Origin of the sequence: Demequina pelophila, from assembly GCF_000971175.1 — a bacterium.
GTDB classification, from domain to species: Bacteria; Actinomycetota; Actinomycetes; order Actinomycetales; family Demequinaceae; genus Demequina; species Demequina pelophila.
In genome coordinates this window covers 1-112535 of sequence record NZ_BBLY01000006.1, presented here as the reverse complement: position 1 = coordinate 112535, position 112535 = coordinate 1, and the positions used below count along the sequence as shown (strand labels likewise).

General features: G+C 73.9%; 107 protein-coding genes and 4 tRNA genes (1 of these 111 running past the window's edge). 63 read left to right on the top strand and 48 right to left on the bottom strand.

Going from position 1 to position 112535, the window contains the following annotated elements:
• The 4 genes in view from AOM03_RS10310 to AOM03_RS10295 are tightly spaced (at most 1 nt apart) and all read right to left on the bottom strand, a layout consistent with a single transcriptional unit that may run on beyond the window.
• Positions 1–293: the 5' portion of an FtsW/RodA/SpoVE family cell cycle protein gene (locus tag AOM03_RS10310; protein ID WP_062381066.1), read on the bottom strand. The gene continues 1051 nt to the left of window position 1, outside the view; only the first 293 of its 1344 coding nucleotides appear in the window; the start codon lies at positions 291–293; its stop codon lies beyond the left edge, outside the window.
• The gene (locus tag AOM03_RS10305) at positions 293–1492 is read right to left on the bottom strand and encodes a PP2C family protein-serine/threonine phosphatase (protein WP_062381064.1); all 1200 of its coding nucleotides are present in this window, start codon (positions 1490–1492) and stop codon (positions 293–295) included. Before AOM03_RS10305 ends, AOM03_RS10310 begins: the two co-directional genes overlap by 1 nt.
• On the bottom strand, positions 1492–2013 hold the full coding sequence (locus AOM03_RS10300) for an FHA domain-containing protein FhaB/FipA (protein WP_062381061.1): 522 nt from the start codon (positions 2011–2013) through the stop codon (positions 1492–1494). The genes AOM03_RS10305 and AOM03_RS10300 overlap by 1 nt, the downstream gene beginning before the upstream one ends.
• 1 nt (position 2014) lies before the next feature.
• Entirely contained in the window at positions 2015–2722 is a 708-nt protein-coding gene (locus tag AOM03_RS10295) for an FHA domain-containing protein (RefSeq protein WP_062381059.1), read from the bottom strand.
• 48 nt (positions 2723–2770) lie between these two features.
• Between AOM03_RS10295 and AOM03_RS10290 the strand changes: the two genes are divergently transcribed.
• Positions 2771–2857, top strand: a tRNA-Leu gene (locus AOM03_RS10290).
• 153 nt (positions 2858–3010) lie between these two features.
• On the opposite strand, the gene AOM03_RS10285 is transcribed toward AOM03_RS10290, so the two are convergent.
• The 4 genes from AOM03_RS10285 to AOM03_RS10270 form a co-directional block, all read right to left on the bottom strand.
• Positions 3011–3337, bottom strand: a complete 327-nt coding sequence (locus AOM03_RS10285) for a HigA family addiction module antitoxin (protein ID WP_062381056.1) — start codon at positions 3335–3337, stop codon at positions 3011–3013.
• A 10-nt stretch (positions 3338–3347) separates the two neighbouring features.
• Positions 3348–3791, bottom strand: a complete 444-nt coding sequence (locus AOM03_RS13140; RefSeq protein ID WP_062381054.1) for a type II toxin-antitoxin system RelE/ParE family toxin — start codon at positions 3789–3791, stop codon at positions 3348–3350.
• Positions 3706–4317 (bottom strand): nucleoside deaminase, encoded by a 612-nt coding sequence (locus tag AOM03_RS10275; RefSeq protein ID WP_227589965.1) that lies wholly within the window; start codon positions 4315–4317, stop codon positions 3706–3708. The genes AOM03_RS13140 and AOM03_RS10275 overlap by 86 nt, the downstream gene beginning before the upstream one ends.
• Before the next feature lie 113 nt (positions 4318–4430).
• Positions 4431–5054, bottom strand: coding sequence for a protein-L-isoaspartate O-methyltransferase family protein (locus AOM03_RS10270; RefSeq protein ID WP_062381051.1), 624 nt, complete (start codon positions 5052–5054; stop codon positions 4431–4433).
• Positions 5055–5147: 93 nt separating this feature from the next.
• Between AOM03_RS10270 and AOM03_RS10265 the strand changes: the two genes are divergently transcribed.
• From AOM03_RS10265 to AOM03_RS10255, 3 genes are all read left to right on the top strand, one after another.
• Complete coding sequence (locus AOM03_RS10265; RefSeq protein WP_062381049.1) at positions 5148–5900, top strand: copper homeostasis protein CutC; 753 nt, start codon at positions 5148–5150, stop codon at positions 5898–5900.
• Positions 5901–6188: 288 nt separating this feature from the next.
• Positions 6189–7946 (top strand): M15 family metallopeptidase, encoded by a 1758-nt coding sequence (locus AOM03_RS10260; RefSeq protein ID WP_156157709.1) that lies wholly within the window; start codon positions 6189–6191, stop codon positions 7944–7946.
• Between the two features lie 58 nt (positions 7947–8004).
• Positions 8005–9165, top strand: a complete 1161-nt coding sequence (locus AOM03_RS10255; RefSeq protein ID WP_062381044.1) for a YeiH family protein — start codon at positions 8005–8007, stop codon at positions 9163–9165.
• A gap of 36 nt (positions 9166–9201) precedes the next feature.
• Here AOM03_RS10255 and AOM03_RS10250 read toward each other — a convergent pair whose 3' ends face one another.
• Genes AOM03_RS10250 through AOM03_RS10240 form a run of 3 tightly spaced genes read right to left on the bottom strand, consistent with a single transcriptional unit; the run spans position 9202 to position 11290 of the window.
• Entirely contained in the window at positions 9202–9576 is a 375-nt protein-coding gene (locus AOM03_RS10250; protein ID WP_062381041.1) for a YchJ family protein, read from the bottom strand.
• Entirely contained in the window at positions 9573–10661 is a 1089-nt protein-coding gene (locus AOM03_RS10245; protein ID WP_062381039.1) for a threonine aldolase family protein, read from the bottom strand. Before AOM03_RS10245 ends, AOM03_RS10250 begins: the two co-directional genes overlap by 4 nt.
• Entirely contained in the window at positions 10658–11290 is a 633-nt protein-coding gene (locus AOM03_RS10240) for a hypothetical protein (protein WP_062381037.1), read from the bottom strand. Before AOM03_RS10240 ends, AOM03_RS10245 begins: the two co-directional genes overlap by 4 nt.
• 89 nt (positions 11291–11379) lie before the next feature.
• Here AOM03_RS10240 and AOM03_RS10235 point away from each other — a divergent pair, with 89 nt between their 5' ends.
• Genes AOM03_RS10235 through AOM03_RS10225 form a run of 3 tightly spaced genes read left to right on the top strand, consistent with a single transcriptional unit; the run spans position 11380 to position 13189 of the window.
• Positions 11380–11754 (top strand): RNA-binding S4 domain-containing protein, encoded by a 375-nt coding sequence (locus AOM03_RS10235; protein WP_062381035.1) that lies wholly within the window; start codon positions 11380–11382, stop codon positions 11752–11754.
• Between the two features lie 21 nt (positions 11755–11775).
• On the top strand, positions 11776–12675 hold the full coding sequence (locus AOM03_RS10230; protein WP_062381032.1) for a CHAD domain-containing protein: 900 nt from the start codon (positions 11776–11778) through the stop codon (positions 12673–12675).
• Between the two features lie 31 nt (positions 12676–12706).
• On the top strand, positions 12707–13189 hold the full coding sequence (locus AOM03_RS10225) for a low molecular weight protein-tyrosine-phosphatase (RefSeq protein WP_062381159.1): 483 nt from the start codon (positions 12707–12709) through the stop codon (positions 13187–13189).
• A gap of 171 nt (positions 13190–13360) precedes the next feature.
• On the opposite strand, the gene AOM03_RS10220 is transcribed toward AOM03_RS10225, so the two are convergent.
• Positions 13361–15835, bottom strand: a complete 2475-nt coding sequence (locus AOM03_RS10220) for a glycogen/starch/alpha-glucan phosphorylase (RefSeq protein WP_062381030.1) — start codon at positions 15833–15835, stop codon at positions 13361–13363.
• Between the two features lie 116 nt (positions 15836–15951).
• Here AOM03_RS10220 and rfbA point away from each other — a divergent pair, with 116 nt between their 5' ends.
• Together rfbA and rfbB are read left to right on the top strand one after the other, a co-directional pair.
• The gene (rfbA, locus tag AOM03_RS10215; protein ID WP_062381028.1) at positions 15952–16827 is read left to right on the top strand and encodes a glucose-1-phosphate thymidylyltransferase RfbA; all 876 of its coding nucleotides are present in this window, start codon (positions 15952–15954) and stop codon (positions 16825–16827) included.
• Complete coding sequence (gene rfbB / locus AOM03_RS10210; protein ID WP_062381025.1) at positions 16824–17810, top strand: dTDP-glucose 4,6-dehydratase; 987 nt, start codon at positions 16824–16826, stop codon at positions 17808–17810. Before rfbA ends, rfbB begins: the two co-directional genes overlap by 4 nt.
• A gap of 22 nt (positions 17811–17832) precedes the next feature.
• On the opposite strand, the gene rfbD is transcribed toward rfbB, so the two are convergent.
• On the bottom strand, positions 17833–18708 hold the full coding sequence (rfbD, locus tag AOM03_RS10205; RefSeq protein WP_062381022.1) for a dTDP-4-dehydrorhamnose reductase: 876 nt from the start codon (positions 18706–18708) through the stop codon (positions 17833–17835).
• Positions 18709–18760: 52 nt separating this feature from the next.
• Here rfbD and AOM03_RS10200 point away from each other — a divergent pair, with 52 nt between their 5' ends.
• The gene (locus tag AOM03_RS10200) at positions 18761–19372 is read left to right on the top strand and encodes a dTDP-4-dehydrorhamnose 3,5-epimerase family protein (protein ID WP_062381019.1); all 612 of its coding nucleotides are present in this window, start codon (positions 18761–18763) and stop codon (positions 19370–19372) included.
• Positions 19373–19398: 26 nt separating this feature from the next.
• On the opposite strand, the gene AOM03_RS12500 is transcribed toward AOM03_RS10200, so the two are convergent.
• Positions 19399–20580 (bottom strand): glycosyltransferase, encoded by a 1182-nt coding sequence (locus AOM03_RS12500; RefSeq protein ID WP_062381016.1) that lies wholly within the window; start codon positions 20578–20580, stop codon positions 19399–19401.
• Positions 20581–20631: 51 nt separating this feature from the next.
• Between AOM03_RS12500 and AOM03_RS12740 the strand changes: the two genes are divergently transcribed.
• From AOM03_RS12740 to AOM03_RS10125, 14 genes are read left to right on the top strand one after another with little or no spacing between them, the layout of a single operon-like run.
• Positions 20632–21480, top strand: coding sequence for an NAD-dependent epimerase/dehydratase family protein (locus tag AOM03_RS12740; RefSeq protein WP_162197280.1), 849 nt, complete (start codon positions 20632–20634; stop codon positions 21478–21480).
• The gene (locus AOM03_RS10185) at positions 21477–22391 is read left to right on the top strand and encodes a lysylphosphatidylglycerol synthase domain-containing protein (RefSeq protein WP_062381012.1); all 915 of its coding nucleotides are present in this window, start codon (positions 21477–21479) and stop codon (positions 22389–22391) included. The genes AOM03_RS12740 and AOM03_RS10185 overlap by 4 nt, the downstream gene beginning before the upstream one ends.
• Before the next feature lie 39 nt (positions 22392–22430).
• Complete coding sequence (gcvP, locus tag AOM03_RS10180; protein ID WP_062381009.1) at positions 22431–25298, top strand: aminomethyl-transferring glycine dehydrogenase; 2868 nt, start codon at positions 22431–22433, stop codon at positions 25296–25298.
• Positions 25299–25316: 18 nt separating this feature from the next.
• Positions 25317–26396 carry a serine/threonine-protein kinase gene (locus AOM03_RS10175; protein WP_062381006.1) on the top strand — a complete coding sequence of 360 codons (1080 nt, stop codon included), beginning with the start codon at positions 25317–25319 and terminating at the stop codon, positions 26394–26396.
• A gap of 21 nt (positions 26397–26417) precedes the next feature.
• Positions 26418–32480 carry an Ig-like domain-containing protein gene (locus AOM03_RS10170; RefSeq protein WP_156157706.1) on the top strand — a complete coding sequence of 2021 codons (6063 nt, stop codon included), beginning with the start codon at positions 26418–26420 and terminating at the stop codon, positions 32478–32480.
• Between the two features lie 26 nt (positions 32481–32506).
• Positions 32507–33472, top strand: a complete 966-nt coding sequence (locus AOM03_RS10165; protein ID WP_062381001.1) for an AAA family ATPase — start codon at positions 32507–32509, stop codon at positions 33470–33472.
• Positions 33469–34836 carry a DUF58 domain-containing protein gene (locus tag AOM03_RS10160; RefSeq protein WP_062380998.1) on the top strand — a complete coding sequence of 456 codons (1368 nt, stop codon included), beginning with the start codon at positions 33469–33471 and terminating at the stop codon, positions 34834–34836. Before AOM03_RS10165 ends, AOM03_RS10160 begins: the two co-directional genes overlap by 4 nt.
• Complete coding sequence (locus AOM03_RS10155; protein ID WP_062380995.1) at positions 34836–37385, top strand: transglutaminase domain-containing protein; 2550 nt, start codon at positions 34836–34838, stop codon at positions 37383–37385. Before AOM03_RS10160 ends, AOM03_RS10155 begins: the two co-directional genes overlap by 1 nt.
• Before the next feature lie 39 nt (positions 37386–37424).
• Positions 37425–39278, top strand: coding sequence for an FHA domain-containing protein (locus AOM03_RS10150; protein WP_062380993.1), 1854 nt, complete (start codon positions 37425–37427; stop codon positions 39276–39278).
• The gene (locus tag AOM03_RS10145) at positions 39278–40099 is read left to right on the top strand and encodes a PP2C family protein-serine/threonine phosphatase (protein WP_062380987.1); all 822 of its coding nucleotides are present in this window, start codon (positions 39278–39280) and stop codon (positions 40097–40099) included. The genes AOM03_RS10150 and AOM03_RS10145 overlap by 1 nt, the downstream gene beginning before the upstream one ends.
• Positions 40100–40109: 10 nt before the next feature.
• The gene (locus tag AOM03_RS10140; RefSeq protein ID WP_062380985.1) at positions 40110–40655 is read left to right on the top strand and encodes a hypothetical protein; all 546 of its coding nucleotides are present in this window, start codon (positions 40110–40112) and stop codon (positions 40653–40655) included.
• Complete coding sequence (gcvT, locus tag AOM03_RS10135) at positions 40652–41782, top strand: glycine cleavage system aminomethyltransferase GcvT (protein WP_062380983.1); 1131 nt, start codon at positions 40652–40654, stop codon at positions 41780–41782. Before AOM03_RS10140 ends, gcvT begins: the two co-directional genes overlap by 4 nt.
• Positions 41783–41808: 26 nt before the next feature.
• Positions 41809–42192: a glycine cleavage system protein GcvH gene (gene gcvH / locus AOM03_RS10130; protein WP_062380974.1), complete on the top strand. Its 384-nt coding sequence runs from the start codon at positions 41809–41811 to the stop codon at positions 42190–42192.
• 13 nt (positions 42193–42205) lie between these two features.
• Entirely contained in the window at positions 42206–42715 is a 510-nt protein-coding gene (locus AOM03_RS10125; protein ID WP_062380971.1) for a (deoxy)nucleoside triphosphate pyrophosphohydrolase, read from the top strand.
• A 9-nt stretch (positions 42716–42724) separates the two neighbouring features.
• Here AOM03_RS10125 and AOM03_RS10120 read toward each other — a convergent pair whose 3' ends face one another.
• Positions 42725–43294, bottom strand: a complete 570-nt coding sequence (locus tag AOM03_RS10120; protein ID WP_062380968.1) for a DNA-3-methyladenine glycosylase I — start codon at positions 43292–43294, stop codon at positions 42725–42727.
• Between the two features lie 222 nt (positions 43295–43516).
• On the opposite strand from AOM03_RS10120, the gene AOM03_RS10115 reads away from it, so the two are divergent.
• From AOM03_RS10115 to metE, 3 genes are all read left to right on the top strand, one after another.
• The gene (locus AOM03_RS10115) at positions 43517–44401 is read left to right on the top strand and encodes a methylenetetrahydrofolate reductase (RefSeq protein WP_227589964.1); all 885 of its coding nucleotides are present in this window, start codon (positions 43517–43519) and stop codon (positions 44399–44401) included.
• Between the two features lie 74 nt (positions 44402–44475).
• Positions 44476–44916, top strand: coding sequence for an OsmC family protein (locus tag AOM03_RS10110; RefSeq protein WP_062380966.1), 441 nt, complete (start codon positions 44476–44478; stop codon positions 44914–44916).
• A 197-nt stretch (positions 44917–45113) separates the two neighbouring features.
• Positions 45114–47435 carry a 5-methyltetrahydropteroyltriglutamate--homocysteine S-methyltransferase gene (metE, locus tag AOM03_RS10105; RefSeq protein WP_062380964.1) on the top strand — a complete coding sequence of 774 codons (2322 nt, stop codon included), beginning with the start codon at positions 45114–45116 and terminating at the stop codon, positions 47433–47435.
• Between the two features lie 113 nt (positions 47436–47548).
• On the opposite strand, the gene AOM03_RS10100 is transcribed toward metE, so the two are convergent.
• The 10 genes from AOM03_RS10100 to AOM03_RS10055 form a co-directional block, all read right to left on the bottom strand.
• On the bottom strand, positions 47549–47974 hold the full coding sequence (locus AOM03_RS10100; RefSeq protein WP_082092330.1) for a prepilin-type N-terminal cleavage/methylation domain-containing protein: 426 nt from the start codon (positions 47972–47974) through the stop codon (positions 47549–47551).
• 120 nt (positions 47975–48094) lie between these two features.
• Positions 48095–48604, bottom strand: coding sequence for a GNAT family N-acetyltransferase (locus tag AOM03_RS10095; protein WP_227589963.1), 510 nt, complete (start codon positions 48602–48604; stop codon positions 48095–48097).
• 7 nt (positions 48605–48611) lie between these two features.
• Complete coding sequence (locus tag AOM03_RS10090) at positions 48612–49967, bottom strand: MFS transporter (protein WP_062380958.1); 1356 nt, start codon at positions 49965–49967, stop codon at positions 48612–48614.
• 138 nt (positions 49968–50105) lie between these two features.
• Positions 50106–51395 carry a cation:proton antiporter gene (locus AOM03_RS10085; protein ID WP_156157705.1) on the bottom strand — a complete coding sequence of 430 codons (1290 nt, stop codon included), beginning with the start codon at positions 51393–51395 and terminating at the stop codon, positions 50106–50108.
• Positions 51396–51398: 3 nt separating this feature from the next.
• Entirely contained in the window at positions 51399–51878 is a 480-nt protein-coding gene (locus AOM03_RS10080; protein WP_062380956.1) for a cation:proton antiporter regulatory subunit, read from the bottom strand.
• Between the two features lie 58 nt (positions 51879–51936).
• Entirely contained in the window at positions 51937–52380 is a 444-nt protein-coding gene (locus AOM03_RS10075; protein ID WP_062380954.1) for a DUF6174 domain-containing protein, read from the bottom strand.
• Positions 52381–52470: 90 nt separating this feature from the next.
• Positions 52471–53547 (bottom strand): sensor histidine kinase, encoded by a 1077-nt coding sequence (locus tag AOM03_RS10070; RefSeq protein WP_062380951.1) that lies wholly within the window; start codon positions 53545–53547, stop codon positions 52471–52473.
• Positions 53544–54239 carry a response regulator gene (locus AOM03_RS10065; RefSeq protein WP_062380949.1) on the bottom strand — a complete coding sequence of 232 codons (696 nt, stop codon included), beginning with the start codon at positions 54237–54239 and terminating at the stop codon, positions 53544–53546. Before AOM03_RS10065 ends, AOM03_RS10070 begins: the two co-directional genes overlap by 4 nt.
• 1 nt (position 54240) lies before the next feature.
• A complete protein-coding gene (locus AOM03_RS10060; protein ID WP_062380947.1) occupies positions 54241–55158 on the bottom strand; it encodes a DUF2202 domain-containing protein in 918 nt (305 codons plus the stop codon).
• A gap of 262 nt (positions 55159–55420) precedes the next feature.
• Positions 55421–55987 (bottom strand): GNAT family N-acetyltransferase, encoded by a 567-nt coding sequence (locus tag AOM03_RS10055; RefSeq protein ID WP_062380945.1) that lies wholly within the window; start codon positions 55985–55987, stop codon positions 55421–55423.
• A 144-nt stretch (positions 55988–56131) separates the two neighbouring features.
• Between AOM03_RS10055 and AOM03_RS10050 the strand changes: the two genes are divergently transcribed.
• Positions 56132–56968: a siderophore-interacting protein gene (locus tag AOM03_RS10050; RefSeq protein ID WP_062380943.1), complete on the top strand. Its 837-nt coding sequence runs from the start codon at positions 56132–56134 to the stop codon at positions 56966–56968.
• On the opposite strand, the gene AOM03_RS10045 is transcribed toward AOM03_RS10050, so the two are convergent.
• From AOM03_RS10045 to AOM03_RS10030, 4 genes are all read right to left on the bottom strand, one after another.
• Positions 56962–57858, bottom strand: coding sequence for a phosphotransferase (locus tag AOM03_RS10045; protein WP_062380940.1), 897 nt, complete (start codon positions 57856–57858; stop codon positions 56962–56964). The genes AOM03_RS10050 and AOM03_RS10045 overlap by 7 nt on opposite strands.
• Before the next feature lie 95 nt (positions 57859–57953).
• Positions 57954–59198: a Dyp-type peroxidase gene (locus AOM03_RS10040; protein ID WP_062380937.1), complete on the bottom strand. Its 1245-nt coding sequence runs from the start codon at positions 59196–59198 to the stop codon at positions 57954–57956.
• Positions 59198–59689: a copper chaperone PCu(A)C gene (locus AOM03_RS10035; RefSeq protein WP_062380935.1), complete on the bottom strand. Its 492-nt coding sequence runs from the start codon at positions 59687–59689 to the stop codon at positions 59198–59200. The genes AOM03_RS10040 and AOM03_RS10035 overlap by 1 nt, the downstream gene beginning before the upstream one ends.
• A gap of 121 nt (positions 59690–59810) precedes the next feature.
• Entirely contained in the window at positions 59811–60434 is a 624-nt protein-coding gene (locus AOM03_RS10030) for a hypothetical protein (protein WP_062380933.1), read from the bottom strand.
• 86 nt (positions 60435–60520) lie between these two features.
• On the opposite strand from AOM03_RS10030, the gene AOM03_RS10025 reads away from it, so the two are divergent.
• Positions 60521–61246, top strand: a complete 726-nt coding sequence (locus AOM03_RS10025; RefSeq protein WP_062380931.1) for a class I SAM-dependent methyltransferase — start codon at positions 60521–60523, stop codon at positions 61244–61246.
• Positions 61247–61315: 69 nt separating this feature from the next.
• On the opposite strand, the gene AOM03_RS10020 is transcribed toward AOM03_RS10025, so the two are convergent.
• The 7 genes from AOM03_RS10020 to pgm all read right to left on the bottom strand — a co-directional run bounded on the left by AOM03_RS10020 (position 61316) and on the right by pgm (position 68457).
• On the bottom strand, positions 61316–62470 hold the full coding sequence (locus AOM03_RS10020; protein WP_062380930.1) for a MalY/PatB family protein: 1155 nt from the start codon (positions 62468–62470) through the stop codon (positions 61316–61318).
• A gap of 59 nt (positions 62471–62529) precedes the next feature.
• Complete coding sequence (locus tag AOM03_RS10015) at positions 62530–63003, bottom strand: SRPBCC family protein (RefSeq protein WP_062380928.1); 474 nt, start codon at positions 63001–63003, stop codon at positions 62530–62532.
• A 75-nt stretch (positions 63004–63078) separates the two neighbouring features.
• Positions 63079–63243 (bottom strand): hypothetical protein, encoded by a 165-nt coding sequence (locus AOM03_RS12735; protein ID WP_156157703.1) that lies wholly within the window; start codon positions 63241–63243, stop codon positions 63079–63081.
• 95 nt (positions 63244–63338) lie between these two features.
• Positions 63339–64196, bottom strand: coding sequence for an ATP-grasp domain-containing protein (locus AOM03_RS10010; protein ID WP_062380925.1), 858 nt, complete (start codon positions 64194–64196; stop codon positions 63339–63341).
• Positions 64197–64506: 310 nt separating this feature from the next.
• Entirely contained in the window at positions 64507–65790 is a 1284-nt protein-coding gene (locus AOM03_RS10005) for an MFS transporter (protein WP_082092326.1), read from the bottom strand.
• Between the two features lie 18 nt (positions 65791–65808).
• Positions 65809–66756, bottom strand: a complete 948-nt coding sequence (locus tag AOM03_RS10000) for an LppM family (lipo)protein (protein WP_062380920.1) — start codon at positions 66754–66756, stop codon at positions 65809–65811.
• 24 nt (positions 66757–66780) lie between these two features.
• Entirely contained in the window at positions 66781–68457 is a 1677-nt protein-coding gene (gene pgm / locus AOM03_RS09995; RefSeq protein ID WP_062380918.1) for a phosphoglucomutase (alpha-D-glucose-1,6-bisphosphate-dependent), read from the bottom strand.
• A 165-nt stretch (positions 68458–68622) separates the two neighbouring features.
• Between pgm and AOM03_RS09990 the strand changes: the two genes are divergently transcribed.
• Both AOM03_RS09990 and pheA read left to right on the top strand, forming a co-directional pair.
• Positions 68623–69489 (top strand): glycosyltransferase family 2 protein, encoded by an 867-nt coding sequence (locus AOM03_RS09990; RefSeq protein ID WP_227589962.1) that lies wholly within the window; start codon positions 68623–68625, stop codon positions 69487–69489.
• Positions 69486–70418: a prephenate dehydratase gene (gene pheA / locus AOM03_RS09985; RefSeq protein WP_062380915.1), complete on the top strand. Its 933-nt coding sequence runs from the start codon at positions 69486–69488 to the stop codon at positions 70416–70418. Before AOM03_RS09990 ends, pheA begins: the two co-directional genes overlap by 4 nt.
• Before the next feature lie 18 nt (positions 70419–70436).
• Here the strand turns inward: pheA and AOM03_RS09980 are convergent, their stop codons facing one another.
• The gene (locus AOM03_RS09980; protein WP_062380912.1) at positions 70437–71684 is read right to left on the bottom strand and encodes a diacylglycerol/lipid kinase family protein; all 1248 of its coding nucleotides are present in this window, start codon (positions 71682–71684) and stop codon (positions 70437–70439) included.
• Between the two features lie 39 nt (positions 71685–71723).
• On the opposite strand from AOM03_RS09980, the gene serS reads away from it, so the two are divergent.
• Together serS and AOM03_RS09970 are read left to right on the top strand one after the other, a co-directional pair.
• Positions 71724–72995 carry a serine--tRNA ligase gene (gene serS / locus AOM03_RS09975; protein ID WP_062380909.1) on the top strand — a complete coding sequence of 424 codons (1272 nt, stop codon included), beginning with the start codon at positions 71724–71726 and terminating at the stop codon, positions 72993–72995.
• Positions 72996–73005: 10 nt separating this feature from the next.
• The gene (locus tag AOM03_RS09970) at positions 73006–73860 is read left to right on the top strand and encodes an HAD family hydrolase (protein WP_227589961.1); all 855 of its coding nucleotides are present in this window, start codon (positions 73006–73008) and stop codon (positions 73858–73860) included.
• Here AOM03_RS09970 and AOM03_RS09965 read toward each other — a convergent pair.
• The gene (locus AOM03_RS09965) at positions 73857–74879 is read right to left on the bottom strand and encodes a zinc-binding dehydrogenase (RefSeq protein ID WP_062380907.1); all 1023 of its coding nucleotides are present in this window, start codon (positions 74877–74879) and stop codon (positions 73857–73859) included. The two genes, AOM03_RS09970 and AOM03_RS09965, sit on opposite strands and share 4 nt — an antisense overlap.
• A 176-nt stretch (positions 74880–75055) precedes the next feature.
• Between AOM03_RS09965 and AOM03_RS09960 the strand changes: the two genes are divergently transcribed.
• From AOM03_RS09960 to AOM03_RS09945, 4 genes are read left to right on the top strand one after another with little or no spacing between them, the layout of a single operon-like run.
• On the top strand, positions 75056–79930 hold the full coding sequence (locus AOM03_RS09960; protein WP_062380905.1) for an ATP-binding protein: 4875 nt from the start codon (positions 75056–75058) through the stop codon (positions 79928–79930).
• A 60-nt stretch (positions 79931–79990) separates the two neighbouring features.
• The gene (locus tag AOM03_RS09955; protein WP_062380903.1) at positions 79991–80431 is read left to right on the top strand and encodes a roadblock/LC7 domain-containing protein; all 441 of its coding nucleotides are present in this window, start codon (positions 79991–79993) and stop codon (positions 80429–80431) included.
• Positions 80432–80439: 8 nt separating this feature from the next.
• Positions 80440–80835 carry a DUF742 domain-containing protein gene (locus AOM03_RS09950; protein ID WP_062380900.1) on the top strand — a complete coding sequence of 132 codons (396 nt, stop codon included), beginning with the start codon at positions 80440–80442 and terminating at the stop codon, positions 80833–80835.
• Complete coding sequence (locus AOM03_RS09945) at positions 80816–81409, top strand: GTP-binding protein (protein ID WP_062380898.1); 594 nt, start codon at positions 80816–80818, stop codon at positions 81407–81409. The genes AOM03_RS09950 and AOM03_RS09945 overlap by 20 nt, the downstream gene beginning before the upstream one ends.
• 89 nt (positions 81410–81498) lie before the next feature.
• Here AOM03_RS09945 and AOM03_RS09940 read toward each other — a convergent pair whose 3' ends face one another.
• Entirely contained in the window at positions 81499–82488 is a 990-nt protein-coding gene (locus AOM03_RS09940; RefSeq protein WP_082092324.1) for an NAD-dependent epimerase/dehydratase family protein, read from the bottom strand.
• 211 nt (positions 82489–82699) lie between these two features.
• Here AOM03_RS09940 and AOM03_RS09935 point away from each other — a divergent pair, with 211 nt between their 5' ends.
• From AOM03_RS09935 to AOM03_RS09925, 3 genes are all read left to right on the top strand, one after another.
• Complete coding sequence (locus AOM03_RS09935) at positions 82700–83119, top strand: PIN domain-containing protein (protein ID WP_062380894.1); 420 nt, start codon at positions 82700–82702, stop codon at positions 83117–83119.
• A gap of 18 nt (positions 83120–83137) precedes the next feature.
• Positions 83138–83225, top strand: a tRNA-Ser gene (locus tag AOM03_RS09930).
• A gap of 112 nt (positions 83226–83337) precedes the next feature.
• Positions 83338–83424: transfer RNA gene (locus AOM03_RS09925), tRNA-Ser, on the top strand.
• A gap of 57 nt (positions 83425–83481) precedes the next feature.
• Here AOM03_RS09925 and AOM03_RS09920 read toward each other — a convergent pair.
• Positions 83482–84129 (bottom strand): TetR/AcrR family transcriptional regulator, encoded by a 648-nt coding sequence (locus AOM03_RS09920; protein WP_062380891.1) that lies wholly within the window; start codon positions 84127–84129, stop codon positions 83482–83484.
• Between the two features lie 137 nt (positions 84130–84266).
• Here AOM03_RS09920 and AOM03_RS09915 point away from each other — a divergent pair.
• Both AOM03_RS09915 and AOM03_RS09910 read left to right on the top strand, forming a co-directional pair.
• Positions 84267–84339, top strand: a tRNA-Arg gene (locus AOM03_RS09915).
• A gap of 189 nt (positions 84340–84528) precedes the next feature.
• A complete protein-coding gene (locus tag AOM03_RS09910; protein WP_062380889.1) occupies positions 84529–84924 on the top strand; it encodes an SHOCT domain-containing protein in 396 nt (131 codons plus the stop codon).
• A 9-nt stretch (positions 84925–84933) separates the two neighbouring features.
• Here the strand turns inward: AOM03_RS09910 and AOM03_RS09905 are convergent, their stop codons facing one another.
• The 4 genes from AOM03_RS09905 to AOM03_RS09890 form a co-directional block, all read right to left on the bottom strand.
• Positions 84934–85983, bottom strand: a complete 1050-nt coding sequence (locus tag AOM03_RS09905) for a DUF8320 family protein (RefSeq protein ID WP_062380887.1) — start codon at positions 85981–85983, stop codon at positions 84934–84936.
• On the bottom strand, positions 85980–87155 hold the full coding sequence (locus AOM03_RS09900) for an ATP-binding protein (RefSeq protein ID WP_062380885.1): 1176 nt from the start codon (positions 87153–87155) through the stop codon (positions 85980–85982). Before AOM03_RS09900 ends, AOM03_RS09905 begins: the two co-directional genes overlap by 4 nt.
• 89 nt (positions 87156–87244) lie before the next feature.
• The gene (locus AOM03_RS09895; RefSeq protein WP_062380883.1) at positions 87245–87883 is read right to left on the bottom strand and encodes a response regulator transcription factor; all 639 of its coding nucleotides are present in this window, start codon (positions 87881–87883) and stop codon (positions 87245–87247) included.
• Between the two features lie 94 nt (positions 87884–87977).
• On the bottom strand, positions 87978–88763 hold the full coding sequence (locus AOM03_RS09890; protein ID WP_062380882.1) for an exodeoxyribonuclease III: 786 nt from the start codon (positions 88761–88763) through the stop codon (positions 87978–87980).
• Positions 88764–88796: 33 nt separating this feature from the next.
• On the opposite strand from AOM03_RS09890, the gene AOM03_RS09885 reads away from it, so the two are divergent.
• From AOM03_RS09885 to AOM03_RS09830, 12 genes are all read left to right on the top strand, one after another.
• Positions 88797–89564 (top strand): SDR family NAD(P)-dependent oxidoreductase, encoded by a 768-nt coding sequence (locus AOM03_RS09885; RefSeq protein WP_062380879.1) that lies wholly within the window; start codon positions 88797–88799, stop codon positions 89562–89564.
• A 92-nt stretch (positions 89565–89656) separates the two neighbouring features.
• Positions 89657–90220: an orotate phosphoribosyltransferase gene (pyrE, locus tag AOM03_RS09880; RefSeq protein ID WP_062380877.1), complete on the top strand. Its 564-nt coding sequence runs from the start codon at positions 89657–89659 to the stop codon at positions 90218–90220.
• Positions 90221–90277: 57 nt separating this feature from the next.
• On the top strand, positions 90278–91213 hold the full coding sequence (locus tag AOM03_RS09875) for a hypothetical protein (RefSeq protein ID WP_062380874.1): 936 nt from the start codon (positions 90278–90280) through the stop codon (positions 91211–91213).
• 44 nt (positions 91214–91257) lie between these two features.
• A complete protein-coding gene (locus tag AOM03_RS09870; RefSeq protein ID WP_062380872.1) occupies positions 91258–91815 on the top strand; it encodes a LemA family protein in 558 nt (185 codons plus the stop codon).
• A gap of 227 nt (positions 91816–92042) precedes the next feature.
• Entirely contained in the window at positions 92043–92699 is a 657-nt protein-coding gene (locus tag AOM03_RS09865; protein ID WP_062380870.1) for a DUF1097 family protein, read from the top strand.
• A gap of 50 nt (positions 92700–92749) precedes the next feature.
• Positions 92750–93943, top strand: coding sequence for a formate-dependent phosphoribosylglycinamide formyltransferase (purT, locus tag AOM03_RS09860; RefSeq protein ID WP_062380868.1), 1194 nt, complete (start codon positions 92750–92752; stop codon positions 93941–93943).
• Positions 93944–94080: 137 nt separating this feature from the next.
• Positions 94081–94791, top strand: a complete 711-nt coding sequence (locus AOM03_RS09855) for a hypothetical protein (protein WP_062380866.1) — start codon at positions 94081–94083, stop codon at positions 94789–94791.
• A 45-nt stretch (positions 94792–94836) separates the two neighbouring features.
• Entirely contained in the window at positions 94837–95733 is an 897-nt protein-coding gene (locus AOM03_RS09850) for an ABC transporter ATP-binding protein (RefSeq protein ID WP_062380863.1), read from the top strand.
• Positions 95730–96929, top strand: coding sequence for an ABC transporter permease (locus AOM03_RS09845; RefSeq protein ID WP_062380861.1), 1200 nt, complete (start codon positions 95730–95732; stop codon positions 96927–96929). The genes AOM03_RS09850 and AOM03_RS09845 overlap by 4 nt, the downstream gene beginning before the upstream one ends.
• Complete coding sequence (locus AOM03_RS09840; protein WP_062380858.1) at positions 96926–97666, top strand: TrmH family RNA methyltransferase; 741 nt, start codon at positions 96926–96928, stop codon at positions 97664–97666. The genes AOM03_RS09845 and AOM03_RS09840 overlap by 4 nt, the downstream gene beginning before the upstream one ends.
• Before the next feature lie 109 nt (positions 97667–97775).
• Positions 97776–98795: a class II fructose-bisphosphate aldolase gene (fbaA, locus tag AOM03_RS09835; protein ID WP_062380856.1), complete on the top strand. Its 1020-nt coding sequence runs from the start codon at positions 97776–97778 to the stop codon at positions 98793–98795.
• Between the two features lie 183 nt (positions 98796–98978).
• A complete protein-coding gene (locus tag AOM03_RS09830) occupies positions 98979–100271 on the top strand; it encodes an adenylosuccinate synthase (RefSeq protein WP_062380853.1) in 1293 nt (430 codons plus the stop codon).
• On the opposite strand, the gene AOM03_RS09825 is transcribed toward AOM03_RS09830, so the two are convergent.
• Positions 100246–100539: an ArsR/SmtB family transcription factor gene (locus AOM03_RS09825; protein WP_062380851.1), complete on the bottom strand. Its 294-nt coding sequence runs from the start codon at positions 100537–100539 to the stop codon at positions 100246–100248. The genes AOM03_RS09830 and AOM03_RS09825 overlap by 26 nt on opposite strands.
• 578 nt (positions 100540–101117) lie before the next feature.
• Between AOM03_RS09825 and purD the strand changes: the two genes are divergently transcribed.
• Positions 101118–102416 (top strand): phosphoribosylamine--glycine ligase, encoded by a 1299-nt coding sequence (gene purD, locus AOM03_RS09820; protein WP_062380848.1) that lies wholly within the window; start codon positions 101118–101120, stop codon positions 102414–102416.
• Positions 102416–103312, top strand: a complete 897-nt coding sequence (locus AOM03_RS09815; protein ID WP_062380846.1) for a phosphoribosylaminoimidazolesuccinocarboxamide synthase — start codon at positions 102416–102418, stop codon at positions 103310–103312. Before purD ends, AOM03_RS09815 begins: the two co-directional genes overlap by 1 nt.
• 120 nt (positions 103313–103432) lie before the next feature.
• Here AOM03_RS09815 and AOM03_RS09810 read toward each other — a convergent pair whose 3' ends face one another.
• Positions 103433–104134, bottom strand: a complete 702-nt coding sequence (locus AOM03_RS09810) for a trimeric intracellular cation channel family protein (RefSeq protein WP_062380844.1) — start codon at positions 104132–104134, stop codon at positions 103433–103435.
• Positions 104135–104211: 77 nt separating this feature from the next.
• Between AOM03_RS09810 and AOM03_RS09805 the strand changes: the two genes are divergently transcribed.
• The 3 genes from AOM03_RS09805 (at position 104212) to purQ (ending at position 106068) form a co-directional block, all read left to right on the top strand.
• Complete coding sequence (locus AOM03_RS09805) at positions 104212–104973, top strand: PIN domain-containing protein (RefSeq protein ID WP_156157702.1); 762 nt, start codon at positions 104212–104214, stop codon at positions 104971–104973.
• Between the two features lie 133 nt (positions 104974–105106).
• On the top strand, positions 105107–105367 hold the full coding sequence (purS, locus tag AOM03_RS09800; RefSeq protein WP_062380839.1) for a phosphoribosylformylglycinamidine synthase subunit PurS: 261 nt from the start codon (positions 105107–105109) through the stop codon (positions 105365–105367).
• Entirely contained in the window at positions 105364–106068 is a 705-nt protein-coding gene (gene purQ, locus AOM03_RS09795) for a phosphoribosylformylglycinamidine synthase subunit PurQ (protein WP_062380837.1), read from the top strand. The genes purS and purQ overlap by 4 nt, the downstream gene beginning before the upstream one ends.
• Positions 106069–106128: 60 nt before the next feature.
• Here purQ and AOM03_RS09790 read toward each other — a convergent pair whose 3' ends face one another.
• Both AOM03_RS09790 and AOM03_RS09785 read right to left on the bottom strand, forming a co-directional pair.
• Positions 106129–106611, bottom strand: a complete 483-nt coding sequence (locus AOM03_RS09790) for a hypothetical protein (RefSeq protein WP_062380835.1) — start codon at positions 106609–106611, stop codon at positions 106129–106131.
• 175 nt (positions 106612–106786) lie between these two features.
• Positions 106787–107815 carry an LLM class flavin-dependent oxidoreductase gene (locus AOM03_RS09785; protein WP_062380832.1) on the bottom strand — a complete coding sequence of 343 codons (1029 nt, stop codon included), beginning with the start codon at positions 107813–107815 and terminating at the stop codon, positions 106787–106789.
• A gap of 116 nt (positions 107816–107931) precedes the next feature.
• On the opposite strand from AOM03_RS09785, the gene AOM03_RS09780 reads away from it, so the two are divergent.
• Genes AOM03_RS09780 through AOM03_RS09765 form a run of 4 tightly spaced genes read left to right on the top strand, consistent with a single transcriptional unit; the run spans position 107932 to position 112189 of the window.
• Positions 107932–108921, top strand: coding sequence for a GNAT family N-acetyltransferase (locus tag AOM03_RS09780; protein WP_062380829.1), 990 nt, complete (start codon positions 107932–107934; stop codon positions 108919–108921).
• 53 nt (positions 108922–108974) lie between these two features.
• Positions 108975–109397 carry a hypothetical protein gene (locus AOM03_RS09775; protein ID WP_062380827.1) on the top strand — a complete coding sequence of 141 codons (423 nt, stop codon included), beginning with the start codon at positions 108975–108977 and terminating at the stop codon, positions 109395–109397.
• A 34-nt stretch (positions 109398–109431) separates the two neighbouring features.
• Positions 109432–109851, top strand: a complete 420-nt coding sequence (locus tag AOM03_RS09770) for a heavy metal-responsive transcriptional regulator (protein WP_062380825.1) — start codon at positions 109432–109434, stop codon at positions 109849–109851.
• 10 nt (positions 109852–109861) lie between these two features.
• Complete coding sequence (locus AOM03_RS09765) at positions 109862–112189, top strand: heavy metal translocating P-type ATPase (RefSeq protein WP_062380822.1); 2328 nt, start codon at positions 109862–109864, stop codon at positions 112187–112189.
• Positions 112190–112535: the final 346 nt, after the last annotated feature.

The window sequence follows — 112535 nt, the reverse complement described above, 5'->3', positions numbered from 1 at the left end:
GCGTACGCGAAGTCGATGCGGCGGATCATCGCGAGGCCGATGCCCACAAGGGTCGCGACGGCCGGCACGAGCACGGGGTCCGCGAAGGGGGCCCAGCGCCGCAGGGCCAGGTGGACCAGCGCGAGCACGCCGATCCACGCCCCCGCGTAGACGGAGATCTCGACCGGCTCGAGGATGTGCGCGTGGTAGTCGACCAGGCCGCGCGCGAGCACCGCGACGGCCACGGCGATGGCCAGCAGGCCCAGCTCGGACCGGCGCCCGGTGCGGACGTGGACGTCCGCGACGATGGCCACTAGTTCTCCGACCTGAGCGACGCGACCACGTCGTCGGCGTCCTCGCGGGTCGTGACCCGGATCGCCTCCGACACGCGCAGGCGCTGGTAGGCCTCGAGCTCGTCCATGGGCACGCCGGTGGTCTCGACGAGCGTGTGGAAGCTCAGCGGCCCCAGCACCTCGGGGATGCCGCGGTACACGGCCACGTAGCCGTCCGACTCGCCCACGTAGTACTGCTGCTGGCTCCACCAGTACCCGCCCCAGGCGGCGCCGATGATGGCGGCGAGCGCCACCACGGGCAGGATCCAGGGCCGGATGCGCGCCCAGCGGTCGCGCGGCAGCTCCTCGTCCTCCTCGGGCTCCTCGCGCGCGGCGAGGCGGGCCGCCTTGGCGGCGGGGGTGTCCGCGGCCGCGGTGGCGCGGCGGCGGTCGAGGGCGGCGGAGCCGACGATCTGGGACGACGTGGAGGGGCCGATGCCGTCGGGCGCGGCGTCGATGTCCACGATGTCGCCCACGATGCACGTGACGTTGTCGGGCGCGCCGGCGGCGAGCGCGAGGCCCACGAGCGCGTCCGCGCAGTCGCCCGGGTCCTCGACCTCGCGGAGGGTCTCGCGCATCGTCTCCCGGCTCACCACGCCGGACAGGCCGTCCGAGCACAGCAGCCAGCGGTCGCCGGGGCGCGCCTCGCGCACGGAGATGTCGACCGGCACGTCCGCGTCGATGTCGCCCAGCACGCGCAGCAGCATCGACCGCTTGGGGTGGTGCTCGGCGTCCGCGACGGACAGGCGGCCGGTGTCCACCAGGTGCTGGACGAAGGAGTGGTCGGTGGTCACCTGGTCGAGCGATCCGTCGCGCAGCAGGTAGGCGCGCGAGTCGCCGATGTGGGCCATCGACAGCGTGGAGCCAGACCGCAGCAGGGCGGTGACCGTGGTGCCCAGCCCCGAGAGTTCCGGATCGTTGCGCGCACGCTCGACGATCTGGGCGTGGGCCTCGGCGATGGCCGTCTTCAGCTCGTCCAGCGCATCGTCCGGGCCGTGCGCCTCCCCCTCGAGGGCCGCGAGGCGCCCGATCGCGATGGAGGATGCGATGTCCCCGCCCGCGGCGCCGCCCATGCCGTCGGCGACGGCGAGCAGGTGGGCTCCGGCGAAGCCCGAGTCCTGGTTGGAGGAGCGCACCAGACCCACGTCGGAGCGGGCGGCAAAGTGAATGCCCAGATACATCAGGTGGTGAGCTCCAGGGCGGTGGCGCCGATGCGGATGACGTCGCCCTCGCGGAACGGCACCGGGTCCGTCACCTTGTGGTTGCCCAGGTACGTGCCGTTCGTGGAGCCCAGGTCCTCGACCATCCAACGCTCGGCGTCGAGGAAGACACGGCAGTGCTTGGCGGAGCAGTAGTCGTCGTCGATCACGAGCGTGCAGGTGCTCGCGCGGCCGACCAGCACCGGCGCCTGGCCTAGGGGGATCGTGGTGCCCTTGAGCGGTCCCGCCGTGACGGCGAGGTGGGCCTCCGCGGGATTCTGGGTGGAGATCGAGCCGGCGCGGATGCCGGTGGCGGCGCGGCTGGGGGCGGCCGTCTTCTCCGCGCGCGCGTCGCGTTCCTGACGCGAGCGACGGCCCCGGCCGCGCGCCGTGACGCGCGTGCCGTAGAGGTCCGCGCGCAGCACCGCGATCGCGGACAGCACCAGCGCCCACAGCAGGACCAGGAAGCCCATGCGGAGCAGGGTGATGGAGAGCTGACTCACGTCAGTCGTCCTCACCCTGCGGTGCCGGGTCCCAATAGAGCATGCGCGTCCGTCCGATCGTGATGGCGTTGCCGTCCAGCAGCGTCGCCTCGCTCACGCGCTGGTCCTCGACGAAGGTACCGTTCGTCGAGCCCATATCCGTGAGGATGGTCCCGTGCGGCGTGACCTCGAGGCGCACGTGGCGGCGGCTCACCCCCGTGTCGTCCACGACGATGTCCGCCTCCCCGCCGCGGCCCAGCACCGTCGACTCGCCGGTGAGGTAGTAGCGCACTCCGTCGATGTCGAGCAGCGGGTGCGCCGCATTGGGATTGGTCGAGGTGGCCGGCGCGACGGGCCCGCGCGTGGTGCGGCTGGCGACCGCGTAGCGGCCGGTGGCGAGCGTCTCGTCCGTGTCGAAGGCGACCTCCACCGTGCCCACGAAGGCGTAGCGCTGGCGCTCCGCGTGGGTGCGCAGCGCATCGGCGATCTCCTGGCGCATGACGTCCTCGCCCCAGCTCTCGACCGCGGCCCGGTCCGCCTGGGACAGGGAGATCACGTATTCATTGGGGGCGACCGTGCGACCGCGGTCCACCACCGCGGCGCGGGCATCGCACTCGCGCTTCACCGCGGCGGCCAGCTCGACCGGCTTGACCCCCGCCTTGAAGGTGCGCGCGAACGCGTTCTGCATGACGTTCTCCACGCCGCGTTCGAATCTGTCCAGCACGCCCATGGGGGCCATCGTAACGGTCGCCAGAATCGTGCTAGAGTACATCGGCGCGCGCGAGTGGCGGAATAGGCAGACGCGCACGGTTCAGGTCCGTGTGCCCGAAAGGGCGTGGGGGTTCAACTCCCCCCTCGCGCACCAATAAGGCCGCCCCCGACTGAGGTCGGGGGCGGCCTTCTGCTTTGTGCGCCTATGTAGAGGTGTCTGTGGGCCGTTTCGGCTGTTTCCGGGCGCGCTTGTGCCTCCGGCCCTGGTGAGGCCGGCGGGGCCTCTGTCGTGTGGTTGGTGCAGCGATCAGGCCGCGGACGGACCGGCCAGCACCTCGAGACGGCGATACACGTCGCCGTTCTCTCGTTCAGCGACGAGGAGGTCATACGTGGCCTGCAGCCCGAGCCACGACTGGGCCGAGCCGCCGAGCACGTGCGCGAGACGCTGCGCGGTGTCCGCGGTGATGCGGCGCTTGCCGGAGATGATCTCCGCAACGCGGGTCTGCGTCATGCCGGTCGCCTTCGCCAGGCGGTAGGCGGTGATGCCGAGTGGCTCGAGAACCTCGACGCGGAGCATCTCGCCGGGCGTGACGAGATCGATCTCGAAGTAGTCGTCGTCAGCGATGTTGGCCATGGGGTCCTCCCTAGTGGTAGTCGACGAACTCGATGTCTTCAGCGCGGTCGCCCACCCATGTGAAGCAGATTCGCCCCTGGCTGTTGATGCGGATGGAGTGCTGCCCGGCTCGATCGCCCTTCATTGCCTCGAGTTCGTTCCCAGGCGGGACTTTTCTGGGTCCACGGCCCCATGGTATCGCTGGCCGAGAGTATCGTGCAGCGGTACCAGCCTCCTTCCTTGGGGGTCGCGGACATGCCCGAGGCCAGCCCCGCCGACCTACGAGGGAGACTGCGGCGAGAAGGCCGAATTGACGCGGTCGCTCTGTGCGGTTCCGTATCCCGGGCCGGGAGGCCCGGCCTGACCGTCGAGGTCGACCCCGACCGGAGTCAGTCCCCGCCGCCCCGGGCGTTGTACACGGTCGCCCCGTGCTCCGCGACCAGGGCGCCGTAGTCCGCGAAGGTGCGCAGCGCATCGTCCCGTCGCACGTCCCGGGTGACGGTGATGCCGCGGCGCTCGAACTGCTCGGCCCAGTCGGGCACCATGGGTCCCTCGTCGAACCCGGTGAGCCGCTCGAGCTCGGGGCCGTCGCCGGCGACCACCAGGGAGCGCACGCCAGACCACAGGGTCGCGCCGTAGCACTGGATGCAGGGGCGCCAGTTGACCACGAGTTCGTGCGCGGGCATGCCGGCGCCGCCCAGGTCCCAGGCGCCCAGCGCGCGCTGCGCGAGGCCCAGCGCGGTGACCTCGGCGTGGCCCACGGAGATGCCGCCGGAGAGCACCACGTTCACCCCGACGGAGACCAGGCGGCCGGAGTCGCGCTCGACCACGATCGCGGCGAAGGGGCCGCCGCCGCCCTCGCGGAAGTTCCGCGCGGCGAGACGATGCACCAGCGCCATCCGGTCGTCGGCGCTTCTCAGGTGGGTGGGGACGCCGGCCGTCTCCTCCGCGACCCACGCGGGCAGGGCGATCGAGAACTCCTGGGGCAGTCCACGGGTCACGGGGCATCCCTTCTGTGGTGGGGCATGCGACCAGTCTGTCGCAGCCGGTCGGCGGAGCGGGAGACCGCCGGCGTCGGCGGAGCACGGCGGCCGGGGCTCGACGCCCGCGAGTCCTACGGCACGATGAGCGGGACGAACCGGTAGAGGCCGTGCTCGGTGGTCACCGCATCGGCCGGATCGTCGTGGGGCGGCAGGCCGCGGACGATGCGCAGCATGCGTCCGCGCACGGGAGCCACCATCACCCCGCCCGGGGCGAGCTGCGCGACGAGCTCGCGGGGGACCTTGTCCGCCATCGCGGACACCAGGATCCGGTCGAACGGCGCCTCGTCGGGCGCGCCCAGGGCGTCGTCCCTCGCCTCAGTCATCCGCGCCCACGGCACGCCGGCGGTGCGCAGGTTCGTCGCGCCCGACTCGACCAGCCGGGCGATCCGCTCGGTCCCCAGGACCGAGCCCTCGGCGCCGACGAGCTCCGCGAGCAGTGCGACCACCCAGCCGGTCCCCGATCCCACCTCGAGCACGCGCATGCCCGGCCGGACGTCGAGCAGGTGCAGCATCTCCCGCACGGTGGTGGGCTGGCTGTTCGTCTGGCCGAAGCCGATGGGCAGCGGCTGGTCGAGCGGCGCCTGGCCACGGACGGACGCGGGCAGGAATCCGCGGCGCGGCTGCGCGAGGAACGCGTCGTCGACGCGGCGCGCACCGCGATCGCCGTCCGATGGGGTCCCGCCCGGGCCGTCCATGCCTCCAGGGAACCACCGATCCGCCGCCTGCGCCGGGCCGTGAGCGGCCTCGCGGTGCCCGCGACCGGGCGCGTCGTGACGTTCAATAGGAGCATGACCGCCGATGCCGTGTCTCCGTCCGCTCCGAGTGAGAAGGCCGTCGCGGTCGAGATCGTCGTCGACGACGTCGCCGGCACCCTGGCCGCGGAGGCCGCCGGCGCCGACCGCGTCGAGCTCTGCGCGGACCTGTGCCAGGGCGGCACGACCCCCAGCCTGGGGATGGTCCGCATGGTGCTGGCGCGGGTGGCGAGCATCGGCGTGCAGATCATGGTGCGCCCGCGCGGAGGCGACTTCGTCTACGACGCGGATGAGCTCGCGGTCATGGAGGAGGACTGCCGCGCGATTCGCGACCTCGCCGCCGACGTCCCGGTCCGCGTGGGCATCGTCACCGGCGTGCTCACGCCCGACGCGGCCATCGACGAGGCCGCGATGGCGCGCCTGGTCGCCGCCGCCGGCCCGGTGCCCGTGACCTGCCACAAGGCGTTCGACGCGACCGCCGACCTCGACGCCGCGTACGCGGCGCTCGGGCGGCTGGGGGTCGAGCGGGTGCTCACCTCCGGTGGCGCCGCCACGGCGCTCGCGGGGGCCGATGCACTGGCCCGCCTGGTGCGTGCGCCCGGTCCGGAGGTGCTCGCCGGGGGAGGGGTGCGGCCGGACAACGTCGCCCAGGTGGTCGCCCTGTCGCGTGTGGACCAGGTGCACCTGCGCGCGCAGAGCGACAGCGTTCGCCGCGACGGCACGCTCGAGACGGACCCCGCGATCGTGCGCGCGGTCCTCGACGCGCTCGGTAGCGTCGCACCGCGGTAATCGTGCCCGAAGTGCACCCGTGTGGCCGGAATCACACGGCGCATCCCGGCGGGGCGCGCATTGTCCATGCGCCGCTTCGCCCCCAATCGTCCGGTTTCGCGGTGAATGCAGGAGGAATCGTGCGAATCGGGCGAAGCGACGATGCCCGGGCGGCCGCCCTCTCCCCTCGCCGGGGGCCAGGCTGCGGCGGCTGCCGAGCGGCCCGCCTCGAGAGGGGCCCGGTCGGGGTCGCTTACAGTGGAGTGGTCCCAGACGCCGCCCACCCCGGAGCGGCACGGACAACGACTCATGATGAAACTCACTTCACGCACCCTTGTGCTCGCCTCGGCCACGGCCCTGGCGAGCTTTGCTGTCGGCGTCGGCTCCGCGGTCGCGACCCACGAGGTCCGCATCACCGCCGCCGTCTCCGACGCCCGCCAAGCCGCCCAGGTCCTCGCCGAGAAGCAGCAGCTCCTCGAGGAGTCCGTCGAGAAGGCGATCGCCGTGGCCGACGAGGCCGGCTCCGTCGCCTCCCAGGTCCCCGTCGCCATCGCCGCGCGCACCCTCGACCGCACGCTGGACGATGCGACGGTTACCGCCGCGCTCCACAGCGCCCACGTCGAGGTCACCGCGCAGGCGGACATCGCCGCGCTGCCCTCCGTGACGCCCGCCGTCGAGGCGACGGTGGAGGCCGCCGCCTCCGAGGAGGACGAGGCTGACGCGGATGAGTCCGCCGAGGACGCGGCCTCCGGCCAGGGGGCGGACGATCAGGTCGTGCTCGACGGGGTCGAGGAGGCGTCCAACCCGCTGGGCGACACGAACGCCGAGCCCGACGTCGCCGCGACGGCGGAGCCCGCCGCATCGGCGGAGCCCACCCCGTCCGTCGAGGCGACGGACGACGCGGAGGGCCTTCTTTCCGGGACGTCGACGACCGCCGCCGCGGACTCCGTCGCCCAGGATTCGGCCGCGCAGGCCGCCATCGCCGAGGAGCCGACCGCCGCGGTCGATCCCGACAAGGTCGCCCAGGTGCTCGAGGGCGGCGAGCGCGACCTCGCCACCGTGCGCGAGGCCACCGCCGCGCTCGAGAGTGCGGCCGCGGAGATCGAGGCCGCCGCGGCCGAGGTCGAGACCTCCGCCGGCCGGCTCGCCGAGGTGTCCGCCCAGGCGGCCCTCGAGGCGGCCGTCGCGGATCTCGACGACCTGTTCGCCGGCACCGAGTCCTCCCTCGTCGCGGTGGACCACGTGCTGGAGGTCGTGGGCCAGGACGTGGCCGACGACGCCACGCTCGCAGCGCTCGAGGAGGCGCGCGACCGCCTGGTTGCCGCGCAGGAGGCCGACCTCGCGGTCGACCGCGACTCGCTCGACGCCGTTGCGGACGTCAACGCCGAGCTCGAGGACGCGCGCGACGCGGCGAGTGACGCGGTCGACGCCGTGCACGAGTCGCACCTGACCTGGGTCGCGGCGGAGAACGCCCGCATCGATGAGGAGAACGCGCGCCTCACCGCGGAGTACGACGCGGACGTGGCCGCGGCGGTCGCCGAGCGCAGCGCCGAATACCAGGAGGCCGTCGCGGCCCACCAGAACGGCTGGACCGGCGCGCCCGAGGGCACGACCGCCTCGAACGGCCGCCTGCCCACCTCGGACCTGTGCCCCATCCCGTGGATGAGCGGCCACATGCTCCAGTGCTCGGCGGTGCGAGGCCTGGTGCTCGCCGACGAGGCCTACTTCGCCGAGACGGGCCGACACCTCGAGCTCACGGACTCGTACCGCACGTACGCGTCGCAGGTCGCGACGCGCGCGGCCAAGCCCGCGACCGCCGCGGTGCCCGGCACCTCGAACCACGGCTGGGGCATGGCGATCGACCTCTACCCCGCGGCCGCCGCCTGGATCGCCCAGCACGGCGCCGACTACGGATGGGTCCACCCCCTGTGGGCCCGCCCGGGGGGCTCGAAGCCCGAGTCGTGGCACATGGAGTTCGTCGCGCCGGGCGTGGGCGAGGTCGAGATGCCCGCCGAGCCCGAGCTCCTCGAGCACGTCTCCGACGCGCTCGCCGCGGACCAGGACTGACGGCGGGCAGGGACCTCCGTACCGCGCGGTCGGACCGCGGCGCACGCATGCTTGTGCGGTGACAACCCCGACCGCCGCACCCGAGGCCGCCGACGAGCCCCGGCTCGCACCGACCGAGCCGCAGGTGGCCGCCCAGGCCGATCGTGCATCGTCCCCCGGACGTGCGTGGCGCGAGAAGGCGCCCGGGCTGGCCCTCGCGCTCGTGGTCGCCGCGGTCGGCATGGTGACGGCGCACCGGCTCGAGGCTGTGTCTCCGCTGGTGCTCTCGCTGGCGATCGGCGCGGTCGTCGGCTCGAGCCTGGGCTTCCGGTCCGCGCCTGACGGTGCGCGCGGGACGGCCGTGCGCCTGCTGCGCCCGGGCACCGATGTGGCTGCCAAGACGCTGCTGCGGGTGGGCGTGGTGCTGCTGGGCCTGCAGTTGTCCCTGCCCGAGCTCCTTCACCTGGGCTGGCGCGGCATCGTCGTGGTGGTCACCACCTTCGCGGTGACGTTCGCCGCCACCCTCGCGCTGGGCCGGGCGCTGCGCGTGTCCCTGCCGATGCGCCTGCTCGTGGCCACCGGATTCTCGATCTGCGGCGCGTCCGCGATCTCCGCGATGCGCGGCGTGGTCGACCTCGCGACCGACGACGCGGACGAGAGGGACGACGCGCTCGCCGCCTCGCTCGCCCTCATCACCCTGTTCGGCACGCTCACCATCGTCCTGGTGCCGTGGGCGGCGCCGCTGCTGGGGCTCGACGCGAACGCGACCGGCGTGTGGATCGGGGCCTCCGCCCCCGAGGTGGGGCAGTCCGTGGCGGCGGGCGCCGCCGCGGGCGCCGCGGTTCTCGCCGTCGCGACGGTCGCGAAGCTCGCGCGCGTGGTGCTGCTCGCCCCGGTAATCGTGGTCGCCGGGTCCGTGCTCGGTCGCGGGCGCGGTGGTGCCCCGACGATGGATCCCGCCGCGCCGGCGGCAGGCCGATCGACGCCGCTCGTGCCTGGCTTCGTCCTGGGCTTCCTCGCGGCCGTCGCGCTGCGGTCGACAGGCTGGCTGCCCGACGGCGTCATCGATGCGCTCGTGCTCGTGGGCACCGTGGCCCTGGTCGCGGCGATGTTCGGGATCGGGCTGGGCATCGACGTGCGGCTGCTCGCCCGTACCGGGGGCAGCGCCGCCGCGCTCGGCGCGGCCTCGTGGCTGATCGCCACGGTCGTCGCGCTGGCGGGCGTGCTGCTCCTGATGTAGTCGACTGACTATGTGGGGCAGGTCGCCGGGCTCCCGCTAGGCCACGTCGCCGTCCACGTACAGCCACATGCCGTCCTCGAAGACGAACCGGCTGGTTTCCCGCATGGTGCCGATCGCGACGGTGCCCGTGGCGTAGTGGGCGACAAAGGTGACCGTGCCGTTCGGATCGCCCTTGCGGCCGCGCTCGGTGGAGAGCACCTCGAGGCCGCGCCACTCGGTCATGAGGTCGACGCGCGCCGGGCGCGTGGACCGGTGCCAGGTCGCGAGCAGGTAGCCCTCGTCGCGGCGCACGTTGGCGGTGTAGCGCGAGCGCATGAGCTGCTCGGCGGTCTCCGCGCGGGCCTCGCCGCGCAGGATGGGGCGGCAGCACTCGCCGAAGGGCCGCTCGGATCCGCACGGGCACAGCATCATCGGGCCTCCAGGGCGGTGGTCAGGGCCGCCGCGAAGGCGTCGACGTCCTCTGCGGTGGTGTCCCACGCGCACATCCACCGCACCTCGACGTCGCCGGGGCGGGAACCCGGCTGCCAGTCGTAGAAGCGATACCGGGCGCGCACCGCATCGGCCGCGGCCCGGGGGAGCGTGGCGAACAGGGCGTTCGCCTGGGTCTCCTGTGTGAAGGCGAGGCGTCCCGCGTCCGCGAGCGGGGCGAGCGCGGCGCGCAGGCGCGCCGCCATCGCGTTCGCGTGGCCGGCGTTGCGCCGCCACAGGGGCGTCCCCTGCGCGTCCGTCGAGGTGAGCAGCGCGTCCAGCTGCACCGAGACGTAGCGCATCTTGGACCCCAGCTGCATGGTCTGCTTGCGCAGGTACGGCAGGTCGTGGGCGAGCGAGTCGCGCAGCTCCGGGTTGAGGATCACCACGGCCTCGCCGAGCATCGCGCCGTTCTTGGTGCCGCCGAGCGAGAGCACGTCGGCGCCCGCGCACGCCTCGGCGAGGCCCACTCCCAGGGCGGCCGCCGCGTTCGCGATCCGGGCCCCGTCCACGTGGACGCGCATGCCCAGGGCGTGCGCCGCATCGGCCATCGCCCTCATCTCGGCCAGGCCGTAGACGGTGCCCATCTCCGTCGCCTGGGTGAGCGACAGGACCAGGGGCTGGGCACGATGCGGGTCCCCCAGGTCGCCCGCGTAGCGGTCGAGCTGGTCGGGGGTGAGGCGGCCGTCCGGCGACGGCAGGGTGAGGAGCTTGAGGCCGCCGACGCGCTCGGGGGCACCGTTCTCGTCGTTGTGGATGTGCGCGTGCTCGGAGGCGACCACGCCGCCCCAGCGGGGGCTGAGCGCCATGAGGGAGACGATGTTGGCGCCCGTGCCGTTGAAGACCGGGTAGCCGAGCGCGTGATCGCCGAACGTCGCGGCGATGGCCTCGTCGAAGCGGGCCGTGAAGGCGTCCGCGCCGTAGGCGGAGTCGTGCGCGACGTTCGCGGCGGCCATGGCCTCCATCACCTCGGGGTGGACCGAGGCGTAGTTGTCGGAGGCGAAGTGGATCGTGGGGGCAACCGTCACGGGAGCGCCTTCACCAGGCGCTCGCCCTGCTGCGCGAATCCCATGCGCTCCAGGTAGTCGCGGTCGGTGCCCTCGTGGACCTCCACCTCGAGGCGGCGGAAGCCGGCCTTCGTGAGGATGCCGGACTCGCGGTGCACGAACTCGCCCGGGGTGAAGTCCCGGAAGCGCGGCTTGACCCAGTCGAGCTCGAGGCGGCCCACGCCGTCGCCCTGGTCGCGGACCGCGACCACGCCCACGGCCTCGTCCCCGCGGACCACCAGGTAGGTGCGGCGGCGGCCGGACCCGGCCATCGCATCGGCCGCGAAGCGCGGCTCGCACTTCGCGATGTCCTTGGCGTGGACGGTGAGCAGGTGCTGAAGGTACGGGTCGGCGGGATCGAGCTCGAGCACGCCGAAGACCGCGGCGTCATGGCGCTCGCGGCTCAGGCGGATGAGCCAGTAGATGTTGATGAAGACGATCGCGAGGTTCATCGCGAAGTACGGCCAGATGCCGAAGATCGCGTTGTACGCGGTGGCGATGAGCGAGCCGGCCAGGTTCATCCAGCGGAAGCGCCACACCCGGGCCTGGGTGAGCGACGCGACGACGAGGATGGAACCGATCCAGCCGATGACCTCGAGCAAGGTGTCCATGCGCCCAGGTTATGTCGGCAAGGTCCCTGGCATCGCGGGGGCGGCGTCCTGCCCCTGAGGTTCGCGCGGCCCGGCAGTAGGCTCGGGGGATGGCCGAGCAGGTGCGCGTCGACGTGTGGGTGTGGGCCGTGCGCATGTTCAAGACCCGCTCGCAGGCCACCGCGGCGGTCAAGGCGGGGCACATCCGCGTCGACGGCGAGCGGGCCAAGCCCGCGACCCAGGTGCGCGTGGGCTCGCGCGTCGAGGTGCGCGGCGGCGAGCGCCTGCGCGTGCTCGAGGCGCGCCAGCTGCTGCTCAAGCGCGTGGGCGCGCCCCTCGCGCAGGCGGCCTACACGGACCACAGCCCGCCACCGCCCCCCAAGGAGATGGCGTCGCCGTTCGGCATCCGCGACCGCGGCGCGGGACGGCCGACCAAGCGCGACCGTCGTCAGCTCGATCGCCTGCGCGGGCGTGTGTCGCGATGATCGATCCGGTGGAGGTACGGCATGAGCAAGGACGCTGAGGTCACGGCCGGGGCGGTCCTGGGCGACTATCTGCGCGAGCAGGCCGCCCGGCTGCGCGAGCTGGACCCCGAGGTCCGGGCCGACGCCCCGGACGCCGTGCACCAGGCGCGTGTCACCACGCGGAGGTTGCGGGCCGCGCTCGCGGCCTATCGGCCGCTGCTCGAGCGCGAGCGGACCGAGCCGCTCCGCGAGGAGCTGCGGTGGCTCGGCCGTGCCCTGGGCGGCGCGCGCGACGCCGAGGTGTGCCGCGACCGCTTCGCCTCGGTGCTGGACGCCCTGCCGGACGAGCTGATCCTCGACGGGGTGCGCGAGGACCTGGTGGGCGGCGCCGAGGCGGCCATGCAGGAGGAGCGCGTGCGCGTCGCCGCGGCGCTCGACGGCGAGCGGTACCGTGACCTGCTCGAGTCGCTGGACCGCCTCGCCGAGGACCCGCCCCTCGGGGAGCGCGCGAGTCGCCCGGCCGCGCGCGAGCTCCGGCGACTCGCGGCCAAGGAGTGGGAGCGGGCCTCTCGCCTCCACGCTCAGGCGCTGCACGCGCCCGCCGTCGCGCGCGACGAGGCGATGCACGAGGCACGCAAGGCCGCCCGGCGGGCCCGCTACGGGGCCGAGGTCGCCGCGGTCGTGCTGGGCGGGCCGGCGGCGAGGCTCGCCAAGCGTCTCAAGGCCGTGCAGGGGGAGTTGGGCGACCGCCACGACGCGATGGAGTTGGCCGGCCTGCTGCGCAGGGACGCGGTGGGCGCGCACGCGGAGGGCCGCAGCACCCTGACCTACGGCGTGATGATCCAGATCGAACTGGACCGGGCCGCCCGGGCGGACGCCTCCCACGGTCATACGTGGTCCAGGGCGGTCAAGGCAGGGCGGAGGCTCGCGCGTTTGCCATGATGGGCCTGTGACCGACGCAGCCTTCCGCATCATGACCGTGTGCACGGGCAACATCTGCCGCTCTCCCATGGCCGAGGTGGTGCTGCGCGACCGCCTCGAGGCGGCGGGGCTGGGAGACGTCGTCGCCGTCGACTCCACCGGCGTCAGCGACGAGGAGCAGGGCAACCCCATGGACCGGCGCGCCCGCGGCGTGCTGACGGAGCACGGCTACGCCGCCCCGCATCACAGCGCGCGGCGCGTCACCAAGTCCCAACTGCAGGAGCGCGACCTGGTGCTCGCGATGACGTCCGCGCACGCCGCGCGGCTGCGCCGGCTGCGTCCGACCGCGCCCATCCGGATGTACCGGTCCTTCGATCCGACCGCGCCGGAGGTCGGGGTTCGCGACGAGCACCTGCTCGACATCGACGACCCCTGGTACGGCGGCTACGAGGACTTTCAGACGGTGCTGCGTCAGCTCGAGGCCGGTGCGGACGGCGTGATCGCGCACGTGAGGGCGGCGCTCGCACGGGTCTGAGTCGCGGTCTGCTCGGCGCTCACGCCCCTCGCCAGGCCGCGGGGCTACTCCCCGTGCCGCAGCATCGTCCCCGGCCGCAGCATCATCGCCGGTCCGTGCATCGTCCCCGGACAGGCCGAAGGGCCCGGCAGCCGCCGGGCCCTTCGGGAGTGACTCAGGTGCGAGCCGCGATCAGGCGTTCTGCTGGACGGGGTGCGCGCCCCAGATGCGGTCGAGGTAGTCGCGCATCGAGCGGTCCGAGCTGAAGAAGCCGGTGCGCGCGACGTTGAGGATCGCGGAGCGGCTCCACGCCTCGTGGTCGGCGTACGCGGCCTCGACGCGGGACTGGGCTTCCATGTAGCTGCGGAAGTCCGCGAGCGTCATGAACCGGTCCTCGTAGAGCAGGTTGGAGACCACCGGCTCGAAGACCGAGCGGTCGCCGCCGGAGAACGCGCCCGAGGCGATGAGGTCGAGCGCGGCCTTGAGGTCGCGGTCGCCCTCGTAGAACTCGGTGGGCGTGTAGCCCGTCTTGTCGAGCTCCGCGACCTCCGGCTCGGTCATGCCGAACAGGAAGAAGTTCTCGTCGCCCACCAGCTCGCGGATCTCGACGTTCGCGCCGTCGTCCGTGCCGATGGTGAGGGCGCCGTTGAGAGCGAACTTCATGTTGCCCGTGCCGGAGGCCTCCTTGCCGGCGAGCGAGATCTGCTCGGACAGGTCGGCGGCCGGGATGAGGCGCTCCGCGAGGGTGACGTTGTAGTTCTGCGGGAACGCGACCTTGAGGCGGCCCTGGAGCGCCGGGTCGTTGTTGACGACCGCGCCCACCGAGTTGATGAGGTGGATGATGCGCTTGGCCATCGCGTAGCCCGGCGCCGCCTTCGCGCCGAACACGAAGGTGCGCGGCGTGACCTGCTCGATGGGCAGGCGGCCGGTCTTGACCTGGTCGTACAGCGACACGATGTGCAGGAGCTTGAGGCTCTGGCGCTTGTACTCGTGGAGGCGCTTCACCATCGCGTCGACGAGCGCGTCGCCGGCGATCTCGATGCCGTCCCGCTCGCGCAGGACGTTCGCGAAGACCTGCTTGTTCGCGGCCTTGACCTCGCGGAAGGCGCGGCGGAAGTCCGCGTCCTCGGCGTAGGGCTCGAGCTCGCGCAGCCGCTCGAGGTCCGTCAGCCAGCCGTCGCCGATCGCGGCCGTGATGAGGCCCGACAGGCTCGGGTTCGCGATGCGCACGAAGCGGCGGGGCGTCACGCCGTTGGTGACGTTGGTGAACTTCTCCGGCCACAGCTCAGCGAACTCGTGGAGCACCTTGTCGCGGAGGAGCTGCGAGTGCAGGGCCGCGACGCCGTTGACCTTCGCGCCGGCGACGGTCGCGAGGTGCGCCATGCGCACCGCGCGGGACGGGTGCTCCTGGATGATCGACATGCGGCGCACCCGCATCTCGTCGCCCGGGTAGGTCGCACGGACCTCGTCGAGGAACTCGTCGTTGATCCGGTAGATGATCTCGAGGTGGCGCGGAAGCAGGCTGCCGAGCAGGTCGACCGACCACACCTCGAGCGCCTCCGGCAGCAGCGTGTGGCAGGTGTACGCGAACACCTGCTGGGTGACCGCCCAGGCGTCCTCCCAGGTCCAGCCCTTGTCGTCGATGAGCACGCGCATGAGCTCGGGCACGGCGATCACCGGGTGGGTGTCGTTGAGCTGCCAGATGATCCGCTCGGGCAGCTTGGTGAGGTCGAAGTCCTCGGGCAGCACGTTGTGGAGGAAGTCGTGGATCGAGGCCGCGACGAAGAAGTACTGCTGCTGGAGGCGCAGCTCCTTGCCCTGGGGGGTCGAGTCCTCGGGGTAGAGCACCTTGGTGATGTTCTCCGCGAAGGTCTGCGAGCGGACCGCCTGGGAGTAGTCGCCCGAGTTGAAGATCTGCAGGTCGAAGGCCTGCGTGGCCTCCGCGCTCCACAGGCGCAGGGTGTTGACGCGGCCGTTGCGGAAGCCGGGCACCATGTAGTTGTAGGGAACGGCGTTGACCGACCACGCCGGGACCCAGCGGCGGCGCTCGACGCCGGCCTCGTCGACGTAGGACTCGACCGAGCCGCCGAAGTGCACCTCGACCGCGTTCTCGGGGTGCGGCAGCTCCCACGGCGAGCCGAGCTGGAGCCACGTGTCGGGCTTCTCGACCTGCTCGCCGTCGACGAATGTCTGGCGGAAGATGCCGTACTCGTAGCGGATGCCGTAGCCCAGCGACGGAACGTTGAGCGTCGCAAGCGAGTCGATGAAGCAGGCGGCCAGGCGGCCCAGGCCGCCGTTGCCCAGGCCCGGCTCGATCTCCGTGGCGCGGACCTCGTCCAGGTCGATGCCCAGGTTGCCCAGCGACTCGCGGGCGAGGTCCTCGAGGTCGGCGGACAGCAGCGCGTTGTCGAGCTGGCGTCCCAGCAGGAACTCGGCGGACAGGTAGGCGACGGACTTGGCCTGGTCGCGGTACTGGTTGCGCAGGGTCTCGAGCCAGCGGCCCATGAGGTAGTGGCGCACCGTGCGCGCGAGCGCCAGGTAGCGGTCGTTGGCGGAGGCGCGGTCGAGGTCGACCCCCTGCCCGAAGTTGATCTCGCGCAGGAACGCGCGGGTGAAGCTCTCGACGGTGTGGTCGGGGGTGGCCGTAGGCGGCGGGTAGTCGTTCACGGGACCATGTGACCACCTCTGCGGTGCATCGGTCCAGTCCAACGGTCCCGCTTCACCGCCCGTTCACTCGCGCGGGGAACCGTGTTCCGCGCCGGGCGCGTGTCAGACTGTGGCGCATGCGTGGAATCATCCTGGCCGGCGGTTCGGGTACTCGTCTTCATCCGATCACTCTTGGGGTGTCGAAGCAGATGGTGCCGGTGTATGACAAGCCGATGGTGTATTACCCGTTGTCGACGTTGATGTTGGCGGGGATTCGGGAGATTTTGGTGATCTCGACGCCGCATGATCTGCCGCGGTTCGAGGATCTGTTGGGGGATGGGTCGCGGTTCGGGATCTCGCTGTCCTACGCGGTCCAGGAGGAGCCGAACGGGTTGGCGCAGGCGTTCGTGATCGGTGCGGATTTCATCGGGGATGAGTCGGTGGCGCTGGTGTTGGGGGACAACATCTTCTACGGGCCGGGCCTGGGTCACCAGTTGCGTCGTTTCCAGTCGGTCGATGGTGGTGCGGTGTTCGCCTATCGGGTGGCGGACCCGACTGCGTATGGGGTGGTGGAGTTCGACGCGGACGGGCGGGCGTTGTCGCTGGAGGAGAAGCCGGTGGCTCCGAAGTCGAGTTATGCGGTGCCGGGCCTGTATTTCTATGACAAGTCGGTGGTGGAGGTTGCCCGCGGGCTGGAGCCGAGTGCGCGGGGCGAGTATGAGATCACTGACGTGAACAAGCACTATCTGGTACAGGGCAAGCTCCAGGTGGAGGTGTTGCCGCGGGGGACGGCGTGGCTGGATACGGGCACGTTCGATTCGTTGCTGGAGGCCGGTCAGTTCGTGCAGGCGGTCGAGGCCCGTCAGGGTTTGAAGATCGGTGCGCCGGAGGAGATCGCGTGGCGGGAGGGTTGGCTGTCCGATGCCGAGCTTCAGTCGCGGGCGCAGGGTCTGGTGAAGTCGGGCTACGGCGGTTATCTGTTGGGGCTGCTCGAGGAAGGGCGTGGGCTGTGAGGATCCTGGTCACCGGCGGGGCCGGTTTCATCGGTGCGAACTTCGTGCGCCTGACCCGTGAGGTCCGTCCCGAGGTGCAGGTGACGGTGCTGGACCTGCTGACGTATGCGGGCAACGTGGACTCGATCCCGGAAGGGGTGGAGCTGGTCACGGGGGATGTCGCGGATGCGGGTGTGGTCGACGCGTTGGTGAGGGATGCCGATGTGGTGGTGCACTTCGCGGCGGAGTCGCACAACGACAACTCGTTGGATGATCCGTGGCCGTTCGTGCACACCAACATCGTGGGCACCTTCCAGCTGCTCGAGGCGTGCCGTCGTCATGGGACGCGTCTGCATCACGTGTCCACGGACGAGGTCTATGGGGATCTGGAGCTCGATGATCCGGCGAAGTTCACCCCGGACACTCCCTACAACCCCTCCAGCCCGTATTCGTCGACGAAGGCGGGCTCGGATCTGCTGGTGCGCGCCTGGGTGCGTTCCTTCGGCCTGGAGGCGACCATCTCGAACTGCTCGAACAACTACGGGCCGTTCCAGCATGTGGAGAAGTTCATTCCGCGTCAGATCACGAACCTGATCGACGGGGTGCGTCCCAAGCTCTACGGGGCGGGGTTGAACGTGCGGGACTGGATCCACGTCGATGACCACAACCGTGCGGTGTGGACCATCCTCGAGCATGGCCGCGTCGGGGAGACCTATCTGATCGGTGCGGACGGGGAGGTCGACAACAAGACCGTGGTGCAGACCCTGCTCGAGCTCATGGGCCACGCGGCCGACGACTTCGAGCATGTGGCGGACCGTCCCGGTCACGACATGCGCTACGCGATCGACGCGACGAAGCTGCGCGAGGAGCTGGGCTGGCAGCCGCAGTACGGGGACTTCCGGGCCGGGCTGGCCGCGACGATCGACTGGTACCGCGCGAACGAGGACTGGTGGCGGCCCCTCAAGGACGCCACCGAGGCCAAATACGCCCGCCTGGGACGGTAGAAGTCCGTCCGAAAGACCCGGTCTACTGGGCGCGGGGCTGGTCGGCGAGGACCTCGCCGGCGGCGGTCTGCCAGCGTGCCCGCCAGTCCCCGATCGGGGTGACGCCCGCGGCGGTGGCGGCGTCGTGGCCGAGCACGGACCAGGCCGGTCGCGGCGCGGGACGGCGGAAGGCCGCAGAATCGGTGGCCGTGACGATGTCGCCCAGTCCGGCCGCGGCGACGATTTCTTGGGCGAAGTCGTACCAGGAGGCCCGACCCGACGAGGTGCCGTGATAGGTCCCGGCCGGTGCGTGGGCCGCGATGAGGCGCACGATGAAGTCCGCCAGGTCCCGGGTCCAGGTGGGCTGGCCGATCTGGTCGTCGACCACGCTCAGCGCGCCGCGTTCACGGCCGGCGCGGGCGATGGTCGTGGGGAAGCAGGCCCCGCGTGCGCCGTACAGCCAGGCGGTGCGCACCACCAGCGCGTCCGCGCCCGAGGCGCGCACGGCCGCCTCCCCGGCGGCCTTGGTACGCCCGTACGCGGAGCGCGGTGCGACCGCATCGTCCTCCCCATACGGGTCGGTCGCGTCCCCGGCGAAGACATAGTCCGTGGAGATGTGCACCAGGCGGGCGCCACGCTCGGCCGCGACCGTGGCCACATTGCCCGCGCCGACCGCGTTGACCGCCCACGCGGCCTCCTCGTCCGTCTCGGCGGCATCGACCGCCGTATAGGCGGCGCAGTTGACGATCACGTCGCACGCAGGAATGGCGGCCCGGAGCGACTCCAGGGAGGTGATGTCCGCGTGGTCACGGTCGATGCCCACCACCGTCGCGCCGGCCGCGGCCACCGCGTCGGCCAGGTCCTGACCCAGCATCCCGTGCGCCCCGGTGATCACCCACGTCTGTCCGTCGAACGTCATGCGGTCAACTCTAGGCCGACGGTTAGGCTGACCCGGTCGAAGGGAGGGCCCGGTGGACATCCGCGAGCTCACGATTGCAGGCGCGTTCGAGGTCACCACCCGTCACTTCGGTGACGACCGCGGGAAATTCCTCGAATGGTTCAAGGTCGACCGCTTCCGCGAGCTCACCGGCCACGACCTGACCCTCGCGCAGGCCAACTGCTCGGTCTCCGCCGCGGGGGTGCTGCGCGGCATCCACTACGCCGACGTCCCGCCCGGCCAGGCCAAGTACGTCACCTGCGCCGCCGGCGCGGTCTGGGACGTGATCGTGGACCTGCGCGTGGGCTCGCCCACCTACGGCCAATGGGACGCCGTCCTCCTCGACGACGTCGACCGCAAGGCCGTCTACCTGCCCGAGGGCCTGGGCCACGGCTTCCTGTCCCTGGCCGACGGCTCCACCGTCCTGTACCTGTGCTCCACCCCGTACAACCCCACCGGCGAGCACGAGGTCCACCCCCTCGACCCCGCCCTGGGCATCGACTGGCCCACCCACTCCCGCGACGGCCGGCCCCTGACCTACCAGCTCTCCGCCAAGGACCAGGCCGCCCCCACCCTCGCCCAAGCACACGCGGCCGGACAACTCCCCGACCACACCACCGTCACCGAGTACATCGCGGGGCTGTGAGCCCCGCGGCCCGCCCGTAGCGAGGCTCAGCCGCCCAGCACGTCCGCGAACAGCCGCCGGTACCGCTCACCCACGGCCTCGACCGTGTACTCCTGCGCCCGGGCGCGGGCCCCCGCGCCCAGCACGGTGCGCAGCTCCGGGTCGTCCACCAGGACCTCGAGCGTGCGCGCGAGCGCGCCCGCGTCCCCCGGCGGCACCAGCACACCGGAGCGGCCCGCCTCGAGGGCCTCGTTGATGCCGGGCAGGTCGGAGCCGACGACGGGCAGGCCCGCGCCCATCGCCTCGAGCATCGCAACCGGCAGCCCGTCCTGGTCACCCGAGGCGGCCCGGCGAGAGGGGACGACGGCGACGGCGGCCCGCCGGTACTGCGCATCGAGGTCCTCGCGCGAAAGCGTGCCGGCGAAGGTCACCGGCAGGCGGGCGGCCGCCTGTTCGAGACGCGCGCGCTCGGGACCGTCGCCCACGATGGTCAGGTGGGTACGGGCACGGAGCCTGCCGATCGCGTCGAGCAGGACGTCGAAGCCCTTCTTCTCGACCAGCCGTCCGACCGCGAGCAGCTCGACCGGGTGCTTCCTGGTCGCGGGCGCCTGCTCCGGCTCGTCGCCGGCCAGGGTCCTCAGCCGCGCGCCCATGGGCATCACGTGCGTGGTCGCCGGGTCCGCGCCGAGGGCGATCGCGCGGTCGCGCATGTCCGCGCTCATGACCGTGACGGCACGCGCGTGGGTGAGCGCGCGACGCTTGGCCGCGACGGCCAGCGAGCCCTCCAGCGCGTAGAGGTCGCCGCCCAGGGTCGTCACCACCGTGGGGACGTGGCCCGCGAACTGCGCCGCCACCGCGGCCTGCGGGATGATCCAGTGGGCGTGGATCGCGTCGGGCCGGAAGTCGCGCAGCTCGCGCCGCAGCGCGGCGGCAAGGCCGCCGAGCAGGAACGGCACCTGGACCAGGCGGGACCGGCGGGCGCGGACGTTCTCGAGGATCGCCCCGTCGGCCAGGTCCTCCCAGCGGCGGGGGAAGTACCGGTACCGCCGCACCTCCACCGCGTCGGCGAGCGTCTCCGACTCCGCGGCCCCGGGGACCGCGGGCGCCAGCACCCGGACCTCGTGGTCGCGGGCGAGCTCCCGGGACAGGTCCGACACGAATCCCGGCGTGCCGTCGCCCTCGCGGGCCGGCAGCGTCGACGTCAGGACGAGCAGACGGCGTGACGCCATAGGATGAGGTCCGATCACGAGGGACGGTGGCAGGTGGGCACAGTGTATGACGTGGCCGTCGTGGGATCCGGGGGCTTCCTGGGCGACGCGGCGGTTCGCGAGCTCACCCGCCGCGGCCACCGCGTGAGCCTCCATCCGCGGCACGACCCCCTCGTGGTCGACGGGCGCTGGTCCGAGCGCGCGCGTGGCGTCCACACGGTCGTGTGGGCCGCCGGCTCCGTGACGCCCGCGGTCGCCGCGGAGCGACCCGAGCTCGCGCGCGAGGAGCTCGCGGTCCTTGAGGAGGCCGTCGAGGCCTCCGCGGCGCTCGACGTGCCGCCCCGCATCGTCCTCATGTCCTCGGGCGGCGCCGTCTACGGCCACCCGGGCCTGCCGCCCTACCGCGAGGACCACGAGCCCCACCCCGCCAACGCCTACGGCGAGTTCAAGCTCGCCCAGGAGCGCCTCGTCCGGCGTGCCGGCGCACCCGCCACGGCGTTGCGCATCGCGAACGCCTACGGCCCCGGCCAGCAGGGCGGCGGCAAGCAGGGCGTCCTCGCCATCTGGATGGACGCGGTCCTCGCGGGCGAGCCCATCCGCGTCTACGGCGATCCCGACGCCGAGCGCGACTACGTCTACGTGGACGACGTCGCGGACCTCGTCGCGACCGTGGTCGAGCGCCCCGACGCGCCCGCCGTCGTGAACGCGGGATCCGGCCGGCCCACCCACCTGGCCGACCTCGCGGACCTGGTCCGCTACACCGTCGCGCCGCTCGAGCCGGCCATCGAGCGCCACGCCGCCCGTGGCCACGACGCGCCGTCGACGTGGCTCGACGTGTCGCTCGCGCGCCACGCGCTCGGCTGGACCCCGCGGATGTCGCTCGCGGATGGCTTGCGGCGCATGTGGGAGGCACGTCGATGAGGAACGCGCTGCGGTGGGGCTTCCTCGCGGTCGCGGCCGGACTGCTCGTCTGGGCCGTCGTCGAGACCTGGGACGATGTGTCGGCGGGCCTGGCCTCGTTGACCTTGGGGTCCGTGCTGGGTGCCTTCGCTGCGGGGCTGACGGGCCTGTTCTGCTCGGCGCTCGCCTGGCGGGCGGTGATGCGGGCGATCGGGCTCGACACGCACATCCTCGAGGCGTTGCGCGTGTTCTTCCTGTCGCAGATGGGCAAGTATGTCCCGGGCGCGGTGTGGCCGGTGCTGGCCCAGGCGGAGTTCGCACGCGATCACGGGGTGAGCCGTGCCCGCGCCTTCACCGGATCCATCGTGGCCATGATCGTGGGCGCCGCGACAGCCGGCGTGGTGGGCGCGCTCGCGCTGCTCGTGTCCGTGCCGGGTTCGCTCGCGGACTACTGGTGGGCGCTGATCCTCGTGGCGGGCATGGCCGCCACGCTCGTGCCGCCCGTGCTCGAGCGGCTCGTGACGCTTGCGTTTCGCCTGACCAAGCGCACCGAGACCCCGGCGCACGTGGGCGCCGGCCCGCTGGCGGTGGCGGTGCTGTGGAACGCGGCGCAGTGGCTGTTCCAGGGCCTGCAGGCGTGGCTGCTGCTACGCGAGCTCGCGCACGGGGCGAGCCTCGCGCTCGCCATCGGCGCCTTCGCCTTCTCCTGGCTGGTCGGCTTCGTCGTCGTCTTCGCGCCCGCGGGCGCGGGAGCCCGCGAGGGCGCGCTCGTGCTCACGCTGCGCACCGTCGCGACCACCGGAGAGGCGCTCTCCATCGCGATCGTCAGCCGCTTCCTCCTCACCCTCGCGGACCTCGCGGGTCTGGGCGTGGGCCTCCTGATCGGCGCCCGCGGGCGCCGGGCGTCGGAATCCGGTTCGACAGGGCAGTAGCCGGGTCTCCCGGCCCCGCCCGTCGGTCAAACCCCGTCGATGCGCAACAATGGCCCGGTGACCTCGTTTGCAGCCCGACACATCGGCCCCGACGACGCCGCCGTGCAGACCATGCTCGACGCGATCGACCAGCCCTCGCTGGACGCGCTCGTCGAGGCGGCGGTGCCCGCCTCGATCCGTCAGGACGAGGTGCTGGTGCTGCCCGAGCCGCTCGCCGAGCACGAGGTGCTCGCACGGCTGCGCGCGCTCGCGGACCGCAACGTGCGCACCGTGTCCATGATCGGTCAGGGCTACTCGGACACGATCACACCCGCCGTGATCCAGCGGCACGTGCTCGAAAACCCCGCCTGGTACACCGCGTACACGCCCTACCAGGCGGAGATCTCGCAGGGCCGGCTCGAGGCCATGCTCAACTTCCAGACGATGATCGCGGACCTCACCGCGCTCGACGTGGCCGGCGCGTCCCTGCTCGACGAGGCGACGGCCGTGGCCGAGGCCGTGCTGCTCATGCGCCGCGCCGTGACCGGCCGGGACGGCGGGCGCATCGTCCTCGACGCCGAGTGCCTGCCCCAGACCGTCGAGGTGGTCCGCGCCCAGGCGGACGCGATCGGCCTCCCGCTCGAGGTGCAGGAGCTCGGCGAGGGCTGGGAGGCCCCCGCGGACCTCGTGGGCCTCGTGATCCAGCAGCCCGGCGCCTCCGGCGTGGTCCGTGACATCGCCCCCGTGATCCAGGCGGCCCACGCCGCCGGCGGCCTCGTCACGGTCGCCGCGGACATCCTGTCGCTGTGCATCATCAAGGCGCCCGGCGAGCTGGGCGCGGACATCGCGGTCGGCTCGACCCAGCGCTTCGGCGTGCCCCTGTTCTTCGGCGGCCCGCACGCCGCGTACATCGCGGTCCGCCAGGGCCTCGAGCGCCAGCTGCCGGGCCGGCTGGTGGGCGTCTCGGTCGACGCGGACGGCGCGCCCGCGCTGCGCCTGGCCCTCCAGACGCGCGAGCAGCACATCCGCCGCGACCGCGCGACCAGCAACATCTGCACCGCGCAGGCGCTGCTCGCCGTCGTCGCCTCCTTCTACGCGATCCACCACGGCCCCGAGGGCCTGCGCGAGATCGCGCTGCGGGTGCACCGCATGGCCTCCACGGTGGCCGATGCGCTGCGCGCCCGGGGCGTCGCGGTGCGCCACGAGCACTTCTTCGACACGGTCGTGCTCGACGTGCCCCGCGCCGCCGAGTCGATCGTCGCGCGCGCCGCCGAGCGGGGGATCACCCTGCGCAAGGTGGACGACGACGCCGTCGCGATCGCGTGCGACGAGCGCACCACCCCCGAGGTGCTCACCGACATCGTGGCCGCGGTGCTCGACCGCGAGCCGCAGTGGGCCGTCTACACGGGCCCGACCGTGACCATCCCGGTGGGCCTGCGCCGCTCCTCCGAGTACCTCACCCACCCCGTCTTCACCGCGCACCGCTCCGAGACGTCGCTGGTGCGCTACATGCGCCGGCTCGCGGACCGCGACCTCGCGCTCGACCGCACCATGATCCCGCTGGGCTCGTGCACCATGAAGCTCAACGCGGCCGTGGAGATGGCGGCGATCTCGTGGCCGGGCTTCGCGGACATCCACCCGTACGCGCCCGCCGCGCACACCGCCGGCCACCGGGCGATCGTCGCGGACCTCGAGAACTGGCTCGCGGCCATCACCGGCTACGCGGCCGTGTCCGTGCAGCCCAACGCGGGCTCGCGCGGCGAGTACGCCGGACTGCTCGCGATCCGCGACTACCACCGGGCCCAGGGCCAGGGCGAGCGGGACGTGTGCCTGATCCCCGCATCGGCCCACGGCACCAACGCCGCCTCCGCGGTGCTGGCCGGCATGCGCGTGGCGGTCGTCGCGACCGCCGCGGACGGCGAGATCGACCGCGACGACCTGGCCGCGAAGCTCGCGGCCCACGAGGGCCGCATCGCCGCGATCATGCTCACCTACCCGTCGACCCACGGCGTGTTCGAGGAGCACGTGCGCGAGGTGTGCGCGGCGGTGCACGATGCGGGCGGCCAGGTGTACATCGACGGCGCCAACCTCAACGCGCTGGTGGGGATCGCGAAGCCCGGCCGCTTCGGCGGGGACGTCTCGCACCTCAACCTCCACAAGACCTTCTGCATCCCGCACGGCGGCGGCGGCCCGGGCGTGGGCCCGGTCGCGGTGGCCGAGCACCTGGTGCCGTTCCTGCCGCGCTCGACGTCCCAGGTGCAGACCCCGGCGGAGCTGCGCCGCCGCGGCTCCGCCGTGTCCGCCGCGCCGTACGGCTCCGCCGGCATCCTGCCCATCTCGTGGGCGTACGTCGCGCTCATGGGCCACGAGGGCCTGCGCCGCGCGACCGAGGTCGCGATCCTGGCCGCCAACTACGTGGCCGCGCGCCTCGACCCGCACTTCCCGGTGCTCTACAAGGGCCCCGGCGGCCTGGTGGCGCACGAGTGCATCCTGGACATCCGCCCGCTCACCAAGGCCACCGGCATCACGGCGGAGGACGTGGCCAAGCGCCTCATCGACTTCGGCATCCACGCGCCCACCATGTCCTTCCCCGTCGCGGGCACGCTCATGGTCGAGCCCACGGAGTCCGAGGACCTGGCGGAGATCGACCGGTTCGTCGACGCGATGATCGCGATCCGTGGGGAGATCGCCGCGGTCGAGCGCGGCGAGATCGCCGCGGCGGACTCGCCGCTGCGTCACGCCCCGCACACGGCCGCGGCCGTGGTCGCGGACGGCTGGGACCGCGGCTACCCGCGCGAGCAGGCGGCGTTCCCCGTGCCGGCGCTGCGGGTCGACAAGTACTGGCCGCCCGTCGCGCGCGTGGACAACGCTCACGGCGACCGCAACCTGGTGTGCGCATGCCCGCCCGTCACGGAGCTCGCCGACTGACCGTGGCCGGGGGAGCCCATGGCGCGTAGTCAGGCCCTCCAGCCGCCCGTGCTGCCCGGCTACTCGTATGTGCGCGCGCTCGGCCAGGGCGGGTTCGCGGACGTGTTCCTCTATCAGCAGGACATGCCGCGGCGTCAGGTCGCGGTGAAGGTGCTGCACGCGCAGGTGGACGCGGCGGCCGCGCGCGCCCTGGCCGCGGAGGCGGACGCGCTCGCGGCGCTGTCCGCGCACCCGTCGATCCTCACGCTCCACGAGGCCTCCGTGTCCGCGGACGGGCGGCCGTACATGGTGGTCGAGCACTGCCCGGGCTCGCTGCGCGGCTACCGTGCCGAGCCCATGGAGGTCGAGCGCGCGCTCGCGATCGGCGTGCGCATCGCGAGCGCGGTCGAGGCCGCGCACCGGGCCGGGCTGCTCCACCGCGACATCAAGCCGTCCAACATCCTCATCACCGCGTTCGGCCAGCCGGTGCTCGCCGACTTCGGCGTCGCGACCGTGCGCGCCGCCGGCGACGCGGACGAGATCGCGATGAGCCCGCCGTGGAGCGCACCCGAGGTGGTGGACCACCGGTCCACCGGCACGGTCGCGTCCGAGGTGTGGTCGCTCGCCGCCACCGTCTATTCGCTGCTGGCGCAGCGCAGCCCGTTCGAGGTCCCCGAGCGGCGGCTGCCCGAGCCGCAGCTCAAGGCCCGCATCCGGCAGGCCCGCTACACGCCCACGGGCCGCGACGACGTGCCGCAGTCCCTCGAGGACGCGCTCGCCGGCGGACTGCGCAGGATTCCCGGCGACCGGTACCCGACGGCGCTCGCGTTCGCGCAGGCGCTGCAGGACGTCCAACGCCGGCTCGACCTCCCCGTGACCCCGCTCGACGTGCCCGACGAGAGCTGGGCGCGCACGGTCGCGGCGCCCGACCCGGACACGCCCCGCGGCCCCGTCCGCTCGACCGTCCCGGTCGCGTCGAGGCGGGCGCGCGGCACCTCGAGCGAGCCCGCCGGGGAGGCGCCGCGCCGCCGACGCGGGATCGGGGTGCTCGTGGGGCTGGTCGCCGGCGTCGCGGCCGCGGCCGCCGGGGTCGCCGCAGCGGTGCTGCTGGGGGGCTGAGCCGTGGCGGATGTGGGCCGCGTGACCGCCGGTCGCCGGCGGATGGCGCGCAGGATCGTGGGGGCCGCGCTGGTGCTCGCCGCCGCGGTGGGCATCGTCGTCGCGCCCGGCGTCGACGAGCGTGAGGTGACGGCCGTCGACCCGTCCGTGTGGGCGGTGCAGACCGGCGCCGCGCAGCGCTTCGCGCGCGTCAACACCGCGGTGGCGGAGGTCGACACGGTCAAGGCGGCCGCCTCCATCTCGGACCTGGCCCAGCACGCGGGCCGGCTGCTGGTGTTCACCGCGGGCGCCTCGATCGTGACGCCCGTCGAGGCCGGCCGGCCCGTCGAGGTGACGGCCGCGTCCGACGGCTCCGTGCCCACTCCGGCGGGCACCGTCGAGGTGGCCGCGAGCGGAGACGTGGTCGCCTACCGCACCCAGCAGGGCCAGGTGCTCGTGGGCCGGCTGTCCGACGGCACCGCGCTCGAGCCGGTCCGGCTCGATCCGGGCGTCGAGGGCTTCCGCGCGGCGGCCGTGGCGGTCGACTCGTCCGGGCTGGTCACCGCCTACTGCCCCGAGACGCGCCAAGTGCTGCGCGCCCGCGCCGACGGCCGCGTCGCCGGCCTCGACCCCGTGCCCAGCGCCCCCGCCCAGGCGACCATGACCCTCGCGGGCGGCGCGTGGGTGCTGCTCGCGGCGGATTCGGGCCTGCTGTGGCGCGAGGGCGCGGAGGCGCACCTCGAGATCGAGGTCGACGAGTCCGCCGTCCTGCAGCGCTCGGGCCCGGGCGACGCGGTCTACGTGGCCGACGCCCAGGGCCTGCTCGAGGTGCCCGCGGAGGGCGACCCCGTGCGCGCGTTCGCGGCCGGCGTCCCGGGCGCCGTGCCCGCGCGCCCCGTCGACGTGGACGGCACGGTCCACGCCGCGTGGCTCGCGCCCGGCGAGGCGCGCGGGGCGCTGTGGAGCTCGGACGGCACGGCCGTCGACCTCGACTACGGCGGGGAGGCGCTGCCCGAGCGCATCGTGCCCGTCCTGCGCACCAACGGCTCGCGGGCGATCCTCAACGAATCGCGCTCGGGCTGGGTGTGGGACGTGCCCACGGGCCTGCTCCTCGCCTCGTCCCAGGGCTGGGAGCAGGAGTCCGAGCCGACGGACGCGGACTCCACGGGGGAGGTCGCGCAGGAGCCCACCACGCCCGAGCCGCCGGTCGCGGAGGACGACGCGCTGGGCGTGCGCGAGGGCCGCCAGGTGCGCCTCCCGGTGCTGCTCAACGACCACGACCCCAACGGCGACGTGCTCACGATCGTCGCGGACGAGGTCGAGGGCCCGGACGCCGACTTCGCGACCGTCCGGGTGGGCGACGACGGCCAGTCGCTCGTCGCCGACGTCGCGGCCGGGGCGACCGGCTCCGCCACGCTGAGCTACGTCGTCACGGACGGCACCGCGGACGACGGGCTGCGCTCGGATCCCGCCTCCGTGACCCTGACCGTGTCCCCCGACGGGGACAGCGCGGCGCCGGTGTGGTCCGGCGACGGGGGCGTGACCGCATGGCCGAGTCCCGAGGTGGTGCCCGGGTCGACCGTGACGGTCGACGTGCTGCGCGGCTGGGTGGACCCCGACGGCGACCCCCTGTACGTGGCGGGCGCCACGACTGAGGCGGAGCACGGCGCGGTCACCGTCACCCCCCAGGGCCGCCTCACCTTCCACCACACGGACGCGAGCGCGACGCAGGGCGCGACAGCCGCGGTCGAGGTGACCGTGGCGGACTCGACCGGCGAGCAGACCACTCGGGAGCTCACCGTGACGGTGCGTCCGGATCCGCGGCTCGTCGTCGAGCCCACGGTGGCGACCGTGGTGGCCGGCACCCGCCTCACCGTGCCGCTTGCGGAGCGCGTCACGGGCGCGAGGGGCCCCGTCACGGTGACCGACGTGGCCGTCGACCTGGACGGCGCGACGGTCGAGGCGCTGCCCGGGCAGGCGACCTTCGGCTTCGAGGCGGCGGCACCGGCCACCTATCTGGTCGACGTCGCGGTGACCGACGGCGTGTCCGAGGCGCGCGGCCGCGTCCGGGTCACCGTGATCGACCCCGCCCAGGAGCAGCTGGCGGCCGTGCCGCTCACGGCCTTCGTGCGGCCCAGCGAGGACTCGACGGTGGACGTGCTCGCCTCCGTCGCCAACCCCGGCGGTCGCGTGCTGCTGCTGTCCGAGCTGTCCCGAGAGCCCGCCGACGGCGCGACGCTGAGCGCGGCGATCGTGGGCCACGGCGCGCTGCGCGTGTCCGGCTCCACCGCCGACGGCCGACCGGGCGTGATCGGGGTGGTCCGCTACGCCGTCTCGGACGGCTCCGGCGACGAGGACCTCACGGTCGCGGGCGAGCTCACCGTGATGATGCTGGGGGCGGCCGAGGGCACGCCGCCGCTCGCCCTCGACGACGCGGTGACGGTGCGCGCGGGCGGCCAGGTGGACATCCCCGTGCTCGACAACGACTCGGCCGCCGCCGGCGCGGTGGTCGCGCTCGACGCCGGCTCCGTGGACCTGCCCGCGGACCAGGGCCTCGCGTTCCCCGCCGGGCCCCTGGTGCGCTACCTCGCCCCCGACGAGCCGGGCACCTACGTCATCGACTACGCGGCCTACGTGCTCGGCTTCCCGTCGCAGCGCGACACCGCCCGCGTGGTCGTCACCGTGACCGGCGGCGCGGAGAACACCGCGCCCGTCCCGCCGGACGTCCGTGGGCGCGTCGCCTCCGGCCAGGAGGTGCGCATCCCCGTGGACTTCAGCGGGCTCGACGCGGACGGCGACGCCGTGCTGCTCGACCGCATCGCCGCCCAGCCCGCCCAGGGCTCGGCGCGCGTGAGCGCGGACGGCACCGCGCTCGTGTACTCGTCGTACCCGGGCGCGCGCGGCCAGGACGCGTTCGACTTCGAGGTGGTCGACGAGCGCGGGCTCCGCGCGACGGGCTCCGCGCGCATCGGCATCATCGAGACGACCGCGGACCCCGCCCCCGTCACGTCGACGGATGTGGTGCAGGCGCAGGCGGTCGAGGGCCGGCGCATCGTGGTCTCGCCGCTGGCCAACGACCTCGACCTCGCGGGCGGCACGCTGACGCTCACCGGGGTCCGGCCGGACGCCCGCGTGGGCACCGAGGAGCACGCCCGCCTCGCCGCGATGCTCCCGGACGCCGATGCGCTGGCCGCCCAGGCGGCCGACGGCACCGTCGCGATCACGGTGACCGAGGACCCGGGCACCTTCGCGTTCCTGTACACCGTGGAGACGTCGGGGGGCTCGGTGGGCCACGGGCGCATCGTCGTCAAGACGGTGCGCGAGCCGGTGGTCGACGTGCCCGTGATCGCGGACACGATCCTCGCGTTCGACACGCGCGAGGCCTTCGTCACCGGCGTCGACGTGCTCTCCGGCAAGGTGGCCTGGGCGAGCGGCGACCCGGCCGGCCTCGACCTCGAACCCTGGGGCGACCAGGCCGACGTCACGGCGACCGGACGCACGCTCGCCGGCCCGCTGCCGGCGACCCGGCGCATCGTCCCCTTCCAGGCGACCGGAACCGACTTCGCGGGCGACCCGGTGACCGCGTACGGGTTCCTGCGGATCCCCGGGGAGGACGATGCGCGGCTCGCCTTGAAGGATCCGGTGCCGGCGATCGAGGTGGCCGAGCGCGACCGGGTCGACATCGACGTCGCCGCGATGCTCGCCCTGCCGGCCGGCACCCGCATCGAGGTCGACGCGGACGCCGTCGAGGCCGGCGGCGTGCGGGCCCAGGGCCGCTGCCGCGCGCTCGCGGGCACCCGGGTGCGCTACGAGGCCGGGGAGGGCGCCCCGTACGCGGACACCTGCCGCGTCGCCGTGCGGCTCGCCGGCCAGGAGGCGTGGACCGTGGTGCCCCTTCCGATCACGATCATCCCCGACGACCCCCAGCCGCTGCTGTCGCCCGTGTCCATCGAGGTGTCGCCCGGGTCCAGCGAGACCGTCGACCTGCTCGCGATGGTCCGGTGGCCGGCCGGTGCGACGCCGCGCGGCGTGTCCTTCGCGGCCGCGTACTCCGGCTCGCGCTTCGCCGTCGAGCAGGACGATCAGGTGCTGCGCGTGCGCGCGCTGGGCGACGCGAGCACCCGCGAGGGGCAGACCGAGACCGTGCGGGTCACGGTCGAGGTGACGCAGGGCTCGGCGTTCACCGGCACCGTGCCGCTCACCCTGGTGGTGGGCCCGCTGCCTGCCGAGCTGCCGCAGGGGGCGACGGTGGCGAAGGTGTGCTCGCAGGCGGACGCGAACGGCTGCGACATCCGCGTCATCGGCGGGACGGGCGAGGTCAACCCGGTGCCCGAGCTGGGCGCGCTCGAGCTCGGCGAGGTCACCGGCGGGGCGGACTGCCCCGACGTGACGTTCACGGCCGACGGCGACGTCGTGCGCGCCTCCTGGCCGTCCACCGCGCCGGGCGCGCTGTGCAGCGCGAGGTTCACGGTGACCGATGCGCTGGGCCGCGACAGCGGCGCCGCCCGCGCCGGCGCCCTCGCGCTCGACCTGCGCGGCTACCCGCGCGCGCCGGCGCAGGTCACCCAGGTGGGCTACGGCGACGGCACCGTGACGCTCGCGGTGGACCCGGGGGCCGCGAGCGGCGCGTACCCGGCGCTCGAGGGCTTCGACGTCGAGGCCGACGGGGTCCCGGTCGCGACCTGCACCGCCGCGGGCCGCTGCACCACGATCGCGGGGCTGGCCAACGGGGAGCGGACCCGCTTCGTCGTGTACGCGCGCAACGCCGTGGGGCGCTCCCCGGGGGCGGCGGCCGTGACGGCGTGGGCGTACGCGCCGCCCGCCGCGCCGGTCTTCGTGAGCACGGCCCCGACCGTCACCGCGGGCGGCGAGGGGCGCGCCGCGGACATCGTGCTCGACATCGCGGACCGCACCACGCGGGCCATCCGCTTCACCGTCGGCGGCACCGTCCAGGAGCGCGCCGTGACGCGCACGGGCCGCGTCACGTTCGCGGGGGTCACCGTGGGCTCCAACACCCCGGTGCAGGTCACCGCGACCCCCGTCACGGCGCTCGAGCTGCCCGCCCTCCCCGGCGCCGACGCCGCGGGCGCGGGCGTCTCCTTCGACGCCCACGGCATCGGCCGCCCCACCATCGACTCCGTGGTCACCGACTACGTCGCCGGAGCGGACTCGACCACGGTGACCGTGACCGTGACCGCGGGCGGCGCGGGCGCCTCCACCGTCGTCGGGCTCGCGGCGCCGGGCGAGGAGTGCGTGCCGTCGGCCGACGCGGTCGACGGCCGGGCCGCCCTCAGCGTCGACGTGGCGCAGCTGGCCGTCAACGCCGTGGACGCGTGCGCCGTGAGCCGGGTGGGCTCCCGCGACTTCGGCACCGCGCAGGCCACCGGGCCGCGCTGGTTCGCGTACAGCGACCCGGGCGCGCCGGTCCTGCGCTCCGGCTACGCGCTCGGGGCCTCCTGCGCAGGCGACGGGGCGGCGTGCACCATCCCGCTGCTGCAGGCGCCCCGCTTCGCGCCGCCGGACCGCGGCGACGCGTCGCGCTTCGCGCTCCAGTACGAGGGCGTGGCGACCGGCGCCGACTTCGAGGCGGCCCTGGGCGTGGGCGCGCCGCAGGAGGTGCTGGCCCGCTGGTGCGTCGAGGCGGGCGAACTGGGACGCGTGTGCTCCGAGCAGGCCACCACGGTGACCGCCGCGAGCGGTCCCGCCTACCGGGCGACCGTCGCGTTCCCGCAGTGCACGGTGGGGGTCGCCCCCGCCCCGACGCTGGGTGGCGACGCCGCGGACTTCGCGGTGACCGTCACGCGGTTCGCCGAGGACGGCACGGTGGTCGACAGCGACGCGGACATGCGCTTCGCCCGCGTCACGGTCGCGTTCCAGGGCGCTCTCGCCGGCGTCGCGCCGTGGCAGTCCGACACGGTCGAGTGCGGCGGATGGCCGGCCGAGCCGGACGAGACGCCCGCTCCCGACGACTCGCCCACCCCCGACGCGAGCCCGAGCCCCGACCCGAGCCCCAGCCCGGACGCGGGCACGACGACCGCCGCCACCACGACCACCGCCACCACGACCGTCGGCTCCGATCCGGCCGCCCCCGCGGCAGCCGGCTGAGCCCTCACCCGACCAAGGAGACCTCCATGGCACTCACGACCGAGCACACGCAGTGGTGCGAGAGCACGTTCCGCGCCCTCGTGGACAACGTCGAGCAGGCGGTGGTGGGCAAGCGGCACGTGGTCGAGCTCGCGTTCACGACCATGATCGCGGAGGGTCACCTGCTCCTCGAGGACGTGCCCGGCACGGGCAAGACCTCGCTCGCCCGCGCGATCGCGCAGACCGTGCGCGGCACCGCCACCCGCATCCAGTTCACGCCCGACCTGCTGCCCGGCGACGTCACCGGCATCTCCGTGTTCGACCAGCAGGCCGGGCGCTTCGAGTTCCACCACGGACCCGTCTTCGCCAACGTGGTGCTGGGGGACGAGATCAACCGGGCCAGCCCCAAGACCCAGTCCGCGCTGCTCGAGGTCATGGAGGAGGGCCAGGTCACCACCGACGGCGTGACGCGCGAGGTGACGGCGCCGTTCATGGTGGTCGCCACCCAGAATCCCATCGAGCAGGCCGGCACCTACGCGCTGCCCGAGGCCCAGCTCGACCGCTTCATGATGCGCACCTCCCTGGGCTACCCCGACCACGCGGCCACCGTGCGCATCCTCGACGCCAGCCGCGCCCACCGGGTCGTGGTGCCCGCGATCGTCGAGCTCGACACCATCCGCGCGATGAGCGCGATGGCCGACCAGGTCGAGCAGCACCCGCTCATCGTCGACTACATCGCGCGGCTGGTGCATGCGACCCGCACCGCCACCCAGGTGCGCCTGGGCGCGTCGATGCGCGGAGCCCTCGCGCTGTCCAGGGCCTGCCGCGCGTGGGCGCTCGCGCACGGCCGCCACTACGTGGTGCCCGACGACGTCAAGGAGCTCGCCGACGTGGTGCTCGCGCACCGCCTCATCCTGGACCCGGAGGCCGAGTTCGACGGCGTCACCGCCTCCGCCGTGATCGGGCAGATCCTCCTCGACACCGCGCCGCCGACGCCCCGCGATCTCGCGTGACCGAGCCCTCCGCGCTGTCCGGCCGCACCCGCAGCGGGGTGACGGCCGCGACCGGCATGCGCACCCGCACCGAGGTGGCCGGCCGCCGCCGCGGGGTGCGCATCCGCGCGGAGCTGGCCGCCGCGGCGTGGGCGCAGCGCGCCCGCGTCGGGATCGTCCGGGGCACGCGGGCCGTGCGCCGCACGGTCACGCCCACCGGCTGGCTCGCCGCCGTCTGGGCCGTGCTGGGCGTCGCCGCCGGACTCGCGTGGGGCTGGGACGAGCTGCTGGTCTCCGGCCTCGCGGCGGGCGCGCTGCTCGTGCTCGCGGTGCCGTTCCTCCTGGGTCGCGCCGCCTACGACGTGGACTTCGCGCTCGAGCGGGACGCGATCGTCGCCGGCGCGGAGTCCGCCGCGCAGGTGGTGGTGCGCAACGTGGGCACCGCCGTGGCGCTGCCCGGCCGGATCGAGCTGCCCGTGGGCCCGGGCCTGGTCGACCTTCCGGTGCCGCTGCTGCGCGGCGGGGCCGAGCACCGCACGCGCGTGGTGATCCCCGGGCTGCGCCGCGGGATCATCGACGTGGGCCCCGCCACCACCACCCGCTCCGACCCGCTGCGCCTGCTCCATCGCCGCTTCCACTGGGCGGAGGTGCGCACGCTCTACGTGCACCCGCGCACCGTCGACGTGCCCAGCACGTCGCTGGGCTTCGTGCGCGACCTCGAGGGCCGCGCGGCCCGCACGCTCACCAGCGAGGACATCTCCTTCCACGCGGTGCGCGAGTACGAGCGCGGCGACCCGCTGCGCCACATCCACTGGAGGTCGACGGCGCGCACGGGCACCCTCATGGTGCGCCAGTTCGAGCAGACGCGGCGGTCCGTGGTGTCGATTGTGCTCGACGTCGACGCCGCCTCCTACGCGCACGAGGCCGAATTCGAGATGGCCGTCTCCGCGGTCGCCTCCCTCGCGGTGCGCGCGCGGCGCGACGGCCGCGAGGTCGAGGTGGTGATCGGCGGTGCGGTCCCGGAGTTCGCCCGCGCCACCATGCGGTCCGTGCGCAGCCTGCGCACGGTGACCCCGCGCGCGCTGCTCGACGACCTGTCCGGGGTGGAGGCGGCCCCGGCGGTCGCGCCGCTCGGCGACGTCACCCGCATGCTCGCGGAGCGCGGCGGCGCGACCTCGCTCGTCTTCCTCGCGACCGGCGCCCGCCAGCCGCTCGCGGCCGCCCGGTCGGCCGCCCTCCACATGCCCGACGATGTCTCCGTCGCGACCCTCGTGTGCGACCTCGAGGCCGAGCCGGGCACCCACGCCCTGGGGACGATGCAGGTGGTCACCCTGGGCATGCTCGACGATCTCCGCCACCTGCTCGCCCGGGGGGTGCGCCGCTGATGGCCGCCCGCCCGCCCGCCTCCCGGCCCGCGCTCGTCGTCGGCGCCGCGCTGTTCGCGCTGGGCATGGCCGCCGCCGCGTGGTGGGCGCTGCGACCCGTGTACGGCACCGTGCGCTTCGACCTGGTCGCGACCGCCGGGGCCGCTGCGGGGATCCTCGCCGCGGTCGCGGCGCGGGCGCTGCGCCGGCGCCTGGGGCTCGGGCTCGCCCTCGCGGCGCTGCTCTACGCGGCGGTCGCGTTCGCGCTCGCCGTGCCGTCGGCCTGGCACGGCGCCGTCGGCCTGGCGCAGGCCGCGCTCGACGTGGTGAGGGCGCCCGTCACGGGCTGGAAGGAGCTGGTCACGCTCCCCGTGCCGGTGGGGGAGTACGGCGCGACGCTCGTGCCGCCGCTCGCCGCCTTCGTGGCCGCCACGTTCGCCATGGTGTGGATCGGCTCGATGTGGATCGGCGCCTTCCCGCACCGGCGCTGGCCCTGGGCCGCGGTCCCCGGCGCGGGCCTGGTCGCCCTGGCGATCGCGGTCGGGCCGGCCTCCCGTGGGGCGGAGCGCGGCGCGGAGCCCCTGGGCGGGGTGCTCACCCGCGAGTTCGTCGTGGGCCTGGTCGCGCTGGGCATCGCGCTCGCCTGGTTCGTGTGGCGCGTCTCCGACGCCCGCCGCCAGGCGCTGCGGGCGGCCTTCGAGGCCGAGGTCAAGGTCGAGCGCGCCCCCGTCCGCGCGCTCGGCACCGTGCTCACGGCCACCGCGCTCGTGAGCGCGAGCGTCATCGCGGCGCTCGCCGTCGCGACGCCGGTGGCCGCGGAGCAGGAGCGCGAGGTCGCCCGGACCGCGATCGAGCCGCGGCTCGCCGTCGACTCCTCGGTCACGCCGCTCGCGTCCTACCGGGCGGCCTTCGCGGAGGGCGCGTACGACGCGCCGCTGTTCACCGTCGAGATCGAGGACGGCGCGGCGGACGACGCGGCGGGAGGGGTCGACCGCATCCGCCTGGCGACGCTGCCCTTCTTCGACGGCGACACGTACTCCGCCACCGCTCCCACCGGCGTCGCCCCGCTGCGCTACCGGCGCCTGCCCACCGCGCTGCCCGGTGCATCGTCCGCCAGTACGGTTCGGATCACGATCGAGGGGCTCACCGGGCTGTGGGTGCCGCTTCCGGGCGCGCTGGGCGACGCGGAGTTCGCGGGTGGGCGTGCCGACGTGCTCGAGGATTCGTTCTACTACGTCGCGGACACCGCGACCGGCGTCACCACCGTCGACGGGGGCCTGGTCGCCGGCGACGTGGTGGTCGCGCGCGGTGCCGGCACGACCGGGACGCTCGCCGAGGCCGGTGCCGCACCCGGGGTGGCGTCCGTCCCCGAGGAGCTGCTCCCGCCGTCGCTCGTCGAGTGGGTGGACGCCCAGGGTGTGACCTCCGACGGCGCCGGCCTCGCGCGGCTGGTCGAGGCGCTGCGCTCGCGCGGGTACCTCTCGCACGCGCTCACCGCGGACCAGGCCTCCGCGTGGGCCACCGATCTGCCCGGCTACGCCTTCCACCCTTCCGCGGCCGGCCACTCCTACGACCGCCTCGACCGGCTCTTCACCGCGCTGGTGGAGCGCGAGACGCAGAGCGCCGGCGACGGTTCCCTCGTGGCGGCCGCGGGCGACGACGAGCAGTTCGCGGCGGCCGTCGCGCTCGTCGCCTCCCACCTGGGCTTCCCGTCGCGCGTGGTCCTCGGGGTGCGGCTGGCCGACACCGATCCCCAGGGCTGGACCCCCGCACCGTGCGAGGACGGCGTGTGCCGTGGCCGCCACCTGAGCGCGTGGGTCGAGGTGCGGGCCGCGTCCGGCGAGTGGATCGCGGTCGACGTGACGCCGCAGCACGAGGAGCCCATCACCCCGCTCGCCTCGGACAACCGCGACCCCGAGTACCCCACCGCGACCAACCCGCGCCAGGCCGACGAGATCGGTGCCACGGCGGCCCTCGAGGGGCGCAGCGCGGGAGAGGAGGCGGTGGCCGACGACGCGACGGGCGCCGTCGCGGAGGTGAGCGTCGCGCGTCGCGTGGCGCGGGCGGCCGGCGCCTCGCTGGCGCTGCTCCTGGTGCCGCTCCTCGCGATCGTCGCGGCCAAGGCCGTCCGCCGCGCGCGCCGGCGCCGGCGCGGCACCACCACCGCGCGCGTCGAGGGCGGCTGGGACGAGTACCTCGACCTGGCGGTCGACGCCGGGCTGGCCGCGCGGCCTCTGGCGACCCGCCAGGAGGCGGCCGTGGCCTACGGCACCACCCACGGCGTGCGGCTCGCCGCGCTCGCGGACCGGGCCACCTTCTCCACGGCGGGGTGCGAAGCGGGCGATCCGGACGAGGCATGGGCGCTGCTCGCCGCCGATCGCGCGGAGGTGCTGGCGGGGATGGGCTTCTGGCGTAGGCTCGGCGCGAGACTCTCGGTGCGGTCCCTCACGGGGCGGGCGCGCCGGTTGCCGCGCGAGCCGCGGGTCGCGTCCGCGGACCGGCCCGCGCGGCGGTGGACGGCCGCGAGGACCACGATGGAGAGCAGCCCGGCGCGTCCGGGGCGCCGCTAGCGCTCGGGCGCCGACGAACGGAAGGAACAGGGCGAGGGAATGACCACGCAGGTGCTGGTGCAGGGCGGGCTCACCGCCGCCGTCGTAGGGGTCGCCTACGTGTGGATGGCGCTCGCGCTCGGGGCGGTCTACCGTCGCGTGGGCGGGAACCCCGGCAGCGCCTGGGTGCCCATCGCGCGCTGGGTCCAGATGGCACGCGTCACGCAGTCCGGCGTGGGCGCCACGGCGGTCGCGCGCACCTTCGAGGCGCTCGGGCTCGTGGCCATGGTCGCGGCCTTCGCGACGCGCGACCAGCTGGGCGACGGCGCGAGCCTGCTCGTCGTCGGGGCCGCGGCGGTCTACGCCGTCGCCGCGTTGGTCGCCTGGATCCTGTGGATCGTCCACACCCACCGCCTGGGGCTCGACCACGCGCTGCCCGGCGGCCTCGTGGTGGTGGCGGCGCTCGTGCCCGTCATCTGGGCCTCGCTCGTGGGCTGGAGCTCGCGCTTTGCCCCCAGCGGCCACTCCTCCGCTCCCGTGCCGGCGCCGCTGGTCGAGCGCGCGCCGTTGCGCACGGGCCAGATCCCCGTCGTCGCGCCCGCCCCGGTGGACGATTCCCCGGAGCCTCAGGAGGCCGCAGAGGAGGCCCCCGCGGCCGAGTCGCCGGCCGTGCCCGAGTCGCCGGACCCGACCGCCGAGGTGCCCCGCGTGAGCGAGGCCGCGCCCGCCACGCCCTTCCTGGGCGCCGCGCCGATCGTGCCGTCGCGCGCCTCGCTGCGCCCCGCCGGCGCTGACGAGGGCGATGCGCCGGCCGACGACGCCGTTGACGCGGACGCCCCGCCCGCGGCCCCCGAGCGGCCGGCTCCGCTCACCGCCGAGGTCCCGCTGTCGCCCTACATGCAGGGCGGCGCCGCCTCCCCGCCGCCGGTTCCCGCGGCCCGCCCCGAGCAGCCCGCGAGCCCCATCTCCCCGTACCTGCGGACCGGGTCGATCCCCGTCGTGCCGCCCGCGCCCGTGGCCGAGCCCGAGTCCGTCGAGGACGAGGTGCAGGACGCTCTCGCCGAGAGCGTTGAGCACGAGGCGCCGGATGCGTCGGCCGAGCCTGTCGAGGACGAGGTGCAGGACGCTCCCTCCGAGCCTGCGCCCTCCCCGGAGACGCCGCCCAGCCCCTACGTGGTATCCCCCCTCGCCGATGCACCGGTGGCCGAGGTGCCCCCCGCCCACTCGCTGGCCGAGCAGGAGCCGGAGCCCGGCGAGGAGCCCCAGCTCGAGCCCGCGCCCGAGGTCGCCCCCGAGCCTGCGGACGAGGCCGCCGATGCGCCGGAGCCGGAGCCCGAGGCCGGACCCGATGCCGCACCCGAGCCCGAGCCCCAGGCCGACGAGGACGGCGCGTCCGCGTTCTGGGCCTCGATCGTCCGCTCCGCCCGTGACACCGACGACAACGAGCCCGACACCGAGGCCGGGGACTCCCACCAGGACGACGACCAGGCGCCCGCCGAGGACCGCGCGGCCGGTGCATCGTCCCCCGAGGCCGCCCACGACCCGGAACTGGACGACCGCACCCAGGTCTCCGCGCGCCAGCGCGAGGCGTGGGAGCTGGTGACCGGAGACGGCGCCGTGTACCCGTTCGACGCGGCCACGGTGGTGGTGGGCCGCCGCGGCCTGCGTCCGGTGGCGCAGGCGGGCGGACGCGTCGAGATCTCGGACGCCACCAAGACCATCTCGAAGTCGCACGCGCGCCTCTCGCTCGAGGGCGGCCGCTGGACCGTCGAGGACCTCGGCTCGACCAACGGCACGCTGCTCGTCGGCGCCGACGGGCGGGAGCGCCGCGTCGAGGCCGGCACCCGCGCCGTCGTCGCCGACGTGCTGCTGCTCGGCGACGTCGAGGTTCGCATCCGCCGCCGGGAGGGCTGATGCCCGGCGCGGCGATGTTCGGCGGGGCCGGCGCGACCCATGTGGGCGGTCGCGCCCGCAACGAGGACAGCCTGCTCGCGAACTCGCCGGTGTTCATCGTCGCGGACGGCATGGGCGGGCACGTGGGCGGCGCCGCCGCCTCGGCCGCCGTGGTCGAGGGGTTCGCGCCGCTCGCGACCGGCGAGCCCGCCACGCCGGACCAGGTCGCCGATGCGGTGGATCGCGCCCGCGAGGGCGTCGCCCGGGTGTCCGCGAGCCTGGGCGGCGACGCCGGCTCCACGCTCACCGGCGCCGTGGGCGTGCGCTGGGCGGGCACGCACTGGTGGATGGTGATCAACGTGGGCGACTCGCGCGTCTACGCGCTCGACGGTGGCGCGCTCACGCAGGTTACCGTGGACCACTCGCACGTGCAGGAACTCGTCGACGCGGGCCGGCTGACGCCCGAGGAGGCCGCGCACCACCCCGACCGGAACATCGTCACGCGCGCGATCGGTGACGACATCCCTGGCATGGACGCGTGGCTCGTGCCGCTGGTGCCGGGCCGCCGCCTCGTCATCGCGAGCGACGGGCTCACCACCGCGGTGCCGGACCGGCGCATCGCCGCGATCGCCTCGACGGTGGCGCACGCGCACGCCGCGGCCGCCGCGCTCGTCGATGCGGCCCTCGCCAACGCCACCAGCGACAACGTGACCGTGGTGGTCGCGGACTCGGCCGGGGCGACCGACGCGCAGGCGGACCCCGCCCCGTGGCCGGTCTGGGGTCACGACCCCTTCGAGGCCGACGACCTCACCTCGCCGTCGAGCCGCGCCGAGCAGGAGTGACGGGGGCGCCGTGACCGAGCCCGACGACCGCACCACCGTCTCACCGCGCGGTGCGCGACAGGGCGGCGCCGGCGAGGACGGCCCCGACGATTCGACCGCGGAATCCGCCAGGTCCGCGCCGGACGATGCGACGGTGGTCCGGACGCGCGACCTCGCCGCGGCGGAGGTCACCCAGGCGGCGGACGCGACCATGCTGTCCGCGCGCGCCGACGGCGCTCCGGGAGCGCGCACGCAGTCCGGGGAGCCGACCGTCCAGGACGTCGAGGCGGCGGCGCGGTCGACCTCCTCCCGGGCTCCCGCGACGCCCCCGGCGGGGATGTTCGGCGCGGCGCCCGAGCCCTACGAGGTGCGTCAGGTGCCGCCACCCCCGCCGCTCGATGTCGATCCCGTCGGCCCCGCGCCGTCCCCGCGGGTCCGGGTCATCACGCCCGAGGAGCGCGTCCAGCGTGCCGCCGCGGCCGCGCGCCGCCGCACCGCTCGCCTGGTGGTGGGCGTGGCCGTGCTGCTCGGGGTCGCGGTCGGGGTGGTGCTCGCCGCGATTACGCTGGCGTCATGACCGACGCCCTGCAGCGCTCCCCGCTCCACGACGAGCACGTCGCCCACGGCGCGACGCTCGTCCCCTTCGCGGGATGGGAGATGCCCGTCCGCTACTCGGGGGACCTCGCCGAGCACACCGCCGTGCGCACCGCCGCCGGCCTGTTCGACCTGTCCCACATGGGCGAGATCTCGGTGCGCGGCGCGGATGCGGCCGCCTTCCTCGAGCACGCGCTGGTGGGCCGCCTGTCCGCCGTCAAGCTCTGGGGCGCGAAGTACACGATGATGTGCACGCCCGAGGGCGGCGTGATCGACGACCTCATCGTCTACCGGCGCGACCTCGACCACTTCGTCATCGTCGCCAACGCGTCCAACCACGCGACCGTCATCGGCGAGCTGCGCGAGCGCCGCAACAGCTTCGATGTGGGCATCGAGGACCTGTCCGTCGAGACCGCGCTCATCGCCGTCCAGGGCCCGGCGGCCGAGCGCATCGTCGCCCGCATGTGCCACCGCGGCGACGACGACATCCGCGCGATGCGCTACTACACGTTCGCCAACATCGTCCTCGACGGCGGCATCCACGCCGTCGCCGCCCGCACCGGATACACGGGAGAAGACGGCCTCGAGCTCTTCGTGAGCGCGGACGATGCGGCGGCCGTCTGGCGCCTCGCCCTCGCCCAGGGCGAGGGGGACGGGCTGATCCCGTGCGGCCTGGCCGCACGCGACTCGCTGCGGCTCGAGGCCGGCATGCCGCTGTACGGCCAGGAGCTCACCCGCGACACGACGCCGTACGAGGCGGGTCTGGGCCGCATCGTGGTCCTGGGCACCGCGGAGCGGCCGCGGGGCGACTTCGTGGGCCGCGACGCGCTCGTGCGCGCCAAGGCGGACGGGCCCCGGAAGGTGCTCGTGGGGCTCGCGGGCGAGGGCCGCCGCGCCGCCCGGGCCGGCTATCCGGTGGTCGACGAGGACGGCGCCGAGGTCGGGCGCGTGACCTCCGGCGCGCCGTCGCCCACGCTCGGCCACCCCATCGCGATGGCCTACGTGCCGCCCGCGCTCGCGGAGCCCGGCACCACCGTCGCCATCGATGTGCGCGGACGGCGCGAGCCCATGACCGTGGTCGCGCTACCGTTCTACACGAGGGCCTCCTGAGGCCGCCGAACCGAGAGAGGTGCACCATGGCAAGCGTTCCTGAGGAGCTGGCGTACTCGGCCGAGCACGAGTGGGTCGCGGGCGATCCCGACGCCGGTGCCGTGGTCACCGTCGGCATCACGTCGCACGCCGCGCAGGCGCTCGGCGACATCGTCTACGTCGAGGCGCCCTCCGTGGGCGACACCGTCACCGCGGGCGAGGTGTGCGGCGAGCTCGAGTCGACCAAGGCCGTGAGCGAGCTCTACTCGCCCGTGTCCGGCACCGTCACCGCGGTGAACGAGGGCCTCACCTCCTCGCCCGAGACCATCAACTCCGACGCGTACGGCGACGGCTGGATCTTCAAGGTCGAGCTCTCGGAGACGGCCGACGACCTCCTCGACGCCGAGGCCTACGTCGCGACCCTCGCCTGACGCGACCGACCCCATGACCGCGAACACCCGCCTGGTGGTCGCCGCGGCGATCACCGACTCGCTCGACGCGCCGCGCCGGCTGCTGGCCGCGCGGCGCAGCGCCCCGTCGGCGCTCGCCGGGCTGTGGGAGTTCGCGGGAGGCAAGGTCGAACGGGGCGAGGACCCCCAGGCCGCGCTGCACCGCGAGATCCGCGAGGAGCTGGGCGTCGAGATCGAGATCGGCGAGGAGCTCGTGGGGCCGGACGACGGCGCCGGCGTCGAGTCCTCCTGCGTCTGCCCGGTGTGGATGCTGCGTCCGGGCGACGCCGACGTCGAGCGGCTGGTCATGCGCGTGTGGTGGGCGCGCATTCTTCCCGGCGCGGACGGCGCCGAGGTAGAGCCCCGACCCCTCGAGGACCACGACGCCCTGCGCTGGCTCGAGCCCGGCGGCTGGCGCGACGTGCCGTGGCTGCCCGCCGACCAGCGCATCGTCGAGGCGCTGCTGCTCGACGCGGTCGAGCGCCACCGCCGCGCGTACTGCTGACCGCTTCCGTCAGGCCCGACGGGCCACACACCCCGCAATGTGGTCGTTCACCAGGCCGCATGCCTGCATCGCCGCGTACATGGTCGTGGGCCCCACGAACACGAACCCCGCCTTCTTGAGGGCCTTGGCGAGCGCGACCGACTCCGGCGTCTGCGCCGGCACGTCGGCCCACGTCGCGGGCGGCTCGGCCCGCGGCTCCGGCGCGAACGACCAGAACAGCTCGTGGAGGCTCGTGCCCTGGTCGCGCAGTCCCACCGTGGCCCACGCGTTGGTGATCGCGGACTCGATCTTGCGGCGGTTGCGGACGATGCGCGTGTCCTGCAGCAGGTCCTCGACGTCGCGCGGGGTGAACTCGGCGAGCACGAAGGGGTCGAAGCCGGCGAACGCCTCGCGGTAGCCCTCGCGCTTGCGCAGGATGGTGAGCCACGAGAGCCCGGACTGGGCGCCCTCGAGCACGATCCGCTCGAGCAGCGCCTGGTCCCCGTAGACCGGCAGCCCCCACTCCTCGTCGTGATAGCGCTCGTACAGCGGGTCGCCATTGCCGAAGCAGCGGAGCAGGTCGTGCCGTTCCTCGATCATGGCCCCAGTGTGGCCCGGCGCGCGCCTGGCGCGGGAGCCTGACTCTCGCGGCCTGGGGAGGAGGGGCGCCAGGCAGGGGACGGGGACATCGGCCCTGGGTGTGGGGTGCTGTGACCACCGGCCGACCCCTCGGCGTCGCCCCGATCCGGCCCCGGACCAGGGGAAATGGCACCGAGTATCCGTAGCAGGTCCCGGCATGTCGCGCGTAGGGTGACCCCCGCCATGACGATCCGCGACCTCCTTGCCACGCGCCGCCCCACGCTCTCCTACGAGCTGTTCCCTCCGCGCACCCCCGCGGCCGAGGAGAGCCTCGCGCGCACCATGGACCTCCTCGCGGCCACGGGGCCGGACTTCATGTCCGTCACCTACGGCGCGTCCGGCACCACGCGCGAGACCTCGCGCGACGCGATCCACCGGCTCATCGAGGCCACGGCGGTGCCCGCGCTCGGCCACCTCACGTGCGTCGGCCAGTCCCGGGCGGAGCTCATCGGCGTCGTCGAGGCCTACCTCGCGGAGGGCGTGCACGACTTCCTCGCGCTGCGCGGGGACCCGCCGCGCGGCGAGGACTCCTGGCGCCCGCACCCCGAGGGGCTGCTGTACGCGAGCGAGCTGGTCACCCTCATCCGTGACGTCGCGGCCGCGCACGGGGTCGACGTGAGCATCGGCGTCACCGCCTTCCCCGCCCAGCACGCCGTGGAGGGCGAGCGAGAACTCGGGCTCACGGTGCTGCGCGCCAAGCGCGACGCGGGCGCGGACTTCGCCATCACCCAGGTGTTCTACGAGGCGGACCACTACACGGCGCTCGTCGAGGATGCGGCCGCCGCCGGCATCGACATCCCGATCATCCCCGAGGTCATGCCGCTCACCACCGTGCGCCGCGCCGTCCGCGCGCAGGAGCTCACGGGCGTCGCCACGCCGCCCGCGCTGCTCGCCGCGCTCGAGTCCGCGACGGACGACGACGACGCTCGCGCGATCGGTGTCGACTTCGCCGCCCGACTCTCGGGCGAGCTGCTCGACGCGGGCGCGCCGGGCATCCACATCATCACGTTCAATCAGTCCGCGGCGGCGCTCGCGCTGGTGGAGGCCATGGCGCTCGTGCGGGACTGAGGCCCGAGGGGCGGCGGGCCCGCACGGGACCCAGGGCGGTCCGGCGCCGCCTCGCCGCGTGCGACCATCGACGCATGACTCGACAGACCTCGCACCGCTCCGTCCAGATCACCCGCGAGACCGAGGGCGTGTACATCGCCCGCAATGCCAAGGGCGCGGAGCTGCGCTTCGGCCGCGGCGAGGGTCTGCTCACCCCGGTCGACCTGCTGCTCGCCGCGATCGCCGGCTGCTCGAGCATCGACGTCGACGCGATGACCTCGCGCCGCGCCGCCCCCGAGCGCTTCGACGTCGAGGCCTCCGCGACCTACGTGACCGAGGACGGCGCCAACATCCTCGAGGACATCACGGTCCTCTTCGACCTGGCCTTCCCCGAGGGCGAGGACGGCGACAAGGCCCGCGCGCGCATCGGCGCCGCCCTCCAGGCCTCGCACGACCGTCACTGCACCGTCTCCCGCACGGTGGAGGCGGGCGTGCCGGTCGCGCTCGAGGAGCGCCCGGCCGACGCCCCGGCCTAGCCCGCCGGGGGACGATGCGGCGGTCGCCGCATCGTCAAATGTCACCGAGTGCCAGGGATGATGCTGCCATTCCCTGGCACCAAGGGCCTAGTCAGCGACGCCTGCGCGCGTTAGGATTCCGGCACACTTCGGCGCGCCGTCAGCGTCGACCAAGCGCAATGGCGAGCCCGCCGCGCACCGACCCTCGTTGAGGAACCATGTCAGAGCAGCCCACCGTCCCTGCCCCTGCGCCCGCCTTCCCCGGTGCCACGATCCTTGGCTACCCGCGCATCGGCCGAATGCGCGAGCTGAAGAAGGCCCTCGAGTCGTTCTGGAAGGGCGCGACCGCCGCCGCCGACCTCGAGGCCGCCGCCAAGGAGCTGCGCCTCGCCAACCTCGAGCGCCTCGCGCGGCTGGGGCTCACCGAGCCCTCCGCCATCCCGTCGAACTTCTCCTTCTACGACCACGTGCTCGACGCCGCCGTGACCCTGGGCGCCGTGCCCACGCGCTTCGCGGACCTGCGCGCCGCGGACGGCTCCGTCGACCTCGCCGGCTACTCCACCCTCGCCCGCGGCGTGGGCGACAAGGCGCCGCTCGAGATGACCAAGTGGTTCGACACCAACTACCACTACCTGGTGCCGGAGATCGGCCCCGAGACCGAGTTCGCGATGTCGAGCACGCGCTGGGTCGACCAGTTCGTCGAGGCCAAGGAGGCCGGCCACCTCACGCGCCCGGTCATCACCGGTCCGCTCACGTTCCTGTACCTGTCGAAGGCGTCGGACGAGGCACCCGAGGGCTTCCGTCCCATCGAGCGTCTCGAGGACGTGCTCGAGGTCTACGGCAACCTCCTCGAGGCGTTCAAGTCCGCCGGCGCGGAGTGGGTGCAGATCGACGAGCCCATCCTGGTCGCGGACATCGACGCGCCCCGCGAGGAGGTGCTCGCGAACGCCGCCAAGGTCTACGGCTCGCTCGCGTCGCTCGCGAACCGACCCGCGCTGCTCGTCGCCGCGCCGTACAACGCGCTCGACGACGCTCTGCCGGTCCTCAAGGACTCCGGCGTCGAGGCCGTCTCGCTCGACCTGGTGCGCGGTTCCGTCCCCACGGGCGTCGACCTCACGGGCCTCACCGTGGTCGCCGGCGTGGTCGACGGCCACAACATCTGGCGCACCGACCTCGACGCCGCGCTGCGCAAGGCCGCGGAGGTCGAGGCGCTCGGCGCCGCCGTCACCATCGGCACCTCCACCTCGCTGTTCCACGTCCCCCACACCATCAAGGGCGAGGAGCACCTGGGCGAGGAGCTGCTCAGCTGGCTCGCCTTCGCGGACGAGAAGGTCTGGGAGGTCGCCACCCTCGCCAAGGTGCGCGCCGAGGGCGAGGAGGCGGTGGCCGATGCGCTGGCCGCCACCCGCGCCGCCCTCGCCTCGCGCAAGGCTCACCCGGGCACCAACCGCGCGGACGTGCGCACGGCGCTCGAGGCCGTGACGCCCGCGGACCTCGACCGCGCCGAGTACTCGGTGCGCGCCGCGGCCCAGGACGCGCGCTTCGCGCTGCCGGAGCTCGCGACCACCACCATCGGCTCCTTCCCGCAGACGCCCGAGATCCGCAAGGCGCGCGCCGCGTGGGCCAAGGGCGCGCTCGACGACGCCGCCTACGAAGAGGCGATGCGCGCGGAGATCCAGCGCGTGGTGCGTCTCCAGGAGGACCTGGGGCTCGACGTGCTGGTGCACGGCGAGGCCGAGCGCAACGACATGGTGCAGTACTTCGCGGAGCTGCTCGACGGCTTCGACGTCACCAAGAACGGCTGGGTGCAGTCCTACGGCTCGCGGTGCACGCGTCCGTCGATCCTGTGGGGCGACGTCGCGCGTCCCGAGCCCATGACCGTGCGCTGGGCCGAGTACGCCCAGTCGCTGTCGGAGCGCCCCGTCAAGGGCATGCTCACCGGGCCGGTCACCATCCTCGCGTGGTCCTTCGTGCGCGACGACCAGCCCCTGGGCGTGACCGCCAACCAGGTGGCGCTCGCCCTGCGCGACGAGGTCCGCGACCTCGAGGACGCCGGCATCGGCATCATCCAGGTCGACGAGCCCGCGCTGCGCGAACTCCTTCCGCTCAAGCGCAAGGACCAGGCGGCGTACCTCGAGTGGTCGGTGAACTCCTTCCGGCTGGCGACCGCCGGCGCCAAGGACGACACCCAGGTCCACACGCACCTGTGCTACTCGGAGTTCGGCGAGATCATCGACGCGATCGACGGCCTGGACGCGGACGTGACCTCCATCGAGGCGGCGCGCTCGCGCATGGAGGTGCTGCCCGCCATCCGCGACCACGGCTACGAGCGGCAGATCGGCCCCGGCGTGTGGGACATCCACTCGCCGCGTGTGCCCTCGACCGCGGAGATTACGGAGCTGCTCACGCTGGCCAAGGAGTCCATCCCGGGCCGCCAGCTGTGGGTCAACCCGGACTGCGGCCTCAAGACCCGCGGCTACGAGGAGACCACCGCGTCGCTCGAGCACATGCTCGCGGCGACGCGCGCCGTGCGCGCGTAGCGGCTCGTCGAGCTTCGCCGCGCCCGCCACGCTCGGCCTCCCGGCCCGGCGCCCCACTCAGGGGCGTCGGGCCGCTTCGCGTGGCGGCGCCCGTCGTGGGCGCGGAGCGCCTCCTAGCAGGCGGCGTTCTCGACGTAGCCGTGTTGGGAGTCGAACCGGACGCCAGGATTGTTCGACACGTAGCCCTTGGGGTGCTTGAGCTGCACGCACCAATCCTCGGGGCTCGAGCCGCCCTCGAAGGTGACGAGCTCGACGCCCGGGGAGACGCCCAGCACCGGGGTGCCGTTGATCGTGTAGACGTTGTTGCCGTCCACGGTGTCGTCATCGACAACGACCGTGGTCGTGTCCTCATCGAAGGCGATGCGGATCTGGATGCCCAGGTTCATCGCGTCGGACTGTGCTGCCGAGTCCGCGGCCTTCGCCTGCTGGTTCAGGTAGATGGGAATCGCGAAGGCCGCCAGGATCCCGATGATGATGATCACCACCAGAAGTTCCACCATCGTGAATCCGCGGTCGCTGCTACGGCGCAAGGTCCTCATGTCGCCCCCCTCAAGGCTCAGTCGCCAGTGTGGCGCGCGAGGCCTCGGATGGCAAGGGTGATGCAACCCTGTCATCCCTGGTGAGTGCCCGCGGAGGGGTCGGGAGGGCCGCCGGCGCGGCTACAGCAACAGCTGCCAGTACCCCACGTCGATCCACCGGTCGAACTTGAGCCCGGCGTCGCGCACCGTGCCCACGTGCGTGAAGCCCAGCCGCTCGTGCAGGGCCACGGACCCCGGGTGCGGCAGCGCGATCACCCCCATCACCGAGTGGACGGGGGCGTGGGCGCAGGAGCCGGGCAGCGCACGCAGGCGCGCGAGCAGCTCCGCGTAGAGCGCCGTGCCCAGCCCGGCGCGGCGCGCGCCGTGGTCGAGGTAGATGGTCGACTCGAGCGTGTGCGCGTAGGCCGCGCGGTCGCGGAACGGCGCGGCGTACGCGTATCCCACGACCCGGCCGTCGTCCTCGGCCACGATCCACGGCAGCCCGCGCGCGGCCACCGCCTCGATGCGCGTGCGGAGCACGTCGGCGGACACCGGCTCGGTCTCGAACGTGGCGGTGTCGTGGCGGACGTAGTGGTCGTAGATGCGGGCGATGGCGGGGGAGTCGGCCATCGCGTCGGCGGTGCGGATCACGGGGCCATCATCCCGCGACGGCGAGCGGCTCGTCGCGGCTCACCTGCTCCTCGTAGGCGCGGCGGGTGCGCAGGTAGCGCCAGGCCGCGCCGGCGACCGCGACGCCCAGCAGCCCGGCCACCGCCGTGACCAGGAAGCCGCCCTCGGAGCCATGCCGGTCGATGATCCAGCCGGCCAGCCACGCCCCGGCCGCGATCCCCAGGTCCATGCCGGTGCGCGTCCACGTCATGCCCTCGGTCAGGCGGGAGCGCGGGACCAGGGCGTGCGTGACGCCGTCGCCCACGGCCATGGTGGGCGCGATCGCGAGGCCCGTGATGAACATCAGCGCGCCGAGCACGGCCAGGTTGGGCGCGAGGATGAACGATGCGGCGCCCAGCCCGGTCGCGGAGACGCCCCACAGCAGGCGGGACGCGAGCGTGCGGGTCCAGGCGCGCGAGCCGTAGAGGAGCCCGCCGGTGAGCGAGCCGAGCGCGAACACGGCGAGCACCGGGCCGGACCAGTGCTGATGCCCCAGCTCCTCGGCGAACGCGACGGTGGAGGCATCGACGGAGGCGAACAGTGCGCCCTGCGTCGCGAAGATCACCGTGGTGACCACGAGGGCGGGCGTGGTGACCAGCAGGTGGCCGCGCAGCGCGCCGCGGTAGCTGCGGCGGGCGGGCGGGTGGGCCGATGCGGTCGACGCGGCGGCGCCGATGCGCGGCATCGACCCGTCGATGACGAGCGCGCTCGCGTGCTGCAGCTCACCCTGGCGGCGGCGGGCGTCGCGGCGGCGGGCCGGCGGCTCGGTGTCCGTGAGCGCCAGGAAGCCGTAGCCGCCCACGGCGAGGCTGACGACCGCGACCGCCGCGGGGACCCAGGACGCGACCTGGGTGGCGAGGATGGTCGCGATGGCGGGCCCGCCGATGAACAGCACCTCCTCGAGCGAGGATTCGAGCGAGAACGCGGTGTTGAGGGCGTGGCGGTCGGGGACCACGTGCGTCCAGCGGGCGCGGGTGTGCGTCGACTGCGTGCCGCCCGCGGCGAACAGCGGCGCGAGGCACAGCACCACCCAGATGGGCTGGTGCGCGAGCACGGCCGCGATCATCGCGAGCCGGCCCGCGATCGCGACCGCGAAGCCCCAGCGCAGCACGCGCGACTGGCCGTACGCGTCGACCAGGCGGCCCACCTGAGGGGAGATCGCCGCATAGGACACCGCGATCGCGGCGACCACCATGCCGGCGTACTCGTAGCGGCCGTACTCGAGCTGGACCAGCAGGAACGTGCCCAGGCCGGTGAGCCCCATCTGCACGCGCGCGAGCAGCCCCCACGCGGTGAACGCGCGGGCGCCGGGCAACGACAGGATGTCGCGATACGGAGAGAGCATGGAGCTAGGCACCTCGGAGGATCGTCAAGGGTGCGCGTCCTTGCGCGTGCCACGCCAACCGCGCGACGTGACCGGCGCATCCTCCCCGATGGTCATCCGTGGGGCCGGGGCCCCGAGCGGGGAGGATGGCACATGGTCTCACACGCCCGGGGCGGTCCTCGACGAGCCGGCCGACTTCGACGAGCGCGGCGGCCGCGAGGTGCGAGGGTGGCGCGCCGCGGGCTTCTTCAACGGGGACGGGATGCGGTCGGCGTAGCGCATGAGCACCGAGCCGACGACCGCGAGGATGAGCACGTACGCGGCCGCGAGGGGTCCCAGCAGCGGCTGGATGCCGGCGGAGACGCCGAGCCCCGCGATGACGATCGAGAACTCCCCGCGCGGCACCAGGGACAGTCCGGTGCGCCACTGGCCCTTGGGGCCGATGCCCGCCTGGCGGGCCGCCCAGATGCCCGTGCCCACCTTGGTCACGCCCGTGACGAGGGCGAGGGCGAGGGCGGGCAGGAGGACCGGCCACAGGTCGCGCGGGTCGATCCCGATCCCGAAGAACACGAAGAAGATGCCGCCGAACACGTCGCGCAGGGGCGGCAGGAGGCCGCGGATCTGGTCCGCGACGTTGCCCGACAGCGTGAGCCCCAGGAGGAACGCGCCGACCGCGGCGGACACCTGCACCGCCTCCGCGAGCCCCGCCACCAGGAACGCGAGGCCCAGCACGCCCAGCAGCAGCAGCTCGCGCGAATGCGAGTGCACCGCGTGCGAGACGTGGTGGGAGAAGCGCGACGCGAGGACGAACGCGACGCCCACGATGCCGATCGCGATGCCCGCGGCGACGGCGCCCTGGAGGATCGTCGCGCCGATGAGCATGACGGCGACGATGGGCAGGTACACCGCCATCACGATGTCCTCCATCACGAGCAGGGAGAGGATCACCGGGGTCTCGCGGTTGGCGAGGCGGTCGAAGTCGTCGAGCAGGCGCGCGATGATGCCCGAGCTGGAGATGTACGTGACGCCGCCGAGCAGGACCGATGCGGTGGGCGACCACCCGAGGATCAGCCCCACGGCGAAGCCCGGCAGCCCGTTGGCGAGCAGGTCGAGGATGCCCGCCTTCCATGTGGTGCGCATGCCCACCCGCAGGTCGGCGGGCGAGTACTCGAGGCCCAGCAGGAGCAGCAGGAGCACCACGCCGATCTGCGCGCCGGTCTCGAGGAACTCCTCGCCGGCGCTGATCGGGATGAATCCGCCGTCGCCCATCAAGAGGCCCGCGAGCAGGTACAGCGGGATGGACGGCACGCCGATGCGGTTGGCGAGCCGTCCCAGGATGGCGAGCACCAGGAAGACCAGGCCGAGCTCGATGAGGACGGCCGACGTCTCCTCGTGCGCGCTCTCGGCGACGACGCGCATGCCCGTCATGGGTGCGGTCGCGAGCTCCATGGGTCAGCCCGTGAGGATCGCGGCGGCTCGGTCCACCGCCTCGTCGGAGCCCATGACCAGGACGGTGTCGCCGGCCTCGAAGACGAAGGATGGCTGGATGCCGGGGATGCCCTGGTCGTCGCGGATCACCGCGACCACGCTGGCCGAGGTCTCGGAGCGGATGCGGCCGTCCGCGAGGCTGCGGCCCACCAGGCCGCCCGCGTCGGGCATGGTCACCCACTCGATCGCGAGCCCCACGATGGTGTGGCGCAGATCCTCGAGCCGCGCGGTGATGTTGGTGCCGCCCAGCAGTTCGGCCAGCTTGCCGGAGTCGCCCTCCGACAGCTCGACGGTGCCGCGGCACGCGTCAGGGTCCTCACGGTCGTACAGCGCGATGTCGCGCTTGCCGTCGCGGCGGACGATCACTCCCACGTGATCGCCCCCCTCGGCGGTGAACTCGTAGCGGACGCCGACTCCGGGGAGCGGGGTCTCGAAGATCTCCATGGGGCCTACTGTTCCACGCGCGCGGCCTCCGCGGCTACGCATGCGGCGGGCCCGATGCCTACGGGGTCGAGATGCCGCTGACGGTGAGGTGGTAGTCGTCGTCGGCTGCGGTCGCGCTCATGTCGAGCTCGAGCGTCACGGGTGCGCCGTCGGCGCGGCGCGACAGGCGCGCGAGATCCGCGCCCTCGGACTCGGCCTGGGCGCGCCATTCCTCGAGCTGCGCGAGCGTGGGGAAGTCCGCCGGCTCCACCAGGCCCTCGCGGCTCGCGGTCTCCGCCTCGGCGTCGAGCGGCACCGCCGACACGACGGAGCTCCCGCGCACGGTGATGCGCCAGCGGCCCGCGGTGGGGCCGAAGACCGTCACGGCCGCGTCGTACGTGTAGTCCGAGGGCTCGGTCCATGCCGGGGCCGGGGTGCCGGCGGCGTGGCAGGCGGACAGCACAAGGAGGGCCGTCGCGGTCGCGACGGCCCTGAGGACGCGCCGCCGCGCACGTTCAGACACGGCTCACGATCGTCCCGGCGGGCCGCCGGGACTTTCAAGCGGCGACGCACGAATGTGACGCGGGTGTGACCGTTCCGTGACCCGCAAACGTCACATCTGGGACGTTTGGGGCAGGGTCAGGGTGAACGATGCGCCGCGCCCCGTCCCCTCGGAGGCGGCCGCGAGGTCGCCGCCGTGGGCGCGGGCCAGGGCCCGCGCGATGGTGAGGCCGATGCCCCGGCCGGCCGGCGCATCGTCCCCCGGCACCCGGTAGAAACGCTCGAACACCTTGTCGAGGTGCTCGGGCGCGATCCCCCGGCCCGTGTCGGTCACCGTCGCGCGCGCCGTGGTGCCCTCGCGCACGCAGGCCAGCGTCACCGCGCCGCCGCCGGGCGTGTGCGCGAGCGCGTTGCCCAGCAGGTTGATGAGGATCTGGAGGACCCGGTCGCGGTCGGCGTGCACGGGGACGGGGCCGGGGCCGTCGACCCGGAGGGCGACCCCGCGGTGCTCGAACTGGGGTGCGAGCCGGTCGGCCGCGTCCCGCGCGATCGCGGCGAGGTCCGCGGGCGCCAGGGCCAGCGTGAGGGCGCGCTCCTCGGCGCGGGACAGCGTGGACAGGTCCGCGGCGAGGCGCTCGAGGCGTGCCGCCTCGGCGGCCACCCGCGCGAAGACCTCGGGCGTGGGCTCCGCCACCTCGTCGAGCAGCGCCTCCATGGAGCCGCGGATGGTGGTGACCGGCGTGCGCATCTCGTGCGCCACCTCGTCGATGAGCCGCACCCGGCGCGTCTCGCCCTCCTCGAGGCGTGCGGCGAGGGCGTCGATGTCCGCGGCGACCGCGGCGAGCTCGGCCTCGGGCGGCGGCGGGATGCGGTGTGCGTAGTCGCCGTCGGCGATGCGGCGCGAGGCCTCCTGGAAGCCGGCGAGCGCGCGCACGACGCGGCGGGCGACCAGCGCCGCTGCGATCGCCGCGCTCGCGATGCCGGCCGCGGCGCCCCAGCCCAGCGCGGCGGGGAGCGCCGCCTCGAGGGCCTCCCGCGCATCGGCCGTGCTGGTCATGCCGCGCATCCGGCCCACCCGGCGCTCGACCAGCACCCCTGCGACCCAGCCCCCGACCGCAACGAGCGCGATCACTCCGACCGCCGCGACCGCGAGGTGCGAGGCGAGCAGGCGTGCGCGCAGCGACCTCATGACGCCGCCAGCTTGTAGCCCACCCCGCGCACGGTGAGGACCAGGCGCGGATCGTCGGCCGGGTCGTCGAGCGCCCGGCGCAGCTTGCGCACGTGGACGTCGACGATGCGCTCATCGCCGAAGAAGTCCCAGCCCCACACGCGCTCGATGAGCTGGCGGCGCGTGAACACGCGCCCCGGCGCGGAGGCGAGCGCGGCGAGCAGATCGAACTCGAGGGCGGTGAGCTCGACGGGCCGGTCGTCGACGCGCGCCTCGCGGGCGCCCGGGTCGAGCGTGAGAGGCCCGGCGACGATGCTGTCGCTCGCCGGGGCGGGCGCGTCGCGGCGCCGCAGGAGCGTGCGCACGCGTGCGACCACCTCGCGCGGGCTGAAGGGCTTGGTGACGTAGTCGTCGGCGCCCACCTCGAGGCCCACGATGCGGTCGGCCTCCTCGCTGCGGGCCGTGAGCATGAGCACGTACACGTCGGAGGAGCGGCGCAGGCGTCGGAGCGTCTCCACGCCGTCGATGCCGGGCAGCCGCACGTCGAGGATCACCAGGTCCACCGCCGTGCGGGCGAGGAGGTCGAGCGCCTCCTCGCCGGAGCCGGACTGCAGGACCTCGAAGCCGTCATGGCGCAGATAGTCGGCGACGAGGTCCCTGATATTGGCCTCGTCGTCGACTACCAGCACCGTGCGTGCGGCCACGCTCGCCATCCTACGGAGCGGGCACGCCCGTGATGTCCTCCACCTCGCCGGGCGAGAGCACCTGCGCCGCGTAGGGCTCGCCCGCGTCGTCGAGCGCCCGGACGAACGCCGTGAGGTGACGCTCGCTGCCGGCCTCGAGGCGGGCGTACACGGTCGCGATCGCGTCGGCGTCGACGTCCTGCGCCCGCAGATCCGCGATGTCGGTCTCCTCGACGAGCGCACCCACGCCCAGGGCGGCGGTCTCGGACCGGGCGCCCTCCGCGAGCAGCGTGTCGTACAGCTCCTGGAGGTCGGCGTCGGTGAACTCGCCGGGCTCGGCGCCCTCGGTCGGGTCCTCGAGGTCGTAGGCGTCGAGCAGCGCGCTCACGGCGTCGAGGTGGTGCTGCTCGGCCCGCGCGATCATGGCGAACTGCCGCAGGTCCCAGGTGTCCGCGAGCTCGGCGTAGAGGTCGCGGGCGAGCTTCTCCTCCTCGGCCATGAACGCCAGGCTGTCCGCCTCGTCGGGGCTCGCCTCGCCCTCCACGTCGGGGATGAGGGTGCCGATGTCGCCGCGGCCGTCCTCGCCCTGGCGACCGCCGCCGCGTTCCCCGCGGCCGGGGCCGGTTCCGTCTCCGCAGGCGCCGGCGGCGGTCTCGTCGTCAGCGGCGGTCTCGTCGTCGGCATCGGCGCCGGCGCCCTGGCCGTACCCGCCCTCCCGCTCGCCGCCCCGCATGCCCATGCCGCCGCCGTGGCGGCCGTACCGGCCGGCGTCCTCCGTCGCCTCTCCATCGTTGAGGCGGTCGCGATCCTGCTCGAGCGCGGGCTCGGTCGTGGCGGTGTCGTCGTCCGTGGCGTCGCCGGACGAGTCCGCCCAGGCGACCCCCGCGATCCCGGCGGTGAGCAGCGCTCCCGCCCCGGCCGCGGCGATGATGGTGCGTCGCGTGTTCATGATGGGCTCCTTTCCTTCATGAGCCCAGTCCATCGCGCCGGTGTGAAGCCCCCAGGGGCGCCCTCGTGAAGATTCGATGAAGCCGCGGGCGCGCGGCGGTGGCGTGGGAAGGGGGTCGGGCAGGTGTGTTCGCGCACCTACGCGAATTCATGCACGATGCACGCCGCGCGGGCCCGACAAGCCGCGCGTGCATCGCGCATGAATTCGCGGAGCGACGCGCGCGCAACATCCCTCCCGTCGCACAGGGCGGTCCGGCGCCGACTCAGAGCCGCATGGCGGTGCGGTGGGCCCGCCACTCGCGGGCCAGCAGCCCGAACATCGCGTCGTCGCTCACCTCGTCCTCGACCCAGAACGCCTCCCGGCGGACGCCCTCGGCCGTGAAGCCCAGCCGCTCGAGCACCGCGATCGAGCGCTCGTTCGCGGGGTGCGTGCTCGCCTCGATCCGGTGGACGCCGGTGACGTCGACGAGCAGGTCGAGCACCGCGGCGGCCGCCTCGGTGGCGTACCCGCGCCGGCGGGCCCAGGGGTTGAGCGTGTAGCCGATCTCCGCGGTGTGGCCGTGCTCGTGCAGGTACATCGCGATGTCGCCCACCGTGCGGCCGTCCGCGGTCCGCGTGATGTCGAGCTGGTACCAGCCCCCGGGGATGGGGCCCTCGCGGCCCTCCATCGAGGCGATCAGATCGCGCGCCCGCTCCACCGAGTACGGGACTCGCCACGCCTGATACATCGCGGTCTCGGGGTCCGAGCGGCGCTCGGCGAAGTCCTCGGCGTCGGCCGCGGTGAAGGGGCGCAGCACCAACCGGTCGGTCGTGAGAGGGGCGAACGGCACACGGCTCACCATAGGGGCGACCACCCCGGTCGCGTAAGAGGCACGCGCGCTCGAATTCGACAACACTGTCGTTGCGTAAGGGCTTACACTGGCTCGGTCACGGCGAGCCTCGCCCGAGGTGTCGCGACGGCCGGAGGGGGACCCATGGAGACGGTGCACGCTGCGACGGTGACCGCGGTCGAGCAGGCGGGCCCGCGCATGGTCCGGATCCGGCTGCGCCTCGACGAGCCCGGCTGGTCCTCGACCGGCCGCCCGGACGAGTTCGTGCACGTCGAGGTGGGCGCCCTCACCGACGACCCCGACGGCCACCGCTCCCGCCACTACACCGTGAGCGCCGTGACCGCCGACGGCTTCGAGCTGGAGGCCTTCCTCCACGGCGACGGCCCGGGCGCCACCTGGGCGCGGGCCGCCGCACCGGGCGCCCGCACCCGCATCTCCGACCCCAAGGCCTACTACGGGCCCCCGGCCGACTCCGGCGTGCGCGTCATGGCGGGCGACCTCACCGCATTGCCCGCGATCGCCCGCGCGCTCGCGGAAGCCGGCCCGGACGAGGAGTTCCGCGTGATCGTCGAGGTCCCCTCGCTGGACGATGCGCGGGACCTGCCGACCGCGGCCGTCGCCCAGGTCGACTGGGTCGTGGGCGGCAACGGGATCGGCGCATCGGTCCTCAAGGACGCGCTCTCCGGGCTCGCGGCGACCACCGACCTGCTCGAGCCCGACGCGCGCTCCTACGTCTGGGTCGCGTGCGAGTCGGTCCACTCGCGCCGGATCCGCCAGTTGCTGCGCCGCGAGTTCGCGCTGCCGCTCACGCACTACCGGATCGTGGGCTACTGGCACGCGGACCTCGACCGCGCGATGCGCGTGTGGGAGGCCGCGACGGAGGAGCAGCGCGCCGAGTACGCGTCCCTGTGGCGGGAGGACCGCCCCGACGAGGAGAACTGGCTCGAGATCGAGCCGCTCCTGCAGCGCATGGGCTACTGAACCATCCCCAGGTCCGCGAGCGCCGCGAGTCCCGCGGCCCGGTAGGGGTCCTCGTCAAGGGTGGCGAGCGTCGCCGCGTACGCGACGGCCTCGGCCCGGGCCCGCGCCGTCAGGTGCGCGTCGAGCGCCCCCACCGTGCCCCGGTAGCCGGCGAGGAGGGCGGGCCGCAGTGCGGTGCCCACCAGGCACCACGCCTGGCCCACGTCCGTGGCCGGGTCGCCGGCACCCAGGTCGCCCCAGTCGAGGATGCCCGCGAGAGCGCCGCCCAGGCTCAGCACGTTGGCGCCGTGCAGGTCCAGGTGCGCCCAGGTGGCGGCGGGGCGGGCGAGGGCGGCGCCCTCGGCGTAGGCCTGCCGCATCGACTCCTCGTCGACCGGGACTCCTGCCGCGAGGAGCCGCTCGAGACGGCGGTCGAAGCGCTCGGCCCGCTCGGCCAGCGGCGCGGAGCGCACGGGGTTGCGGGGCGCGTCGGGCGGCGCCGGCACGTGCAGCTGCCCGAGCGCGGACCCGAGCTGCCGGGCTCCGGCGGCGGTCAGGGGCTCGTCGTACGCGTGGGCTCCCTCGACCCAGCGCACGATCGACCACGCGTACGGGTAGTCGGGGGTGGGGGCGCCCAGGCGCACCGGCACGGGCGTGCGGAAGGCCCACTCGCGCGCGAGCCCGGGCAGCCACGCGTGCTCTCGCGAGGCGAGTTCCGCGGCGAGCGCGCGGCGCGGCAGCCGCAGGGCCAGGTCCTCGCCCAGCCGGTAGGTGACGTTGTCCCAGCCCTCGTGCCGGGTCCCCAGGGGCAGGTCGGCGAGGTCCGGGTGCGCCCCGGAGAGCAGATCCGCCGCCAGGTCGAAGGTGATCTCGACGTCCGCGACGGGCGATGACCACGGCACTGTGCCCATGCCGCGAGGCTATCCGGGGCGACCGGGGCCCGCGACCGGAGCGCCCCGCCGGGGGCCCGCATCGTCCCCTGGGCCTCGCAACCCACCCGGGGGGCTCAGGCGAAGAGCGTCTCCCCGATGAACCCGCCCTCGGCGCACCCGGGCGGGATCGCCCATACGCCGGATCCGATCGGCGTGGTCCACTCGTTGAGCAGATCCGCCTGCGCGAGCCGCTCCTGAAGGGGCACGAACTGGGCGGTCACGTCCGCCTGCCACGAGCCGAACAGCAGCCCCACGTTGGACACCGCCGGCCGCCCACGGGAGTCGAGCGAGCCGTCCTCGACCGGGTCGTCGTAGGAGTGCCCCAGGCGCACGATCATCCGGGTCGGGTCCGTCTCGTGGGCGCGGGCGGCGTGGGAGACGGGGTTGACCACGGTGAGCCCGGTGGGCCCGACGGCCGCGAGGTCGATCGGGTCGGTCTCCTCGCCGCCGGTGAGCGGCACGCCGGTCGCGTGGTCGCGGCCCAGTGCGTTCGACCGCCCGGCGAGGTCGACGGCGTCCCAGCCCTCGAGGTCCATCGCGATCCTCCGCAGGACCAGGGAGGTGCCGCCCTGAAGCCAGCCCGGCGCATCGTCCCTCGCCCAGACCGCGGCGTCGAACTCGGCCGTGCCCGGCGCGGGCGTGGTCGAGCCGTCGACCTGCCCGAACAGGTTGCGGAAGGTGGTGCCGCGCGCGTCCGTGCCGTAGGCGCGGCGGAAGCCGGTCTGGCGCCAGCGCAGCGTGCCGTGGGCGCGCGAGTCGCGCACGATCATGCGCGCGAGGTGGGACACCGCGGTCGGGTCGTCGCCCTGGAGCAGCACCACGAGGTCGCCGCCGCTCCAGCGGTCCTCGAGCGCGTCGATGGGGAACGAGGGCAGCGGCCCGAGCCACGACGGCGGCTGAGCGCCGGCGCGCTCGACCGTGGCGAGGCCCAGCCCGATGGTCGCCGTGAGGCCGGCGGGGCGCGCGGCCAGCTCGGGCTCGAGGTCGGCGAGCCCGCCGCGGCCCTGGGTGAGGCGCGCCGCATCGTCGGTGAGGAGCCGCAGCCACGCGCGCAGCCCGTCGCGGTCGGTCGCGGGGTCGAGGTCGAAGGCGAGGTAGGTCGCGTGGGCGCCCTGGCGGGCGGTCACGCCGGCCTGGTGGGGGCCGTGGAAGGGGACCGTGCGCGCGCCGTTCACCCCCGCCTCGTCGGCGGCGGGTCCGGCCGCCGCCGCGACGGCGCGCTCCGCCCCGAGCGCGGCGAGCGCGCCAGCGCCGGCGGCGGCCCCTCCTCCCAGGAGGAGCTGCCGCCGGCTGGGTCCCGGGGCGGAGCGGTCGGTCATCAGCCGTCGTGGGACATGTCGTCGTGGTCGGACTCGTAGTCCTCCTCGGCGCCGTCGAAGTCCTTGGCGAGCGCCTCGAACTCGAGGGTGTCGCCCGTCGACAGCTCGAGCGTGATCGCGACGTCGTCGCCTGCGATGATCGGCTCGGTCATCTTCATCAGCATGAGGTGCAGCGCCCCCGGCTCGAGCGTGAGGGTGCCGTTCGCGGGGACGGTGAAGCCGCCGTCGACCTCCATCATGGTGCCGTCGATGACGTCGTGGAGCTCGACCATGGGCGCCGCGGGCGTGCTCGCGCCGGTGACGGTGATGTCCGCGTCGGTGGAGTTGGTGAGGGTGCCGAAGGCGGCGGTCATGCCCGACTCGGCGGTCTTGACCCAGGCGTCGGCGATCGCGAGGGGCTCGGAGGAGGCGGCGTCGGTGCCGGCGCAGCCGGCGAGCGGAAGCAGGGCGAGGACGGCGAGGGCCGCCGCCCGGCGGGTGCGGGTGTGCATGGGGTCTCCCGGGGAGGCGCGCGCGGGGGCGCGGGTGAGGTCTGGGTGCCGCGCACAGGGCGGCGGGGCCGTGGCGCGGTGTCGCGCGCGGCGTGGACGGGGAGGCGCGGGGCCGCCGCCGTCAGGCGGGCAGGGGGAGCGCCGGCGCGGGAGGCGCCCGGCTGGCCCGCGCCGCGCGCACGCCGTCGCGGGTGGGCGCGGCGCCCCGGGGGACGATGCTCGGGCGGGCCCGGTGCGGCGGCGTCGCCGGGGAGGCGGGGACGAGGGCGGCGCGCAGCGCGGCGGCGAGCAGATCGGCCACGGACCGCGCGGCGTCGGCGATGCGGGAGGCGTGGCGGACGACCGCGTACGTGATCAGCGCGGCGCCCGCATGGGCGAGCACCATGCCGGCGCCGTCGTGGGCGGCGGCCGCGGCCCCGGCCACGTCGGCCATGCCTGCGCCCAGCCCCACGTGGTGGTGCCCGGTGGCGGCCGGGTGAGCGGCGGAGGGCACCGGGTTCGCGCCCGCGGAGAACGCGAGGTGGAACGGCAGCTGCGAGGCGAGCGCGATGACCGCGAGGCGGGCGCGCCCCAGCGGCCGGCCGGCCAGCTGCGCGGCCAGGGCGAAGGCGGCCGCGAAGCACGCGAGCACGGCGCCGGCGGAGGCGCCGTGGCCCCCGGCCGCCAGGTGCAGCGTGAGGGCGGCCAGTGTGGACAGGCCCGCGGCGCCCGCCGCGCGGCCCAGCCTCGCCGCCGCATCCGTCATAGCCGCTATGGTGCCAGATCCGGGACTCAGGTCCCGGCCCGCCGTGGTGGTGCCGGCGGCGGCGCGGGGTCGGGGAGAATGGGCGCATGACGGACCCCACCCCGGCCGCCGCGACGGAGCGGCCCGATCACCAGCGCTGGAACTACAACATCCACTACATGGACGGGCTCCTGCCCACCATCCCGGAGCATGCCCGCACGGCGCTCGACGTGGGCTGCGGCGAGGGCCACCTGGCCCGGGCGCTCGCGGCCCGGGGCCTGACGGTGACGGGGATCGACTCCGACCCCGAGGCGATCGCGCGGGCGCGTGGTCAGGCCACCACGGTGGAGCTGCTCGAGTCCGGCGGCGAGGACGGCGAGGACGGCGAGGACGGCGACGGCGGGACCGGCCCCGAGGTCGCCCCCGCGATGTCGGCCCCCATCGGCTACCGCGTGGGCGACGTGCTCACCGAGGACCTGCCGGAGGGCGGCTTCGACGTGGTCACCGCCTCCGCGACCCTGCACCACATGGACCTCGAGGCCGGGCTCGCCCGCCTCAAGGGGCTCGTCGCCCCCGGCGGGCGGCTCCTGGTGGTCGGGATGGCGAAGTCCAACTGGCCGCAGGACCTGCCGCGCGATGTGTGGGCGACCTTCGTGGACAAGTTCCACCGCCTGTTCCGCGGCTACTGGGACCACGGCTGCGAGTGCGCGTGGCCGGCGCCGCACACTTTCGCGGACGTCCAGCGCGTGGCGAAGGAGCTGCTCCCCGGCAGCGAGTACACGCGCGAGCTGCTGTGGCGCTACACCCTCACCTGGGACCGTCCGGCCGACTGAACGCCGCCCGCCCCGCCCCGCGCGGACGCGCACGTGGCCGGCCCACCCGGCCCGCGCATCGTCCCGGGTCTATCCCTGTGCGAGCACGGTGCCGATGCGTCGCACCGCCTCCTCGAGGATGGCCGGGCTCGTCGCGATGTTGAGGCGGGCGTGGCGGGCGCCGCCGGTGCCGAAGTACGGGCCGTTGTTGAGCGCGACGCGGCCGCGCTCGATGAGCGCGTACGCGGGCTCGTCGCCCAGCAGGTCGCCGAAGCCCAGCCACGTGAGGTAGGTGCCCTCGGGCACCAGATAGGAGACGCCGGGCAGGTGCTCGGCGACCAGGTCGCGCACCAGGAGGCGGTTGCGGTCGAGCCCCGCCATGAGCCCGGCGTACCAGTCGCGGCCCTCGTTGTAGGCGGCCGTCTGCGCGATGACCCCCAGGTGGGTGGGCGAGTGGTGCTTGCCGGCGCGGTAGGAGTCGAAGCCGGCGGCCTCGGGGCCGCCGACGAGCAGGGCCGCGGGGATCGCCGCGAGGTTCCACGTCTTGGACGCCGCGTGCAGCGCCATGCCGGTCGGATCGACCTCGAGGTAGGGCACGAAGGTGGCGCCGGGATAGACGATGGGTGCGTGGATCTCGTCGGAGACCACGGGCACCCCGTGGCGGCGGGACAGCTCCGCGACGGCGGCGAGCTCCTCGCGCGTGTGCACCGTGCCGCCGGGGTTGTGCGGGCTGCACAGCAGGTAGGCGGCGCGCCGGCCGCCCGCCGTCGCCTCCGCCATCGCGCGGTCGATCGCGGCGAGGTCGAGCCGCATGTCCGCGCCCAGCGGCGCCTCGCGGATCGCGCGATCCGCCTGGATCAGGTACTGGAAGAAGGGCGGGTAGACCGGCGGGTTGACGATGACCTCGCCGCCCGCGTCGGTGAGCTCGATCAGGGCGTCGACGTAGCCCAGGATCACGCTCTGGACGGGGGCGACCCGCGCCTCGTCGACCTGCCAGCCCCAGGTGTCGCGCGCGAACGAGCCGAAGGCCTCCACGTACGGCGTGGAGCCCGGGTAGCCCATGTCGCCGTCGCGGATGGCGCGCTCGAGCGCCTCGCGGATCGGGTCGGCCAGGTCGACGTCCATCTCCGCGACCCACAGCGGGAGCACGTCCGCGTCGTAGTGGCGCCACTTGGCGGACGTGCGTTCGCGCAGGCGCGCGAGCGGGACGGTGAACGGGTCGGTGAAGGTGCCGGCGGGCGTCATGCCGCGATCCTACGGGCGCGCCCAGCGGTGGTGGCGGCGCGACGGGCGGGGCGACCCGCTCAGCGCATCTCGAGGAGCAGGGCGTCCAGCCGCTCGAGCTCCTCGCGCAGACGCTCGACCCCGCCGAGCCCGAGGAAGCCTGCCCGGGCCCGCTCGTCGGGGAACACGTACGAGGTCGCGACGAGCGTGCCGTGGGCCGTGCCCGCCATCTCCACGCGCACCCGCACCGTCACGTCCGGGAACAGCTCCGACACGAGCGTGCGCGTCAGGAGCGACTGGCGCTCGAGGCTCTCCACGCGGCCGTAGAAGGAGAACGAATTGCCCGCGGAGTCCGTCTGCACCAGCTGCCACGCGCCCCCGGGGGTGGCGTCGATCTCCGCCGCGCGGTTGGTGTACCCGTGCGGCGCCCACCAGCGCTGCAGGAAGAGCGGCTCGGTGTAGGCCTGCCAGACCCGGGCGACCGGGTGCGGCAGGCGCGTGGTGGCGACGATCGCGAGCGGCTCGGCGGGAGCCTCGAAGCTGACCTCGATCACGCGTCACCCCTGGTGGCGGGCGGCGCCTCCGCCCCGGTGCTCAGCCTGATAGGGCGGGCCCGGCGCGTCAAGCGCTCAGGAGGCGGCGCGCAGCACCGACCGGCCCGCGCGCAGGCCCTTCACCACCTTGGTCGGCTCGCCGGAGCGCTCCTCGAGCCGATCCGCGATCATCCCCAGCGCGGCCGCGATGAGCGGCACCACCAACGCCAGCATCAGCCATCGTCCCAGCATGCGCCTCATGTGACCCACCTCCGCGAGGTCCACCCTAGCCCCGAGAGGGACGGTTGCGGCAGGGCCGCCCGCGCCGTCCCTCCCGGGCCGCGTCTCGATGCGCGTCAGCCGCGCGCCGCCCGCGCACGGAACGCCGCGGCCGCGCGCGCCGGGGCCTCCGGGTCGAGCCCCAGGAACAGGCTCGGCTCGGCGAGCTCGAGCTCGAGCAGGACGGGGCCGTCGGGGGTGGGGAGCAGGTCGACCCGCGCGTACGCGAGGTCGTCGTGGCCCAGGCGGGCGGCGGCCTCGAGCACGCGCGCCGCGACGTCGCGCTCGGCGGGCGTCGCCGCGGCCGGCGCGATCTTCTCGTCGGCGTACAGCCCGGTCGCCCACGACATGTCGCGGGACAGGATCGCGGCCTTGCGCGCCGTGTGCGACAGCGCGCCGCCGACGAAGATGAGCGCCGACTCGCCGTGCTCATCCACCTCGTGGAGGTAGGGCTGGATCATCGCGGTGAGGCCGCGCGCGTGCAGCGCCGCGACGTGCGCCGCCGCGCCCGCCGGGTCGTCCCGCAGCAGTCGGGCGCCGTTGGACCCGGCCCCCACCGAGGGCTTGACCACCACGTGGCCGGCCAGGGCATCGTCCCCCGCGCGCTCGCCGGGAGCGACGAACGCGGTGGGGACGGTGGGCACGCCCGCCGCCGCCAGGTCGGCCAGGTAGCGCTTGTCCGTGTTCCACGCGAGCGTCGCGTGCCGGTTGTGCAGCGCGGTCGTCAGCTCGACGGCGCGGGCCCAGGCCAGGAAGTCGTCGCGGTGGTCCTGGTAGTTCCACGTCGACCGGATGAAGGCGGCGTCGAAGCCCGCCCAGTCGACGTCTGGGTCCTCCCATGCGACCAGCGTGGCCTCGGGCAGGTGGGGCAGGAGCAGGTCCTCGTCCGCGTCGGGGACGGGAAGCTCGCGGGTGGTGACAAGGGCGATGCGCACGCGCCCCACGGTAGCGGGGGTGCAGGGGGGAGAAGTCCCGGCGTCGGCGTCCCTGGGGGAGGGAGCGGGACGCCGACGCGCGGAAGGGGTGCGGCTCGGGCGACCAAGTCCCCGGATGGTCGCCCGAGCCACGTTCTGATGAGCGGCTTCCGTGACGCCCAAAGTTCGTGTGACACCAAAGGTACGTCGCGCATGCAGGGCCGTCCGGGGACCTAGGTCCCCGGTGACGGCGTCACCCCTGGGTGCGCACCCAGGGGAAACTTGTGCCGCACCGAGATCCCAGGTGGGAGCGGTGTTTCGGCATCGAGAATCAGACGTTCGGCGGGGTGGGCGGCTGCTCGACGAAGTCGTCGGCCTCGCGCGCCGCGGGACCGTGCGCCTCGATGGACTCGGCCCCCGGACGACGCGTGCCGCGGCGGATCGTGCCGACCATCGCCAGGGCGATGACGAAGGTGAGCAGCCCCGCGCCGGCGGCCAGGTGGAGGCCGGTCTGGGCGCCCGAGGTCTCGATGAGGTGCCCGGCGCCCCACGCACCGGCCGAGACGCCGATGCCCAGGCCGATGCGCAGCCACGCCATCCCCTCCGTGATCTGGTCGCGGCGCACCACCCGCTGCACCACGGTGTCCGCATTGGTGATGGTGGGGGCGATCGCGATGCCCGCGACGAAGCCGAGCACGGCGAACACCAGCAGGTTGCCGGACAGGCTGAGCGCGCCGAAGCCCAGCGCCAGGGCGCCCGTGGTCGCCAGCGTGCGCTGCCACAGCGGTGCCCGCCAATGGCGCGAGCCGTAGATCAGGCCTCCCAGCAGCGAGCCGGCGGAGAGGATCGCGATGAGGACGCCGGAGAGCTGCTTGTGGCCCTGCTCCTCCGCGAACGCGACCACGGAGATGTCGAACGCGCCGAATAGGAGCCCGATCCCGGCGGAGATGACCGACACCCCCAGCACCGCGGGCGGGATGCGCCAGCCCAGCGACGCGCCGTCGCCGTCCGTGCGCGGCGGCGGCTCGGTCGAGCGCTGCGCGAGCAGCAGCGTCATGCCGATCACCATGCCCACCGCGCACACGATGATGCCCAGCGGCGGCCACACCGCGGTCGCGAGGATCGTGGCGAGCGCCGGCCCGGAGATGAACAGCAGCTCGTCGAGCGTGCTCTCGAGCGCGAAGGCGGTGTGGATGTCCTCGTCCCGCTCGAGCAGGTGGGACCACCGGGCGCGCGTCAGGGAGCCGAGCGGGCCCGACATCGAGCCGAGCGCGACGCCGATCCACAGCAGCCACTCGGGCCCGTGCGACATCGCGGTGGCCACGGTGAGCGCGGAGCCCAGCACGAACAGCAGCGTGAGCGGGATCATCGCGGCGCGCTGGCCCAGCCGGTCGGTGAGCCGCGCGGTGGGCACCGTCTGCAGCGACCACACGAGCACGCCGATGGCCGCCACGCGGCCCGCCATCGAGTAGCTGTCGTACTGGATCTGGACCATGAGGATGACCGAGATGTTGAACATGCTGATCGGCAGGCGCGACAGCAGGCCCGCCAGCGCGAACGCGGGCGCGCCGGGGTGGCTCAGGACGGTCCGGTAGGGCGACAGCACGGGGTCCATGCTCTCACCGGGGCCGGGTCAGGGGCGCTCGGGGTCCTCCGGTGCGGGGCCCTCGGTCTCCGGGGACGATGCGGGACCCGCGGGCGGTGCTTCGTCCCCGCCCCGCGTGGTGAGGGTGCCGGGCCCCTCGCCGGCGGCGCGCGGCGGCGGCAGGTTCGTGCGGTGCCGGCGGCGTCGGTCCTGCACCACGAGCGCGGTGGCGCCGCCGATGAGGACGATCGCTCCGAGGGCCACCAGGCCCCATTTCAGGATGGGCTCCCAGTCGATCTCCCGGTCGGCGCCGGCGACGATGCGGATGTCGTCCGAGGACAGCAGGTCGCCCAGGCCCAGGGTCACGGTCCTGCCGCTGACCTCGCCCGCGCTCGCCTCGCGCACCAGGCCGGGGAACGTGAAGGCGACGCCGATGTCCACGGCGCTCTCGACGAGCCTGAGGTCCGAGGCGCGCAGGCCCGACTGCGCCAGCTGGGACGCCGCGCCGGTGGTGACCTCGACGACGTAGGTGTCTCCGTCGCGGGTGACGGCGGCGGGACCGGCCAGGGGATTGGCCTGGCTCGCGTCCTCGAGCGCCTCGAGCGGGACGTCGGTCACGGTGATCTCGACGCCGGTGCGGCCGTCCTCGTCCTCGTAGGGCTCCACCTCGGTCGAGCCGGGATGGGCCTCCTCGAGCGGGGCGAGCCGGTCCCTGATCGTGGCGGGGTCGAGCAGGTCGGCCGGGTCGAGACCCGCGAGGTCCTCGAGATCCGTGTCCTTGAGATCCGTGTCCTCGAGGCCGTCGACGTCGATGCCCGCGGGCAGGTCGAGCAGCGGCAGCTGCTGGCTCAGGGCGGTGAGCGCGGACGGGGAGATCGCCACGATCGCGTGCTGCGAGAACGTGTCGTCCTCACCGAGCGTCGTCTCGCTCGTGACGCGCACGCACCCGGCCAGCACGGCCACGGCGAGCGCGACCACCGCCGCCAGCCTGCGCATCGTCCCTCCGTCCGCCGTCCGGACTCAGCCCTCGAGGGCCTCCGCGACCACGTCCTTCGCCGCCGCCTGGACCTCGCCCAGGTGCGCCTGCGAGACGAACGACTCGGCGTAGATCTTGTAGACGTCCTCGGTGCCGGAGGGGCGGGCGGCGAACCAGGCATCGTCCGTGGTCACCTTGAGGCCGCCGATCTTCGCGCCGTTGCCGGGCGCGGCGGTGAGCTTGGCGGTGATCTCCTGGCCCGCGAGGGTCGAGGCGGTGACCTGCTCGGGCGACAGCGCGCCCAGCCGGGCCTTCTCCTCCTTGGAGGCGGCGGCGTCGACGCGGGCGTACCAGCTCTCGCCCAGGCGCTCGACCAGGCCGCGGTGCAGCGCGGACGGCGACTGGCCGGTGGTGGCGATCATCTCCGAGCCGAGCAGGCACAGGATCAGGCCGTCCTTGTCGGTCGACCACACGCGGCCGTCACGGCGCAGGAACGAGGCGCCGGCGGACTCCTCGCCGCCGAACGCGATCTCCCCGCTCAGCAGGCCGGGCACGAACCACTTGAAGCCCACCGGGACCTCGATGACCTTCTTGCCCAGCTCGCGTCCCACGCGGTCGATGAGCGAGGAGGAGACGAGGGTCTTGCCGATGCTCGCGCCGGCCGGCCACTGCGGCCGCGCCCCGCCGTAGAGGTAGGAGATCGCGGCGGCGAGGTAGTGGTTGGGGTTCATGAGGCCGCCGTCGGGGGTGACGATGCCGTGGCGGTCCGCGTCGGCGTCGTTGCCCGTCGCGATGTCGTAGGGCGCGTCGCCGCCCTCCATGAGCTGGCGCAGGCTCGCCATGGCGGACGGGGAGGAGCAGTCCATGCGGATCTTGCCGTCCCAGTCGAGCGACATGAACGACCATGCCGGGTCCACCTTGGGGTTGACCACCGTGAGGTCGAGCTTGAACTCCTCGCCGATCGCGCCCCAGTAGTCGACGGCGGCGCCGCCCAGCGGGTCCGCCCCGATGCGCACGCCCGCGCCGCGGATCGCGTCGAGGTCGATCACCGAGGGCAGGTGCCGGAGGTAGAGGTCCAGGAAGTCGAAGCCGCGCGTGGTGTCCGCGGCCTGCGCCTGCTTGAGCTGGCGGCGCGGGACCTGCCTCCAGCCGCCCGCGAGCAGCTCGTTGGCGCGGCCCGCGATCCAGCCGGTCGCATCCGAGTCCGCGGGGCCGCCGTGGGGCGGGTTGTACTTGAAGCCGCCGTCGCGCGGGGGGTTGTGCGAGGGGGTGATGACGATGCCGTCGGCCAGGCCGCGGCCCGAGGTGCGCAGGCCGGACTCCGCGACCGCGCCGTTCTCCACGAGGATCGCGAGCGAGACGGCCGGCGTGGGGGTGTAGCCGTCGCGCGCGTCGATCCGCACCTCGACGCCCGCGGCCGCGAGCACCTCGAGCGCGGTCTCCTGCGCCGGGCCGGACAGCGCGTGCGTGTCCTTGCCCATGAACAGCGGGCCGTCGATGCCCTGGGCGGTGCGGTACTCGACGATCGCCGCGGTGATGGCGACGATGTGCGCCTCGTTGAAGGCGGTGTCGAAGGCGGATCCGCGGTGGCCCGAGGTGCCGAACGCCACGCGCTGCGCGGGGACGGTCGGGTCCGGGATCAGGTCGTAGTACGCGCCCAGCAGCGCGTCCACGTCGATGAGGTCTTCGGGCAGGGCGATGGTTCCGGCGCGCTCGTGCATGGTGCCTACTCTTCCACGGTCTGCGGGGCGCACAAGGCCGATGCGGGGCCCAGGGAGGGGAGCGCCCGCCGCGGGTCACGCCCGGTTCACGCCCGGTTCACATTCGATTCACGAAATGTTAAAGAGTGGCTTGTGTGCGCACCACGGCTCGCTAGGCTATGCCCCGTGGCAGATCCAGCCGAGGGCCCCCGCACCGGGACGGCCGCGCGACCGCGCCGCGCCACCCAGCGCGCGGCCCGCGCCGCCGCGCGCGCCCGGGCGCTGCAGGCCCCCGCCGGACCGTCGGTGGCGGCCCTCATCACGGCCCACAACCAGGCCCGACGCATCGCGGCGACCGTGCGTGCCGCGCTCGCGATCCCGGGGGTCGACCTGGTGCTCGTGGTCGACGACGGCTCGACCGACAACACCCAGGACCTCGCGCGCCGCGCCGGCGCCGTGGTGGTGCGCCACTCGCACGTCCGCGGCCGCACCGCCGCGGTGGAGACCGGCGCCTCCGTCATCGCCATGCGCGACGAGCCGGGCCGGAGCCCCCGCGGCATCCTCTTCCTCGACGCTGGGCTGGGCCACTACGCCATCGGCGCCGCGCCCCTGGTCCCGGCCGTGCTCGAGGGCGTGTGCGACCTGTCGATCGCCATGACCGAGGGCGCGGCCCCGCTCAAGGAGGTCGCCACCCACGCCACGCGTCGCGCCGTGGAGCGCGCGTGCGGCTGGCAGCCGCGCCACCCGTTGGGCACCATCCGCTGCGTGAGCCGTGAGGCGCTCGAGGCGTCCATGCCGCTGGCCCGCGGCGCCGGCCTCGAGGCCGGCATGACGCTCGACATCATCCACGCGGGCCTCACCGTGACGGAGATCGAGTGCGAGATCCGGCACAAGGCCGCCCCCGCGCGCACGCCCGTCGCGAAGGCCAACCGCTACCGTGAGGTGATCGCCGCGCTCGCGACCCGCCGCATCAAGTCGGCGATGTCGCGCCGCGGAGACTCCGGCCCGCCTCCCGAGGACGAGGGGGCCTCGACCGAGAGGACGGACGCGTGACACGAGCGCGGTACGCGTACCTGGGGCCTGCGGGCACCTTTACCGAGGCGGCGCTGCTCGCGATGGTCGACCCCGAGACCGTCGAGCTCATGCCGGTCATCGACGTCCCCGCCGCGCTGAGCGCGGTGCGCGACGGCGACGCGGACTTCGCGGTCGTCGCGATCGAGAACACCGTCGAGGGCGGCGTCACCGCGACGCTGGACACGCTGGCCGCGGGCGCCCCGCTCGTGATCCTGGGCGAGGTGGTGCTGCCCGTCACGTTCGAGCTGGTGGCCCGCGCGGGCACCGCGTTCGAGGACATCGCGGCCGTCTCCGCCCACTCCCACGGCCTCAACCAGTGCCGCCGGTGGCTCGCCGCGCACCTGCCCGGCGCCGGCCAGGTCGCGGCCACCTCCAACGCGGCGGCCGCCCGCGAGCTCGCCGCCGGCACCGCCCCCTTCGACGCGGCCCTCGCTCCCCCCGGCACCGGCGCGCGCCTGGGTCTCACCGTGCTGCGCGACGGCGTCGCGGACAACGTCCACGCCGCCACCCGGTTCGTCCAGGTGGGCCGCCCCACCTCCATCCCCGCCGCCACCGGGGCGGACAAGACCACCCTGGTGGTGCACCTGCCCGACGACCGCGCCGGCGCGCTGCTGCTCATGCTCGAGCAGTTCGCGGCCCGCGGCGTCAACCTCTCCCGCATCGAGAGCCGCCCGCGTCCGGACGCGCCGGGCGAGTACGCCTTCTCGATCGATGCGCTCGCGCACATCGACGAGCCGCGCATGGCCGAGGCCCTCGTGGGCCTGCGGCGCACCAACCCGAGCGTGACCTTCCTGGGCTCGTACCCCGCCGCGACCGGCTACCCGACGCCCATCGCGCCCGGCACCTCGGCGGAGGACTTCGCCGAGGCGCGCGCCTGGGTCCAGGGCCTGCGCGCCGGCCGCCACTGACCGCGGGAGGTCTGCGGCCTACCCGGCCCGGGCATCGTCCCTGGTGAGGGGGGACGATGCGCCGGTGCCGCCCGCGCGGCGCCTCGCCCCGCGCGGGCCCTCCTCCAGCGTCTCGCGCGGCACGCGCAGGGTGAGCGCCTGGGCCTGGATGCGGGCGCTGATGCGGGTGGCGTGACCCAGCGAGTCGCCGTCGACCTGGACCTTCTGCGGATCGCGGAGCCGGATCTCCACGCGGGTGCCGCGGACGTGGTCGATGCGCGAGGTCTTCCAGGTGCGCAGCAGCCAGGGGTCGCGGATGCCGGCGCCCTGCGACACGACGGTGCCGAACAGCTCCGACCAGCCGACGATCCCTCCGCGCGCGTCGATCGACGCGACGTCGAGCCGGCCGTCGTGGAAGCTCGCGTCCGGGATGAGGCGCAGCCCTCCGGGCAGGCGGCCCACGTTCGCGATGAGCACGGTGCGCATCGAGGACTCGACGGGCTCGGCGCCGTCCACGGAGATGTGCGCCTCCATGCGCTTGCCCAGGTGGCGCAGCGCGGCGTAGAAGTAGGCGACCCAGCCCAGGCGGCGCTTGAGCTGATCGTTCGCGCCCGCGACCATCTCCGCGTCGAGCCCCGCGCCCGCGATGACGAGGAAGATGTGGCGCCGGTCGTCCCGCTCGCGCTCCCGCTCCGGCTCGTCGCCGGTCGGCCGGTCGAGCTCGATCCAGCCCACGTCCGAGGGCCGCTCCGCCCCCTCGAGCGCCGCGCGCAGCAGCGCCGCCTGGTCGTCGAGCGGCAGGTCGAGGTTGCGCGCGAACAGGTTGCCCGTGCCCATCGGGACGATGCCCAGCGGCACCCCGGTGCCCGCGAGCGTGTGGGCGACCGCGCGGACGGTGCCGTCCCCGCCCACGGCGACCACCACGTCGGCCCCCGCGGCGAGCGCCTCCGCGGTCTGGCCGCGGCCCGGATCCTCCTCGGTCGTGTAGAACCACAGCGGCTGCGGCAGGTAGCGGATCGCGCACGCGCGCAGCGCCTGCTCGCGCAGCTCCGCGACGCCGGCCTTGGTGGGGTTGACGATGAACGCGACCCGCTCCTGCGCCTCGGCGCGCTCGGCGCCCGCGGCCGCCACGACGGGCGGCAGCGTCCGGATCCTCAGGACGCGCCGCCACAGCGGCGGCACCGCGATGGGGTCCCGCAGGCCCACGCGCCGCGTCACCGACACCGCGAGGGACAGCGCGAGCAGCGCGATCGCGAGCGCGACGAGCGACAGGACGAGGGCCGTCATGGAGACGAGCCTAGGACCTCGCTCGTTAGACTCGCGGGCATGATCGACCTCAAGCTGCTGCGCGCCGAGCCCGACACCGTCAAGGCGAGCCAGATCGCCCGCGGCGACGACCCCGCGGTCGTCGACCAGGTCCTCGCGGCGGACGCGGAGCGCCGCGACGCCCTCCAGGAGTTCGAAGCGGCCCGCGCCGAGCAGAAGACGCTGGGCAAGGACGTGGCCCGCGCCCAGGGCGAGGAGAAGCAGGCGCTGCTCGCCCGCACCAAGGAGCTCGCGGCCCGCGTCAAGAGCCTTCAGGCGACGGCCGATGCGGCGTCCGCCCGCGCGGTCGAGCTCGCCCGCTCGCTGGGGAACCTTCCCGAGCCCGGCGTGCCCGCCGGCGGCGCCGACGACTTCGCGCTCGTGCGCACGGTGGGCGCCCCGCGCGACTTCGCCGCCGAGGGCATCGACGTGCAGGACCACCTCGCGCTGGGCGAGGGCCTCGCCGCGATCGACATGGAGCGCGGCGCCAAGGTGTCCGGCTCCCGCTTCTACTTCCTCACGGGCATGGGCGCGCGCCTCGAGCTCGCGATCCTCAACGCCGCGATGGACCGCGCGATCGCCGCGGGCTTCTCGCCCATGATGACGCCCACCCTGGTGCGCCCCGAGGTGATGGCCGGCACCGGCTTCCTGGGCAAGCACGCGGACGAGATCTACCGCCTCGAGCGCGACGATCTCTACCTCACCGGCACGTCCGAGGTGGCGCTCGCGGGCTACCACGCGGACGAGTTCCTGGACCTCGAGGCCGGCCCCCGCCGCTACGCCGGCTGGAGCGCCTGCTACCGCCGCGAGGCCGGGTCCGCGGGCCGCGACACCCGCGGCATCATCCGCGTCCACCAGTTCCACAAGGTGGAGATGTTCTCTTACTGCCGCCCCGAGGACGCCGCCGCGGAGCACGCCCGCTTCCTCGCCACCGAGGAGGCCATGCTGCAGGCCCTCGAGCTGCCCTACCGGGTGATCGACACGGCGGCCGGCGACCTGGGCTCGAGCGCCGCGCGCAAGTACGACTGCGAGGCCTGGCTGCCGTCGCAGGAGCGCTGGATGGAGGTCACCTCGACCTCCAACTGCACCACGTACCAGGCGCGCCGCCTCCAGATCCGCGAGAAGCGGGAGACCGGCACGGAGCCGGTGGCCACCATCAACGGGACCATCGGCACCACCCGGTGGATCGTCGCGCTGCTGGAGAACCACCAGCAGGCCGACGGCTCGGTGCGCGTGCCCGAGGCGCTGCGCCCGTACCTGGGCGGCCTCGAGGCGCTCACGCCCGTCGCGTAGCCTCGTCCGCATGACGGATCGCGCCATGCGGCCCCCGCTCACCGCCGACTCCTGGCGGCTCGTCGGGCTCGACATCGACGGCACGCTCATGCACTGGGGCGGGGAGATCGCCGACGCGGTGGTCGACGCGGTCGAGCGCGCGCGCATGTGCCGCAACCACGTGATCCTGGCGACCGGCCGCAACATCGTGGGCACCCTGCCCGTCGCGGAGACGCTGGGCATCCGGCGCGGCTGGGCCGTGTGCTCCAACGGTGCGGTGACCGTGCGGCTCAACCCGCGCGTGCCCGGCGGCTACGACATCGTGGAGAAGGTCACCTTCAACCCGCGCGCGGCGCTCGAGCTCGTCCGCGAGGAGCTGCCCGACGCGTTCTACGCGGTCGAGGACCTGGGCGTGGGCTTCCTGGTCAACCGCGAGTTCCCCGAGGGCGAGCTGGTGGGACGCCAGCGCGTGGTCACCGACTTCGACGAGCTCTGCCACGACGAGGCCACCCGCGTCGTCATCCGGGCCCCCGGCGTGGACGTGTCGCACTTCGACGAGCTGGTCCATCGCATCGGCCTCAACGACGTGACCTACGCCGTGGGCTGGTCGGCGTGGCTCGACCTCACCCCGCCCAACGTGTCGAAGGCCTCGGCGCTCGAGACCCTGCGCCGCCGGCTGGGCGTCTACCCCGACCACACGGTGGCCGTGGGCGACGGCAACAACGACATCGAGATGCTCGCGTGGGCCGGGCGCTCCGCCGCGATGGGCAGCGCGCCCGACCGCGTCAAGGCCGCCGCCGACGAGGTGGTCGGCTCGGTCGAGGAGGACGGCGTCCTCACCGTGCTCAACCGGCTCATCGACCCGGATCGCCTCGCGGTCCTCTAGGACGCGTCCGCCCCGTCCGGGGCGCCCACCGTCAGCACCACCTTCCCGAACACCTCGCCGGAGTCCAGGAGCCGATGCGCGTCGGCCGCACGCTCGAGCGGCACCGTCGCGTGGATCACCGGGGAGACGCGGCCGGGCACCAGCGGCCACACCCGCTCGCGGACCGCGGCGACGATCGCGGCCCGCTCCGCGAGGGGGCGGGACCGCAGCGTCGTGCCCAGGAGCGTGAGCCGCCTGCTCAGCAGGCGTCCCAGGTCGATCTCGCCACGCGTGCCGCGCTGCAGCCCGATGACCACCAGCCGACCGCCCGTGCGCAGCGACCGCAGGTTCGCGTCGAGGTTCGCGGCGCCCGCCACGTCGAGGATGACGTCCGCGCCGCCCCGTTCCTTCACGCGCGCCGCCCAGTCGCCCCGGTGGTCCAGGCCGGCCTCCGCGCCCAGTTCCACGCAGCGTGCGGCGCGCTCGGGCCCGCCCGCGGTCGCGAGGACGCGCATGCCCAGGGCCGTCGCGTACTGGATCGCGAGGGACCCCACCCCGCCGGAGCCCCCGTGGACCAGGAGCGTCTCGCCGGGGTGTGCGCCCGCCGCATCCAGGTTGGAGACCACGGTGCAGGCCGCCTCGACCAGGCCGGCGGCTCCCACCGCATCGGTCCCCGCCGGCATCGGCAGGACGAGGGACGCGTCCACCGCGACGCGCTCGGCGTAGCCGCCGCCGGGCAGCAGCGCGCAGACCCGGTCGCCCACCGCCCAGCCGGCGACCGCGTCGTCCGCCGGGCCCCTCGCCGCGGCGCCCACCTCGGTGCCCAGCGCGGTGATGGTCCCGGCCGCCTCGAGCCCCGGCCACGGGGGAGCGCCCGGCGGTGGGGGATAGTGGCCGGCCCGCTGGAGCAGGTCGGCGCGGTTGACGCCGGCGGCCTCGACGGCGATGATCACCTCGCGCGGCCCCGGGGTCGGGTCGGGCGCCGCGCCCGTCTCGAGCGCCTCCGGCCCGCCCGGCCGTGTGACATTGACCACCTTCATTCCGTTTGCCTACCTCCGCGTCGCCCGGCTCCGGTATTCGTAGTGTCCCAGTGCTGAGGGCGCGGTGCCGCGACCTTCATGTTTCCTGCGACCCGGCCGATAACGCTGGGGAGCGGTCGTCGCCTTCGTCATCGAAGAGGCGTCTGAGCAGGCGGCGGCTCGTGAGGGAAGGTGTCATGCTTCAGAGGCTCGGTATCCGAGGAAAGCTCCTCGCCGTCGTCGCGGTTCCCGCGCTCGTGCTGCTCATGCTCTCCGGGTTCGTGGTGCTCGGCTCGGCGCGCGACTATCAGGACGCGAACGAGGCGAAGCAGCTCATGGACGCCGTCGCCGAGTCCGTCGTGACGCAGGACGACCTCCAGGCGGAGCGCTTCGCCGCCGTCAACTACGTCGACATCGTCACCCGCGTCCCCGGCCAGCTGCCGGGCGCGTACGAGGGCGTCGCCGACGCGCTCGCGGTCCTCGACGCGACGGTGCGCGAGATCGAGTCCCGCGCGAACCAGGAGGGTGCCGGCTCGCAGCTGCGCGAGTCCGCTCGCATCGCCCGCGAGTCCGTGAACCGGGCATCTGAGCTCCTCGCGACCGGTGCCGGGGCGCGACTGGCGGACCTGCGCGGCCTCACCATCACCCCGCCCACCGAGGCCGGCGAGTGGTTCGGGCTCCCCTCCGTCGAGGACGTCGAGGCCCAGGCCGCCGGCTATGCGGAGATCGTCGCCGGCCTGCGCGACGCGCAGACGGGCGCGACGACCATCACGCTCGAGTTCGACGCGCTCATCGCCGCGGTGGAGTACGAGGCGGGCCTGGCGGACCAGCTGTTCGGCCAGACGCGCACCCACCAGCAGACCATGGAGCGCACCTTCGTCGCCGTCGAGGAGGGGCTCGACCGGATCCACGACACCACCGCGCAGATCGAGCGCAACGACCGCAACGCCGAGGCGCTCGACGCCGTGTCCGCCGGCCGCGAGCTGCGTAGCGAGTTCGAGCAGATCCGCCTGGGTGTGGCGTCCGCGCAGATCTCCCCGGTCGTGCTGACCAACTTCTACACGGAGCTGCTGGGCGCCTTCCAGCGCGCGGTCACCACCGTCACGGTCGCCATGCCGGGCCGCGAGGTGGGCACCCAGCTGGCCGCCTACGCGAGCGTCGACCGGCTCATCGAGTCGATCTCCTACGAGCGGGTGATCGTCGACCGCATCCTGCGCGCGGGCCTGTTCATGGGTTCCGGCGAGACGTCGGTGCCCGCCGCCGTCGAGCGCACGCGTCTGGCGCTCGTGGACGCGCAGCGCGCCGGCGCCTCGCTGCCGGACCCCATCGAGGTGCCCGGCTTCGGCGCCTCGCTCGACCCCGACCAGCCCATGGCCTCGTTCGAGGGCATCCGTGCGCAGCTGCTGGGCGGCACCACGGACTCGATCGTGCTCGTGCGCGACCTGGGCTGGGACCAGGCGGTGGGCGAGGAGCTGCAGCAGTACGAGCCGCTGCGCGCCCAGCTGTGGCAGCAGGCGGAGTCCAGCGCGGCCGGCGACGTCGCCGAGGCCCGCACCACGACGCTGCTGACCCTCGCGGTGCTGACCGGCGGTCTCATCGCGTCGCTCGTCCTCGCGTTCGCCATCGCGCGCCGCATCGTGGTGCCGCTGCGACGCCTGACGACGACCGCCGCCGCCGTCCGCGAGGAGCTCCCGTCCATGGTGGAGCGGGTCGCCCTCCCCGGCGAGGACGTCGACGTGTCGGACGTGCAGATCCCCGTCGAGAGCTCGGACGAGGTGGGCCGCCTCGCGGAGGCGTTCAACGGCGTCAACGCCGCCACCCTCGAGATCGCGCGCGAGCAGGCCGCGCTGCGCGCGTCCATCTCGGAGATGTTCGTCAACGTGGCGCGCCGCGACCAGGTGCTGCTCAACCGCCAGCTCTCCAGCATCGACGAGATGGAGCGCACCGAGGACGACCCGAACCGCCTCACGCGGCTGTTCGCGCTCGACCACCTGGCGACCCGGATGCGCCGCAACTCGGAGTCGCTGCTGGTGCTCGCCGGCATCGACACGGGCCGCCGCCTCCGCCGGCCCATGCCGCTGTCGGACGTGGTGCGCACCGCGTCGTCCGAGATCGAGCTGTACGAGCGCGTCGACCTCGACCTCGTGGTCGACCCGCCCATGGTGGGGCACCAGGCCCTGGCCGCCGCGCACCTGTTCGCGGAGCTGCTGGAGAACGCGACCGTCTTCTCCGACCCCATGTCCCGCGTCGTGGTGCGGACGGGTCAGGTGGAGGACGGCTTCACCGTCGAGGTGATCGACTCCGGCATCGGCATGACCGACTCCGAGCTGGCCGACGCGAACGCGCACGTCGCGACGACCGCCGCGTCCGAGATCCTGGGCGCGCAGCGCCTGGGGCTGTTCGTGGTGGGCCGCATCGCCCGCCGCCTGGGCGCCACGGTGACGCTGAGGTCGACCGCGGGCGAGGGCACGGTCGCGACCGTGCTCCTCCCGATCGCGCTGTTCGACGCCACGGCGCCCGCGGTGCCCTCCGCCGTCGCCCCTCTGCCTGCGGAGGTCCCCGTGCTCGCGCCGGTCGAGGGCGAGGCCGACGCCACCGAGGCGGAGCCGGTCGCCACGGAGCTGGACGCCCTCATCGAGGCGGATGCGGCGCAGGCGCCGGTGGCCAAGCCCGTCGTCACGGCCGACCTCACGGCCGGCGTCGCGGCCTCCGGCCTGCCGACGCGCCGCACCAGGCGCGACGCCCCCGCCGCCGACCGGGGCGAGGCCGTGATCGGCCTCCCGGCGCAGGCGACGGACGACCAGCTCAGCGCGCTCGACGCCGAGGCCGCCGCATTCACGCCCGCGGTTCCCGCGCCCGAGCCGACGCCCGAGGCGCAGGCGTCCACGGACCGCGCCTCGATGTTCCGCGGCTTCCGCTCGCGCCGCGAGGCGCCGGCGGTGGACGCGGTCGCGACCGCAGACCGGGTCGAGATCCCGGGTCTCGAGCCCGACTTCGACGGTGGGCTCGACGTGCCGTGGGCCCCGACGGGTGTCGCCCAGGGGTCGGCAGCCGCGGACGACGCTTCCGCCGACGGCGAGCGCGCCGAGCCGACGCGGTCGGTCAGTGCGTCCGGCCTTCCGGTGCGCCGCCGCTCGGTGCTCGGCGGCGGTGACGGCGCGGGGTCGACCGACGACGGTTCCGCCCCGGCGGTGCCGGGGTTCGCTCCTGACGACGAGGCGCCCGGCGACGACGAGTCCGCCGCCGCCGTCGCTTCCGGCGACCGCGCGTCGAGCGGCGATCGGGCGCACGCGCTGGGCGGGGCATTCGCCGCGTTCGCGGCGATCGACGCCGGTCGTCGCGCGCTCCAGCGCCGCGACGACGTCGACGAGTCCGGCACCGACGAGTCCGGCACCGACGAGTCCGGGGCGAGCGCCCTCGGTGCGGAGCCGAGCGCGACGGGCTTCGCGCCCTCGCTCGAGCCGGACGCCGAGGAGCCGGAGTCCGCGATCGACGGTGCGCTCGAGGCCGCGGAACCCGACGAGACCTTGGTCGAGCCGGAGGTCGCGCCCGAGCCCGCACCGCGCCTGCCGGTGTTCTCCATGCCCAAGCTGGCCCCGCGCCCGGCCGCCGAGAGCCCCTTCGAGCGGTCGCCGTACGGCGCCGCGTTCACCCGCGAGATGGGGGACGGCGGCACGCGCGGCCCGATCGCGGACGCCGAGGACGAGCCCGTCGTGATCCCGGCGCTGGAGGACGAGCCGGACGTGCCGGAGGTCGAGATCCCGGCGGAGCGTGCCGTCGAGCCTGAGCCCGAGGCTGCTGTCGAGCCTGAGCCGACCATCGAGCCGGAGCCGACCATCGAGCCCGAGTCCACCGTCGCATCGGAGGTCGCGCCGGAGCCGGAGCCCGTCGCCGAGCCCGCCGCCCTCGACGAGGCGCCGGAGCCGTCCGCCGTGCCCGTGTGGCTGCGCGCGGACGACGCGGCCCCCGCAGACCGGTGGAACGGCGCCACCGACGAGTCGATCGACACCATCCTCGCTCAGGAGTCGGGCGTGCATGCGGCGCGCTCCGGCTTCTTCGGACGCCTGTTCGGACGGCGCCGCCGGACCGAGGCCCCCGCCGTCGAGGAGGCGCAGCGCCGGACCGAGCCGTACGAGCCCCCGTCCCAGGGCGCGTTCGAGCCCACGCCGGTGGTGCCCGCCCGACCGCACGCGCTCGGCCAGGAGATCCAGGAGCCGCGTGGATTCGAACCCGAGGCCATCGGATTCGAGCCCGAGCCGCAGGCGGAGCCGCTCCCCGAGCCGCTGAGCGGGCCCGCGGTCGCGCCGACCTTCGAACCGGAGTTGACCTTCGAGCGGGAGCAGGCCTTCGCACCCGAGGCCGCCTGGAGTCCCGACACTCCGTCCGCCCCGGGCGATGCCGTCCAGGACGATGCTGACCGTGCCGGCGCTCAGGCCCGCGACGGTGCTCCCGCGCCCTGGGAGCGGGCCGCGCAGGAGGAGTCCGCGTGGCAGCCCGCCGCCGAATCCGCAGGCGAGTGGCACGCGGACCGGGCAGCGGACCAGTCGGTCGTCGATGAGTTCGCCGTGGCCGCGCGTGCGGCCCACCGCGAGCCTGCCGTCCAGGACGAGCCGGCCCCCGCATCGTCCCCCGAGGCCGCCGTGTTCACCCCCGAGGAACTCGCCCAGCCGCAGGGCTGGGAGTCCGCGGGCGAGTCGGCGCTGGCTGCTCAGCCGTTCGGTGACATCGGCACGGTGTACACGCCGGTGATCGACACGGAGAACGCCTCCGGGCGGGCACCCGAGGACGACGAGGCGGACCTCACCCGCGCCGTGTTCTCGGAGCTCAGCTCGCTGTCGGCGTCGCGACCCAAGGTCGAGAAGACGCGTGCGGGGCTGCAGCGGCGCCGCAAGCCCGCCGAGGCGCCCGCGCCCGTCGAGCCGCTCGCGGAGGATGCGGCGCTCGCACCCAAGGAGCGTGACGCGGACGCGGTCCGCCAGCGCTTCTCGAGCTTCTACTCGGGCGCGCAGCGTGCGCGCTCGGACGCCGCGCAGTTCGAGGTCCGCTCGAACGGCCACGGCGGGAACGACTAGACCCATGAACCACGACGAGGGCCCGGTCCGCCGGGCCGCCCACAACCACCAGGAGGACCAGTGACCGCCCTCAGCACCGAGGCCACCAACTTCGGCTGGCTTCTCGACAACTTCGTCGAGTCCGTCCCCGGCACGCGCCACACGCTGGTGGTGAGCGCGGACGGCCTGCTCATGGCGATGTCGCGCAACCTCGACCGCACCGAGGGTGACACCCTCGCGGCGATCGTGGCCGGCATGTCGAGCCTCACCCGTGGCGCCGCGCGCCAGCTCGGCGCCGGCGAGGTGCGCCAGTCGATCGTCGAGATGGACGAGCTGTTCCTGTTCCTCATGAGCGTGTCGAACGGCTCCGTGCTCGCGGTCGCCGCGGACTCGACCTGCGACGTCGGCCTCGTGGGCTACGAGATGACGTTGCTGGTCTCCCGCTTCGAGAACGCCCTCACGCCGCAGCTCATCACCGAGATGCGTCAGAATCTGCCCACGAACGGCCACACCCGCCTCTGAGGGATGACATGAGGGACCACACGACGGCGTACGACCCGGACGAGGCCTCCACCGTCCGGCCCTACGCGGTGACCGGGGGGCGTGTGAGCGCGGCGAGCGCGGACCTGCCCATGGAGGCGCTCGTCGAGGCCGCCTCCACCCACCAGGACTTCACGGGGCTCACCCCGGAGAAGATCACGATCCTGCGGCTCGCCGCGGGACAGTACCAATCCGTGGCCGAGCTGTCGGCCCACACCCGCCTTCCGCTGGGTGTGGTCCGGGTGCTGGTGACGGACCTTGCGCAGGCCCACCTTTTGAACATCCATACCGGCGGCACCGCCCAGGACGCGTCCACGCACGATGCGTCGGGTGGCCTGTCGCTCAGTCTCCTGGAGAGTGTCCTCGATGGCATTGCAGCCCTCTAGCCCCGCAGCGGCGCCCGCCGTCGCCGCGCCCACCGTCGTGAAGATCGTCATCGCCGGCGGCTTCGCGGTCGGCAAGACCACCTTCATCGGCTCGATCTCCGACATCGACCCCCTCAACACCGAGGCGGCCATGACGGAGCACTCCGTGGGCGTGGACGACGCGGGCGGCGTCACCGACCGCAAGACCACCACCACGGTCGCCATGGACTTCGGGCGCATCGCGCTGCCCGGGTCCCTGTGGCTGTACCTGTTCGGCACCCCGGGCCAGGATCGCTTCCTGTTCATGTGGGACGACCTGGTGCGCGGCGCGATCGGTGCGGTCGTGCTGGTCGACACCGAGCGGCTGGACCAGTGCTTCCCGGCCGTCGACTACTTCGAGGGCCGCGGCATCCCCTTCGTGGTGTGCGTCAACTGCTTCGACGGCGTCGCCCGCCACACGCTCGAGGACGTGCGCGAGGCGCTCGGCATCCCCGACGACGTGCCGGTCATGTACACGGACGCGCGCGAGAAGGCCGCCACCAAGCAGGCGCTCATCTCCGTGGTGCAGCTCGCGATGCGTCGCATCCGTCGCTAGCAGCCACGCCCGTCGAGGGGGCGACGACGCCTGGTCACGGCGTCGTCGCCCCCTCGACGCGTGCGCTGCTCGGGCTGCTGTCGCCTGGCTCAGGCGGCCGCCGGCACCGCGCTTCGATGCCAGGCGACGGTCTCCGCGAGGCCCTGCTCGAGCGGCGTGCCCGCGGTCCAGCCGAGCACCGCACGCGACCTCGAGACATCGAGACGCTTCTGGCGCGGCGTGTCGCGCGGCGGCCCCGAGAACACGGGCTCGCGGACCTGGCCGTCGAACGCGCGGGAGAGCAAGCCGGCAACGGCGCGCACGGAGGTCAGGGTGCCGGTGCCGAAGTTGAAGACACGCTCGGTGCCGCCGGTCGCCAGGTGGTCCGCGGCGCTCGTATAGGCGCGGGCCATGTCCTTGACGTAGAGGAAGTCGAGCCGCGTCGAGCCGTCGTCGCGCCCGCCGAAGTCGTACGTGCCGCCGGCCTCCAGTTGCGCGAGCGCGCGCGGCACGAGCCGGGAGAGGTGGCGGTCGCCGGGGCCGTAGGTGTTCATGAACCGGCAGATCGCGTAGGGCAGCCCGAACGTGGTGCCGTAGCCGCGCACCAGCATCTCCGCGGCCGCCTTGGACGGGCCGTAGAGGTTGGTTGCGGGGCCTGCCTCCTGCGTCTCAGGGATCGGCTCGGCGGAGAAGTTGTCGCCGTAGTAGGCGCCGCTCGATGCGAACACGAGGCGCGGCGGCGCGGGGGCGGTGCGACACGCCTCCAGGATGGCGGCGGTGCCGCGCACATTGGTGTCGACGACCGTGGCCGGATCCGCGATGCTGTGGGCCACGATCGGGTCCGCCGCCAGGTGGAACACGTCGTCGAAAGCACCGTCCCCGACGAGCGCCGCCACGAGCGCCGCGTCGCGCACATCGCCGGGCACCACGGCCACGCGGTCCGCGAGCGCCAGGTCGCCCAGCGGGCTGCCTTCGATCGGGGCCCGGTCGAGCACCGTGACAGAGGCCCCGCGTTCCACCAGGTCCGCGACCAGGTGACTCCCGCCGAATCCCGCCCCGCCGGTCACCAGGCACTCGCGCCCTCGCCAGTCGTTCCTCATGATCGCCCCCCGCAATCGACCACGGCGTCGCTCCGGGCGGTCCTCCCTCGGGCCCGCCGCTTCGAACGAGCGTCGCCGACCCGTTGATCATGCCCCGCCGCACCCGGACTTGTGAAGCCCCAACAGACAAATCGCACAGAAGGGTCACATCGGGCGGCCGGTGCTCGCGTCGTGCGCCGGGCGCGAGGTTCCTCGCCGCTACTCTGTCTCCGTGATCTACGTCGATGGCTCGGGGCTGTGCCGATTCCTCCCCGGGGTCCGTTATTTCGACGAGTTCAACGACTTCGCGGTGCCGCGCCTGGGCGACCTGGCGACCACCCAGCTGGGACTGACGGAGCTGCGCCAGACCGCCGAGCTCTACCCCCGCGAGACCAAGCCGAAGGCCTTCGGCGTCGTGGAGATGGTGCGCGGCGCGGTGCCGGTGATCCGCTTCTCCGAGCACAATGTCGAGGTGTCCACGCACGCGCTCGTGGTGCTCAAGCCCTTCGCGGCGCTGCACCTGGGCGCCGCGGTCGCCCACCCCGAGGTGCACGCGATCCTCACGTACGACGTCGAGCTGGCGCGCGCCGCCGAGCTCTACGGCCTCCAGGTGCTGAGTCCGGGGATGGCCCCGGGCTGGCACAATGGCTGACGCCCCAGGCGGGGCGCGGGAGAGTTGACCGAGCGGCCGAAGGTGACGGTCTTGAAAACCGTTGAGGCGTAACCCGTCTCCGTGGGTTCGAATCCCACACTCTCCGCCTCGCGCCGGGGGACGATGCGCATCGTCCCCCGGCCGTCGCGACGCCCCGGCCGCGCGCGTTGCCCGGGACCTCGCCGGGCCGGTACCCTGGTCCCCGGCCCGAGCGCCCTGGAGACGTGACCGAGTGGCCGAAGGTGCATCCCTGCTAAGGATGTGATGGGGCAACCTATCCGTGGGTTCGAATCCCACCGTCTCCGCTCTCGAAAGGCCCCGCCTCGGCGGGGCCTTTCCTTGTGCCAGGGGCGATGCGGTGGCTAGGCCCGCGGAAGGACCACCGGGCGGCCCGGCTCGAGCGGGGTGTAGAGGAACTGGTTGAGGAAGCGGCGCACCATCCCCTCGAGGTCCACGACCTCGCGGTCGAGCAGCCACTGCACCTGCAGCCCGTCGAGGAGGGCGATCGCCTGCGCGGCGACCTCCTCGGGGTTGGCGCGTCGGCGCAGTTCGCCCTCCTCCTCGAGTTCGCGCAGCGCGTCGATGAGCAGCTGGCGGGACCACGCGTAGCGCGCGCGGAAGTACGCGTGGCCGGGGTGGTCCGGGGAGGTGGCCGAGGCGGCCATGATGGTGAAGAGCTCGACGGAGCCCGGCGTCTCCTGGTTGTAGCGGGCGATGTCGATGAATCCCTGCAGCATCGCCCGGCCGTCGCCGGGGCCCTCCGGCACGAAGTCGAGGGCGCGGTCGTCGCGCAGCCGGAGCGTGTCCACCAGCAGCTCTCGCTCGTCGGGGTAGAGGTCGTGGAGCTGCTCGCGGGTGAGGCCGGCGGCCGCGGCGATCCGCGCGAACGATTCATCGCGGTACCCGCCCTCGCGGATCTCGTCGAGCGCGGCGGAGAGGATCGCCTGGGACGTGTCGTCGAGCCGGAGCCGCTCTCCCGTGGATCCCTGGAATCCGATCTCCTGCGTCATGGCCGCCTTCCGAACCTCGCTGTTCTGTCGACCCTTGAACTCTAGTGGTCTCGCGGGGGCGGTGCGTGCGTCGTGAGCGGTTGGTCGTCGCGGTGCCCGATGTCATGTATAGTTGTCTCTCGGCCCGCAAGGGTCACGCGCCCGTAGCTCAACGGATAGAGCATCTGACTACGGATCAGAAGGTTGGGGGTTCGAATCCCTCCGGGCGCGCGAAACGGAGGCGCTCACCGATCGCGGTGGGCGCCTTTTCGCATGTCGGCCCGCGTGGCGCCGTGCTTCTCTGCTGTTCGCGGCATCCGTGCAGGTAGGGCGGGTCTTTCCGGTTGCCCCGCCGCGACGGCGCCGCTAGCGTCGTGCACGAGGGCCAGGGCGGCCCCGCACCTCACCCCGGAGGCCGTCATGGACTTCTTCGCCAACTTCGTCAACATCCTGTGGTGGTCGCTGTGGTTCGCGATCTGGATCTCGTTCATCTTCCTGGTGATCCGCTTCGTCATCGACGTGTTCCGCGACTCCGAGCTGTCCGTCGTGGGCAAGATCGGCTGGACGCTGCTGCTGGTGATCCTGCCGGTCATCGGCGCGCTCATCTACATCTTCGCCCGCGGCAAGGGCATGGCCGAGCGCGACCTCGCCGACTACCAGCGGGCGCGCGACGCGCAGGTCGAGTACACCAAGGGCCTCATGGCGGAGGCCGGAGGCGCCGCGGAGATCAAGGCGGCCAAAGAGCTGCTCGACGCCGGCACCATCACGCCCGCGGAGTTCGAGGCGCTCAAGAAGAAGGCGCTCGCCGCCGGCTGAGCCGACCCGTCACACGGCCGGGGCCCCCGCAGGCGCGGGCAGGTCCCGGCCGTCGTCGTCGAGGACGATGCGCGTGAGACCGGGCGAGCCGAGCGCCACCACGGTGAGGGCCTCGGCGCGTCCCGCCGGGAGCAGGCGGACGGTCACCGACCCGTCGCGGGCGCCGTCGAGCGCGGCGATCACGGCCGCTTCGACCCGGCGCATCGCCGCCTCGTCGAGCGCCGCTCCCCGGTCGTCGAGCAGGTTGACGTCGACCCCGCGGGCGCGTGCCTCCGCGGCCGCGTCGAGCACCGCAGGGGTCGCCAGCGAGCTCCCCCGGACGCCGTCGCGCAGGCGCGCCTCGATCGCGCGTGCGCGGTCGCGCTCGGCGGCGGTGAGCGGCGTCCCCGTCGCGATGCGTGCGAGGACGGGGCCGGCCAGGGCCGCGACCTCGCCGCTGCGGTGCAGGCGGACGTCGCGTCGCGCCTCCGCGCTCGCGGCCGATGCGGTGGCCCGGACGGAGCGTTCCCGCAGCTCGGCGATGGCGGTCGCCGCGCGGCGCAGGCTCGCGACGAACAGCGCGGCGACGCCCAGGAGCGCGATCTGGGTGTCGAGCAGCGTGAAGGCGGTCATGGGCGGCCGACCGGTCGTGACCGCCCAGGCGACGGTGATGGCCGACATCCCGGCCGCGCCCATCCACGCCCATCCCGCCCGGCCGCGGAGGATGAGGAACCATGCGAGCCACGTGTTGGAGCCCAGGTGCCACGAGGCGCGCCCCGGAGCACCCTCGGCCGGCAGGCACCACGAGACCAGCAGGGTTGACGCCAGCATGGTCGCGACCACCAGGGCGGTGTCGCGCAGCGGGAAGGGGTCCGGATGCCGGCGCCACAGGAGGGCGCCGGCCGCGCTCACCAGCGCGCAGGCCACCAGCGGCGGCCAGTCGGGGGCGACCGTGTCCAGCGTGGTCAGGGTGAACGCCACGTTGGTGGCGACGAAGACGCCGAGCACGGCGGCGGCGCCCGGGGAGCCCAGGCCGAGCAGCGCGCTCACGTCGGGCCGGTCGCGCCGGGCCCGCGTCACGGCCGATCCCAGGTGAGGGTGACGACGGTGCCGCGCCCCGGAGCGGAGTCGACCCGCGCGTGCCCGCCCGCGAGCGCGTGCATACGGCCCGTGACGCTCACCCGGATGCCCAGTCGGCGGGTATGCACGGTGCGCGGCGTGAACCCCCGCCCGGTGTCCGTGACGGTGACGACCACGCGCGCCGCGTCGGACGCCACCTCGACCCGGGGGTCCGCCGTCGTCCCGGCGTGGGCGGCGGCGTTGCGCAGGGCCTCCGCGGTCGCCTCCGCGAACGCCGTCGCCGCGTCGGCGGGGAGTCGCGCCGCGGCATCTCCGGATGCCGTCACCGGCGTCCCCGGCGCGTGCCGCTCGGCCGTCGCCCGGAGCATCGCGGTGAGCTCTCCCACCGTGTAGTCGCGCGTCTCCGCGTCCCCGCTGGCGAGCGCATGCACGCTCGCGAGCGCCTCGCCCGCCCGCGCGGCCAGCTCCGCATCCGCGCGGCCGCGCCCCGCCGCGATGAGCACGGACAGCACGTCGTCGTGCACCATCGCGTCGACGCGCGTCTGCTCCTCCTCGCGCGTGCGGCGGCTCGCGTCGAGCGCGGCGCGTTCGCGCGCCTCGGCCGCGGCCTCGTCGAGCCGGTCGCCCGCGCTGAGCAGCGCGTACGTGACGCCGGCGAGGATCACGCAGAACACGAGCGCGCCGAGCGCATCGAGGTAGGGCTCGAGCCCGGGGTCGGCGGTGGCGCGCAGCTGCGTGGACGCGACGAGCGGCGCCTGGGCGGCGACGTAGAGCCACCGCGCCGGGCCCCGCCAGACCACCATCGCGGTCGTCGCATGCACGGCTGTGATGCCCTGGATCCAGGGCGCCGCGTCGCCGCGCAGCGCATCGTCCACCATGAACCACGGCCAGGCGATCTGAATCGCGACGAACGCGAGGGTCGACGCGCGCGCCACCCCCACGAGGGCCGCGTGCGGCAGCGCGAGGCGGAGCAGGGGGAACGTCGCGGGCAGGCCGCACGCGAGCGCGACGATCAGGACGCCGACGGGTGCACGCATCTGGGGGATCTGCCCCAGGTAGCCGCTGTCGCCCGGCGCGAGCAGCAGGCCGAAGGCGATGGCACCTATGCCCACGGCCGTCAGCAGCGTCTGCTCGACGCGGGTCCGCGCGCCCAGCGACTCTCGTCCGGTCATCGGGCTCCGGGGCTCACGCGCGGAGCCGCGGCGCTCGCGGTCGTGGCCGCGCCGCCAGCCTCGTGTCCGCGTGGCGGGGCGTCGGCGCATCAGCCGGACTCATCGAGCAGCCCGTCCTCGACCGCCCGGCGGTACAGGTCCACGCGGGAGCGCGCCGGCCGACCCGCGCTCGCGTACTTGCGCCGGATGCGCGCGACGTGGTCGGCGACCGTCTCGCGCGAGACGCCCAGGTGCCCGGCCACCGCCTGGGCGGTGAGCCCGGAGGCGTAGAGCGACAGCGTCTCCCGCTCGCGGGGGCTCAGGCCCGCGTCCGCGAGCGACTCGTCCGCGTCGATCGCGGCGGCCCAGTCGACGCCGAAGACCTCGCGGCCGCCTGCCGCCCGGCGGATCGCCGCGAGCAGCGCCTCCGGGCTCGCCGACTTGCGCACCAGGCCCAGTGCGCCGGTGCGGGCCGCGGACTGGATCAGGCGGGCGTCCTCGCCCGCGGTATAGATGAGCACCTCCGCGCCCATCGCGTGGATCGCCGCGACGTTGGCGGCGGGGGTCGAGCCGTCGGCGAGGCGCAGGTCCAGGACGACGAGGTCGAGCGGGCGCCCGAGCGAGCCGAGGGCGGCGACCGTGTCCACCGCGGCGGCGAGCTCGAGGTCCGGGGCGGCGTCGACGAGCTCGCGGAAGCCGAGCGCGACCAGCGCGTGGTCCTCGACCAGTGCGATCGCGCGTGCGCCCATGCCGCTCACCGTCCCCCTGACCCCGCATCGTAGCCGGTAGGCCCTGGTGCGGGCCCACCGCGGGAACGGGGTCGCCGCAGGGTTCGGCGCCGCGTCAGTCGGCCAGGTCGATCACGACGGGGACGTGGTCGGAGGCGCCCTTGCCCTTGCGCTCGTCGCGCACGATGGTCGCGCCGGTGGCGCGCTCGGCCAGCGGCGCCGAGGCGTACGCGAAGTCGATCCGCATCCCCTCGCCCTTGGGAAAGCGCAGCTGCTTGTAGTCCCAGAAGGTGTAGGTGCGCTCGGCGGGCAGGAAGCGGCGGGACAGCTCGCTGTAGCCCGCCTCCTCGAAGGCGTGGAACGCGTCGCGCGCCTCGGGGGTCACGTGCGTGACCGCCTCGGAGTCCTCCTCCGACCAGATGTCGGTGGGCAGGGGCGCGACGTTGAAGTCGCCCACGAGGGCGACCGGCGACTGCGCCCAGGTGGCGGCGGCGTCCTTGAGCCGCCCCAGGAAGGCGAGCTTGTAGTCGTAGTGGGGGTCCGTGAGGCCACGGCCGTTGGGGACGTAGAGGCTCCACACGCGCACTCCGTCGCACGTCGCGCCCAGCGCGCGCGCCTCCACCACGGGATCGCCCGTCTTGGCGAAGCCGGGCTGGTCCGGGAAGGAGGTCTCCACGTCGGTCAGTCCCACCCGCGACGCGATGGCCACGCCGTTCCACTGGTTGAGGCCGTGGATCGCGAGCTCGTAGCCCGCCGCCTCGAACGCCTCGCGCGGGAACTGCTCGGGCTTGCACTTGATCTCCTGCATCGCGAGCACATCGGTGCCGGAGCGGTCGAGCCAGTCGACCACACGGTCGACGCGGGCGCGGATGGAGTTGACGTTCCAGGTGGCCAGGCGCATGGGGCCCACCGTACCGGCGGTAGCCTCGGGGCCATGGCCACCGCACTCGTCACCGGAGCCTCCGCGGGATTGGGGGAGGAGTTCGCCTGGCAGCTCGCGACCGCCGGCCACCGCGTGGTGCTCGTCTCCCGCAGCTACGACAGCCTCAGCGAGGTGGCCGAGCTCCTCAGCTCCGCCACCGGCGCCCAGGCGGAGATCCTGCCCGCGGACCTCACCACGGAGGAGGGCCGCGCCGCCGTCTGCGACCGGCTCGCCCAGCAGGAGAACCCGGTGAGCATGCTCGTCAACAACGCCGGGTTCGGGTCGGGGACGGCCTTCGCCGCCTCGGCCTGGGACGACGAGCGGGCGCTCCTCGACATCCACATCACCGCGCCGCTGCAGCTCACCAAGGCCGCGCTGCCCGGGATGATCGAGCGCGGGCACGGCGCGATCGTCAACGTCGCGTCCATCGCCGCGCACCTGGCCAACTCCACGTACGCGGCCCACAAGCGCTGGACCGTGGAGTTCACGCAGGCGCTCGCGGGTCAGCTCTCCGGCACGGGCGTCACGGCGACCGCGGTGCTTCCGGGCCTGGTGCGCACCCGCTTCCACGACTCCGAGGCGCTGCGCCACATGCGCGACGAGTTCCCCGACTCCGCCTGGCTCGAGCCCGAGGAAGTCGTCACCTCGACCCTCGCGGCCGTGCGCCGCGGCGCCGTGACCGTGACGCCGAGCGTCCGGTACGCCGTCGGTGGCGCCCTCGCGTCGGTCCTGCCCCCGGCCTTCACGCGCCGCCGCCGCAGCCAGCGGCGCGACTCGTAGCGCCCCGCGAGGCCCTGACTGCCCGAAGCGGGCGCGAACGGGCACTGTCGACCTCGCGGGAGCCTCGCGTGCGCCCGGCTACCCTGGTCGCCATGACCACCGGTACCCCGCGCGAGCAGCTGCGCGACCTGATCTCCGAGCTGGCCGTCGTGCGCGGCCGCGTCACCCTCGCGTCGGGCAAGGAGGCCGACTACTACGTCGACCTGCGCCGCATCACCCTGCACCACCGCGCCGCGCCGCTCGTCGGGCACCTCATGCTCGACGCGCTCGAGGAGGCGGGCTACGGGCCGGCGGACATCGACGCGGTGGGCGGGCTCACGCTGGGTGCGGACCCGGTCGCGGCGTCGCTGCTGCACGCGGCCGCGTCGCGCGGGCTCGACCTCGACGCGTTCGTGGTGCGCAAGGAGTCCAAGTCGCACGGCCTCCAGCGTCGAGTCGAGGGGCCGGACGTGGCGGGCCGCACGGTGGTGGCGGTCGAGGACACCTCGACCACCGGCGGCTCCGTGCTCACCGCGGTCGAGGCGCTGCGCGAGGCGGGCGCGAACGTGGTGGCCGTCGCCGTGATCGTCGACCGCGACACCGGCGCGCGCGAGCGCATCGAGGCCGAGGGCCTGCCCTACCTGTCGCTGTACAGCCTCGCCGACCTGGGGCTGTAGGCCCGAGCCTGAGCCCAGCCTGGGCCCGAGCCCGGGACCGTCGCTAGGGTGACCGGCATGCGGGCCCTCACCCCGCCGCGCATGGCGGCGCTCCTCGGCGGCATCGTCGTGGTCGCGCTCGCGGCCGCGCGTGCGATCCCGTTCGACGCCGTGCTGGTGCTCGTGGGTCTGATCGTGGGTGCGCTCGCGGTGTGGGAGGCCGTGGTCGCCTACCGCCACCGTCACGAGGCGGAGCGCTTCGCGCGCGAGCACGGCTGGGAGCACATCCACCGCACGGCGGCCTACTCGGTTCGCTTCACGGGCCATCCCTTCGATCTGCCCGGCCGCCATCGCCAGGAGGACGTCCTGCGCGGCACCTACGCCGGGCAGCCGTGTGCGACCTACACCCACGTGGCGGAGCAGGCCATCGATGCGCGCCGGGGCGGCTCCCACGCCCAGGCCTTCCAGGTGACGCTCGCCGAACTGCCCGTCGACCTGCCGAGGCTCGACCTGGTCCCCGAGCATCTGGGGCACCATGTCGCGCAGGCGCTCGGCGGGATGGACATCGAGGTCGAGTCGCATGAGTTCAACTCCCGCTGGCGCGTGACCGCCGCCGACCGCCGCTACGGCCACGACGTCGTCGACCCGCGCATGATCGCCCGGCTGCTCGAGCCCGACGCCGCCGGGGTTGCGATCCGGATCGAGGGCGGGGCGGTCATGATCTGGCGTCCGGGGCGCGGGGGCACCGCGGATCTGGCGCGGCGGCTGGGCCTGGTTGCCGGGATCGCGCGGCGCATCCCTCGGCATGTCCTGCGCCGCTACAGCGACGAGGGCCGCGCCCGCCCCGACCCGGACGCCCCGCTCGTGGGCCCCGCCTGGGCCGTCACCCCCGGCGTGCTGACCGGAGGGCGGTACACCGGCATCGGCGTCGATGCCGACGGGGACGGTGTCGAGGACTGGCGGCAGTCGAGCGGGGAAGGCTCGCGGGACGATGCGGGGAGGGGTTCCGCGTGAGGCGCGCCCTTCGCTAGGGTGCGAGGCAACTCGGGGAGGCTTCAATGGAGTGGTTCTTCATCGCGATCGCCGCGATCGTGGTCGGCCTGGTGCTGTGGGCGATCCTGGCGTACAACGCGCTGGTGCGGCTGCGGAACCTGGTCCAGGAGGCGTGGAGGCAGATCGATGTCGAACTCCAGCGTCGGCACGACCTGATCCCCAACCTCGTCGAGACGGTCAGGGGCTACGCGACGCACGAGCGCGAGGCGCTGGAGGCCGTCACGCAGGCGCGGACCGTCGCGGCCGCACCCGGCTCGTCGCCCGCGGAGCAGGCCGCTCAGGAGAACGTGCTGACCCAGGCGCTCGGTCGGCTCTTCGCCGTCGCGGAGGCGTACCCGGATCTCAAGGCCAATCGGAACTTCCTCGAACTTCAGCGCGAGCTCACCAACACGGAGGACCGCGTGGCCGCCGGCCGCCGCTTCTACAACGCCAACGTGCGCAGCCTCAACACGCGCATCGAGACCTTCCCCGACGTCTTCATCGCGAACGCCTTCGGCTTCCACCGCGAGGAGTACTTCGAGACGGACGACGCGGCCCGCCAGGCGCCCACCGTCCGGTTCTGAGGCCCGGGGCCCGCGCATCGGCCCGGGTGAAGGCGGCACGTCCTGTGGGGTGCGTCACGTCCTGTGCGGGGACGGCCCGTGCGCGGCCCCGCACGGCAGCACGCTTTTGATACGTTTCAAGTGACGTGCCTGCGGGTCCCCCGCGGCAGGCGCCGATCGTGGACGATCGCGTCGGGCCGGACCGTCGCCGGCAGCCCTCTGCCGCTCGACAGTCAACGGAGACCGCCATGTCCATCGACCGCAAGGCCTCGCTCATTCAGGCCGCCGCCGGAGCCCTCGTGCTCACCCTGCTCATCCAGCCCGCGTTCGCGTTGGGCTACGCGAGCGTCGTCTGGCTGCTGTTCCTGCCGCTGCCCGTGTTCTTCGCGATGGGGCCCAACCCCCGCAACCTCCCAGGGATGGCGGCGAGCTTCGTGGCCGGACAGCTGTGGTGCTGGCTGCACCTGAGCGCGATGGACGTTCTCGCCGGGGTGCTCCCGATGCCGGCCGCCGGGATGATCGTGGGCGTCGTGGTCGTCTTCGCGATGCTCGCGGTGCACCAGGTCGCGCTCGCGCGGACGGTCGTGGGTTGCGTGCCCGCCCTGTTCATGGGCTTCTCCCTGTCCTTCTTCGTCGCGGACCTCGCGCCTGCCGGCACCCCGCTGCTCAACCCGTTCGTGCTGACGGGGATGTGGGCGTACGGGCTCGTGCTGTGCATGGCGCTGCTGCTCGCCGGCGGGGCGGCCTGCCGCCTGATCCTCGGCTCCGCGTGGGTGCCGCCGCACCTCGCGCGCCCGGACGCGGTCGGCGAGGCCGGGGCGACGGGCGCCGAGGTCGAGGCGACCGACGCCGAGCCCGCCGAGGCCGACGCCCGCCCCGCACCCAACGAGCCCGTCTCCGTCTAGCGGAGGCGACCCGCGCATCGGCCCGGGGCTCGCCCTGGGAGACTGTCCGCATGACCGTCTCGCTCGGCACCCCGCTCACGTCCACGGCGACCCGCGCCCTGCTGCTCGGCTCGGGCGAGCTGGGCAAGGAGGTCGCGATCGAGCTCATGCGGCTGGGCGTCGAGGTGATCGCCGCCGACCGCTACGCCGGCGCCCCCGCCATGCAGGTCGCGCATCGCGCACGCGTGGTCGACATGCTCGACGCGCGGGCGCTGCGCGCGCTCATCGACCTCGAGCGGCCGCACCTGATCATCCCGGAGATCGAGGCGATCGCCACCGACGTGCTCGCCGCCGTCGAGTCCACGAGGCTCGCGACGGTCGTCCCGACCGCGCGCGCGACGCAGCTCACCATGAACCGCGAGGGCATCCGCCGCCTCGCCGCCGAGGATCTCGGCCTGCCCACCTCCCCCTACCGATTCGCCGACAGCCGGGACGAGCTCGAGCAGGCCGTCGCCGCCGTCGGCGTGCCGTGCGTGGTGAAGCCCGTGATGTCCTCCTCGGGCAAGGGGCAGTCGGTGGTCCGGTCGGTGGACGATGCAGCGGCCGCCTGGGACGCGGCGGCCTCCGGCGGTCGCGCGGCGGGCACGCGCGTGATCGTCGAGGGCTTCGTCGACTTCGACTACGAGATCACCCAGCTCACGGTGCGCCACTCCGGCGGGACGGTCTTCCTGGACCCGATCGGGCACGTGCAGGTCGACGGCGACTACCGCGAGTCGTGGCAGCCGCAGGCGATGACCGAGGCGGCGCTCGCGGAGGCCCGCCGCATCGCCGGTGCGGTCACCCAGGCCCTGGGCGGCTTCGGCGTCTTCGGCGTCGAGCTGTTCGTCGCGGGGGACCGCGTGCTCTTCAACGAGGTCTCGCCCCGCCCTCACGACACGGGGCTCGTCACGCTCGCCTCGCAGGACCTGTCCGAGTTCGCGCTGCACGCGCGCGCGGTGCTCGGCCTGCCGGTGCCGGACGCGGGCATGCGCGGGCCCGCGGCCTCGTGCGCGGTGCTCGCCGAGGGTTCGGGCGTCCCCGTGTTCTCCGGAGTGGACGATGCGCTGGCCCGGCCGGGGACCGACCTGCGCCTGTTCGGCAAGCCCCGCGTGGACGGGCGCCGCCGGGTGGGCGTGACGATCGCGCGCGGCGACTCGGTCGAGCAGGCGCGGGCGACGGCACGTGCGGCCGCCGAGGCACTCACGGTGGAGCTCGTCGAGGGCTGACGCGGAGGCACCGCTGCGGCGCTGGGCGCTCCCCAGGCGCCCGGGCCTAAGCCTGTGGAGAACCGGAGGGCCTGTCGGAGGGTGGTGCGAGCCTGGTCGCGGGCGTCCACCCGGGGCGTCCGGGGGGAGGCACATCCATGACCGGCAAGACCGGCGACGCCCGACAGGCGTCGCTCGACCTCATCCGCACGCTGCTCGCCATCGCGGACGGCGGCTCGCCGTATCCCGAGGAACGGGAGCGGGCGCGTGAACGTGCCGAGAGGCTCATGGTGCGGCTCGCGATCGACGAGGCCGGAGTGCGCATGTCCAAGGAGGAGGCCGCGGCGCCCGAGCAGCGGGAGTTCCACTTCGACGCGCCGTACATCCTCGATCAACAGGGCCTGGTGTTCAGGATCGCGAGCGTGTTCGCCTGCCGCGGGGTGCGCTATCCGAGCGGCCGCATGGTCGTCGTCGGCTTCGCCTCCGACCTGGCGATGGTCGCCGCGCTCGCGGGCTCGCTCGTCCCGGCGATGCGGCTCGAGATGGACGCCATGGGCGGGTCGGCGTCGCGCAAGAAGGCGTTCGCGATGGCGTACGCCGCGACCGTGAAGTCCCGGCTGCAGGACTTCTACGCCGGCGCGCTCCGCGAGGCCGAGCAGGAGGGCACCGGATCGGCGCTCGTGCTCGCGGACCGGTCGGTCGCGGTGGACGAGGCGATGGTGCAGATGTTCCCGGGGCTCCGCGCCGGGCGCGCGCGGCAGGTCCGCGACTACGCGGGCTGGATGGCGGGATCGGCCGCCGGCGAGCGCGCGGACATCTCGCTCGGGCGCAAGGTCGAGGAGCGGGAGGCGCGCGCGATCGGGGGGTAGGGGGTCCCGGAAGGTCGGGCGGGGCCCGCCGATAGGCTCGAGCGCGTGAACGATTCGACGCTGAGCATCCGCGGGCTCACCCACTCCTTCGGGGACCGCAGGGCCCTCGACGGCGTCTCCTTCGACGTGCGGCCCGGGCGGCTGACCGGCTTCATCGGCGCCAACGGCGCGGGCAAGACGACCACGATGCGCGCGGTCGTGGGGGTCATGCGCCCGGACGCGGGCGAGGTCACCTTCGGCGGGGCGCCGCTCACGCTCGAGGTGCGTCGGCGCATCGGCTACATGCCCGAGGAGCGCGGCCTCTATCCCAAGATGAGGGTCGCCGACCAGCTGGTCTACCTGGGACGCGTCCTCGGCGTCGACAAGGCCGAGGCCGAGCGCCGCGCGCACGCGCTGCTCGAGGACCTGGGTGTCGACGACCGCGCCGACGACGTGCTCCACACCCTGTCCCTGGGCAACCAGCAGCGCGTCCAGGTGGCCGCCTCGCTCATTCACCACCCGGACCTGCTCATCCTCGACGAGCCCTTCTCCGGCCTCGACCCCATCGCGATGGACGCGATGGCCGAGCGCCTGCGCGAGCGGGCCGCCGCCGGCGTGCCCGTGCTGTTCTCCAGCCACCAGCTCGACCTGGTCGAGCGCCTGTGCGACGACCTGGTGCTCATCCACCAGGGCCGGATCGTCGCCGCGGGCGAGGCGCAGGCGCTGCGCGAGGAGCGCGCGGGCCGGCGCTACCGCGTCGCCGTCGACGGCTCGCCCACGTGGCGACCGGACCTCATCGGCGCCACGGTGCTCGAGGCGGACGCCCGCGGCACGGTCCTCGAGCTCGACGAAGCGACCGATCCGCAGGCGGTGCTCGCCGCGGCCCAGGCCGCAGGTCCCGTGACCCACTTCTCGAGGGCGCTGCCCTCGCTGTCCGACCTGTTCGCGGAGGTGACCCGATGACGTCCCGTTCGGATCTGGTGCGCATCGTCGCCGGTCGCGAGATCGGCGTGAAGCTGCGCGACAAGGCGTTCATCGCCTCGACCGTGGTGTTCGTCCTCATCATCGTCGCGGCGATCGCCATCCCCGCCCTCATCAGCGGCGGCACGTCGACCTACACGGTGGCGGCCACGGCCGAGGCCCGCCCGGTGGCCGAGGCGGCCGCCGCGATCGGCGGCGCCGACGAGCGCCCGCCCGGCCTCCCGCGGGCGGACCTCACCATCGTCGACACCGCCGACCCCGTCGCGGCGCTCGGCGACGAGTCCGTCGACGCGGCCGTCTCCCTCGACGGCGGCGTCGTCGTCCTCACCGGCCGCACCGGCGTGGCGGGGGACGTGCGCAACCTGGTGACCGCCGCATCGTCCGCGCTCGCCGCCCAGGCCGTCGCGGACGAGGCCGGGCTCACCTCCGACCAGGTCGCCGCGCTCACCAGCCCGCCCGCGCCCCGCGTCGACACGCTCGAGGAGTCGCCCGACTTCGCCGTGCCGCCGGAGCTGCTGGGCATGGTCTTCGGCTTCCTCTTCTACTTCACCGTGCTGACGTTCGGCATCGCGATCGCGCAGTCCGTGGTCGAGGAGAAGCAGTCGCGCGTGGTCGAGATCCTCGTCGCCGCGCTGCCCGTGCGCTGGCTGCTCGCCGGCAAGGTGCTGGGCAACGGCATCATGGCGATCGGCCAGGTGATCCTCATCGTGGGCGCGGGCCTGCTGGGCGCCCAGCTCACCGGGGCCAGCGACATCGTCAACCAGGCGATCGGCGCGAGCGGCTGGTTCCTCGCGTTCTTCGTCCTCGGGTTCTTCATGCTCGCGAGCGTCTGGGCCGTCGCCGGCTCTCTCGCCGCACGCGTCGAGGACCTGCAGTCCACCACGCTGTACGTGCAGCTCGCGGTGATGATCCCGTTCTTCGCCTCGGTGTTCCTGCTCGAGGAGAGCCCCGCGCGCAGGGTGCTGTCCTACGTGCCGCTCAGCGCGCCGCTCATCATGCCCGGCCGCGTCGCCTCGGGAGACGCCGCCGCGTGGGAGCCGTGGGTCGCGCTCGCCATCGTCGCCGCCACGGCCGTCGCGCTCGTGGGCGTGGGCGCGCGCCTCTACGCCGGCTCCGTCCTCAACACCTCGCAGCGCATGAAGGTCGTGGGCGCGTGGAAGGCGGGGAAGGGGCGGTGAGCACCCCGGGGGACGATGCTCGGGCCGGGTCGGGCGCCGACGCGGCCACCGATCGCGAGGCCGACCACGCCGCCGATCGCGAGGCCGACCAGGCCGTCGATCGCGAGGCCGACCAGGCGCCCGCGCACGGGGCCGGCCCCTGGCCGGGGGAGTGGCCCACCGAGGCGCGCTACGACCCCGAGCTGCTCGAGCACGGCGACCGCCGCAACGTGGTCGACCGCTACCGCTACTGGCGCCACGAGGCGATCGTCGCGGACCTCGACACCCGCCGCCATCCCTTCCACGTCGCGATCGAGAACTGGCAGCACGACCTCAACATCGGCTCGGTGGTCCGCACGGCGAACGCGTTCCTCGCCGCGGAGGTGCACATCGTGGGCAACCGCCGCTGGAACCGCCGGGGCGCCATGGTCACCGACCGCTACCAGCACGTCCGCCACCATCCCACGGTGGGGGACCTCGCCGACTGGGCCCGCGCATCGGCCCTGCCCGTGATCGGGATCGACAACCTGCCCGGCTCCGTCCCGCTCGAGACGTTCGACCTGCCGCGCGAGTGCGTGCTGGTGTTCGGGCAGGAGTCCGTAGGGCTGTCGGACGCGATGCGGGAGGCCGCCGTCGCCACGCTGGCGATCGGCCAGTACGGATCGACGCGCTCGATCAACGCCGGCGCGGCCGCCGCGATCGCCATGCACGCGTGGGTCCGGCAGCACGCGGACGTGGCCTCGGGCCACCTCGGCTAGAGGTCCCGGGATCCCCCGTCGCACTAGGACCTTCGCGCGACGGTGCTGGGTGATGTCTGACACAATGGCTTGCGGTTCCATCCGCACAAGTGAATGTCAGGAGCAACCCATGGCTATCGCCACCACTGAGTCCTACGCCGCGATGCTGGACGCCGCCAAGGCCGGCGGCTACGCGTTCCCCGCGATCAACATCACGTCGTCGTCGTCCGTCACCGCCGCCATCCAGGGCTTCGCCGAGGCCGAGTCCGACGGCATCATCCAGGTCTCCGTGGGCGGCGGTCAGTACGCCTCCGGCTCGACCATCAAGGACGCCGTGGTCGGCTCGCTCGCCCTCGCCGCCTACGCCCGCGTGGTCGCCGAGAAGTACGGCGTCACCATCGCGCTGCACACCGACCACTGCCACAAGGTCTACCTCGAGGAGTGGCTGAAGCCGCTGCTGAAGCTCGAGGCCGAGTCCATCGCCGCCGGCAAGGGCCCCATCTTCAACTCGCACATGTGGGACGGCTCGTCCGTGCCGATGGACGAGAACCTGCTGATCGCCGAGGAGCTCCTCGAGATGTCGCAGGCCGCGGACACGATCCTCGAGATCGAGATCGGCGTCGTCGGTGGCGAGGAGGACGGCCACTCGGCCGAGGTCAACGACAAGCTCTACTCGACCCCCGAGGACGGCATCGCCACCATCGAGAAGCTGGGCATGGGCGAGAAGGGCCGCTACCTCACCGCCATGACCTTCGGCAACGTGCACGGCGCCTACAAGCCCGGTGCCGTCAAGCTGCGCCCGGAGATCCTCGGTGACATCCAGGCCGCCGCCGCCGCGAAGTTCGGCAAGGAGAAGCCGTTCGACCTCGTCTTCCACGGCGGCTCCGGCTCGACCGCCGAGGAGATCGCGACCGCGGTCTCGCACGGTGTCATCAAGATGAACATCGACACCGACACCCAGTACGCGTACACGCGTCCGGTCGTCGACCACATGTTCAAGAACTACGACGGCGTCCTCAAGGTCGACGGCGAGTGGGGCAACAAGAAGACCTACGACCCCCGCGCCTGGGGCAAGCTCGCCGAGGCCGGCATGGCCGCGCGCGTCGTCGAGGCCTGCCAGCAGCTCGGTTCGGCCGGCAAGAAGATCTGACCAGTTTGATCGCTGGGGAGGCCCCCTCGGTCGCGCGACCGTGGGGGCCTCCGCACGTTCGGCGCCGATGCACGTGTCGGGGGCGTCGTGCTCCAGGCGGGCGGCGCATCGGCCGATAGCATTTTCTGGGGCGGCACGCCCCGCACTGAGTGGCCCGGGGGTACCGGGCGAGGGGAGGGCATCATGCCCGGAGCGGTGATCGTCGGAGCCCAGTGGGGCGACGAGGGCAAGGGCAAGGCCACGGACCTGCTCGGCTCGCGCGTCGACTACGTGGTGAAGTTCAACGGCGGCAACAACGCCGGCCACACCGTGGTGATCGGCGACCAGAAGTTCGCCCTCCACCTGCTGCCCTCCGGCATCCTCACCCCCGGCTGCACGCCCGTGATCGGCAACGGCGTCGTCGTGGACCTGCGCGTGCTGTTCGAGGAGCTCGACGGGCTCGCCGAGCGCGGCGTCGACACCTCCGACCTGCTGGTCTCCAACGCGGCGCACATCATCGCGCCGTACGCCCGCACGCTCGACAACGTCACCGAGCGCTTCCTGGGCAAGCGCAAGATCGGCACCACCGGGCGCGGCATCGGCCCGGCGTACGCCGACAAGATCAACCGCCTGGGCATCCGCGTGGGCGACCTCTTCGACGAGGCGCTGCTGCGCGACAAGATCGAGGGCGCGCTCGTCGCCAAGAACCACCTGCTCGTCAAGGTCTACAACCGCCGCGCGATCGGCGTCGACGAGGTGGCCGACGAGCTGCTCGCCTACCGCGACCGCCTCGAGCCGCACGTCGCCGACACGTCGCTGGTGCTCAACAACGCGCTCGACGAGGGCGACACGGTCCTGTTCGAGGGCGGTCAGGCGACCATGCTCGACGTCGACCACGGCACCTACCCGTTCGTCACCTCGTCCTCCGCGACCGCCGGCGGCGCCTGCACCGGCTCGGGAGTGGGCCCCACCCGCATCGACTCCGTCATCGGCATCGCGAAGGCCTACACCACCCGCGTGGGCGAGGGCCCCATGCCCACCGAGCTTCACGACCAGTGGGGCGACCGCCTGCGCGACGTGGGTCACGAGTTCGGCACCACCACGGGCCGCCCGCGCCGCTGCGGCTGGTACGACGCGGTCATCACGCGCTTCGCGTCGCGCATCAACGGGCTCACGGACATCGTGCTCACCAAGCTCGACGTCCTCACCGGCATCGAGGAGATCCCGGTGTGCGTGAACTACGAGGTCGACGGAGTCCGCTACCAGGACCTGCCGCTGGACCAGGCGGCGTTCGCGGCGGCGAAGCCCGTGTACGAGTCGTTCCCCGGCTGGACCGAGGACATCTCCGGCTGCCGTGAGTTCTCCGACCTGCCGCAGGCGGCGCAGGACTACGTCAAGGCCGTCGAGGAGTTGTCGGACTGCCGCATCTCGACCATTGGCGTGGGCCCGGGCCGCGACGAGGTCATCCAGATCAACGACCTGCTCCACGCCCGCTGAGCCTCACCTCCTCCAGCCAGTCGACCAGGCCCTCGCCCGCGCCCGCGCAGGTGAAATAGACGCGCCACGTGCCGTCGGGCCGGTAGTCGATCAATCCCGCATCCGTGAGCACCCTGAGGTGCTGGGACGCGCGCGAGGCCGAGATGCCGAAGTTCGCCATCGCGGAGGCGCCCAGGTCGCCCGCGTGGGTCGGGCCGGGGACCAGCCACTCGAGCATCGCGCGCCGTGCGGGGTGCGCGAGTGCTCCGAAGATGTCGTCCGTGGTCATGATGCGTTCCACGGTAGGACGGTGCGGGGCGTCGCGGTCCGGGCTGTGGATAGTCCGGGCGCTGTCGCTGCACTCGCCCCCTCCGCCGCAGGCGCCGGAGCTGCCGCGATCACCGGGACCGCCGGAGTCGCCGTGTCCAACGTGCCGCAGAAACCACCACGTCCAGCGCGCCACCGGAGCCACCGCGTCCGACGCGCCACCGGAGCCACCGCGTCCGACGCGAGGGAGACCTTCTTCGATTCGCGTTCTACACCGTGGGCTGAAACAGGGCTCGGCTCGGCCGCGCCGTGAACGGGCGATCCGCTTGGAACCTCCGCATTTCGGCGCCTGTTTCAGCGCAGGCTGTAGAACGCGGAAAGAGTGATGGTCTCCCCGCGCCGCAAGTGGGGCGGCGGGGCGAGAGCCGGAACGTGGCGGCAGTGCGAGAGCCGGAGCGAGACGAGTGGAGCGCGCCGGCAGGGCGAGGGCCCCACTTGGGAGGCAGAGCGGGGCGGCGGCGCGAGGGCCGCAGGCGGGCCGGCGGCGCCAGGACCGGACCGGGGCGGGAGCGGGCGACCGCGCTGACTAGACTCGCTCGCGTGATCGTCCTCCTCATCGGCACCGGCGCGCGCGAGCACGCCCTGGCCCGCGCACTCTCCCTCGACCCGGCCGTCACCCAGCTTCACGCGGCGCCCGGCAACCCCGGCATCGCGACGCTGAGCACCCACGCCGGCCGCCCCTCGACCCTCCACGGCGTCGATCCCCTCGACGGGACCGCCGTCGCGGCGCTCGCAGCCGCGGTGAAGGCGGACCTGGTGGTGGTCGGCCCCGAGGCGCCCCTGGTCGCCGGCGTCGCGGATGCGTTGCGCGCCGCGGGCATCCCGGTCTTCGGTCCGAGCGGCGAGGCCGCCATGCTCGAGGGGTCCAAGGCCTTCGCCAAGGAGGTCATGGCCGCAGCGAACGTCCCCACCGCCGAACCCCGCGTCTGCGAGACCCCGCAGCAGCTCGAGGAGGCGCTCGACGCCTTCGGTGCGCCGCACGTGGTCAAGGACGACGGCCTCGCGGCCGGCAAGGGCGTCGTCGTCACCTCCGACCGGGCCGAGGCGCAGGCTCACGGCAACGCGATCCTCGACGCCGGCGGACGCATCGTCGTCGAGGACTTCCTCGACGGCCCCGAGGTGAGCCTGTTCTGCCTGTGCGACGGCACCACGGTGGTCCCGCTCCAGCCCGCGCAGGACTTCAAGCGCGCCCACGACGGCGACGCGGGCCCCAACACCGGCGGCATGGGCGCGTACACCCCGCTGCCGTGGGCACCGGAGGGCCTGGTCGACGAGGTGGTGCGCACCGTCGCCCAGCCCACGGTCGACGAGATGGCCCGGCGCGGCACCCCTTTCGTCGGCGTCCTCTACTGCGGCCTCGCGCTCACCTCGAAGGGCACGCGCGTGGTCGAGTTCAACGCCCGCTTCGGCGACCCCGAGACCCAGGTGGTGCTCGCGCGCCTCGCCACCCCGCTCGCCGGCGTTCTGCTCGCGGCCGCCCAGGGCCGCCTGGCGGAGATCCCTCCCCTGGAGTGGAAGAACGATGCCGCGGTCACCGTGGTCGTCGCCGCCCAGCACTACCCGGCGAGCCCGCGCAAGGGCGACCCGATCGAGGGCATCGAGGGCGCCGAGGCCGTCGAGACCGTCCACGTCCTCCATGCCGGCACCGCGCGCGACGCGGACGGCACGCTGGTCAGCAACGGCGGCCGCGTCCTGAGTGTCACCGCGCTCGGCGCGGACCTGGCCGAGGCGCGCGAGCGCGCCTACCAGGGCGTCGAGGAGATCCGCCTCGAGGGCTCGCACCACCGCACCGACATCGCCGAGCGCGCCGCCGCCGGCGAGGACCTGCTGGGCGCCTGATGCCGGGCCACGCCACGCCGCCCACGGCGCCCGAGCTTGACGGCTGGCGCCACGTCTACTCGGGCAAGGTCCGCGACCTCTACGAGCCCGTCGAGCCGCACCCCCGAGGCGACGTGGTGCTCGTGGTCGCGAGCGACCGCATCAGCGCCTACGACTGGGTGCTGCCCACAGAGATCCCCGGCAAGGGCGGCATCCTCACCGGGCTGAGCCTGTGGTGGTTCGACCAGGTCGAGGACATCGTCCCCAACCACACCGTCGAGGCGCCCATCCCGGCCGCGGTGCAGGGGCGCGCAATGGTGTGCCGACGGCTCGACATGTTCCCCGTCGAGTGCGTCGCCCGCGGCTACCTCACGGGCTCGGGGCTCGCTGAGTACCGGGAGTCCGGCACGGTCTGCGGCATCCCGCTTCCGCCCGGACTCGAGGACGGCTCGCGCCTGCCGGAGCCCATCTTCACGCCCGCCACCAAGGCCGAGGTGGGCGAGCACGACGAGAACGTCGACTTCGACGCGGTGGTCGCGCTGATCGGCGAGGAGGACGCGACCGCCCTCCGCGACCTCACCCTGGCGCTGTATGCCCGCGCTCACGAGATCGCCGCCGCGAAGGGCATCATCCTCGCGGACACCAAGTTCGAGTTCGGCCGCGACGGCGAGGGCCGCATCGTCCTGGGCGACGAGGTCCTCACCCCCGACAGCTCCCGGTTCTGGCCCGCCGACCAGTGGGAGCCGGGCCGCGCCCAGCCCAGCTACGACAAGCAGTTCGTGCGCGACTGGCTGACGTCGCCCGAGTCGGGCTGGGACAAGGGTGGCGACGCGCCGCCCCCGGAGCTGCCGGCGGACGTGGTGGCGCGCACGCGAGACCGGTACCTCGAGGCCTTCGATCGGCTCGCCAAGCACTGAGCCGGGTGGAGCACTCGGCAGGGGGCGGGCCGGGCGCTGAGCACTGAGCAGGGGCGGGCCGGGCGCTGAGCACCGAGCAGGGGCGGGCCGGGCGCCAAACGTCGCGCCGGGGCCGCGCGCTCAGGCGTGCGACTCGGTCTGGAGTTCGCGCTTCTGCACGACGGCGACGGTGGGTACGCCCCATCCGAGCCACAGCGACAGCAGGCGCAGCGCGAGGATGACCAGCAGCGGCACCCAGAACACCACGTCGTTCGGGAGCCCCAGCCCGTCGAGGATCGCGTACACCGCGGCACCGCCCAGCGCGGCGGTCGCGTAGAGCTGGCCGTTCCAGAACACTTCGGGCACCTGCGCCGCGAACAGGTCGCGCAGCACGCCGCCGCCCACGCCGTTGGCGACGCCCACGATCACCGCGGCCACCGGGTGCGCACCGGTGTGGAGGGCGATGCCCGTGCCGATCACCACGAAGATCGCGAGCCCCGCGGCATCCGAGTACTCGACGATGCGATGGCGGGCCAGCGCGCCCAGGTCCCGCCGCCGCGCGAACGGCGCGATGGCGAGGGCCGTCGCCACGGCGATCAGGATCAGCGTGGGGTTCTCCATCCAGAAGACGGGCTCGCGCAGGAGGAGGTCGCGCATCGTCCCCCCGCCCACGGCGACCAGGCACGCGAGGACCACGGCCCCCACCAGGTCCATGCGGCGCCGGCTCGCCGCGACGGCGCCGGAGACCGCGAACGCGACGGTGCCCGCGTATTCGAGGACGATGCGCAGGCCGCCCAGGGCGGTCTCGAGCACGTCGGGCGTGGCTGCGGCGAGCAGGTGCATGGGCGTCTCCAAGAAGTGGGCGCCTTACCCTAACGCCGCGGTCCGACTGTCAGTGGCGGTCCCTAGTCTCGGGAAGCGTGCGAGTGGGGATCTACGTCGATGCGTTCAACGTCTACTACGGCGGCCGGTCGCTCGTTGCGGGTGGGCCCGCCGGGGCGTCGTGGAAGTGGCTGGACCTGGGCGGGCTCTGTGATGCGCTCATCGACCGTGCGCTGTGGCCCGATGCACACGTGGCGAGGCTCGTGTACTGCTCGGCGCCTCGAAGTGCCACGGGCGACGTGCTCGGAAGCCAGGATCAGCGTCGGTATTTCGACGCGCTCAGGTATCGAGCAGGCGACGAGGGCTACGACTTCCTCCTCGAGCTCGGCTACTACGTCCACACCGAGAAGTCCGGCCTGCTGCTCACGGGGCGGCGGGAGCCGCCCATCCCATGGGCCCACGTCTTGGAGGAGCGGGAGCTACCCTCGTGGCTTGCGTTGCGGCCCAAGCACCACGTCGATGGCTCGGTCTACGCGCTGGGCTCGTTCCGGACCTTCGAGGAGAAGGGGACGGATGTGAACGTCGCCACGCACCTGACCGCAGACGTCTGCGGAGGCACGATCGACGCGGCGGTGGTCGTGAGCAACGACAGCGACCTCGCGCTTCCGGTGAGCCTCGCGCGGATGGTCGTGCCGGTGGGTCACGTCAACCCTTCTGCGCGGCCGACGGCAGGCCGGCTCCGGGGGCTTCCAGGCGACGGCGCGGGTCGGCATTGGTGGCGCAGGCTTGCGATCGGTGACTTCGTGTCACACCAGCTGCCCTCACCGTGCGGCGGTGTCGAGCGCCCCGACGACTGGTGAGTGTCCGTGGGGCGCGTCTGCGTCGCGTCGCTGGTCCCCGGGGCCTCGACGTACTACGCTGGAGGCACACCACCCCGTTCTCTCGCCCTGCGAGGGGCGGGGTCTTTTCGTACGCGCCGCTAGACTCGGGCCCATGGCCACCATCGTCGTGCACGTCATGCCCAAGCCCGAGATCCTCGACCCCCAGGGCAAGGCGGTCGGTTCCGCGCTGCCCCGTCTGGGCTTCGAGGGCGTCGCCCAGGTTCGTCAGGGACGCCGCTTCGAGCTCACCGTCGACGGTGAGGCCACCGACGAGGTGCTCGCCAAGGTCCGCGAGGCCGCCGAGACGCTGCTGAGCAACCCGGTGATCGAGGACGTCGTGGAGGTCGCCGTCCTCGACGAGGCCACGGCGTGACCGCGCGCGTCGGCGTCGTCACCTTCCCCGGCACGCTCGACGACCGGGACGCGGCCCGCGCCGTGCGGCTCGCCGGCGGCGAGCCCGTGAGCCTCTTCCACGCCGAGGCTGACCTCAAGGACGTCGACGCCGTGGTGCTGCCCGGCGGCTTCTCCTACGGCGACTACCTGCGCGCCGGCGCCATCGCCCGGTTCGCCCCCATCATGGAGAAGGTGGTCGACGCGGCTCACGGCGGGATGCCGGTGCTGGGCATCTGCAACGGCTTCCAGGTCCTCACCGAGGTCCACCTGCTGCCGGGCTCGATGATCAAGAACGAGCACCTGCACTTCATCTGCCGCGACCAGGTGCTGCGCGTCGAGAACGCGGACACCGCGTGGACCGGCGACTTCGAGGCGGGACAGCAGATCGTCATCCCGCTCAAGAACCAGGACGGCCAGTACGTCGCCGACGACGCGACGCTCGACATGCTCGAGGGCGAGGGTCGCGTGGCCTTCCGCTACGTGGGCTGGAACCCCAACGGCTCGCGCCGCGACATCGCCGGCATCACCAACGAGCGCGGCAACGTCGTGGGCCTCATGCCGCACCCCGAGCACGCGGTCGAGCCGGGGTTCGGACCCGACTCGCGCGAGCAGGGGCGCGCCGGCACGGACGGCCTGGGCTTCTTCACCTCCGCGCTCGCGGGCCTGCTCGCCTCGGCCTGACGGCCGGGATCGCGGGCGGCCGATGCGCGGGTCGCCTCGCGCTCGTGCCGTCCCCTCCGGTCAGGAGCCGGAGAAGGAGTGGCTCCAGAGCTCGGTGCCGTCCGCGTTGAGGTACGTGTAGCGGGCCTCGGGCACGCCCTGGACCCCCATGTCCGCCATGCGCGGGAAGACGTGCGTGTCGCACAGGTACTGCAGCGTGGGGACGAGGGCGTCGAAGTAGTCCTGGGACAGCTCCGGGTCCTGCGCCTCCGCATACACATAGGTGTAGTCGACGCTGCCGGGCGCCCGGGCCTCGACGATCACCTCGGCGTAGGTGCCGGGGGTGCCCTCGAGGATCTCCGGGATGGAGGCGCGCTCCGCGTCGACGAACGCGTCGAGCGCCGAGTCCGCCGGGGCGGACGCGGAAGTGGAACCGGCGGCGTCGGCGACCTCCGCGGCGGGGGCGGCGACGCCCGCGCTGCATCCGGCGAGCGCCGCGGTGAGCGTGAACGCGCCCGCGAGGGCGAGGGGCCGCGCCGCGAGGCGCGTGCGAGGTCGGACCATGGCCGTGAACTCCCTTGGCTAGCCGGGGTCGGAGAACCGAGCCTAGGCGCGGCCGGGCCGCCCGCGACGGGCCTTTGGCCCCGCGGAGCACGGCGCCCGCCTTGCCGGGCGCGCCCGCCTCGTCCGGCACGCCCGCCTCACCCGGCGCGCCTGGCTCACCCGGTCGGCCGGCCGCTCAGCCCGCCAGCGCGCCCTTCAGGTCGGCGAGCGCCGCGAGCACCTTCGCGTTGAAGTCCGCGCCCAACTGATTGGGAAGGGTGGCGAGGAGGGTGTCGGCGCTCGTCACCGCATCGTCCTCCCGCAATTCCGCCTCGAGCTTGTCCAGGGTGCCCACGTACGTCTTGCCGAACGTCGACACCGCGTTGTCGATCTCCCCGATCTGGTCCTGGTTGGCGCCCATGCGGTCGCGCTCGAGGTGCGGGGCGAACATGGTGAGGGTCTCGTCGTCGACGATGGGCAGGATCGAGCGGCTCACCGCGACGCGCGGCTCGCCCATGTGCCCGGCCTTGTGCCAGGCGGAGCGGAACTCCTCGATCTGGCGTGCCTGGACCACGTGGAGCGGCTCTCCGGTGGCCTCGAGCACCAGGGTCGAGGACAGCAGGTGCATCCCCAACTCGCCCGCGTGGCGCGCCGAGTCCGTCGAGCCGGCGCCGTACCAGATCCGCTCGGTGAGCCCCGGCGCGAAGGGGGTGAGGGGCAGCCGCTCGCCCTCGTGGACGTGCGCCTGCGGTCCGGGCTCCGCGATCCCCGCGCCGCCGATCGCGCGCCGGAACAGCGCGATCCGCCGCGCGGCGTCCGCGGCCGCGGTGACCCCGTCGTGGAGCAGATGGCCGAACTCGGCGGGGCCGTCGAGAGCGTGCTCCGGGCCGCCACGGCTCACGCCCACCTGGAGCCGCCCGCCGGAGACCAGGTCCGCGGTGGCGGCGGCCTCGGCCATGGTCAGCGGGTTCTCGTATCGCATGGGGACCACGGCGGTGCCCAACTCGATCCGCTCGGTCAGCGCGCCCATGGCCGCCAGGAGCGGGAACGGCGAGGAGATGTTGTGCTCCCAGTGGTGGACCCGCAGCCACGCGCCGTCGAGACCCGCGTCCTCCGCGGCCCCGGCGAGCCGCAGCGTGTCGACCATGAGTTCGCGCGGCGAGCGCACCTTCGACCCGGGTGCCTCGGACCACCAGCCGAACGTCAGGAAACCCCACCGGTGCATCGTCCACCTCCTCGGGTCGCGCCACCGAGCCCCGCCTTCCACCGTATCCCGGCTCGCCTCGCCGCGCGGGGGCGCGGCGGGCCTGCGCGCGGACGATGCGCGGATAGCCTGGCGCCATGCTCACCATCCGTGCGGTTGCGGTCGACGACGCCGACGCCCTGGCCCTGTGGGGCGAGCAGGAGGCGGACCTCGTGCGGCGCTACGACGCGCCGGGGCTCAGGCTCCCCACTACCTTCGACGGCTTCATCGTCTCGCTCGTCGGCTACGCGGACGGCGGCGTGCCGGCCGCCTCCCTGGTGCTGCGCTGGTCGCCGTACGACACGGGTGCGGGCAGCGTCGAGCTCAAGCGGCTGTGGGTGCGGGAGGGGTATCGCGGGCGCGGGTACGCGAAGGTCCTGCTGGGCCGCGCGGAGGCGATCGCCCGCCGCGAGGGTGCGACCCGCATCGTCCTCGAGGCCGGGGACGAGCAGCCCGAGGCGCTGTCCCTGTACGACCAGCTGGGGTACGCGCGGATCCCCGACTACGGGGAGCACGCGGGGGAGGAGGGCACCGTCTCGTGCGGTCTCGACCTGCCCACCCGCGTGCTCGTGGTGACGGGGTCGCTCGGTGCGGGCAAGACGGCCGTCGGCGCGGCGGTGCACGAGGCCCTGGGCCGGCGCGGCGCCCGCACCGCGTTCCTCGACGCGGACACGCTCTGTCAGGCGTTCCCGACCACCCCGGAGGACCCGGTCAACCGGGGGCTGCTGCTCGAGGCGCTCGCGGTCCTGGCGCCGCTGTACCGGGAGCGCGGGTACGGCACGGTGGTGCTGCCGGTGGTGCTCGAGGACCCCGACGAGTCCGTGCGGCTGTCCCACGCGTTCGCCTCCGAGGGCGGTCCGGCCGAGGTGATCGTCGCGCGGGTCGCCGCGCCCGACGAGGAGCGGATCGCCCGCCTCGAACGCCGCGAGACCTCGGCCTGGTGGCTCGACTGGGCCCGCACCCGCACCGTCGAGATGGAGGGCGAGCTCGACGCGCTCGGCCTCGAGGATGTGACCATCGACAACGGCGCCACCACGGTGGACGATGCGGCGGCGCAGTTGCTGCAGGAGGTCGGCTGGGCGCTGTGATGAGTGTGGCGCGCCGTTTTGACCCGCCGGGGGCGCGGTCGTAGGTTCCGAATATGAGGGTCGTGGCGAGGGCGATCGGGCTGGCGGTGCTGCTGGCCGGGTGCGGCCCGAGCCCCGACATCCCGAGCCTCGACGAGCCGCCGCCGCAGGCGAACGCCGACGAGTCGGACGTCGGGACCGTGAGCCAGATCGAGGGGTGGGTGGTCGACCAGGCCGAGGAGTTCGGCGAGCCCTTCGAGGAGATCGGGACCGGAGCGACGGTCGCGGAGCGGATCGCGGTGCTGGCGGTCGACCGGCGCGACGGGCTCGCGCCCGTGGAGGTGCTCATCCCTCGCGGCTACGTCGACTACCCGCCGCCGGACGTGGCGGGGGAGCCGCTCGCGGTTCCCGACGAGCGGCTGCGCTTCACGGTGCGGCTGCGGTCCGACGGGCGCTACGAGTGCGCCTCGCCGGTGTGCGTCACCGCGGTCGACTGATGACGCGCACTCAAGCCTCCAGTACGCTGGAAGGATGCGCATCGGAGAACTCGCCGCGCACGGCGGCGTGACGGCCAAGACCATTCGCTATTACGAGGGTCTGGGGCTCATGCCCGCGCCCGAGCGGTTGTCGAACGGGTACCGCGAGTACGACGAGACGGCGCTCGAGCGGCTGAGGTTCATCCGCGACGCCCAGGCCTCGGGCCTCACGCTCGCCGAGGCGGGCGACATCCTGGGGATGAAGGACTCCGGCGAGAGCACGTGCGCGCACACCCGCGCGCTCATCGACCGTCACCTGCACGACATCGACGCCCAGATCGCGAGCCTGCTGGCGGCCAAGGCGGAGCTCACGGCGCTGTCGCGCCGGGCCGAGGCGCTCGACCCGGGGGACTGCACCGACCCGCACCGGTGCCAGGTGCTCACGCTTGACCTTCCCGCCGACGGCAAGGTCTAGCGTGACTCGCATGACCATCGAACTTCCCGTGACCATCGAACTTCCCGTGGGCGGGATGACGTGCGCGGGCTGCGCCTCCACCATTCAGCGCGGCCTGGCCGCGCTTCCGGGCGTCGACTCGGCCTCGGTCAACATCGCCACCCGGCGCGCCACGGTGCAGCCGGATGGCACGCTCGACGCCGACGACCTCGAGGCGGCCATGCGTGCCGCGATCTCCGGACTGGGGTACTCGGTGCTGAGCCCGGAGGCCGGCGGCCCGGCGGCCGGGGGCTCCGGCGCGGCCGGCGACGGAGGGGCCGCCGACGGAGGGGCCGCCGACGGACTCGACGCGCTCGCGGCCGAGCACGCCGCCCACGGCCGCGCCGACGCGGCCCGCGTCGCCGACTACCGGCGTCGTTTCATCGTCGCCGCCGCGCTCGCGGTGCCTGTCGCGCTCGTGTCGATGGTGATGCCGTGGCAGTTCTCGGGCTGGGAGTGGGCCGTCGCCGCGCTCGCGACCCCGGTGGTGTTCTGGAGCGGCTGGCCCTTCCACCGCAGCGCGGGCAAGGCGCTGCGCCACCGGGCGACCACGATGGACACGCTCGTGTCGCTCGGCACGCTCGCGGCGTGGACCTGGTCCACTGTCGTGCTCGTGGGTGGGCTCGGGGGCCACGTCTATTACGAGACCGCCGCCGTGATCGTCGCGCTCATCCTGCTGGGCAAGTGGCTCGAGGTGCGCTCGACCGCGCGGGCCGGCGACGCGATCCGGGCGCTCAGCACGCGGCAGAGCTCGACCGCCCGCCTCGAGGACGGCACGGAGATTCCGCGCGCGTCGCTCACCGTGGGCACCCGGTTCGTCACGCGCCCGGGCGAGTCCATCGCGACCGACGGCGTGGTGGTCGACGGATCCGCGGCGGTGGACGCCTCGCTGGTGACCGGCGAGTCCGTGCCGGTGGCCGCCCGGCCCGGCACCGAGGTGATCGGCGGCACCATCGCGGCCGACGGCGCGCTCACCGTCGAGGCCACCCGCGTGGGCTCCGAGACGATGCTCGCGCAGATCGCCCGCATGGTCGATGAGGCGCAGTCGGGCAAGGCGCGCGTCCAGCGGCTCGCGGATCGGATCTCCTCGGTGTTCGTGCCTGCGGTGGTGGTCTTCGCGGTGCTCACCCTCGCGGCGTGGCTGGCCGCGACCGGGGACGTCGACGCGGCGCTCACCGCCGCCGTGGCGGTGCTCATCATCAGTTGCCCCTGCGCGCTCGGACTGGCGACTCCGCTCGCCCTCATGGTGGGAACGGGCCGCGGCGCGCAGTTGGGCATCCTGGTCCGCGGCGCCCAGGCGCTCGAGGACACGCGCACGCTCGACACGGTGGTGCTCGACAAGACCGGCACGCTCACCGAGGGCCGCATGAAGGTCGCGGGCGCTCACGCACCCGGCCTGGACGACGGTGCGGCCGCCACCCTGCTCGACGCCGCGGCCGCGGTCGAGGCGCGATCCGAGCATCCGGTGGCGCACGCGATCGTGGAGTCGCGGACCGGCGACCTGCCGCAGCTCAAGGGCTTCCGCTCGACGCCGGGTCAGGGCGTCACCGCCACGGTGAGAGGCGCGGGCACGGACGGCGGCAACGTCGACGTCACCGTGGGCTCCCGGAGGTTGTTCGACGAGCTGCCGTCGGTGCTCGCCGACTGGGCCGCCGAGCGCGAGTCGCGCGGCGAGACCGTCGTGTACGTGGGCCGGCAGGCGCCGCTCGGCGGTGGGCTGCTCGGCGGCGGCGGTCCCGTCGCCACACGGCCGCCCCTCGTCGCCGAAGCGGCGATCGCCGTCGCGGACACCGTCCGCGACTCCAGCGCGGAGGCCGTCGGGGGTCTGCGCGAGCTCGGCCTCGACGCCGTCCTGCTCACCGGGGACAACGCGCGTGCGGCCCAGGCCGTGGGGGAGCGGCTGGGCATCGAGCGCATCGTCGCCGAGGTGCTTCCCCAGGACAAGGCGGCCGTGATCGCGGGGCTGCAGGCGGAGGGGTGCCGCGTCGCCATGGTGGGCGACGGCGTCAACGATGCCCCGGCGCTCGCGCAGGCGGACCTGGGAATCGCCATCGGCACCGGTGCGGACGTCGCGCGCGAGGCGTCGGATCTCACCCTGGTCGCCGGCGACCCTCGGGGCGTGGTCCAGGCGATCGCACTTGCTCGGCGCACCCTGGGGATCATCCGAGGCAACCTGTTCTGGGCCTTCGCCTACAACGTCGCCGCGATCCCGCTGGCCGCGTTCGGGGTCCTCGATCCGATGATCGCGGCCGCGGCGATGGGTTGCTCGAGCCTGTTCGTCGTGGGCAACTCGCTGCGGCTGCGGAAGCTCGGTCGATGAGCGGTTCGCCCGCCTGAGACCGTTCGCTGACGGGGCGCAACCGCCCGTCTCCGGCCCGCCACCCCGCCCGCGCCGCGCGACTTGTTGGGATCTGACGGGCGAATACCAGGAGCGACGCTAGAAGTGGGGCAAACGTGGGTTACGGATTGGACAACGCGTTCACCGGTGTGTAATGTTCTCCGAGTTGCCAGCGAGGGGCTCGAAAGAGATCCGGCCGGCAACACCCCCAAGATGTGAAGACCGAGCGGTCGCGAAGAGCGCTGGGATCGCATATCATGGAGGGCCTCCACTGAGTCGGAACCGCCACGGCGAGTTGACAAGGTGGAAGCGAAGAAGTAAGATTGCA

Bases quoted from the DNA above. Each gene is read 5' to 3' on its own strand.
- AOM03_RS09845 (WP_062380861.1), top strand. From the start codon at position 95,730: ATGACGTCCCGTTCGGATCTGGTGCGCATCGTCGCCGGTCGCGAGATC.
- AOM03_RS10025 (WP_062380931.1), top strand. From the start codon at position 60,521: ATGACGGACCCCACCCCGGCCGCCGCGACGGAGCGGCCCGATCACCAG.
- AOM03_RS10150 (WP_062380993.1), top strand. From the start codon at position 37,425: ATGACCACGCAGGTGCTGGTGCAGGGCGGGCTCACCGCCGCCGTCGTA.
- AOM03_RS09815 (WP_062380846.1), top strand. From the start codon at position 102,416: ATGCCGGGCCACGCCACGCCGCCCACGGCGCCCGAGCTTGACGGCTGG.
- serS (WP_062380909.1), top strand. From the start codon at position 71,724: ATGATCGACCTCAAGCTGCTGCGCGCCGAGCCCGACACCGTCAAGGCG.
- AOM03_RS09865 (WP_062380870.1), top strand. From the start codon at position 92,043: ATGTCCATCGACCGCAAGGCCTCGCTCATTCAGGCCGCCGCCGGAGCC.
- AOM03_RS12735 (WP_156157703.1), bottom strand. From the start codon at position 63,243: ATGAGGCGCATGCTGGGACGATGGCTGATGCTGGCGTTGGTGGTGCCG.
- AOM03_RS09980 (WP_062380912.1), bottom strand. From the start codon at position 71,684: ATGACGGCCCTCGTCCTGTCGCTCGTCGCGCTCGCGATCGCGCTGCTC.
- AOM03_RS10250 (WP_062381041.1), bottom strand. From the start codon at position 9,576: ATGATGCTGTGCCCGTGCGGATCCGAGCGGCCCTTCGGCGAGTGCTGC.
- AOM03_RS10000 (WP_062380920.1), bottom strand. From the start codon at position 66,756: ATGCGCAGGCTGGCGGCGGTGGTCGCGCTCGCCGTGGCCGTGCTGGCC.
- AOM03_RS09770 (WP_062380825.1), top strand. From the start codon at position 109,432: ATGCGCATCGGAGAACTCGCCGCGCACGGCGGCGTGACGGCCAAGACC.
- AOM03_RS10035 (WP_062380935.1), bottom strand. From the start codon at position 59,689: ATGCACACCCGCACCCGCCGGGCGGCGGCCCTCGCCGTCCTCGCCCTG.
- AOM03_RS10175 (WP_062381006.1), top strand. From the start codon at position 25,317: ATGGCGCGTAGTCAGGCCCTCCAGCCGCCCGTGCTGCCCGGCTACTCG.
- AOM03_RS10125 (WP_062380971.1), top strand. From the start codon at position 42,206: ATGACCGCGAACACCCGCCTGGTGGTCGCCGCGGCGATCACCGACTCG.
- AOM03_RS10120 (WP_062380968.1), bottom strand. From the start codon at position 43,294: ATGATCGAGGAACGGCACGACCTGCTCCGCTGCTTCGGCAATGGCGAC.
- AOM03_RS10100 (WP_082092330.1), bottom strand. From the start codon at position 47,974: ATGAGGACCTTGCGCCGTAGCAGCGACCGCGGATTCACGATGGTGGAA.
- AOM03_RS09940 (WP_082092324.1), bottom strand. From the start codon at position 82,488: ATGAGGAACGACTGGCGAGGGCGCGAGTGCCTGGTGACCGGCGGGGCG.
- AOM03_RS09780 (WP_062380829.1), top strand. From the start codon at position 107,932: ATGCTCACCATCCGTGCGGTTGCGGTCGACGACGCCGACGCCCTGGCC.
- AOM03_RS09810 (WP_062380844.1), bottom strand. From the start codon at position 104,134: ATGCACCTGCTCGCCGCAGCCACGCCCGACGTGCTCGAGACCGCCCTG.
- AOM03_RS10230 (WP_062381032.1), top strand. From the start codon at position 11,776: ATGAGCAAGGACGCTGAGGTCACGGCCGGGGCGGTCCTGGGCGACTAT.
- AOM03_RS10030 (WP_062380933.1), bottom strand. From the start codon at position 60,434: ATGACGGATGCGGCGGCGAGGCTGGGCCGCGCGGCGGGCGCCGCGGGC.
- AOM03_RS09960 (WP_062380905.1), top strand. From the start codon at position 75,056: ATGCTTCAGAGGCTCGGTATCCGAGGAAAGCTCCTCGCCGTCGTCGCG.
- pgm (WP_062380918.1), bottom strand. From the start codon at position 68,457: ATGCACGAGCGCGCCGGAACCATCGCCCTGCCCGAAGACCTCATCGAC.
- AOM03_RS09825 (WP_062380851.1), bottom strand. From the start codon at position 100,539: ATGACCACGGACGACATCTTCGGAGCACTCGCGCACCCCGCACGGCGC.
- AOM03_RS10225 (WP_062381159.1), top strand. From the start codon at position 12,707: ATGACCGTGTGCACGGGCAACATCTGCCGCTCTCCCATGGCCGAGGTG.
- AOM03_RS09890 (WP_062380882.1), bottom strand. From the start codon at position 88,763: ATGCGCCTGGCCACCTGGAACGTCAACTCCATCCGCGCCCGCGTCGAC.
- AOM03_RS09900 (WP_062380885.1), bottom strand. From the start codon at position 87,155: ATGACCGGACGAGAGTCGCTGGGCGCGCGGACCCGCGTCGAGCAGACG.
- fbaA (WP_062380856.1), top strand. From the start codon at position 97,776: ATGGCTATCGCCACCACTGAGTCCTACGCCGCGATGCTGGACGCCGCC.
- AOM03_RS10165 (WP_062381001.1), top strand. From the start codon at position 32,507: ATGGCACTCACGACCGAGCACACGCAGTGGTGCGAGAGCACGTTCCGC.
- AOM03_RS10155 (WP_062380995.1), top strand. From the start codon at position 34,836: ATGGCCGCCCGCCCGCCCGCCTCCCGGCCCGCGCTCGTCGTCGGCGCC.
- AOM03_RS09785 (WP_062380832.1), bottom strand. From the start codon at position 107,815: ATGCACCGGTGGGGTTTCCTGACGTTCGGCTGGTGGTCCGAGGCACCC.
- AOM03_RS10145 (WP_062380987.1), top strand. From the start codon at position 39,278: ATGCCCGGCGCGGCGATGTTCGGCGGGGCCGGCGCGACCCATGTGGGC.
- AOM03_RS10110 (WP_062380966.1), top strand. From the start codon at position 44,476: ATGACTCGACAGACCTCGCACCGCTCCGTCCAGATCACCCGCGAGACC.
- AOM03_RS09870 (WP_062380872.1), top strand. From the start codon at position 91,258: ATGGAGTGGTTCTTCATCGCGATCGCCGCGATCGTGGTCGGCCTGGTG.
- AOM03_RS09885 (WP_062380879.1), top strand. From the start codon at position 88,797: ATGGCCACCGCACTCGTCACCGGAGCCTCCGCGGGATTGGGGGAGGAG.
- AOM03_RS10040 (WP_062380937.1), bottom strand. From the start codon at position 59,198: ATGACCGACCGCTCCGCCCCGGGACCCAGCCGGCGGCAGCTCCTCCTG.
- AOM03_RS10045 (WP_062380940.1), bottom strand. From the start codon at position 57,858: ATGGGCACAGTGCCGTGGTCATCGCCCGTCGCGGACGTCGAGATCACC.
- AOM03_RS09790 (WP_062380835.1), bottom strand. From the start codon at position 106,611: ATGGTCCGACCTCGCACGCGCCTCGCGGCGCGGCCCCTCGCCCTCGCG.
- AOM03_RS10235 (WP_062381035.1), top strand. From the start codon at position 11,380: ATGGCCGAGCAGGTGCGCGTCGACGTGTGGGTGTGGGCCGTGCGCATG.
- AOM03_RS09965 (WP_062380907.1), bottom strand. From the start codon at position 74,879: ATGAAGGTGGTCAATGTCACACGGCCGGGCGGGCCGGAGGCGCTCGAG.
- AOM03_RS09920 (WP_062380891.1), bottom strand. From the start codon at position 84,129: ATGACGCAGGAGATCGGATTCCAGGGATCCACGGGAGAGCGGCTCCGG.
- AOM03_RS10070 (WP_062380951.1), bottom strand. From the start codon at position 53,547: ATGAGGTCGCTGCGCGCACGCCTGCTCGCCTCGCACCTCGCGGTCGCG.
- AOM03_RS10270 (WP_062381051.1), bottom strand. From the start codon at position 5,054: ATGGACGGCCCGGGCGGGACCCCATCGGACGGCGATCGCGGTGCGCGC.
- AOM03_RS09950 (WP_062380900.1), top strand. From the start codon at position 80,440: ATGAGGGACCACACGACGGCGTACGACCCGGACGAGGCCTCCACCGTC.
- gcvH (WP_062380974.1), top strand. From the start codon at position 41,809: ATGGCAAGCGTTCCTGAGGAGCTGGCGTACTCGGCCGAGCACGAGTGG.
- AOM03_RS10265 (WP_062381049.1), top strand. From the start codon at position 5,148: ATGACCGCCGATGCCGTGTCTCCGTCCGCTCCGAGTGAGAAGGCCGTC.
- AOM03_RS09830 (WP_062380853.1), top strand. From the start codon at position 98,979: ATGCCCGGAGCGGTGATCGTCGGAGCCCAGTGGGGCGACGAGGGCAAG.
- AOM03_RS10240 (WP_062381037.1), bottom strand. From the start codon at position 11,290: ATGGACACCTTGCTCGAGGTCATCGGCTGGATCGGTTCCATCCTCGTC.
- AOM03_RS09970 (WP_227589961.1), top strand. From the start codon at position 73,006: ATGACGGATCGCGCCATGCGGCCCCCGCTCACCGCCGACTCCTGGCGG.
- metE (WP_062380964.1), top strand. From the start codon at position 45,114: ATGTCAGAGCAGCCCACCGTCCCTGCCCCTGCGCCCGCCTTCCCCGGT.
- AOM03_RS09945 (WP_062380898.1), top strand. From the start codon at position 80,816: ATGGCATTGCAGCCCTCTAGCCCCGCAGCGGCGCCCGCCGTCGCCGCG.
- AOM03_RS10115 (WP_227589964.1), top strand. From the start codon at position 43,517: ATGACGATCCGCGACCTCCTTGCCACGCGCCGCCCCACGCTCTCCTAC.
- AOM03_RS12500 (WP_062381016.1), bottom strand. From the start codon at position 20,580: ATGGCGTCACGCCGTCTGCTCGTCCTGACGTCGACGCTGCCGGCCCGC.
- AOM03_RS09895 (WP_062380883.1), bottom strand. From the start codon at position 87,883: ATGGGCGCACGCGCGATCGCACTGGTCGAGGACCACGCGCTGGTCGCG.
- AOM03_RS10065 (WP_062380949.1), bottom strand. From the start codon at position 54,239: ATGGCGAGCGTGGCCGCACGCACGGTGCTGGTAGTCGACGACGAGGCC.
- AOM03_RS10050 (WP_062380943.1), top strand. From the start codon at position 56,132: ATGGAGACGGTGCACGCTGCGACGGTGACCGCGGTCGAGCAGGCGGGC.
- AOM03_RS10285 (WP_062381056.1), bottom strand. From the start codon at position 3,337: ATGGCCAACATCGCTGACGACGACTACTTCGAGATCGATCTCGTCACG.
- AOM03_RS09855 (WP_062380866.1), top strand. From the start codon at position 94,081: ATGACCGGCAAGACCGGCGACGCCCGACAGGCGTCGCTCGACCTCATC.
- AOM03_RS10080 (WP_062380956.1), bottom strand. From the start codon at position 51,878: ATGGAGATCTTCGAGACCCCGCTCCCCGGAGTCGGCGTCCGCTACGAG.
- gcvT (WP_062380983.1), top strand. From the start codon at position 40,652: ATGACCGACGCCCTGCAGCGCTCCCCGCTCCACGACGAGCACGTCGCC.
- AOM03_RS09875 (WP_062380874.1), top strand. From the start codon at position 90,278: ATGCGGGCCCTCACCCCGCCGCGCATGGCGGCGCTCCTCGGCGGCATC.
- AOM03_RS10305 (WP_062381064.1), bottom strand. From the start codon at position 1,492: ATGTATCTGGGCATTCACTTTGCCGCCCGCTCCGACGTGGGTCTGGTG.
- pyrE (WP_062380877.1), top strand. From the start codon at position 89,657: ATGACCACCGGTACCCCGCGCGAGCAGCTGCGCGACCTGATCTCCGAG.
- AOM03_RS10295 (WP_062381059.1), bottom strand. From the start codon at position 2,722: ATGGGCGTGCTGGACAGATTCGAACGCGGCGTGGAGAACGTCATGCAG.
- AOM03_RS09775 (WP_062380827.1), top strand. From the start codon at position 108,975: ATGAGGGTCGTGGCGAGGGCGATCGGGCTGGCGGTGCTGCTGGCCGGG.
- AOM03_RS10020 (WP_062380930.1), bottom strand. From the start codon at position 62,470: ATGACGCCCGCCGGCACCTTCACCGACCCGTTCACCGTCCCGCTCGCG.
- purT (WP_062380868.1), top strand. From the start codon at position 92,750: ATGACCGTCTCGCTCGGCACCCCGCTCACGTCCACGGCGACCCGCGCC.
- rfbA (WP_062381028.1), top strand. From the start codon at position 15,952: ATGCGTGGAATCATCCTGGCCGGCGGTTCGGGTACTCGTCTTCATCCG.
- AOM03_RS09910 (WP_062380889.1), top strand. From the start codon at position 84,529: ATGGACTTCTTCGCCAACTTCGTCAACATCCTGTGGTGGTCGCTGTGG.
- AOM03_RS10060 (WP_062380947.1), bottom strand. From the start codon at position 55,158: ATGAACACGCGACGCACCATCATCGCCGCGGCCGGGGCGGGAGCGCTG.
- rfbD (WP_062381022.1), bottom strand. From the start codon at position 18,708: ATGACGTTCGACGGACAGACGTGGGTGATCACCGGGGCGCACGGGATG.
- AOM03_RS10185 (WP_062381012.1), top strand. From the start codon at position 21,477: ATGAGGAACGCGCTGCGGTGGGGCTTCCTCGCGGTCGCGGCCGGACTG.
- AOM03_RS13140 (WP_062381054.1), bottom strand. From the start codon at position 3,791: ATGCGCTGCGCACCTTCGCGGACTACGGCGCCCTGGTCGCGGAGCACG.
- purS (WP_062380839.1), top strand. From the start codon at position 105,107: ATGGCCACCATCGTCGTGCACGTCATGCCCAAGCCCGAGATCCTCGAC.
- AOM03_RS10005 (WP_082092326.1), bottom strand. From the start codon at position 65,790: ATGGACCCCGTGCTGTCGCCCTACCGGACCGTCCTGAGCCACCCCGGC.
- AOM03_RS10085 (WP_156157705.1), bottom strand. From the start codon at position 51,395: ATGGAGCTCGCGACCGCACCCATGACGGGCATGCGCGTCGTCGCCGAG.
- AOM03_RS10260 (WP_156157709.1), top strand. From the start codon at position 6,189: ATGATGAAACTCACTTCACGCACCCTTGTGCTCGCCTCGGCCACGGCC.
- AOM03_RS10090 (WP_062380958.1), bottom strand. From the start codon at position 49,967: ATGCTCTCTCCGTATCGCGACATCCTGTCGTTGCCCGGCGCCCGCGCG.
- gcvP (WP_062381009.1), top strand. From the start codon at position 22,431: ATGCGCAACAATGGCCCGGTGACCTCGTTTGCAGCCCGACACATCGGC.
- AOM03_RS09765 (WP_062380822.1), top strand. From the start codon at position 109,862: ATGACCATCGAACTTCCCGTGACCATCGAACTTCCCGTGGGCGGGATG.